At 67.8% G+C, this 111,096-nt stretch carries 113 protein-coding genes and 2 pseudogenes (2 of these 115 cut by a window edge); 72 read left to right on the plus strand and 43 right to left on the minus strand.

The features are described from left to right. From LG380_RS14210 to LG380_RS14225, 4 genes are all read right to left on the minus strand, one after another. Positions 1–155, minus strand: partial view of a PadR family transcriptional regulator gene (locus LG380_RS14210; protein ID WP_225765958.1) — the beginning only. Its footprint begins 271 nt before the window's first position; only the first 155 of its 426 coding nucleotides appear in the window; its start codon is at positions 153–155; its stop codon lies beyond the left edge, outside the window. Between the two features lie 362 nt (positions 156–517). Then, positions 518–913, minus strand: a complete 396-nt coding sequence (locus LG380_RS14215; protein WP_225765959.1) for an STAS domain-containing protein — start codon at positions 911–913, stop codon at positions 518–520. After that, a complete protein-coding gene (locus LG380_RS14220) occupies positions 910–1,359 on the minus strand; it encodes an ATP-binding protein (RefSeq protein ID WP_225765960.1) in 450 nt (149 codons plus the stop codon). The genes LG380_RS14215 and LG380_RS14220 overlap by 4 nt, the downstream gene beginning before the upstream one ends. Continuing rightward, positions 1,356–3,299 (minus strand): SpoIIE family protein phosphatase, encoded by a 1,944-nt coding sequence (locus LG380_RS14225; protein WP_225765962.1) that lies wholly within the window; start codon positions 3,297–3,299, stop codon positions 1,356–1,358. Before LG380_RS14225 ends, LG380_RS14220 begins: the two co-directional genes overlap by 4 nt. 255 nt (positions 3,300–3,554) lie before the next feature. On the opposite strand from LG380_RS14225, the gene aceE reads away from it, so the two are divergent. From aceE to LG380_RS14245, 4 genes are all read left to right on the plus strand, one after another. Then, entirely contained in the window at positions 3,555–6,242 is a 2,688-nt protein-coding gene (gene aceE, locus LG380_RS14230) for a pyruvate dehydrogenase (acetyl-transferring), homodimeric type (protein WP_225765964.1), read from the plus strand. A gap of 311 nt (positions 6,243–6,553) precedes the next feature. Beyond that, the gene (locus LG380_RS14235) at positions 6,554–8,377 is read left to right on the plus strand and encodes an AAA family ATPase (RefSeq protein ID WP_225765966.1); all 1,824 of its coding nucleotides are present in this window, start codon (positions 6,554–6,556) and stop codon (positions 8,375–8,377) included. A gap of 205 nt (positions 8,378–8,582) precedes the next feature. Then, on the plus strand, positions 8,583–9,368 hold the full coding sequence (locus tag LG380_RS14240; protein WP_225765968.1) for a hypothetical protein: 786 nt from the start codon (positions 8,583–8,585) through the stop codon (positions 9,366–9,368). Between the two features lie 389 nt (positions 9,369–9,757). Beyond that, entirely contained in the window at positions 9,758–10,744 is a 987-nt protein-coding gene (locus tag LG380_RS14245; RefSeq protein ID WP_225765970.1) for a hypothetical protein, read from the plus strand. A 533-nt stretch (positions 10,745–11,277) separates the two neighbouring features. Here the strand turns inward: LG380_RS14245 and arsB are convergent. From arsB to LG380_RS14260, 3 genes are read right to left on the minus strand one after another with little or no spacing between them, the layout of a single operon-like run. Next, complete coding sequence (gene arsB, locus LG380_RS14250; protein WP_225766645.1) at positions 11,278–12,315, minus strand: ACR3 family arsenite efflux transporter; 1,038 nt, start codon at positions 12,313–12,315, stop codon at positions 11,278–11,280. 13 nt (positions 12,316–12,328) lie between these two features. Continuing rightward, positions 12,329–12,841, minus strand: coding sequence for an arsenate reductase ArsC (locus LG380_RS14255; RefSeq protein ID WP_225766647.1), 513 nt, complete (start codon positions 12,839–12,841; stop codon positions 12,329–12,331). Positions 12,842–12,888: 47 nt separating this feature from the next. Next, complete coding sequence (locus LG380_RS14260) at positions 12,889–13,221, minus strand: metalloregulator ArsR/SmtB family transcription factor (protein WP_225766649.1); 333 nt, start codon at positions 13,219–13,221, stop codon at positions 12,889–12,891. 80 nt (positions 13,222–13,301) lie between these two features. On the opposite strand from LG380_RS14260, the gene arsH reads away from it, so the two are divergent. Continuing rightward, complete coding sequence (arsH, locus tag LG380_RS14265; protein ID WP_225765972.1) at positions 13,302–13,970, plus strand: arsenical resistance protein ArsH; 669 nt, start codon at positions 13,302–13,304, stop codon at positions 13,968–13,970. 265 nt (positions 13,971–14,235) lie between these two features. Here arsH and treF read toward each other — a convergent pair whose 3' ends face one another. Continuing rightward, positions 14,236–15,843 carry an alpha,alpha-trehalase TreF gene (treF, locus tag LG380_RS14270; RefSeq protein ID WP_225765974.1) on the minus strand — a complete coding sequence of 536 codons (1,608 nt, stop codon included), beginning with the start codon at positions 15,841–15,843 and terminating at the stop codon, positions 14,236–14,238. A 194-nt stretch (positions 15,844–16,037) separates the two neighbouring features. On the opposite strand from treF, the gene LG380_RS14275 reads away from it, so the two are divergent. The 7 genes and pseudogenes from LG380_RS14275 (at position 16,038) to LG380_RS14305 (ending at position 22,480) form a co-directional block, all read left to right on the plus strand. Continuing rightward, positions 16,038–16,913 carry an efflux RND transporter periplasmic adaptor subunit gene (locus tag LG380_RS14275; protein WP_225765976.1) on the plus strand — a complete coding sequence of 292 codons (876 nt, stop codon included), beginning with the start codon at positions 16,038–16,040 and terminating at the stop codon, positions 16,911–16,913. Continuing rightward, the gene (locus LG380_RS14280; protein WP_225765978.1) at positions 16,859–17,257 is read left to right on the plus strand and encodes a hypothetical protein; all 399 of its coding nucleotides are present in this window, start codon (positions 16,859–16,861) and stop codon (positions 17,255–17,257) included. The genes LG380_RS14275 and LG380_RS14280 overlap by 55 nt, the downstream gene beginning before the upstream one ends. Positions 17,258–17,260: 3 nt before the next feature. After that, positions 17,261–18,463, plus strand: a complete 1,203-nt coding sequence (locus LG380_RS14285; protein ID WP_225765980.1) for an ABC transporter permease — start codon at positions 17,261–17,263, stop codon at positions 18,461–18,463. Further along, positions 18,456–19,205 (plus strand): ABC transporter ATP-binding protein, encoded by a 750-nt coding sequence (locus LG380_RS14290; RefSeq protein ID WP_225765982.1) that lies wholly within the window; start codon positions 18,456–18,458, stop codon positions 19,203–19,205. The genes LG380_RS14285 and LG380_RS14290 overlap by 8 nt, the downstream gene beginning before the upstream one ends. Before the next feature lie 285 nt (positions 19,206–19,490). Beyond that, a pseudogene (locus LG380_RS14295) lies at positions 19,491–20,252 on the plus strand (EAL domain-containing protein). Positions 20,253–20,369: 117 nt separating this feature from the next. Next, positions 20,370–20,804, plus strand: a complete 435-nt coding sequence (locus LG380_RS14300; RefSeq protein WP_225765984.1) for a hypothetical protein — start codon at positions 20,370–20,372, stop codon at positions 20,802–20,804. A 26-nt stretch (positions 20,805–20,830) separates the two neighbouring features. Then, entirely contained in the window at positions 20,831–22,480 is a 1,650-nt protein-coding gene (locus LG380_RS14305) for an XVIPCD domain-containing protein (protein WP_225765986.1), read from the plus strand. Between the two features lie 463 nt (positions 22,481–22,943). On the opposite strand, the gene LG380_RS14310 is transcribed toward LG380_RS14305, so the two are convergent. Continuing rightward, entirely contained in the window at positions 22,944–23,222 is a 279-nt protein-coding gene (locus LG380_RS14310) for a hypothetical protein (RefSeq protein ID WP_225765988.1), read from the minus strand. A gap of 146 nt (positions 23,223–23,368) precedes the next feature. Further along, positions 23,369–24,514, minus strand: coding sequence for a hypothetical protein (locus tag LG380_RS14315; protein ID WP_225765990.1), 1,146 nt, complete (start codon positions 24,512–24,514; stop codon positions 23,369–23,371). Positions 24,515–24,730: 216 nt separating this feature from the next. Between LG380_RS14315 and LG380_RS14320 the strand changes: the two genes are divergently transcribed. Then, entirely contained in the window at positions 24,731–25,093 is a 363-nt protein-coding gene (locus LG380_RS14320; RefSeq protein ID WP_225765992.1) for a hypothetical protein, read from the plus strand. A gap of 310 nt (positions 25,094–25,403) precedes the next feature. Continuing rightward, positions 25,404–25,892, plus strand: a complete 489-nt coding sequence (locus LG380_RS14325) for a GFA family protein (protein ID WP_225765993.1) — start codon at positions 25,404–25,406, stop codon at positions 25,890–25,892. A gap of 22 nt (positions 25,893–25,914) precedes the next feature. Here LG380_RS14325 and LG380_RS14330 read toward each other — a convergent pair whose 3' ends face one another. Further along, positions 25,915–27,960, minus strand: a complete 2,046-nt coding sequence (locus LG380_RS14330) for a GGDEF domain-containing protein (RefSeq protein ID WP_225765995.1) — start codon at positions 27,958–27,960, stop codon at positions 25,915–25,917. A 207-nt stretch (positions 27,961–28,167) separates the two neighbouring features. On the opposite strand from LG380_RS14330, the gene LG380_RS14335 reads away from it, so the two are divergent. The 5 genes from LG380_RS14335 to LG380_RS14355 all read left to right on the plus strand — a co-directional run bounded on the left by LG380_RS14335 (position 28,168) and on the right by LG380_RS14355 (position 32,346). Next, positions 28,168–28,542 carry a PH domain-containing protein gene (locus LG380_RS14335; protein ID WP_225765996.1) on the plus strand — a complete coding sequence of 125 codons (375 nt, stop codon included), beginning with the start codon at positions 28,168–28,170 and terminating at the stop codon, positions 28,540–28,542. Between the two features lie 48 nt (positions 28,543–28,590). Further along, positions 28,591–29,529, plus strand: coding sequence for a DUF4344 domain-containing metallopeptidase (locus tag LG380_RS14340; RefSeq protein ID WP_225765998.1), 939 nt, complete (start codon positions 28,591–28,593; stop codon positions 29,527–29,529). Positions 29,530–29,617: 88 nt separating this feature from the next. Further along, the gene (locus LG380_RS14345; RefSeq protein WP_225766000.1) at positions 29,618–29,764 is read left to right on the plus strand and encodes a hypothetical protein; all 147 of its coding nucleotides are present in this window, start codon (positions 29,618–29,620) and stop codon (positions 29,762–29,764) included. 960 nt (positions 29,765–30,724) lie between these two features. Then, a complete protein-coding gene (locus tag LG380_RS14350) occupies positions 30,725–31,831 on the plus strand; it encodes an alkene reductase (protein WP_225766652.1) in 1,107 nt (368 codons plus the stop codon). Between the two features lie 188 nt (positions 31,832–32,019). Next, positions 32,020–32,346 (plus strand): glycine zipper 2TM domain-containing protein, encoded by a 327-nt coding sequence (locus tag LG380_RS14355; RefSeq protein WP_225766654.1) that lies wholly within the window; start codon positions 32,020–32,022, stop codon positions 32,344–32,346. 290 nt (positions 32,347–32,636) lie between these two features. Here the strand turns inward: LG380_RS14355 and LG380_RS14360 are convergent, their stop codons facing one another. The 5 genes from LG380_RS14360 to LG380_RS14380 form a co-directional block, all read right to left on the minus strand. Then, complete coding sequence (locus LG380_RS14360; RefSeq protein WP_225766003.1) at positions 32,637–33,410, minus strand: hypothetical protein; 774 nt, start codon at positions 33,408–33,410, stop codon at positions 32,637–32,639. A gap of 151 nt (positions 33,411–33,561) precedes the next feature. Continuing rightward, on the minus strand, positions 33,562–33,783 hold the full coding sequence (locus tag LG380_RS14365; RefSeq protein WP_225766005.1) for a hypothetical protein: 222 nt from the start codon (positions 33,781–33,783) through the stop codon (positions 33,562–33,564). A gap of 29 nt (positions 33,784–33,812) precedes the next feature. Further along, positions 33,813–34,034, minus strand: a complete 222-nt coding sequence (locus LG380_RS14370) for a hypothetical protein (protein ID WP_225766007.1) — start codon at positions 34,032–34,034, stop codon at positions 33,813–33,815. Between the two features lie 129 nt (positions 34,035–34,163). After that, positions 34,164–34,571 carry a biopolymer transporter ExbD gene (locus tag LG380_RS14375; RefSeq protein WP_225766009.1) on the minus strand — a complete coding sequence of 136 codons (408 nt, stop codon included), beginning with the start codon at positions 34,569–34,571 and terminating at the stop codon, positions 34,164–34,166. Positions 34,572–34,684: 113 nt separating this feature from the next. Further along, complete coding sequence (locus LG380_RS14380; protein WP_225766011.1) at positions 34,685–36,028, minus strand: MFS transporter; 1,344 nt, start codon at positions 36,026–36,028, stop codon at positions 34,685–34,687. A 386-nt stretch (positions 36,029–36,414) separates the two neighbouring features. On the opposite strand from LG380_RS14380, the gene LG380_RS14385 reads away from it, so the two are divergent. Next, positions 36,415–36,594, plus strand: coding sequence for a hypothetical protein (locus tag LG380_RS14385; RefSeq protein ID WP_225766684.1), 180 nt, complete (start codon positions 36,415–36,417; stop codon positions 36,592–36,594). Between the two features lie 84 nt (positions 36,595–36,678). Here the strand turns inward: LG380_RS14385 and LG380_RS14390 are convergent, their stop codons facing one another. Next, a complete protein-coding gene (locus LG380_RS14390) occupies positions 36,679–36,951 on the minus strand; it encodes a hypothetical protein (protein ID WP_225766013.1) in 273 nt (90 codons plus the stop codon). Positions 36,952–37,302: 351 nt separating this feature from the next. Between LG380_RS14390 and yghX the strand changes: the two genes are divergently transcribed. After that, a complete protein-coding gene (yghX, locus tag LG380_RS14395) occupies positions 37,303–38,190 on the plus strand; it encodes a YghX family hydrolase (RefSeq protein ID WP_225766014.1) in 888 nt (295 codons plus the stop codon). Between the two features lie 103 nt (positions 38,191–38,293). Continuing rightward, on the plus strand, positions 38,294–39,790 hold the full coding sequence (locus tag LG380_RS14400) for a SulP family inorganic anion transporter (RefSeq protein ID WP_225766016.1): 1,497 nt from the start codon (positions 38,294–38,296) through the stop codon (positions 39,788–39,790). A gap of 4 nt (positions 39,791–39,794) precedes the next feature. On the opposite strand, the gene LG380_RS14405 is transcribed toward LG380_RS14400, so the two are convergent. After that, positions 39,795–40,418, minus strand: a complete 624-nt coding sequence (locus LG380_RS14405; protein ID WP_225766018.1) for an RluA family pseudouridine synthase — start codon at positions 40,416–40,418, stop codon at positions 39,795–39,797. A 212-nt stretch (positions 40,419–40,630) separates the two neighbouring features. On the opposite strand from LG380_RS14405, the gene LG380_RS14410 reads away from it, so the two are divergent. The 4 genes from LG380_RS14410 to LG380_RS14425 all read left to right on the plus strand — a co-directional run bounded on the left by LG380_RS14410 (position 40,631) and on the right by LG380_RS14425 (position 44,828). After that, entirely contained in the window at positions 40,631–43,267 is a 2,637-nt protein-coding gene (locus LG380_RS14410) for an EAL domain-containing protein (RefSeq protein WP_225766020.1), read from the plus strand. 70 nt (positions 43,268–43,337) lie between these two features. Then, the gene (locus tag LG380_RS14415) at positions 43,338–43,886 is read left to right on the plus strand and encodes a hypothetical protein (protein ID WP_225766022.1); all 549 of its coding nucleotides are present in this window, start codon (positions 43,338–43,340) and stop codon (positions 43,884–43,886) included. A 94-nt stretch (positions 43,887–43,980) separates the two neighbouring features. After that, positions 43,981–44,367 (plus strand): DUF6152 family protein, encoded by a 387-nt coding sequence (locus LG380_RS14420; protein ID WP_225766023.1) that lies wholly within the window; start codon positions 43,981–43,983, stop codon positions 44,365–44,367. Beyond that, complete coding sequence (locus tag LG380_RS14425; protein WP_225766025.1) at positions 44,364–44,828, plus strand: DUF6644 family protein; 465 nt, start codon at positions 44,364–44,366, stop codon at positions 44,826–44,828. Before LG380_RS14420 ends, LG380_RS14425 begins: the two co-directional genes overlap by 4 nt. A 24-nt stretch (positions 44,829–44,852) precedes the next feature. Here LG380_RS14425 and LG380_RS14430 read toward each other — a convergent pair whose 3' ends face one another. After that, on the minus strand, positions 44,853–45,743 hold the full coding sequence (locus tag LG380_RS14430; protein WP_225766027.1) for an SAM-dependent methyltransferase: 891 nt from the start codon (positions 45,741–45,743) through the stop codon (positions 44,853–44,855). A 79-nt stretch (positions 45,744–45,822) separates the two neighbouring features. On the opposite strand from LG380_RS14430, the gene rssA reads away from it, so the two are divergent. Next, positions 45,823–46,734, plus strand: coding sequence for a patatin-like phospholipase RssA (gene rssA, locus LG380_RS14435; protein ID WP_225766029.1), 912 nt, complete (start codon positions 45,823–45,825; stop codon positions 46,732–46,734). 135 nt (positions 46,735–46,869) lie between these two features. After that, entirely contained in the window at positions 46,870–47,859 is a 990-nt protein-coding gene (locus tag LG380_RS14440) for a hypothetical protein (RefSeq protein ID WP_225766031.1), read from the plus strand. A 6-nt stretch (positions 47,860–47,865) separates the two neighbouring features. On the opposite strand, the gene LG380_RS14445 is transcribed toward LG380_RS14440, so the two are convergent. Then, positions 47,866–48,183, minus strand: coding sequence for a hypothetical protein (locus LG380_RS14445; RefSeq protein WP_225766032.1), 318 nt, complete (start codon positions 48,181–48,183; stop codon positions 47,866–47,868). A 117-nt stretch (positions 48,184–48,300) separates the two neighbouring features. Here LG380_RS14445 and LG380_RS14450 point away from each other — a divergent pair, with 117 nt between their 5' ends. Together LG380_RS14450 and LG380_RS14455 are read left to right on the plus strand one after the other, a co-directional pair. After that, entirely contained in the window at positions 48,301–49,068 is a 768-nt protein-coding gene (locus LG380_RS14450; RefSeq protein ID WP_225766033.1) for a lytic transglycosylase domain-containing protein, read from the plus strand. 67 nt (positions 49,069–49,135) lie between these two features. Next, positions 49,136–51,199 carry a gluconolaconase gene (locus tag LG380_RS14455; protein ID WP_225766034.1) on the plus strand — a complete coding sequence of 688 codons (2,064 nt, stop codon included), beginning with the start codon at positions 49,136–49,138 and terminating at the stop codon, positions 51,197–51,199. 9 nt (positions 51,200–51,208) lie between these two features. Here LG380_RS14455 and LG380_RS14460 read toward each other — a convergent pair whose 3' ends face one another. Next, positions 51,209–51,583, minus strand: a complete 375-nt coding sequence (locus LG380_RS14460; RefSeq protein WP_225766035.1) for a YciI family protein — start codon at positions 51,581–51,583, stop codon at positions 51,209–51,211. A 173-nt stretch (positions 51,584–51,756) separates the two neighbouring features. On the opposite strand from LG380_RS14460, the gene LG380_RS14465 reads away from it, so the two are divergent. The 8 genes and pseudogenes from LG380_RS14465 (at position 51,757) to LG380_RS14495 (ending at position 58,748) form a co-directional block, all read left to right on the plus strand. Continuing rightward, positions 51,757–52,182, plus strand: coding sequence for a YciI family protein (locus LG380_RS14465; RefSeq protein WP_225766036.1), 426 nt, complete (start codon positions 51,757–51,759; stop codon positions 52,180–52,182). A gap of 26 nt (positions 52,183–52,208) precedes the next feature. Then, positions 52,209–52,647: pseudogene (locus LG380_RS15915) on the plus strand (VOC family protein). A 14-nt stretch (positions 52,648–52,661) separates the two neighbouring features. Further along, positions 52,662–53,066 (plus strand): VOC family protein, encoded by a 405-nt coding sequence (locus LG380_RS14470; protein ID WP_225766656.1) that lies wholly within the window; start codon positions 52,662–52,664, stop codon positions 53,064–53,066. Between the two features lie 62 nt (positions 53,067–53,128). Continuing rightward, positions 53,129–54,391, plus strand: a complete 1,263-nt coding sequence (locus tag LG380_RS14475; RefSeq protein WP_225766658.1) for an RNA polymerase sigma factor — start codon at positions 53,129–53,131, stop codon at positions 54,389–54,391. A 93-nt stretch (positions 54,392–54,484) separates the two neighbouring features. Continuing rightward, positions 54,485–56,134: a M28 family metallopeptidase gene (locus LG380_RS14480; protein WP_225766037.1), complete on the plus strand. Its 1,650-nt coding sequence runs from the start codon at positions 54,485–54,487 to the stop codon at positions 56,132–56,134. A gap of 213 nt (positions 56,135–56,347) precedes the next feature. After that, positions 56,348–57,592: a histidine kinase gene (locus LG380_RS14485; protein ID WP_225766038.1), complete on the plus strand. Its 1,245-nt coding sequence runs from the start codon at positions 56,348–56,350 to the stop codon at positions 57,590–57,592. Continuing rightward, positions 57,582–58,355, plus strand: a complete 774-nt coding sequence (locus LG380_RS14490; protein ID WP_225766039.1) for a LytTR family DNA-binding domain-containing protein — start codon at positions 57,582–57,584, stop codon at positions 58,353–58,355. Before LG380_RS14485 ends, LG380_RS14490 begins: the two co-directional genes overlap by 11 nt. Before the next feature lie 33 nt (positions 58,356–58,388). Beyond that, a complete protein-coding gene (locus LG380_RS14495) occupies positions 58,389–58,748 on the plus strand; it encodes a hypothetical protein (RefSeq protein ID WP_225766040.1) in 360 nt (119 codons plus the stop codon). A 36-nt stretch (positions 58,749–58,784) separates the two neighbouring features. On the opposite strand, the gene LG380_RS14500 is transcribed toward LG380_RS14495, so the two are convergent. Beyond that, positions 58,785–59,387, minus strand: a complete 603-nt coding sequence (locus LG380_RS14500; RefSeq protein WP_225766042.1) for a hypothetical protein — start codon at positions 59,385–59,387, stop codon at positions 58,785–58,787. 314 nt (positions 59,388–59,701) lie between these two features. On the opposite strand from LG380_RS14500, the gene LG380_RS14505 reads away from it, so the two are divergent. Next, positions 59,702–60,622, plus strand: coding sequence for an oxygenase MpaB family protein (locus LG380_RS14505; RefSeq protein ID WP_225766044.1), 921 nt, complete (start codon positions 59,702–59,704; stop codon positions 60,620–60,622). Positions 60,623–60,687: 65 nt separating this feature from the next. Here LG380_RS14505 and LG380_RS14510 read toward each other — a convergent pair whose 3' ends face one another. Then, on the minus strand, positions 60,688–62,787 hold the full coding sequence (locus tag LG380_RS14510) for a M13 family metallopeptidase (protein WP_225766045.1): 2,100 nt from the start codon (positions 62,785–62,787) through the stop codon (positions 60,688–60,690). Positions 62,788–63,072: 285 nt separating this feature from the next. Between LG380_RS14510 and LG380_RS14515 the strand changes: the two genes are divergently transcribed. The 4 genes from LG380_RS14515 (at position 63,073) to LG380_RS14530 (ending at position 69,528) form a co-directional block, all read left to right on the plus strand. Then, complete coding sequence (locus LG380_RS14515) at positions 63,073–65,892, plus strand: EAL domain-containing protein (RefSeq protein ID WP_225766046.1); 2,820 nt, start codon at positions 63,073–63,075, stop codon at positions 65,890–65,892. Positions 65,893–66,076: 184 nt separating this feature from the next. After that, the gene (locus LG380_RS14520) at positions 66,077–67,720 is read left to right on the plus strand and encodes a Na+/H+ antiporter (RefSeq protein ID WP_225766047.1); all 1,644 of its coding nucleotides are present in this window, start codon (positions 66,077–66,079) and stop codon (positions 67,718–67,720) included. Between the two features lie 108 nt (positions 67,721–67,828). Further along, on the plus strand, positions 67,829–68,770 hold the full coding sequence (locus LG380_RS14525; RefSeq protein WP_225766048.1) for an ABC transporter ATP-binding protein: 942 nt from the start codon (positions 67,829–67,831) through the stop codon (positions 68,768–68,770). Next, positions 68,767–69,528, plus strand: coding sequence for an ABC transporter permease (locus LG380_RS14530; RefSeq protein WP_225766049.1), 762 nt, complete (start codon positions 68,767–68,769; stop codon positions 69,526–69,528). Before LG380_RS14525 ends, LG380_RS14530 begins: the two co-directional genes overlap by 4 nt. A 34-nt stretch (positions 69,529–69,562) precedes the next feature. Here LG380_RS14530 and LG380_RS14535 read toward each other — a convergent pair whose 3' ends face one another. Continuing rightward, positions 69,563–69,811, minus strand: a complete 249-nt coding sequence (locus LG380_RS14535) for a DUF3297 family protein (protein ID WP_225766050.1) — start codon at positions 69,809–69,811, stop codon at positions 69,563–69,565. Between the two features lie 145 nt (positions 69,812–69,956). On the opposite strand from LG380_RS14535, the gene LG380_RS14540 reads away from it, so the two are divergent. Further along, positions 69,957–70,496, plus strand: coding sequence for a hypothetical protein (locus tag LG380_RS14540; protein WP_225766051.1), 540 nt, complete (start codon positions 69,957–69,959; stop codon positions 70,494–70,496). Between the two features lie 15 nt (positions 70,497–70,511). Here the strand turns inward: LG380_RS14540 and LG380_RS14545 are convergent, their stop codons facing one another. The 5 genes from LG380_RS14545 to msrB form a co-directional block, all read right to left on the minus strand. Continuing rightward, the gene (locus LG380_RS14545) at positions 70,512–70,787 is read right to left on the minus strand and encodes a DUF4031 domain-containing protein (protein ID WP_225766052.1); all 276 of its coding nucleotides are present in this window, start codon (positions 70,785–70,787) and stop codon (positions 70,512–70,514) included. A 14-nt stretch (positions 70,788–70,801) separates the two neighbouring features. Continuing rightward, complete coding sequence (locus LG380_RS14550) at positions 70,802–71,278, minus strand: hypothetical protein (RefSeq protein ID WP_225766053.1); 477 nt, start codon at positions 71,276–71,278, stop codon at positions 70,802–70,804. 76 nt (positions 71,279–71,354) lie between these two features. Continuing rightward, a complete protein-coding gene (gene motB / locus LG380_RS14555; RefSeq protein WP_225766055.1) occupies positions 71,355–72,320 on the minus strand; it encodes a flagellar motor protein MotB in 966 nt (321 codons plus the stop codon). Positions 72,321–72,330: 10 nt separating this feature from the next. After that, positions 72,331–73,185, minus strand: a complete 855-nt coding sequence (gene motA, locus LG380_RS14560; RefSeq protein ID WP_225766057.1) for a flagellar motor stator protein MotA — start codon at positions 73,183–73,185, stop codon at positions 72,331–72,333. An 87-nt stretch (positions 73,186–73,272) separates the two neighbouring features. Then, positions 73,273–73,740 carry a peptide-methionine (R)-S-oxide reductase MsrB gene (msrB, locus tag LG380_RS14565; RefSeq protein ID WP_225766059.1) on the minus strand — a complete coding sequence of 156 codons (468 nt, stop codon included), beginning with the start codon at positions 73,738–73,740 and terminating at the stop codon, positions 73,273–73,275. 148 nt (positions 73,741–73,888) lie between these two features. On the opposite strand from msrB, the gene LG380_RS14570 reads away from it, so the two are divergent. Then, a complete protein-coding gene (locus tag LG380_RS14570; RefSeq protein ID WP_225766061.1) occupies positions 73,889–74,266 on the plus strand; it encodes a classical arabinogalactan protein 4 in 378 nt (125 codons plus the stop codon). Positions 74,267–74,290: 24 nt separating this feature from the next. On the opposite strand, the gene LG380_RS14575 is transcribed toward LG380_RS14570, so the two are convergent. Continuing rightward, positions 74,291–74,770 carry a winged helix-turn-helix transcriptional regulator gene (locus LG380_RS14575; RefSeq protein ID WP_225766063.1) on the minus strand — a complete coding sequence of 160 codons (480 nt, stop codon included), beginning with the start codon at positions 74,768–74,770 and terminating at the stop codon, positions 74,291–74,293. Positions 74,771–74,918: 148 nt separating this feature from the next. Between LG380_RS14575 and LG380_RS14580 the strand changes: the two genes are divergently transcribed. Further along, positions 74,919–76,226, plus strand: coding sequence for a D-amino acid dehydrogenase (locus LG380_RS14580; protein ID WP_225766065.1), 1,308 nt, complete (start codon positions 74,919–74,921; stop codon positions 76,224–76,226). Further along, positions 76,205–77,278, plus strand: coding sequence for an alanine racemase (gene alr / locus LG380_RS14585; protein ID WP_225766067.1), 1,074 nt, complete (start codon positions 76,205–76,207; stop codon positions 77,276–77,278). The genes LG380_RS14580 and alr overlap by 22 nt, the downstream gene beginning before the upstream one ends. Before the next feature lie 51 nt (positions 77,279–77,329). Here alr and LG380_RS14590 read toward each other — a convergent pair whose 3' ends face one another. After that, positions 77,330–77,905 (minus strand): DUF3016 domain-containing protein, encoded by a 576-nt coding sequence (locus LG380_RS14590; protein WP_225766068.1) that lies wholly within the window; start codon positions 77,903–77,905, stop codon positions 77,330–77,332. Between the two features lie 192 nt (positions 77,906–78,097). On the opposite strand from LG380_RS14590, the gene LG380_RS14595 reads away from it, so the two are divergent. After that, positions 78,098–80,116, plus strand: coding sequence for a PAS domain-containing sensor histidine kinase (locus tag LG380_RS14595; protein ID WP_225766069.1), 2,019 nt, complete (start codon positions 78,098–78,100; stop codon positions 80,114–80,116). A gap of 23 nt (positions 80,117–80,139) precedes the next feature. Here the strand turns inward: LG380_RS14595 and LG380_RS14600 are convergent, their stop codons facing one another. Next, complete coding sequence (locus LG380_RS14600; RefSeq protein ID WP_225766070.1) at positions 80,140–80,403, minus strand: hypothetical protein; 264 nt, start codon at positions 80,401–80,403, stop codon at positions 80,140–80,142. Between the two features lie 146 nt (positions 80,404–80,549). On the opposite strand from LG380_RS14600, the gene LG380_RS14605 reads away from it, so the two are divergent. Genes LG380_RS14605 through LG380_RS14615 form a run of 3 tightly spaced genes read left to right on the plus strand, consistent with a single transcriptional unit; the run spans position 80,550 to position 82,998 of the window. Continuing rightward, positions 80,550–81,620: a class I SAM-dependent methyltransferase gene (locus LG380_RS14605; protein ID WP_225766071.1), complete on the plus strand. Its 1,071-nt coding sequence runs from the start codon at positions 80,550–80,552 to the stop codon at positions 81,618–81,620. Then, positions 81,617–82,324, plus strand: coding sequence for a 16S rRNA pseudouridine(516) synthase (locus LG380_RS14610; RefSeq protein WP_225766072.1), 708 nt, complete (start codon positions 81,617–81,619; stop codon positions 82,322–82,324). The genes LG380_RS14605 and LG380_RS14610 overlap by 4 nt, the downstream gene beginning before the upstream one ends. Next, positions 82,321–82,998 carry an HAD family phosphatase gene (locus LG380_RS14615; protein ID WP_225766073.1) on the plus strand — a complete coding sequence of 226 codons (678 nt, stop codon included), beginning with the start codon at positions 82,321–82,323 and terminating at the stop codon, positions 82,996–82,998. The genes LG380_RS14610 and LG380_RS14615 overlap by 4 nt, the downstream gene beginning before the upstream one ends. 15 nt (positions 82,999–83,013) lie before the next feature. Here LG380_RS14615 and LG380_RS14620 read toward each other — a convergent pair whose 3' ends face one another. From LG380_RS14620 to LG380_RS14630, 3 genes are all read right to left on the minus strand, one after another. Further along, positions 83,014–83,820: an SDR family oxidoreductase gene (locus LG380_RS14620; protein WP_225766074.1), complete on the minus strand. Its 807-nt coding sequence runs from the start codon at positions 83,818–83,820 to the stop codon at positions 83,014–83,016. A 61-nt stretch (positions 83,821–83,881) separates the two neighbouring features. After that, positions 83,882–84,448: a DUF1415 domain-containing protein gene (locus tag LG380_RS14625; protein WP_225766075.1), complete on the minus strand. Its 567-nt coding sequence runs from the start codon at positions 84,446–84,448 to the stop codon at positions 83,882–83,884. Beyond that, the gene (locus LG380_RS14630; RefSeq protein WP_225766076.1) at positions 84,441–84,926 is read right to left on the minus strand and encodes a YajQ family cyclic di-GMP-binding protein; all 486 of its coding nucleotides are present in this window, start codon (positions 84,924–84,926) and stop codon (positions 84,441–84,443) included. Before LG380_RS14630 ends, LG380_RS14625 begins: the two co-directional genes overlap by 8 nt. Before the next feature lie 218 nt (positions 84,927–85,144). Between LG380_RS14630 and LG380_RS14635 the strand changes: the two genes are divergently transcribed. The 5 genes from LG380_RS14635 to LG380_RS14655 all read left to right on the plus strand — a co-directional run bounded on the left by LG380_RS14635 (position 85,145) and on the right by LG380_RS14655 (position 89,335). Then, positions 85,145–86,044 carry a DMT family transporter gene (locus tag LG380_RS14635; protein ID WP_225766077.1) on the plus strand — a complete coding sequence of 300 codons (900 nt, stop codon included), beginning with the start codon at positions 85,145–85,147 and terminating at the stop codon, positions 86,042–86,044. Between the two features lie 129 nt (positions 86,045–86,173). Continuing rightward, positions 86,174–87,181, plus strand: a complete 1,008-nt coding sequence (locus tag LG380_RS14640) for a methionine ABC transporter ATP-binding protein (RefSeq protein WP_225766079.1) — start codon at positions 86,174–86,176, stop codon at positions 87,179–87,181. After that, positions 87,178–87,864 carry a methionine ABC transporter permease gene (locus LG380_RS14645; RefSeq protein ID WP_225766081.1) on the plus strand — a complete coding sequence of 229 codons (687 nt, stop codon included), beginning with the start codon at positions 87,178–87,180 and terminating at the stop codon, positions 87,862–87,864. Before LG380_RS14640 ends, LG380_RS14645 begins: the two co-directional genes overlap by 4 nt. A gap of 69 nt (positions 87,865–87,933) precedes the next feature. Further along, complete coding sequence (locus tag LG380_RS14650) at positions 87,934–88,725, plus strand: MetQ/NlpA family ABC transporter substrate-binding protein (RefSeq protein WP_225766083.1); 792 nt, start codon at positions 87,934–87,936, stop codon at positions 88,723–88,725. 46 nt (positions 88,726–88,771) lie between these two features. Continuing rightward, positions 88,772–89,335 (plus strand): DUF1453 domain-containing protein, encoded by a 564-nt coding sequence (locus tag LG380_RS14655; protein ID WP_225766084.1) that lies wholly within the window; start codon positions 88,772–88,774, stop codon positions 89,333–89,335. A gap of 58 nt (positions 89,336–89,393) precedes the next feature. Here LG380_RS14655 and LG380_RS14660 read toward each other — a convergent pair whose 3' ends face one another. Continuing rightward, positions 89,394–90,023 carry an OmpW family outer membrane protein gene (locus LG380_RS14660; RefSeq protein WP_225766087.1) on the minus strand — a complete coding sequence of 210 codons (630 nt, stop codon included), beginning with the start codon at positions 90,021–90,023 and terminating at the stop codon, positions 89,394–89,396. Positions 90,024–90,209: 186 nt separating this feature from the next. On the opposite strand from LG380_RS14660, the gene LG380_RS14665 reads away from it, so the two are divergent. The 4 genes from LG380_RS14665 (at position 90,210) to lpdA (ending at position 94,795) form a co-directional block, all read left to right on the plus strand. Beyond that, a complete protein-coding gene (locus LG380_RS14665; RefSeq protein WP_225766089.1) occupies positions 90,210–90,785 on the plus strand; it encodes a DNA-deoxyinosine glycosylase in 576 nt (191 codons plus the stop codon). A 146-nt stretch (positions 90,786–90,931) separates the two neighbouring features. Beyond that, positions 90,932–92,317, plus strand: coding sequence for a dihydrolipoyllysine-residue acetyltransferase (gene aceF, locus LG380_RS14670; protein ID WP_225766092.1), 1,386 nt, complete (start codon positions 90,932–90,934; stop codon positions 92,315–92,317). After that, positions 92,317–92,961, plus strand: coding sequence for a hypothetical protein (locus LG380_RS14675; protein ID WP_225766094.1), 645 nt, complete (start codon positions 92,317–92,319; stop codon positions 92,959–92,961). Before aceF ends, LG380_RS14675 begins: the two co-directional genes overlap by 1 nt. Positions 92,962–92,977: 16 nt before the next feature. Next, positions 92,978–94,795, plus strand: a complete 1,818-nt coding sequence (lpdA, locus tag LG380_RS14680; protein ID WP_225766096.1) for a dihydrolipoyl dehydrogenase — start codon at positions 92,978–92,980, stop codon at positions 94,793–94,795. A 59-nt stretch (positions 94,796–94,854) separates the two neighbouring features. Here lpdA and LG380_RS14685 read toward each other — a convergent pair whose 3' ends face one another. Further along, positions 94,855–95,088 carry a DUF2061 domain-containing protein gene (locus LG380_RS14685; RefSeq protein WP_225766099.1) on the minus strand — a complete coding sequence of 78 codons (234 nt, stop codon included), beginning with the start codon at positions 95,086–95,088 and terminating at the stop codon, positions 94,855–94,857. Between the two features lie 118 nt (positions 95,089–95,206). Then, positions 95,207–96,025 carry a hypothetical protein gene (locus LG380_RS14690; protein WP_225766100.1) on the minus strand — a complete coding sequence of 273 codons (819 nt, stop codon included), beginning with the start codon at positions 96,023–96,025 and terminating at the stop codon, positions 95,207–95,209. Positions 96,026–96,433: 408 nt separating this feature from the next. On the opposite strand from LG380_RS14690, the gene LG380_RS14695 reads away from it, so the two are divergent. The 9 genes from LG380_RS14695 (at position 96,434) to LG380_RS14735 (ending at position 103,649) form a co-directional block, all read left to right on the plus strand. Continuing rightward, a complete protein-coding gene (locus LG380_RS14695) occupies positions 96,434–96,799 on the plus strand; it encodes an ATP synthase subunit I (RefSeq protein WP_225766661.1) in 366 nt (121 codons plus the stop codon). A 25-nt stretch (positions 96,800–96,824) separates the two neighbouring features. After that, a complete protein-coding gene (atpB, locus tag LG380_RS14700) occupies positions 96,825–97,619 on the plus strand; it encodes a F0F1 ATP synthase subunit A (protein WP_225766103.1) in 795 nt (264 codons plus the stop codon). A 79-nt stretch (positions 97,620–97,698) separates the two neighbouring features. After that, entirely contained in the window at positions 97,699–98,001 is a 303-nt protein-coding gene (gene atpE / locus LG380_RS14705; RefSeq protein WP_225766104.1) for a F0F1 ATP synthase subunit C, read from the plus strand. Positions 98,002–98,114: 113 nt separating this feature from the next. Next, positions 98,115–98,585, plus strand: coding sequence for a F0F1 ATP synthase subunit B (locus tag LG380_RS14710; protein ID WP_225766105.1), 471 nt, complete (start codon positions 98,115–98,117; stop codon positions 98,583–98,585). 3 nt (positions 98,586–98,588) lie between these two features. Next, positions 98,589–99,116: a F0F1 ATP synthase subunit delta gene (locus LG380_RS14715; protein ID WP_225766106.1), complete on the plus strand. Its 528-nt coding sequence runs from the start codon at positions 98,589–98,591 to the stop codon at positions 99,114–99,116. 44 nt (positions 99,117–99,160) lie between these two features. Further along, a complete protein-coding gene (gene atpA / locus LG380_RS14720; RefSeq protein WP_225766107.1) occupies positions 99,161–100,708 on the plus strand; it encodes a F0F1 ATP synthase subunit alpha in 1,548 nt (515 codons plus the stop codon). A gap of 77 nt (positions 100,709–100,785) precedes the next feature. Next, positions 100,786–101,649, plus strand: a complete 864-nt coding sequence (gene atpG / locus LG380_RS14725) for a F0F1 ATP synthase subunit gamma (protein WP_225766108.1) — start codon at positions 100,786–100,788, stop codon at positions 101,647–101,649. A gap of 41 nt (positions 101,650–101,690) precedes the next feature. Beyond that, positions 101,691–103,118 (plus strand): F0F1 ATP synthase subunit beta, encoded by a 1,428-nt coding sequence (gene atpD / locus LG380_RS14730; RefSeq protein WP_225766109.1) that lies wholly within the window; start codon positions 101,691–101,693, stop codon positions 103,116–103,118. A 108-nt stretch (positions 103,119–103,226) separates the two neighbouring features. Then, complete coding sequence (locus LG380_RS14735; protein WP_225766110.1) at positions 103,227–103,649, plus strand: F0F1 ATP synthase subunit epsilon; 423 nt, start codon at positions 103,227–103,229, stop codon at positions 103,647–103,649. Between the two features lie 210 nt (positions 103,650–103,859). Here the strand turns inward: LG380_RS14735 and LG380_RS14740 are convergent, their stop codons facing one another. Further along, a complete protein-coding gene (locus LG380_RS14740) occupies positions 103,860–104,243 on the minus strand; it encodes a GtrA family protein (RefSeq protein ID WP_225766111.1) in 384 nt (127 codons plus the stop codon). 85 nt (positions 104,244–104,328) lie between these two features. On the opposite strand from LG380_RS14740, the gene glmU reads away from it, so the two are divergent. From glmU to LG380_RS14755, 3 genes are read left to right on the plus strand one after another with little or no spacing between them, the layout of a single operon-like run. Next, positions 104,329–105,693 carry a bifunctional UDP-N-acetylglucosamine diphosphorylase/glucosamine-1-phosphate N-acetyltransferase GlmU gene (gene glmU / locus LG380_RS14745; RefSeq protein ID WP_225766112.1) on the plus strand — a complete coding sequence of 455 codons (1,365 nt, stop codon included), beginning with the start codon at positions 104,329–104,331 and terminating at the stop codon, positions 105,691–105,693. Beyond that, positions 105,690–106,037 carry a hypothetical protein gene (locus LG380_RS14750; RefSeq protein ID WP_225766114.1) on the plus strand — a complete coding sequence of 116 codons (348 nt, stop codon included), beginning with the start codon at positions 105,690–105,692 and terminating at the stop codon, positions 106,035–106,037. Before glmU ends, LG380_RS14750 begins: the two co-directional genes overlap by 4 nt. Then, a complete protein-coding gene (locus tag LG380_RS14755; RefSeq protein WP_225766116.1) occupies positions 106,034–106,219 on the plus strand; it encodes a hypothetical protein in 186 nt (61 codons plus the stop codon). The genes LG380_RS14750 and LG380_RS14755 overlap by 4 nt, the downstream gene beginning before the upstream one ends. Before the next feature lie 28 nt (positions 106,220–106,247). On the opposite strand, the gene LG380_RS14760 is transcribed toward LG380_RS14755, so the two are convergent. From LG380_RS14760 to LG380_RS14775, 4 genes are all read right to left on the minus strand, one after another. Then, entirely contained in the window at positions 106,248–107,588 is a 1,341-nt protein-coding gene (locus tag LG380_RS14760) for an ATP-binding protein (RefSeq protein WP_225766118.1), read from the minus strand. Then, positions 107,588–108,925 (minus strand): sigma-54 dependent transcriptional regulator, encoded by a 1,338-nt coding sequence (locus tag LG380_RS14765; protein WP_225766119.1) that lies wholly within the window; start codon positions 108,923–108,925, stop codon positions 107,588–107,590. The genes LG380_RS14760 and LG380_RS14765 overlap by 1 nt, the downstream gene beginning before the upstream one ends. Positions 108,926–109,175: 250 nt before the next feature. Continuing rightward, a complete protein-coding gene (locus LG380_RS14770) occupies positions 109,176–110,408 on the minus strand; it encodes an FtsX-like permease family protein (protein ID WP_225766121.1) in 1,233 nt (410 codons plus the stop codon). A 34-nt stretch (positions 110,409–110,442) separates the two neighbouring features. Then, a protein-coding gene (locus LG380_RS14775) for an ABC transporter permease (protein ID WP_225766122.1) crosses the window boundary here: on the minus strand, positions 110,443–111,096 show its 3' portion. It continues 648 nt past the right edge of the window; 654 of the gene's 1,302 nt are visible here — the last part of the coding sequence; the start codon falls outside the window, past its right edge — the gene reads right to left on this strand; it ends in the stop codon at positions 110,443–110,445.

The following is a 111,096-nucleotide window of genomic DNA, read 5'->3' on the forward strand; positions in this document are numbered from 1 at the left end:
GGCTCGGCGGCGATCCAGCCCAGGTCCTCGAGCAGGGCCAGGGTCGGGTAGACCACGCCGGGGCTGGGCACGTACGCGTCGTTGAACAGCTCCCCGATCAGGCGGATCAGTTCGTAGCCGTGGCGTGGCTGCTGTTCGATCTGCGCCAGCAGCAACAGCCGCAGGTCGCCGCGGCCCAGGGGCCGGCCGCCTCCGCCCTGTCGACCGCCGCCGCGTCCGCCGTGGCCGGCACCGTGTCCGTGGGGACCGCCGCGGCCACCGTGCCCGTGGCCGCCATGCCCCTCATCCGTGGCCCGGTAATGCGGGTGGCCGGCGGGGCAGGGGCGGAGGAGATGGGCGGGGTGGGCAGGGAGCCACTGCGCGCCGCACCAGGCACCCTGTGGCGGGCCGCCCCGATGCCAGTGGAAGTGATGGTGATGGTTTTGCATGTCTTTTAGATATATCGGATGTGTGAGAAAAACGATATATCTAAAACAGTCCGGACGCCAGCCCCGCCTATCGCCGGCGGGTGTTCCGTTCAGATCGCCGAGAGCGGCACCGTGTTGGCGGTGACCTTGCGCTGCATCGCATCCAGATAGGCATCGAGCTCCTGCCGCGAGGTGAAGATCTCCTCCAGCGGCACCGCCTTCACCACGTCGAAGACCTTGCGGATCTGCGGCTGCGGGTTGAGCACCAGCAGTTGCCCGCTGCGCGCGGCCAGCTGCTTGCGCGCGCGGAACAGCGAGCGCAGCCCTGCGCTGCTGATGTACTCCAGCGGCTCCAGGTCCAGCACCAGGGTGAAGGCGTCAGCGTCGAGCAGGGGCAGCAGAACCGCATCCAGCTCGGCATAGGTGTGGGTGTCCAGGCGACCACCGACCACCACGCGCTGGCGACCCTCCGACGGCGGATCGACCTGAAGGGTCAACTTGCTCATGACGGCGACTCCGGTACCGGGGGGGGAGGGGAGGCGCAGAACGGGTCTAGCAGGGTGGCGCGGATCCGGTTGCACCCATCGAGCCTGCCGTAATCGATGTGATCGGCGAGTTGATGCACCAGGTACAGACCCAGCCCGCCCACCGGCCGCTGCAGGATGTCCGCCTCCAGCACCGGCGCCGGAGCACCGCGCGGGTCGAACGGCTGGCCGCAGTCCTGCAGTTCCAGTACCAGCGCCGCGCTGCTCAGCTCAAGTCCCACCTGCAGTTGCGAGCCTTCGGCCACCTCGCCATGGGCAATGGCGTTGCACACCAGCTCCTCCACGATCAGCCGGGCATGGCCCACGCGTTCGTCGCTCACGCCTTCGGCCAGCAGCACGCGGTCCAGCTGGTCGCTGAGGTGGGCCAGTTCCTCCAGCGCCGGGGCGATGCGCAGGTCCAGCTTCATGGGCGGTCCTCCAGCTCGGCCGGGTCCAGGAACTCGATGGTAAGCACGGTCAGGTCATCCGAGGCCTCGGCCTCGCCGCAGAAGGCATGCACCGCGTCCAGCACCGCCTGGCACTGCTGGCTGGCATCCAGCCGGGGCTGCAGGGTCGCGCGCAGGCGGCTGGCGCCAAAGGCCTGCAGCGAGGCATCCATCGCTTCCGTCACCCCGTCGGTGTAGCAGACCAGCATCTGCCCGGGCTCCAGCTGCCCCTGCGCCACCGGGTAATGGTGCTCGGGCGCCAGCCCCAGCGGCGGGCCCGATTCCACCGGCAGCGTGCGCACCTGGCCATCGCGCAGGCGCAGCAGCGGCGGATCATGGCCGGCGCTGGCCAGCTGGAAGCGGCCGTTGCCCAGGTCGATCAGCCCGCACAGCACCGTGGTGAACATGCAGGTGTCATTGCGCTCGGCCAGCCGCAGCGAGGCCGCGGCCAGCACTTGGTCCGGGCCGTGCTGGCCGCGCGAGGCCACCTCCAGCACCGTCATGCTGCGCGCCATGAACAGCGCCGCCGGCACGCCCTTGTCCGACACGTCGCCGATCAGGAACCACAGCCGGCCCGGCCCGGCAGGGAGAAAGTGGTAGAAATCGCCGCCGACGATCTTGGCCGGCTCCAGGCACGCATGCGTGCGCAGCGCCAGCCGCACCCCGTCCGGCTGCGGCGCGGCCGGCAGCATCGCGCGCTGGATGTCGCGGGCGATCTCCAGCTCGGCATGCAGGCGCTGCTGCGCCGCGGCCAGCCGCTCGATCTCGGCGATCTGCTCGCGGATCGAATCGCGCGCGCTGTCGAAGGCGCGCGCCATCACCCCGACCTCGTCGCGCCGGCGCACGTGCGGCAGCGGGAAGTCGAAATCGCCGCGATGGAAATGCCGTGCGCTCTCGGTCAGGTCCTCGATCGGCAGCAGCAACCGCCGCGCCATCCGCCCCAGCAGCAGCGTCCACAGCAGCAGGCCCAGCAGCGCCAGCGTCGCCGCGCTCCAGGTGATGCGGCGCAGGCCCTGCAGCACGTAGTCCTCCGAGGCCGACAGCACCACCGTCCAGCCGGTGTCGCCCACCGGGCGGTGGCGGCTGAAGAAGTGGCGCCCGTCCGGCGTCTGGTGTTCGATCATCGCGCCCTCGCCACCGCGGGCTACCGCGTCCACCAAGGGCGCCAGGTCCGGCCGGCTCTGCGCGGCCTGCGTGGCCAGGGTGCGCCGCAGCCGCAGTGCCGGGTCCGGGTGTTCGACGATCAGGCCGTCCGGCGAGAGCAGGATCAGCTCCACGCCCCCATCGCCGGGCAGTCCGGCCAGCGCATGGCGCAGCCGCGCCAGCGGCACGCTCACGCTGACCATGCCGATCGCCGCGGTGGTGTCGTCATCGCCCGGCCGGCGCAGTGGCAGGTTCAGGGTGGTGGCGTATTCACCGCCGGTGTTGCGGTCTGCATAGGGCTCGGCCCACCACGGCCGCTCGGCCTGCAGCGTGCGCTGGAACCACGGCATGGCGCGGTAATCGAAGTCCAGCTCGCCGGCGCCCTGTTCGATCACCCCGATCCCATCGCGGCGCACGTGCCAGACAAACCCTTGGTCACCACTCTTGAGCGTGTCCGGCGCCATCGCCAGCATCGCCCCGGCAATGTCCGGATCGCTCTGCAGGGTTGCGTGCAGCAGCGAGCGCAGGTTGAACGGTTCATTCCCGATGCCGGTGGCCGCCGCGGCCAGCAGCCGACCGCTGACCTGCACCGAGCGCAGTGTCGCTTCCAGCGCCCGCGCGCTCTGCTGGGTAAGGATCTCCACCTCGGTGCGGGCCTGCGCCATCACCACCGCCCGCGCGCCCATGTAGAACACCATCACCATCAGCGCCACCAGCCCGGCCTGGGCGAGAAAGCCCCACAGCAACATGCGCGTGCGCAGGCTCCGCCGCCACGGCACGGCCGACAGCCGGGTTCGGGTACGCCGAACGTTGATGGAAAGCACCCCCTGCTTCGCTGTCGCCGATCAAACCACAAACCATGTCAAGGCGGCCGCCACCGCCGGCAAAGCTGTCTCCCCGCTGTCCGCAGGACACCAGCAAAATCAATTCCATACGTATGCGTAGCGAGGTTTGGCGCGGGGGTACTGCGCTACACTTCGGAGTTCGAAAATCTAATGAAAGCGCGCGCGTGCGTGCAGTAACTGGGAGCGCTAATGAACTGGTTGAACGAGGTGCTTAACAACGACCCGAATCCTGTGGAAACCCAGGAATGGATCGAGTCGCTGAAGGCCGTTATCGATGTGGAGGGCCCAGAGCGCGCGCATCAGTTGCTGGAAGGCATGGTCGAGCTGACCCGACGCTCCGGTGCCTACCTGCCGTTCTCGCCCACCACCGAGTACGTCAACACCATCGAGCCGCACCTGGAGGCCAAGAGCCCGGGCAACGCCGAGCTGGAATGGCGCATCCGTTCGATCATCCGCTGGAACGCGATGGCGACCGTCGTGCGCGCCAACCGCAAGCCGGGCGACCTGGGCGGCCACATCGCCTCCTTCGCCTCGGCTGCCACGCTGTATGACGTCGGCTTCAACCACTTCTGGCGCGCACCGAGCGAGAACCACCCGGGCGACCTGCTGTTCATCCAGGGCCACAGCTCGCCGGGCATCTATGCCCGCGCTTTCCTGGAAGGCCGCATCAGCGAGCAGCAGCTGGACACCTACCGCATGGAGGTCGACGGCCAGGGCCTGTCGTCCTACCCGCACCCGTGGCTGATGCCCGACTTCTGGCAGACCCCGACCGTCTCCATGGGCCTGGGCCCGCTGGCGGCCATCTACCAGGCGCAGTTCATGAAGTACCTCGAGCATCGCGGCCTGATCGAGCCGTCCGACCGCAAGGTCTGGTGCTTCATCGGCGACGGCGAGTCCGACGAGCCGGAAACCCTGGGCGCGATCGCCCTGGCCGGCCGCGAAGGGCTGGACAACCTGATCTTCGTGGTCAACTGCAACCTGCAGCGCCTGGACGGCCCGGTGCGCGGCAACGGCAAGATCATCCAGGAACTGGAAGGCGTGTTCCGTGGCGGCGGCTGGAACGTCATCAAGCTGCTGTGGGGCTCGTACTGGGATCCGCTTCTTGCGAAGGACACCAACGGCGTGCTCAAGCGCCTGATGATGGAAACCGTCGACGGCGAGTACCAGAACTGCAAGGCGTTCGGCGGCGCGTACACGCGCGAGAACTTCTTCGGCAAGTACCCGGAGACCCGCGCCATGGTCGCCAGCCTGTCCGACGACGACATCTGGCGCCTCAACCGTGGTGGCCATGACCCGCACAAGGTCTACGCCGCGTACCACGAGGCGGTGAACACCAAGGGCATGCCGACCGTGATCCTGGCCAAGACGGTCAAGGGCTACGGCATGGGCAGCGCCGGCGAGTCGCTCAACCCTACCCACCAGACCAAGAAGCTCGACGACGAGGCCGTGCGCCACTTCCGCGACCGCTTCAACATCCCGGTGTCCGACGAGCAGCTCAAGGACGGCCAGGTGCCGTTCTACCACCCGGGCGAGAACTCGCCGGAAGTGCAGTACCTCAAGGAGCGCCGCGCCGCGCTGGGCGGCTTCCTGCCGCAGCGTCGCCGCAAGAGCGAGGAGCAGTTCACCGCGCCCAAGCTCGAGACCTACGAGCGCCTGCTGAAAGAGAGCGGCGAGCGCACCTACTCCACCACCATGGCCTTCGTGCAGACGCTCAACATCACGTTGCGCGACAAGCAGATCGGTCCGCGCATCGTGCCCATCGTGGCCGACGAGGCGCGCACCTTCGGCATGGAAGGCCTGTTCCGGCAGATCGGCATCTACGCCCCGTTCGGCCAGAAGTACAAGCCGGTCGATGCCGACCAGCTGATGTACTACCGCGAGGAGGAAACCGGCCAGGTGCTGCAGCAGGGCATCAGCGAGCCGGGCGCCATCGCCTCGTGGATGGCCGCCGGCACCAGCTACTCGGTGTCCAACGTGGCCATGCTGCCGTTCTACATCTACTACTCGATGTTCGGCTTCCAGCGCGTGGGCGACCTGGCGTGGATGGCGGCGGACATGCGTACCCGCGGCTTCCTGCTCGGCGGCACCGCCGGCCGCACCACGCTCAACGGCGAGGGCCTGCAGCACGAGGATGGCTTCAGCCACATCGTCGCCGGCGGCATCCCGAACGTGCGTTCGTACGACCCGACCTTCGGCTACGAAGTCACCGTCATCGTCCAGCACGGCACCAAGGCGATGATGGAAGACCAGGTCGATGAGTACTACTACATCACCCTGATGAACGAGAACTACACCCACCCGGCCATGCCGGAGGGTGCAGCCGAGGGCATCATCAAGGGCATGTACCTGCTCACCGACGCCGGCAAGCCCAAGAAGGGCGAGCTGCGCGTGCAGCTGCTGGGCAGCGGCACCATCCTGCGCGAAGCCATTGCCGCGGCCGAACTGCTGGACAAGGATTTCGGCGTCACCGCCGACATCTGGTCGGCCACCAGCTTCAACGAACTGCGTCGCGATGGGTTTGATGTGGAACGCTACAACCGCCTGCATCCGGAAGCCGAACAGCGCAAGCCGTACGTCACCAATCTGCTGGAAGGCCGCCAGGGCCCGGTCATCGCCGCCACCGATTACGTGCGTGCGTATGCCGACCAGATCCGCGCCTTCGTCCCGGCCAGCTACACCGTGCTGGGCACCGACGGCTTCGGCCGCTCGGACACCCGCGCCAACCTGCGCCGCTTCTTCGAGGTGGACCGCTACTACATCGCCCACGCGGCGATTGCGGCCTTGGCCAAGGATGGGAAGATGACCGCGAAGGACGTGGCCCGGGCGATCAAGCAGTACAACATCGATCCGGAGAAAGCGAACCCTGTGGGGGTTTGATGTGTAGCGGTAGTTAGAACGGAAAGGCGGCCTGATGGCCGCCTTTTCTCTTTAGAGCGAAGCGAACCTGAGCCCGTCCTCTACCCCATTCTTCGCAGAGGCGCGCAAGGGGGGGCACCCGGTTATCTGTACTTGGGGTTAAAGGTGAGCCGAACGCCTTGATGGAAGTGAACCCGCATGCCAGCTAATGACGAGAGTCAGAACAATCGTTGCAACCACCCGGGACTACAGGCAAATTTCGATCGGCACACAGGGGGGTGCTTGATCGCTAGATCAAGGGGACGAATGTACGGACACATGGGGAAAGCAGAATGCGCCTGAAAACGGTCAAGCTGATCAATTTCCGCGGCTATCGTGACCTTGCCGTGCCTATCGACGAAGCCATGACGGGCATCGTCGGTCGAAACGATTTTGGCAAGTCCACGATCCTGGAAGCGCTGGATATCTTCTTCGAGTCCGGCAGCGTCAAGGTGGATAAGAGCGACATGAATTGCTTTGCGCTTGCCGCTCGCGAGGAGCGGTTCGAGATCGCGTGCGAGTTCGACGATCTGCCAGACCGCTTGGTGCTGGATGCCAATGTAGAGACCACTCTGGAGCAGGAGCACCTGCTCAACTCAGGTGGCGTGCTCGAGGTGGTCAAGACCTTCAAAGCTTCGACGGGCAAGCCTGAGCGGACCGCGATCCGCTGCGATCATCCCGCGGCTGCTCCCCTCGACTCTCTCCTGAGTCAGAAGATCGCCGATCTGAAGAAGCTAGGAAGAGAGATGGGAGTGGCAGTTGCTGACGAACGGGTTGCCTCACTATGGCGGCAGGCGATCCGGGAGGCTGCTGCGCCCATCCAGTGCCAAGAGACGTTGCTGGATGTCGACAAGGGCCTGTCCACGGAAGCCAAGTCGGTCTGGTCGAAGATCCAGGAGCAACTGCCGACTTTTGCGTTGTTCAAGGCAGACCGCGAAAGCAGCGACGGTGACGCAGAGGCAAAAAACCCTCTCCAGCAAGCGGTCAAGGATGCGCAAGCTGCCCTCCACGAACAAATCAGCGCGCTTGAGCAGCAGGTCGAAGACAGTGTCCTCGATGTGGCAAATCGCACGCTTGAGAAGCTCAAGGAGATGGCGCCTGAGCTGGCCAGCGAGCTCAGGCCGCGGTTCAAGGAGAAGCCGAAGTGGTCCTTCAGCTTTACCTTGGATGGGGAGAACGGGATCCCGATCAACAAGCGTGGCAGTGGAGTGCGGCGATTGATCCTGCTGAATTTCTTCCGCGCAGAGGCGGAGAGGAGCGCTGGATCAGCGCGCAACGTGATCTATGCGATCGAAGAGCCGGAGACCTCGCAGCACCCGAACTACCAAGTGATGCTGATGAAGGCCCTGCTTGCGTTAGCGGGCCAGTCGAACAGGCAGATCATCGTTACGACGCATGTTCCTGCATTGGCGGGCCTGATTCCCACGGAAGGCATTCGGTACGTCACAAAGGACGAGCACGGAACTCCGTCAGTCAGGATGCCTGATGAGCATGTCCTCAAGGAGGCCGCGGAAAGCTTGGGGGTCTTGCCTGAAAGCGGAATGGAGCGCGCTCGTGCCGTAGTGCTGGTGGAAGGTAAGGCTGATGTCGTGTTCCTGCATCATACCTCGGTCGCCCTCCGGGATGCTGGCTACGTCGGATCGAGCCTCGACGACGAGCGCATTGTCCCAGTGCCAATTGGCGGATGCGGAAGCGTGAAACACTGGGTAACGCTCAAGGTGGCCGACAGTCTGGGAGTTCCGTGGTGCGTGTTCCTGGACTCGGACGTGGGCGGTGATCCGGCAGCGGTGAAGAACATCCAGAAGCGCAAAGCAGAAGTCGAGGCGGTTGGTAGGTCCTTCTACACCACCAAAAAGCGCGAGATCGAGAACTACCTGTGCCCGGACTTGATCAGGCAGATGACTGCCAAGGACGTGACTTACACGGACACGTGCGACGCGAAGAAAATCATCGGCGCCACGGTGCGGGTGTCACCAGACGATGTAATTGATCATTTCTGGCCGAGCATGACAGCGGACCTGATGCGCCAGAGATCGGCCTATGCGGCCGAGGGCGAAGAGCGGTGCGAACTTGAAGAGCTGGTAGGCAACCTGCTGGCGCTCACGGCCGAGCGGTAGAGAAGCAGGGTCAAAGTGGAATTTCACCTGAGCTTTTTGGCTTATAGCGAGAAGGGGGTCTGATTCACTTCCAGTACTTCACTTCTGGCATGAAGGTGCGTATTGCGGCCGAAGGGCGGAGCGGGTTCCCACCAAGCGCTGAACCTTCGCGAAGAATAGGGAGTAGGGCTCATGCGCTTCCGACTGCATCAGGGAGGTTCTAGCAATGATAAAGACCCGGTCCATCGATTTCCCGGTGCTTCTGGTGGAAGCAGACACCACCGGCGTTACTCCCGACGACCCGATCATTCACATCATGTGCGTGTTGGTCGAAGAGGCACAGGACGGAAAATTGCGTCCTGCTGCCGCGTATACGGGTTACCAAGAGGTGCAAAGGCTCTCCTCGAAGGAGGCGTTTAAGGCGCATGGCATCCCAAACGAACGCCTAAAGGGCGAAAGGCTCGACCTAGAAAAGATCCGCGGTCTGATTGCCGAAGCGGGCTCCATCGTTTCCCGCAGTCCGAGATTCAACGCTAAGAAGCTTCACGCACTCATCCCAGAGTGCCTGGAGAAGCGCTGGTTTCCCTATCCCCACCGAATTCAGAACTGGCGGTGGGAGCATTTCCCAGCCATGGCTCGAATGGCAATCATGTGTGGGGAGGTGGCGAACGATGGATACGGAACCTTCCATCATCTGACCGAACTGCTAAAGATTGATGCCCGCTCGTACGAGGTAGTGTTCGATGAGGATGGCCCTCCAAAACTGACTGTCAAATTTGGAAGACGCAAAGTGCTGGAGTGCTTTCCAGAGGCTCTATTGAAGTGTGTCGAGGGAGATCGGTTCCGTTTCCATGGAAAGAAGGGGTACGACTTCGTCACTGCTTACTGCGACTCGGGCGCTGCAAACCGCAGCCGCGCCTTCCGCTTGCAGACGACACCATCAAACCTGGCCCTATCTGGAAATTGGGCTTACCTACGGAAGATCGAAGGAGACGAATACCTGGTTGGCTAACAAGAAGCTCGGCTAGTCTCCCGCTGAAGGTGGAAAACAAGGGTCAGAGTCAGGTTTCCACCGGCTCTGGCCCTTGTGTTTTGGGGCGGCCGCCCTTGCGCGGCACCACGCAACGGCCTAGCTGCGCTTGGTAGTACTGGGGTCAGAGTCAAGTTTCCATCGGCTCTTGCCCTTTCGCTTTGGGGCGGCCGCCCTTGCGCGGCACCTGACAACGCGCAGCCGCGGCGTTCGGTGTGCTGACACCTGCGCTATCTCCGACGCGGTGCGGGTATCGATGATCAAGAAAAGTGAATCGCCGCCGCTAACGTTGCCGGCGTGCTGCGCCGGCCGGCTTGGGGGAACCGGGGTGGCGGCGGGGTACGGTTACCGCAAACCCAATGGAGATTCAGTTGAAGATCAATCCGTTGATGGCAGCGATGCTGCTGGCGGGCGGCCTGCTGGCCGGTTGTGGCGACAAGAGCGGTGGGGATGCCGCGTCGGCCGAGGGCAGCAGCGCAAGCGCGTCGGCCAAGTCCGCTGACGGCAAGAATGCGATGGTGGTGGCATCCAAGGACGATGTGGGCCGCGACATCACCGTGATGCCCTTCCGCAGCGCCGAAGGCCGCAGCTATGCGCCGTACATGAAGCTGGGCCAGCAGTTCTACCCGGACAGCCCCGAGCACCTGGCCTATGTGGACCTGTACTGGAGCAAGGCCGACCCGATCGACGAGGAGCTGCTGGCCTACACCATCTCCAAGGAGTTCGCCAACGAGCAGGACCCGTTCAAGCGCAAGGACATGCTCGCCGCGCTGAAACCGAAGATGGATGAGTACCTGGCCCGCGTGCGCCAGATCGGGGATATCGCCATCGATATCAACGACACCGTGCAGTTCGGCCAGTACGACATGGAGAAGAAGGCCTTCCCGATCTTCCTGTACACGTCCACGAGCAATGAGCGCGTTGACCTGCACGGCCGCAACTCGGTGGAGTTCTCGGTGGTGGTGCCGGGCATGGACCTGGCCAACAGCTCGCAATTCTGGCTGCCGATGGACGAGGCCGCCGCGCGCGCGATCGAAGCCAAGCTGGCCGGCAAGCGTGATGGCAGTGGCAATGCCGAAGTGCCGCTGATCGTGAAGGGCCACGTGTTACTGGCATCGGCCATGCCCGACAACGGCGGCGAGATGGCCACCGTCAACAGTGCCCGCCTGGAAGCCGTGGTCTTCCCGGACGCCTTCGACCTGCTGGTGCCGGGCACCGCCGACGTGCTGGTGACACTGGACAAGAAGGTCCTGCCGGCCGGCTTCCCGGCTGACAAGTATTTCCTCACCCGTCCGTATGACAACGACGGTGCCGCTTCGGCCGCGCTGGTCAAGGCCAGGATGGGCATCGAAGACTGACGCAGTCCTCGTCACTGCACATGGATGCCGCCACTGCCGCATGACGCGGCCCCGGTGGCCGGATCACAGGTCAGAGTGCATTTCACTCTGGCCTGTTTTTCTTAGGGCGGGCTGGCGGTCGTTGCCACGCTGGATGGCGTGCTGGGCAACGCCGGGCAGATCGATTCGGGGCTTCCGTGCCATATGTCCTCCTCCGGGATCGGCCCATCCTGGGCGAGAGGGATATCCGCGAATGTCAGTGGTGCCGAGAGTGCGAGGTAGGAATTCGACTCTGACCGGGCTTTGCCTGGCGGGCCGACCCGCCACCTTCGCCAGACCCTGCAGGCCAACTACGGTTTGGACCTCTTCTATGAACGAGGGCCACGCCTGAAGTTGTCCGCGCCAGCCGAGTGCGCAAGCTTCATGGCGCGAGCGTATGTGCACAACATCGGTTGAGCATGGAGGACAAGCATGATGAGTAACCTCGGGCCTGAACGGCTGATGCCGGACCCTGTGCTCGAGGCTCGGGCATCTGCCAGGCAGCGAGAGAAGTCTCAGACGCCGCCGACCTGAGGCCGCTCATACCAACCTCGGCTTCGGTTGACGATGCGGACCACCGATAGCATCACAGGCACTTCGACCAGCACGCCGACGACCGTTGCGAGCGTGGCGCCAGAATGGACGCCAAACACGCTGACCGCGGTGGCCACGGCCAGCTCGAAGAAGTTGCTTGCGCCGATCAGGGCAGATGGGCCGGCCACGCTGTGGGCGACACGGAGCTGGCGATTGAGCAGGTAGGCCAGGCCGGAATTGAAGTAGACCTGGATGAGGATGGGTACCGCCAGCATGGCGATGATCAATGGCTGCGCCAGGATCTGCTCGCCTTGGAAGCCGAACAGCAGCACCAGCATCATCAACAATGCTGCCAGGGAGAGCGGCCCGAGCTTGGCCAGCCAGACATCCATTCGTGCTTGACCGCCGCTACGCATCAGCCAGGCGCGCAGCTGCGTGGCAATGATGACGGGGACCACGATGTAGAGTCCGACCGAGATCGCCAGTGTGGCCCACGGCACAGTAATGGACGAGATGCCCAGCAAGAGCGCAACCAGCGGCGCGAAGGCGACAACCATGATCGCGTCGTTCAGTGCCACCTGGCTCAACGTGAAGGTCGCATCGCCGCGGCAAAGGTTGCTCCAGACGAAGACCATCGCCGTGCACGGGGCCGCCGCCAGCAGGATCAGGCCTGCAATGTAGGAGTCGACCTGGTCCGCCGGCAGCCACGGCGCGAAGACATGGCGCAGGAAGAACCAGCCCAGCAGCGCCATCGAGAAGGGTTTTACCGCCCAGTTGATGAACAGCGTGGTCCCGATGCCGCGCCAGTGCTGGCCGACCTGGCGCAGAGCGCCGAAGTCGATCTTCATCAGCATCGGCACGATCATCACCCAGATCAGCAACGCCACTGGGAGATTGACCTGGGCCCACTCGATGCTGCCCAGTTGAGCAAATGCTGCCGGGAACTGGCGGCCCAGGGTCGTGCCCGCCACAATGCACAGCGCGACCCACAAGGTCAGGTACCGCTCGAAGAGCGCCATGCGCGGGGCGGCCTCATTCACTGTCGGCATCCTCGGCGTCGATGAAGCCGATCTTGTCCAAGGCGGCCTTGAGTTGCCCTCGATCCTCCCACGCTGCAGCTGGCAGTGCGAGGAAGGCCATCAAGCGGGCCTGGATAGTCCGATGGGCTCGCCGGAACGCCTCAGCTCGGTCGGCATCGCTGCCTCCGACCGCTGCGGGGTCAGGCAATCCCCAATGTGTCCGCAGGAAGTCTCCGAACACGACCGGGCAGGTTTCGGCTGCTGCTGAATCGCAGACGGTCACGACCAGGTCCATGCGGGGAGCATCCGCGGTCGTGAACTCGTCCCACGACTTGCTCCGAAGCCCGGCCGTGGAGATGCCCTCGGCCTGCAGCTGAGTCAAGGCGAATGGGTTCACCGTACCGGTAGGCTGGCTGCCGGCGCTGAACACCTTGAAGCGGTTGCCGGCCCACGCGCGCAGCGTGGCTTCGGCCAGGACGCTACGAGCACTGTTGCCGGTGCACAGGAAGAGGACGTTGTGGGTCATGGCGATGGCTTCGTGGGTGGAGGGCATGCAGGAGGGCAGCCGTTTGATCAGCAGCCGCAGGTCGGATCCCGGGTCGGCGCGCATTCGGCGCTGGTTGAACCGGCGCAACAGTTGTGTGTGAGGTACTCGACCAGGCCATTCATGGCCTGGAAGTTCGCGCGGTAGCAGACGTAGCGGCCTTGGCTTTCGCTCTCCACCAGGCCGGCATGCACGAGCTCCTTCAGATGGAAGGACAGCGTCGCGCCGGGGACGCCCAGTGCTTTGGCGATGTCGCCTGCCATGCGCCCGGCGGGGCCCGCCTCGACCAGCAAGCGGAAGGCGGCCAGGCGGGTTGCGTGTCCCAGTGCGGTCAGGGAAGTGATTGCATCATTTATTTCCATAATTTTAGAATAGTCGAATGAATAGCCCCGAACAACCACCATTCGACCCTCCCGCCAACCTGGACGCTGACTTGCTCCCAATGCCCCAACCCGAGGTCCTGGGTGCCGACGGTATGCACCCGCCACGGATCCTGCTCCTGTACGGCTCGCTGCGGCCGCAGTCGTTCAGCCGAAAGCTTGCGCTGGAAGCTGAGCGCATCCTGCGCTATCTCGGCGCCGAGACGCGGGTGTTCGATCCGCACGACCTGCCGATGCTCGACAGCGTCGACAGGAGCCACCCCAAGGTCCAGCAGCTTCGCGAATGGTCCCAATGGTCGGAAGGCCAAGTGTGGGTGTCGCCCGAGCGGCACGGCACCATCACCGGCGTGTTCAAGAATCAGATTGACTGGCTGCCACTGGAAGACGGCAGCGTTCGCCCGACGCAGGGCAGAACACTGGCGGTGATGCAGGTTTGCGGTGGGTCGCAGTCGTTCAACGTGGTCAACACGCTGCGCGTGCTGGGGCGCTGGATGCGGATGGTCACCATCCCGAACCAGTCGTCGGTGGCCAAGGCTTGGCAGGAATTTGATGAAAGCGGCCGCATGAGGCCCTCGTCCTACTACGACCGCGTCGTGGACGTGATGGAGGAGCTGATGAAGTTCACCCTGATGGTCCGCGGGCGCAGCGACCATCTGGTTGATCGATACAGCGAACGAAAGGGCGCCGAGGAGGCGCGTCGTGTCTCAGCGGCTGCCGGGGTCGCTGAGTAATTCCGGAACCAGAGTCATCCAGGTGTCCAATTTGCTGGCGCGTTTGCAGTTGGCTGGCTTTTCGTAGCAGTCCGCAAATGCCCTGGCAGCACGGCTACGCACCCGGAACTCCCCGTTGGGATGCTGCTCTCCATGTAGCCGTCGCCTTGAGCAAGCGGCAAAGCTGTGCCGGGGCGCCATATGAGCGGACACCGCCTATGCGAAGGGCTACCTGTAGTGTCGGCGGCAGCGCCGTGTGGAGGAGGAATTCGACTCTGACCCCGGTTTACTTCCCGGCGTCCGGATACATCGCGAGCAGCCGTCGCAGCACGCCGTTGGTCCAGCCGAAGCCATCCTGCAGCGGGTACTCGCCACCTCCGGCGCTGGCCTTGCCGGAGACATCGTATTTCTCCACCAGCTTGCCGTCGTGCTGGTAGACCGCGATGTTGTGGCCGATCCAGCGGGTCGCGATGGTTTCGGCAAGTTCGTTGTGCCCGTAGGCCTCCAGCCCCTGGATTGCGATCCACTGCAGCGGGGCCCAGCCGTTGGGTGCGTCCCATTGCTGGCCGGTCTCGATCGTGGTCGTGAGCAGGCCATGTGGTTGCAACAGGTCCGCACGCACGCGCTGCGCGATGCGCCCGGCCTGCTGTTGATCGGCAATGCCGAAGAACAGCGGATACAACGTGGCGGCGGTGACGTGGCCGGTGGTGCGGCCTTCCTTCCACAGGTAGTCGGCAAACATGCTGGCCCTGGCATCCCACAGGTGGCGGTGCATTGCCTGTTTGCGCGCCTGCGCACGTTCACGGAATTTGGCGGCCTCGCCAGACTGCTGTGACAGTGCATGGGCCCTGGCCAGGGTGAGTTCGAGGTTGTACAGCAGGCTGTTGAGGTCCGGCGGCACGATTTCCACGGTGCGGATGGTGGCCAGGGTCCGGCCGTCGGCCAGCCAGCGCGAGCTGAAGTCCCAGCCACTCTCCGCGGCCGCGCGCAGGGAGCGGTAGACCTCTGCCACCGGACGGCCGGAGGCGTTCGCGGTTTCGACATCGACGCCGTAGCTTTCGTCCCGCGGCGTGTCGCAGTCGTCCCAGTAGCGGTTGGGCACGGAGCCATCGTCCAGCCGCACCACGCGCCGGTGCGCCTGGCCGGCGGCAAGTCCATCGGCGCCCTCCATCCAGAACGCGTATTCGGCGGCAAGCTGCGGCAGGTAGGTGGTGAGCACCGCATCGCCGTCGCGCTCCGCGACGAGGTTCACCATCGCCGCGAAGAACGGGGGCTGCGAGCGGCTGAGGTAATAGGTGCGGTTGCCGTTGGGAATGTGGCCGTAGCGGTCGATCAGCCAGGCGAAGTTGCGCACCATGTCGACGACGAGGTCGTGGCGGCCGCTCTCCTCCAGGCCGAGCATGGTGAAGTAGGAATCCCAGTAGTAGATCTCGTCGAAACGGCCGCCCGGCACCACGTAGCGGTAGGGCAGGGGCAGCAGGGAGCTGCGGCTGTCGCCGGGCCGGGGCTGGCGCTCCAACACGGGCCACAGCGCGTCGATGTGCTGGACCACGTCGTGCCGCGGGTTGGTCTGGTAATCGCCGCCGGCCGGGCTGGGCATCTCGAACTGGGTGGCGATGAACTGCTCGAGGTCGAAGCCTGGCAGGCCGCGGCGATGCGCGTATTCGGCGGCAATGCTCGCCGGCGGTTGCTTCGGCGTGGCGTCGACCAGGACCTTGGCATCGGGCAACACGCGCTGTGCGTCAGCGAACAGGGCGCCGTAGTTCTGCGGAAATCCCGCAAGGCAGGCTTCCGCCGCCGCGAGCATCGGCTGCAGGAAGAGGAAGAGGGCCAGTAACCGGATCGTTGACCGCATCGGGGAATGCTCCTTTCGCCGGGGCTGCGACGATGCCATGGCGCATGTGACGCAGGCGCGCAGGCAAGCAGCGCAAGAAGGCGAATGATGCGTGCCGGTCGCGCCCGGAATGGATCGTTCTGGGTCAACATCGCCCGAGGCGGAAAAACGCCGTTGTCGCCCTCACACCCCCGAGGCGAAGATATGGCTTTGATCCTGGAACGGACCAGGGCCAAGCACGCGTCACGACGCAAATGGATCTGGCTGGGGGCGCGCTGCTTGGCGTGCTCCTGCTGGCCTTTGGCGTGGCGCGCTGGCGCGGGCCGGTGGTGCCGGCCTATGAGGTGGTGTCGCGCCCGCTGGTGCAGAACGTGGTGGCCACCGGCCGCGTCGCGGCGCTGTCGCGGGTGGCGGTGGGGGCGGAGATTTCCGGGCTGGTGCTGGAGCGCCGGGTGATGGAAGGCGACACCGTGGCACCGGGCGACGTGCTGGTGCTGCTGCGCGCAGCCGACCTGGAAGCCCGCCGCGACCAGGCCCGTGCCGCGCTGGAAGCCCTGCGCCAGGCCGATCGCCCCGACGCGCAGGCGCGCCTCCGACAGGCCGAGGCCGAGCTGGCCCAGGCCGAACGCGAGGCCACGCGGCGTCGCGGGCTGGGCCAGCAGCAACTGGTGTCGCGCGAGATGGTCGAACAGGCGCAGCAGGCGGTGGTCGCCGCCCGCGCCGCAGCGGAGCAGGCACGGGTCAACGCCGCTTCGCTGAGCGGCGGTGCACGCGAGGCGCAGCTGGTGGAACAGTTGCGCGCCGCCGAGGCGGAGCTGGAGCGTGCGGTGATCCGCGCCACGGTGGCCGGCACGGTGCTGCTGCGTCAGGTCGAACCGGGCGATGTGGTGACCCCGGGCCAGGTGCTGCTGGAGCTGGCGCGCGAGGCCCCGGGCGAACTGCTGCTGCCGCTGGACGAGAAGAACCTCTCGCGCCTGCAGGTCGGCCAGGGCGCGGTATGCGAGGCCGATGCGTGGCCGGGTCGCAGCTTCAACGCGACCGTCCACCACATTGCCCCGTCCGTGGATCCGGCGCGGTGGATGTGCGCCTGCGCATCGACCCGCCGGTGGATTTCCTGCGCGAGGACATGACCGTCACCGCGACCATCCTCACCGGCGAGAAGCCGCAGGCGCTGGTGCTGCCCAACGATGCGCTGATCGATGACGACGTCGGCCGCGACGCCGGCCAGGTGCTGCGCGTACGCGGCGGCAAGGTGGAATCGGTGCCGGTGCGGCTGGGGCTGCGCGGGCTGGCGATGACGGAAGTGGTGGACGGGCTGTCCGCCGGCGACGTGGTGCTGGCCGTGGGCAGCGCCGCGCCCGGACAGCGGCCGGAACCGGGCACGCGCGTGCGTACCCGTGCCCAGCCACTGCCGACCACAGCCGTGGAAGCGCCGCGCAAGGACGAGGCCGTGCCGGCCGCGGCGCGCAACTGAGCCATGTGGATCGAATCCACCATCGCCCTGCGCTTCCTGCGCCACGGCCGCGCGCAGTCGCTGCTGATCCTGTTCGGGATCGCGGTGGGCGTGTCGGTGATCGTTTTCGTGATCGCGCTGATTTCCGGGCTGCAGTCCAACCTGGTCGAACGCACGCTCGGCACGCAGTCGCACGTCAGGGTCGAGGCCCCGCGCGAGGTCAACCGCATCGCACCGGCGCCGGTCGGCGTGCTGCAGCTGCTGCTGGAGGATCCGCGCCCGCAGTCGCTGCGGCCGATCGACAACTGGCAGCAGGTGCGCGACGTGATCGAGCGCCTGCCGGGAGTGACCGCGGTGTCGCCGGTGCTGTCCGGCCCGGCGTTCGGCCGCCGCGGTGATGCGGTGGAATCGGTGGCGCTGGCCGGCATCGACCTGGCGCGCTACCTGCGGGTGATCCCGCTGCAGGACAACCTGGTGGCCGGGCGGCTGGACGTGGGCTCGGGCAATGGCCTGGTCGGTCGCCAGCTGGCCGAGGACCTGGGTCTGCGCACCGGCGGCAAGCTGCGGCTGGATGCCGGCGATGGCCGCGAGGCGGTGATCAACGTGGCCGGCATCTTCGAACCGGGCGTGCCCGAGCTGGACGAACGCTATGTCTACGTGGACCTCAAGCAGGCGCAGTCGCTGCTGGCCCTGCCCGGCGGGGTGACGGTGATCGACGTGACCGTGGAGGACGTCTTCAATGCCGACACCCAGACCGCGCGCATCCGCGGCCTGACCGGCCTGCAGGCACAGAGCTGGACGGAATCCAACGCGCAGCTGATGAACGCACTGAGCTCGCAGAGCATGTCCACCAACATGATCAGCTTCTTCGTTGCGGTATCGGTGGCGCTGGGCATTGCCAGCGTGCTGGCGGTGAGCGTGGCCCAGCGCACCCGCGAGATCGGCATCCTGCGCGCGATGGGCACGCGCCGCCGGCAGATGCTGCAGGTGTTCCTGATCCAGGACGCGGTGCTGGGCCTGCTGGGCTCGGCGGTGGGCGCGTTCGCCGGCTGGGCACTGGTCGCTGCGTTCAATACCTTCGGGCCCAAGCTGTTCGTGATCGACCTGTCGCCGGTGCTGATCGTGGCGGCGATGATCCTGGCCACCGTGGCCGGCATGGGCGCCGCACTGGTACCGGCCTGGCGCGCATCGCGCATGGACCCGGTGGAGGCCATCCGCCATGCCTGAGTCGAGGGAAGTCCTGCGGCTGGAAGGCCTGCGCAAGTCCTACAACATCGGCCAGCCCAACGACGTCGAGGTGCTCCATGGCATCGACCTGCGCCTGGACAGCGCCGACTTCGCCGCGCTGGTCGGGCCATCGGGATCGGGCAAGTCGACCCTGCTCAACCTGATCGGCCTGCTGGACTCGCCGACCTCCGGCGAGCTGTACCTGGACGGACAGCCGACCCGCACCATGGACGACGAGGCACGCACCGCGCTGCGCGGGCGCCACATCGGCTTCGTGTTCCAGTTCCACCACCTGATCGGGGCCTTCACCGCGCTGGAAAACGTGCTGATGCCCTCGATGATGGCCCACGGCAAGCCGAGCGCGGAGATGCTGGATCGCGCCCGCGAGCTGCTGGCCGCGGTCGGCCTGGAGAAGCTCGCCGACCGTCGCCCCGACCAGCTTTCCGGTGGCCAGCAGCAACGCGTGGCCATTGCCCGTGCGCTGGTGACCCGGCCCTCGCTGCTGCTGGCCGACGAGCCGACCGGCAACCTCGATACGAAGACCGCCGCCGATGTGTTCGAGCTGCTGCGCGACTTCAACGCCCGCTTCGGCTGTGCGGTGCTGGTGGTCACCCACGATCCGCGCCTGGCCGAGACCTGCGACCGCACCCTCACCCTGGTCGATGGCGAGGTGGTGTCCGACGAGCGCACGGCGCACGAGGATCCGGCAGCGGAAAGCGAGGGCGCGCAAGCCGGCAGCTGAGCCTGCTTTCTGCGCCGGGTGGTGCTCGCCATGTGCTGCGTCCGCAATCCTCGACGGGAGCCCTGGCCGCCCCGGTAACGGATGTTTGCGGACTGACAGTGCAGGCGGAAGCAGGAGCGCGGTGGCCAGTTCTGCGGACACGGCCCGGGTTCTCAAGCCATTCGATCCTTGTGCCTGTGAAGCAAACACCTCAACGACACGGGCGGTGACGTAGACAGGGCGGCTAAAGCAGGGCCGCTTCCTGCCGATACAATCCTCTGCCTCCACAAACGCGGTAACACCGGCATGTCCTCCTCCGTTACCCGTACTGGATGCGCGCTCTGCCGTGACGCGCAACCGCTGCCCTTCGAGTTCAGCTACGCGTTCCAGCCCATCGTCGATGTGCGGGCGCGCAGCGTGTTCGCGCACGAGGCTCTGGTGCGCGGCCCGGCCGGCGAGCCGGCCGGCACCGTGCTGTCGCGCATCACCGACGATATCCGCTATTCGTTCGACCAGGCCTGTCGCGAGAAGGCGATACGGATTGCCAGCTCGGTGGAGCTCGATACGTTTTTGTCGATCAACTTCCTGCCCAACGCGATCTACCGACCCGAGGTCTGCATCCGCTCCACGCTGTAGGCGGCCAGGCGCTACGGCTTCCCGATCAACCGGATCATCTTCGAGTCGGTGGAAGGCGAGCAGGTCAACGACGGCAAGTGGCTTGCCGAGATCTTCGGCGAGTACAAGCGCATCGGTTTCCAGACCGCCATCGACGACTTCGGCGCCGGGTTCGCCGGACTGAACCTGCTGGCCGACTTCCAGCCCGACCTGGTCAAGCTGGACATGGCCCTGGTCCGTGGCATCGACCAGGGCAAGGCCCGCCAGGCGATCGTCGCTGGCGTGGTGTCGATGTGCGCGCAGCTGGACATCGACGTCATCGCCGAGGGCATCGAGACCCACGACGAAGCGCAATGCCTGTCCGACCTCGGTATCCACCTGATGCAGGGCTACTGGTTCGGCCGCCCGCAGTTCGAGCGGGCGACCGACGGTGCGGCGATTGCCTGGATCTGATCCAGTCGTGCCCGCAGGTCTTGCCGACGCCGCGGTATTGCACGCCAAACTTGATTGGGTTCCCGGTTCGAGGGCCCCTCCTGCGTTATAAGAACGCTTCAACTCAGGAGGGTTCTGATGAAAGGGAAGTCATTGGTTGCTGCGTTGTTGTCCCTTGCCTGTGCGTCATGTGCCACCACTGGGCCGGACTTCGCGGGGCTCTGGTCCTACCGGCAGGAGTGCCGGTTTGGTCACGTCGCCAATCTGGAGTTGCTTCAGGAAGATGCCCGGATAAGCGGAAGTTGGGATGACGGCACCCGTGTGCGGGGTGAGAGTGGCTTGCTCAAGGGCACCGTGGAAGGAACTCGCGCACGGGTGTGGTTCTGCTCGGAAACAGCAGACGACCCCAAGCACGCCTGCCCGAATATGGGCCAGGAAGAAGCTTACCTGGAGCGCGTCGGGGACGCCCTCGTATGGTACCGGGGTGCACAGGAGTACCTGACCCTGCATCGCAACGGAGAAGGCGTGGTGATCCCCGTCGATGACCGTGACTGTGCTGAGGACGACGAATAAGCGAGCAAGGGAAAAGGAATGTCCCGATGAATGTGCCTGCAAACCAGATGAACCCTGCGGTGCCAGCTGCCGCGGATCTCACCGACTCCGAACTGCGTGCCTTGGCTTACTTCGCCGTGGGCGTGTCTTCCGAAGGAAGCAATGCAGGGCGGGATGTATCAAACCGCCTGTCCTTCGCAGGAAGAATCCAGAACGGGATCATGACCCCAGTCGGGAACAGCGGTTTTTCGATTGGAACCCTTCAAATCGATCTGGGACAACGCCCGGCAGTGGCAACGGCGTTGGTTGATGCATACCAAGCTTGGGCAGCTCGCACGCAGCTTGACTGGGTATTGGGGGAGGCTGGATATGCGCAGACAGTCCGGGATCTCTCACGAAATGGACGGGCCATTACCGCTGACCATGGTCGGGCCCTGGATGCCGTGGTGAAACAGCGGCTGGATCAATTCCTGCGGTCCGACGACGGAATCCGTTTCGTTCATGAGCGCGATGTCGCCCAGGTTGAGCAGCTCATGGGGGGTGTCGTACGCACCGTGAGGCAGACACCACTCTATCAACGATCCAGCATGGAGGAGCGCGCGCAGCTCATGGTCATGATGATGAAGCTGCAGAACCAGAGTGAAAATCTCTGGGCGCCGCGACTTGTGCGCAACATGGCGAATGACTCATATCTGGAAGTAAGTGATGTCAGTCGCGCCATCGACGGGTTGCGGGCACCGAGTGGCGATCAGGACTATATCGAGTCGGGTCGCAATCACGCGGTCAGCGGTGCTCATGTGTTCAATGGGCTGCGAAGGATGGACGCTGACAATCCACTGCATGAGGCATGGCAGAACGTGCTTGCCAACCCCTTGGTCGACCCGACGGCGGTGAACGAAGATCAGGCGCGGCCCGCCCTTGCTTCAGAATACGCGGCTGTAAAGACGCTGTTCCTCAACCATGCCCAGGCCCCGGATTTCCTTGAGGCGCTGGATCGTGGAACGGGTCACGCTTATGGGCGGCCGCGCGCAGAAGGAAGGGCAGGAGCCACCGGAGGTCTCTATGCCTCCGGCGATGACTTCCCGGTCTGGGCGAGGGGAGGGACTGCTTACTCACGCATAGGAGGCCGTTGGTCTGCTCTGGAGCCCAGCGACCTGACGCGGGTGCGGAACCGGGACGGCAGTGTGGATCTGAATGTTGAAAGCAATGGGATCCGGACACCCGTGATTCACGCCGACCCTCATGCAGCGCCGTTGCGACCTGTGCAAGGAAATCGCCAAGGTGGCCAGCAAGTCGACCTGCTCCAAGCAACTGGGTTGGAGCCAAATGGGCTGTTGGCCGAGGCGCGTGCGGGGGTAAATCGTCTCGACGAAAGTTTCGGTCGAAGGCCGGACGACGTCAGTGATCGCCTGTGCGCCAGTCTGGCGTGCTTGGCCATGCAAAACGGAATGAGTCGGATCGATCACGTGCTACTGAGCTGCGAAAGCCAGGTCGGCAGGGCCGGGGCGAACATCCTCATCGTGCAGGGTCGTATTGATGATCCGGCGCATCTGCGAGCGCACATGCCTACCGACCTTGCAGCACAGACCCCGGTAAGGGAATCGGTCGCAAGATTGCAGGACATTGGGAGGCAGATGGCAGAAGCCCAGGTCTCCGAGAGGGAGCCGCATCTGGCAGGCCAGCGTTACGGCGCGTAAGACGGTGCTTGCAGGGGCACGTCGGTGATTGGGCCCGGCAGGCTTCTGTCCCCGAGGCAGGGCCAAGCGGCAGCTACAAGCGGCAGCTACAAGTACATGTAGCACCCCTCTTTGGTGAGACCGGGAACTCCGAGTTCTCATTGCTTTTACCACGCGCAGTAGCCAAGTTTGTGAGAGGCCGGGCCCCGTCGGTTTCCGCCTCTCACTGCTCCTTGTACCCATTGCCGTGCCCCAAGGAGACCGTCGTGAGTCCGAGCCCAGGGACCAAAGGTCCCGCCGCGTACTTTCCCTCCATCGAGCGTACTTACGGCAAGCCCGTCGCGCACTAGATGGCTGTGTTCGATCAGGCAGGAGTATCGGCATCGGGCGCGGGTTGTACTGCTGAGGGACCAGCCGCCACCCTTAGTTGACCGATGGCTGCCCGTGGCCCGCGATAACCGCGGGTCAGCGGACCCCCGCTGCGTCAGCGGCGATAGGGATCCACACGCGGGTCGACGCGGGAATCCACGCGCGGGTCAGCCGGGGCGACCACGACCGGTGCCGGTGCCGGCGTGGCGGCGATGCGCGCGGCCAGCTCGTTTGCGCGGCGTTGTTCGGTGATCAGTTCGCGCAGCAGCGGCTTGATCCCGAACAGCGCGAACGGTACCAGGATCCACAGAATGGTCAGGATCAGCGCAAAGATCGCGCCGACGATCATCAGCACGTTCATTCCGGTGTAAGCGGCAGAGGCGGTGGCGAGCATGGGGCTTTCTCCTCGATTGGGGAACGCCAGCCTGCGGGGAGGCATGTCGCCGTCGCGTGGAAGTGCCCGCGGGGCGCCACTCCTTCCAGAAAGCCCGCTCAGCCTGGTGCCAACGCGAGCCGCGAGCGGCCCACGCCGAGGCTACTTCAGCGGTTCGCCGCCGGCCCGTGGACACCGCCATAACCACTGGCGCAGTTGGTCGTACATGACGTGGTGAGCATGTTGCGGATGATCACCCCCGTGTTTGCCAACGAGCGGAAGTGGCCCACTCCGCCGCTGGTGTCGCCGCCACCTGCGTTGAAGGGCATGCCATCGGCCCAGTTCCAGTCGTAGCTGTAGCTGCTGTTGCCGAAGCCGACATCCACCTGCGCCATTACATTGGTCCGACTGTTGAACAACGCACCGTTGGGACAGGTGACCGCGCCATTGGTGGTGAAGCAGTGCACCTGGCCGTAGAGGCCGGCGGTAACGGTGTAGAAGCTCACCGAGGTCCAGCTGGCGGGCAAGGTCCGCAGCGAGCCCGTGCCGCTGCCGGTCCAGCGGTTGTAGCCGTAGTAGGTCACCCCGGTGCTGGGGTACAGGCCAAAGGTGTAGTAGTTGTACGGATATACCCACGCCTCGGCGTTGCAGGTTGGCGCCAGCGCATTCTGGTACCCGGTGTAGAGACAGGTCTGCAGGCCGCGGATGCCGCCGCCGATATTGATGAAGCGGCGCACGCTGCCCTGGTAACCGTGGTACTTCATCATCGCCAGCGCCATGGTGCTGCCCAGCGAATGCGCCACGATGTCGACCTGGGACTTGCCGGTGTAGGTCTTGACCCTGTCGATGAAGGTCTTGAGTACGTTGTAGCTGTAAGGCTCGTGGTAATTGATCTGGGGCGTCTTGCGTTCGTCCACCGACAGATAGGTCACGCCGAACAGCTCGCAGTCATTGTAGCCGGCGGCCTTGAGCTCCTCATACACGGAGCGTGTCGGTTTGCTGTAGCCGTTCACCGCGCCCGGTGGCATGTCGAAGCTCAGCGCGTTGTCGCCATTGCCATGGATGAAGACCACCGGCGTGCGGCTGGCGGTGCAGCTGCCACCCCCGAAACCGCCATAGCCCACGCCTGGATTGAAGCCACCGGCGTACTGCGTCTGGGTGCCCTGGCAGGTGAAGCCATTGTTGGAGCCGCAGTCCAGGGCGGAAGCATTCCCTGCCCACAGGCCCGCCAGCGCCATGCAGCCGGCGACCAGCCAGCACAGCGGACGAGCGATTATCGTGCGAGGCTGCGTGGTCCGCGTTGCTTGCGTCATGGCGAGCCCTCCCAGGCGCCTTGGTGACCGGCCCATGCTTCCCATGTGCAATGCACCAAGGCATTGGACGAAAGGACAGGGGGGGAATGCTGAAGCAGGGGGCGAGAGCTCCAGCCTCGCGCTGGCGCAGGGCTTCATCGCGAATCAACCCGGCCATTGATCTCATGCGTTCTGTAGTAGCCCTTTCCACCAACAGCCCTGTCCCAAGGAGCAACCATGCGATCCCTCCCAGTCCTTTCGTCCAGGATGTCCGCGTGCCTGGTGCTGGCAACCGTGTCCTGCGCCACCACCCGCGGGTCGGCTTCAGAAGGCGGCAGCACCGTCACCATTGAAGGAGTCGTGGCGTCCATCGACACCCAGCCGTGGACCTACGATGGGCACGCGGTAGTGCAGGTCGACGTTGTCGGCCGCGGGCGCGTGGCAGTGCAGCTGCCGGCACGCTGGAACCTCTGTCAGGCCGCGCCGGTAGACGTACAGGCGCTGGCCGTGGGAACGCGTGTCCAGGCTGTCGGATCGGCTGAAGGGGATGGCGCGATTACCGTCTGCAGCGACGCCGCGCACCGGCTCGTTCCGCTCTGACGCGCGCATCGGACTACGCGTGCAGTTCAGAGCTCAAATCCGATTGCAGCGGGGCTGATCGCCCTTACGGTGAAGTGGGGTTTCAAGGACGTCCGGTTCAGCTCTGACGGACAGGTCGTGACCCTCACTACCTGCGAGTGGTGGTGCCTTGTGAAGTCGGAGACGAGGCTGCAATCCACTTCGCGCGACTGGCTGCAGTTGGAAGGTGAGATCACGCTCTGAGCCGGAGCCCCAAGGCAGGGCATCGTTCGCGACGTTCGGTTTGCACCCTCGGCGGTATGTTCGGGAAACACTCGACGAGGTGTTTGCCATGCAAATCGAAGGTTCCTGCCACTGCGGCAACGTGCGCTTCCGCTGCCAGGCCTACGCGCCGGTGCCGTTCCTGCAGTGCTACTGCTCGATCTGCCGCAAGACCGCCGGTGGCAGTGGCAGTGCGATCAACCTGGGAGCGCGCGCCGATACGCTGGAGGTGGAAGGGCGCGAGCACCTTGGCGTGTACCGGGCAAAGCTCGGCGAGGATGATGGCAACTGCCGCATCAGTTCCGGGCAGCGGCATTTCTGTACCGGCTGCGGCAGCGCGTTGTGGCTGTTTGATCCGGAGTGGCCCGATCTGGTCCACCCGCATGCCTCGGCGATCGACACTCCGCTACCGGTGCCGCCGGAGCGGCTGCACATCTTCCTCGACTCCAAGGCCAACTGGGTGCAGGTTCCCGAAGGGCCGGGCGAGGTGCATGTGCAGCAGCTTCCCGATGTCTCGCTGGAAGAGTGGCACCGCCGCCACGGGCTGCTGGACCCGTAGGCGGTGTAGCGCCCCGCGGCCTTTACCGTGGCCCGGTATCGGCTGCGTCAGCGCAGTGGCCTGCGCTGTCCGCATGGTCGTAGCCAGTGGGTTGCCCGGGGCCGCGCGCCAGCCGGAGGCGACCCTCGGCCTCGAACCGGACGAGCGCGCCGTCAACATCCTGGGCCAGCACGTCCGGGTCGGTGACATCCTCGATGCAGATCCAGCAGTCACGCTGTTCCTTGCCAAGGTAGAGCGCGGCGTCGGCCAGTTGCAGCAGCCGGTCGCGCGCCACCGGGGCTGCGCTGCCCGTGGTCGCCGGCAGGACTATGGCGCCAATGGTGCAGGTCACATCCAGCGCGGTGCCGTCAGGCAGCTGCATGGGCTGGTCGGCAAAGGCCCGGCGGACGCGCTCGATCACGCAGCCCACCTGCGCGCGATCCTTGACCCGGGTTGCCAGCAGGAATTCCTCGCCGCCCCAGCGCACCACCATGTCCGAGTCGCGCAGCGTGGCCCGCAGCCTGCGCGCGGCTTCCACCAGCACGGTGTCGCCGGCGGCATGCCCATGGGTGTCGTTGATGCGTTTGAAATGGTCGATGTCGACCAGGCACAGGGCCAGCACATGGCCCCTTTCGGCCGGGCCTGCACGATGCAGGCGCTCCAGTTCCGTTTCGATGTGCTGCTCGAAATAGCGTCGGTTGTGCAGGCCGGTGAGTCCGTCCTGCAGGCTCATCGTGTGGAAGTGCCGGGCCAGCTTCCGGTCCTGGCGCAGCCGCAACAGGATCACCAGCAGTACCAGCAGCAGGATGGCTACCAGCGCGCCGGCCAGCAGCCGCAGGCTCATCAGCCGTTGCTGCTCCATCTGCTTGAGCGCACGCTCCTTCTCGACCAGTTCGTCCTGCAGCTTGGCTTCCACCTGCAGGCGGTTGAGTTCGGCGCGCGAGGCGGCGTGTATCGAGCCCTGCTTGAGCTGGGCCTCGAGCGTGCGAATGAACAGCCGGTGCATGGCCTCCAGTCCGGCCATCCGCCACTCGGGCTGCTCCAGCACGGTCATGCGCTTGGCCAGGTCCAGCTTGACCTGCAGCGGATCGCGTTCGTCCAGGTCGCGGCACGGAGCGAGCTCGGCGTGGCCATCCAGCCCAAGCTTGACCAGTTCCTGGTAACAGCGAAGGTAACGGGAAGGCGTAGCGCGCGAGCGGGGCGCAGCGTGTGACTGCGCCAGGTAGCGGCGCGAATCCTCCAGGCGACCCAGCTGCAGCGCCGACAGGGCGGAGAACACCAGGGCCGAACGGATGAACTCGCCATTGCCGCGGTCGACCCTGTCGAACCACTCCAGCGCGAGCGCGTAGTCGTCCAGGTGCAGCGCGTGCGCCACGCCGATGTTGTGCTGGGCCAGGCTGATGTCGAAATCAAGGCTGGTGTTGGCCGGATCGGCCTTCTTCATTTCCTGCAAGCGGGTGATGGCCAGCTGTTGCAGCTCGACGCCCTTGGCCACGTACTCCGGGTCGCCATACATGACGTACAGGCCGCCGGTATTGAGGGTGATGTCGTTGAGTACGGCGGGCGAGAGCCGGTCGCCCATCGCCAGCGCCCGCTCGTAGGTGCCGAACGCACCACGGATGTCACCGGCTTCGGACTGGCGCCATGCCGCGACCGACAGCGCCTGTGCCGCCAGGTCGGCCTTGCCCTGGCCCAGCGCATCGACGTGTATGTGGAACAGCGCGGGGATTGTGATGTCCGGACGGTTCTCGTCGGCGATCAGGCAGATCAGCCGGTAGGGAAGGTCCTCCGCTACCGGCGGCGCTTCACGGCAACTCTCCAGAACCTGCTCGAATTCGCTGTCCCGGTAGAGGGTTTCCGCCGCCGCGCGTGCCTGCTGGTAACGCGGATCGTCGGCGGTGACGGCCGCCGATGCGGGGCAGGCGGGCAACACGGCCAGCAGCAATGCCCAGCCCCAGCCCATGGCCGGTGCGCGGATAGCCGGAAGAGCGCTGGCGAAGCGCCCTGCAAAGGCCACTGGTCGAACTGCGCGTGGACCGCTCCCGTGCCGCAGGAACCGGACCAGGCGGATGAATCCCCTGTTGCTCATGGCTGCATCCCGAGGAATGAAAGGCCTGAAGGCCCGCTACAGGTAGCGGCCGCGCAAGGGAATAGTTGAATGGCGCGTACCCGACGTGTGCCGGGGGGGCGCGCGGTGCCGTTGCGGTGGCCTCCTGTCGTCGGTTGGCTGGCTGCGGCCGGCACAGCGATGGCACACTGCTGGCATTGGGGAGTCACCACGCATCGGGGAAGGCGAATGGGATTGCTGGACGGCCTGCTGGGCAATGCATCGAAGATCGATCCTGCGCTGGTCGAGCAGGAATTCCAGAAACTGCTGGCCGCGGGGGAGCGGGTCGAACACGCCTACAAGCTGGTGCGCGACTATTTCTTGTTCACCGACAAGCGCCTGGTGCTGGTCGACAAGCAGGGACTGACCGGCAGCAAGGTCCAGTACCACTCCATCCCTTACAGCAGCATCAGCCACTTCACGGTGGAAACCGCGGGTCCCTTCGACCTGGACGCGGAGCTGCGCATCTGGGTCCGTGGCACGGCCGCGCCGGTCCAGAAGCAGTTCAACCGGCAGGTGGACATCTACGAGGTACAGGCAGTGCTCGCCAGCTACGTCTGCTGAGTGATCCGTTCCACCGCACGCCGTCCTCCTCCAGTCGCCGCCTTGCCGATGTCCTTGCGTACCAGCACCACCGCCCTCCTGCTCGCCCTGGCGTCGATCCCGGGCTGTGCATCCACGTCCGGGCCGGCGCAGGTGCCGGCCAGTGCCGAGGCCGCCCCGGCATTGCCGCGCTCGGTGGTGCAGACCGTTGAAGAGGACAGCAGCGCGTCCGCGCACCGCTTCGTCTATGAATACACCAGGCCCGTGTCCGCGGCGCTGGAAGAGATCTACACCCGCGTGCGCGAGGCCGACCTGTTCCGGCAGTTGCCGGAGATCCAGGCCATCGACGGCATGTTCGCGCTGCCGCGGCAGCTGCGTTACGTCGCGGTCGAATGCGGCGACTGGGGCGCGTTCTACGACCCGGACCAGGACGAGGTGGTGCTGTGCTACGAAACCCTGCGTGCACTCTACGAGCAGGGCCAGCGCCACCAGCAGGCGCTGGACCTTGGCGATGAGCATCCGCTGCGCTATGTGCGCGCGAACGTGCGCTTCATCCTGCTGCACGAGACCGGCCATGCCTTGGTGGAGATGCTGGACCTGCCGGTGACCGGCCGCCAGGAAGATGCGGTCGACCAGCTCGCCGGGGTGCTGATGCTGCGTTTTGCCGGTCTGGACGAGACCCCGGAGCAGGTGGCCGAAAACCTGCGGCTGGCCGCCAACTGGATGCTGACCCACAGCACCGGTGCCTACAACCTGGACGCCTACGCCGACGAGCATGCGCTGGGCGAGCAGCGTTTCTTCAACCTGCAGTGCCTGGTATACGGCACCGATCCGGAGGGTTTTGCCGGAATGATCGCTGCCGGCGAGCTGACCGAGGGCCGGGCCGAACGCTGTCCGTCCGAGACCCGGCGCATCAGCCGGGCCTGGGTGCGCTTGCTGGTGCCGTATCTGGCTCCGGGATACGAGGCCTACGAGGAAGAAGCCGAGCGTTTCCTGCAGAAGCGCTGAGCTTCCCGGTCGTCGCAACCCGCTGCGATACGGTGGCTTCAGTCGGCAGCGCGTACACTGGCCCTCCACTCCCCACCCAGGAAAGTCCTTGGCCAAGCCCAATTACTCCTTCGAAAAGCGTCAGCGCGAAATTGCCGCCAAGAAAAAGAAAGACGAGAAGGAGGCCAAAAAGCGGGAAGCACGCGAGGCAGCCAAGGCAGCCAACGCACCTGCCGACAGCGTCAGCGCGGACTGAGTTTCCGCTCCATCGGCCATGATGCCCGGGCGGGAAGCCGCCGCCTGTTGAGCGTTTCATCCGGGCGACGATCCGTCACGGCGTCGCCAACAGTCGTGGCCCGTACCTTCACCACGGCTGCCCCACACTCGGCGCATGCGCCAACTCGCCGAGAACTTCTGGAACCTACGCGGCCCGCAGCGTGTAGCGGGCGTGATCAACGTGGGCCCCCACATGTCCGTGGTCCGTCGGGCCAACGGACGCTTCGTCGTGGTCGATGCCGCACCGCTGGATGGCGCGCAGCGTGACGCGCTGCTCTCGCTGACCGATGGCGGCACGCTGGTCGACGCGGTGGTGCATGTGCATCCGTTCCATACGCTGCACGTCGAAGCGCTGCACCGGCTGCTTCCCTCGGTGCCGATCCATGGCACCGCACGTCATCGCCGCAAGGTCCCGACCGTGCCATGGGCGGGGGAGCCGATCGAAGCCTGGGGTGCCGACAACCCGCTGGCCGAGGTCTTCGAGCTGTCCATTCCCGATGGCGTGGACTTCGTCTGTCCCGACGAGCGCGTGCACGTGGCCTCGGTGCTGGTACGGCATCGCCAGAGCGGCATCGTGCACGTCGATGACACGCTCAATGTCATGGCCGCGCCGGGCGTGCTGGGTCGCGTGCTGCCGCAGTCTTCCCTGCGCATGCATCCGATGCTGGGCAAGGCGCTGACCCCGCGGCGTGGTGCCGCTGATGCGTATGTGCCTGGGCTCGCGATCTCGCCCGGCGCTGGGCCGATACGCCCTTCGTGTGTGCCGCGCATGCCGCCGTGCGCGAGCTGCCGGCCGGTGGCTTTACCCATGAGGTGCTTGCGGCACTGGATCGCGTTTCGCCGACGCTCGAGCGCCACCGCCAGCAGCACGGCTGACCGCCTTGCCGGGTGCGCTGCGCATCAGCGTGGCGCCTGTTTCCTTCCCCCCTACGGAGTTTCCATGACCTCACGTCTGCTTTCCCCGCTCGACCTTGGCCCGCTGAAACTCCCGAACCGGGTGTTCATGGCGCCCCTGACGCGTGCACGCGCCGGCCAGCCCGGCGACGTGCCCAGCGAACTCAACGCCGAGTACTACGCCCAGCGCGCTGGCGCCGGCCTGATCGTGTCCGAGGCCACCCAGGTATCGCCGCAGGGCCAGGGCTATGCATGGACGCCCGGCATCCATAGCGACGCGCAGGAAGCCGGCTGGAAGCAGGTCACCGACGCGGTGCACGCCAACGGTGGCCGGATTGCCGCCCAGCTGTGGCATGTCGGGCGCATCTCGCACACCTTGCTGCAGGCAGATGGCGCGGCTCCGGTCGCGCCGTCGGCGCTGGTGGCCGAAGGAGCGAATGCCTTCGTGGTCCGGCCTGACGGCAGCGCCGGCAACGAGCCAACGTCGATGCCGCGTGCGCTGGAAACCGGCGAGATCCCGGGCATCGTCGAGCAGTTCGCACAGGCTGCGCGTCGCGCCGACCGGGCTGGTTTCGACCTGGTCGAAGTCCATGCCGCCAACGGCTACCTGCTGCAGCAGTTCCTTTCCACCAACAGCAACGAGCGGCAGGACCGATACGGCGGCTCGCTGGAGAACCGTGCGCGCTTCACGCTGGAAGTGGTAGATGCGGTGATCGATGCGATCGGCGCGCAACGTGTCGGCGTGCGCATTTCGCCGCATTTCACCGGCCACGACATCGCCGACGGGCAGGCAGAGGAAAGCGCCCTGTATCTGGCGCGAGAGTTCACCCGCCGCGGCATTGCCTACCTGCACGTCGCCGAACCGGACTGGGCCGGCGGCCCCGAGCTCAGTGATGAATTCCGCCAGGCACTGCGCGAGGCCTTCGCTGGGGTGCTGGTGTTCTGCGGTGGTTACACCGCCGAAAGTGCCGAAGCCCGGATTGCCTCGGGCGTGGCCGACGCGGTGGCATTCGGTAGGCCCTTCATCGCCAACCCCGACCTGGTCACGCGGTTTGCCGAGGGTGCCGCGCTCAACAAGCCGGATCCGTCCACGTTCTATGGGGGTGGTGCACACGGCTACACCGACTACCCCACGCTCGGGCAGGCGGAATGATCGAGCGATGCAGTCACGTGGCGCCCACCTGCGCGTGACTTGGCATGCAACTGCGTGAATCCTTGCCGTGGCCATCAAATGGATTTCACCCGTGTTTCCGCTCGGGGAGGCGAGGCTGGAGCCACGCAGAAAATCTGGAGCTCCGCATGAAAACCCCGCACAAGTTCGCCGCCCTTCTCGCCGTTCCGATGTCGCTGGCCATGGTGTCCGCCAGTGCGCAGTCCTATGGACCGCAGGACGAAGGCCGTCGCTTCAGTGATGGCAGCCGCGTGGTCTGCGAGAAGGTGGAGGTCCGCAGGTCGTCAGGTGACCCGAACCGCATCGCAGGCACCGCCGCCGGCGCCATCATTGGTGGTCTGGTCGGCAACCAGATCGGTGGTGGCAACGGCAAGAAGGTCGCCACCGTGGGTGGCGCGGTGGCCGGTGGTGCCATCGGCCGCCAGGTCCAGGGCAACAGCCAGGAGTCCAAGGGCGAGCGCGTGGTCGAGACGCGCTGCCAGCGCGTTTACCGCTGATCCTTCTGCTGTCGGTATCCGAAAAAGGCCGCTGCGAATGCAGCGGCCTTTTTCGTGCGGGCGGACAGGTATCAGTCGGTGTTCGGGTGCGCACGGGGTAGCGCTTCTGGGTCCACGGACCGCGGAAGTGATGCCGCTGCAACGCGGTGGCTCGGCTGCTTACGCAGACAACGCCGAACAGGACAGCAACCACCACGACAGACCCCGGCTTCATCGCAAAACCGGCTGTTTTGAGTCATGCACAAAAAAGGCCCCCTCGCGGGGGCCTCCATACCTTCACAGAGCCGGGATCAGCGGCCGTCGCCGTCGGCGTCTCCGGGCAGCTTGCGCTCGACGCGGTGCCAGGCATCGCGTACGGCGCTCCTGGCGTCGGCCCAGGTCATGCGCGAGGTGCCGCGCGAGGTTTCCCAGTTGCGCTCCAGGTCGCTCTCGAGGCGGTCGTCCCACTCGCGGTCGGCATAGTTGGCGCGGGCGTAGGTACCGTAGCGATAGGCCGGCCGATAGTCGTTCTCGTAGTCGTAGTCGGCCTTGTAGTAGTCGGCCGAGCGGTACTGGTCGGCGTAGTAGCGGTCGGTGTCGGCGTAGGTGCGGTAGGTGCGGTCGGAGCGGTCAAACGCATCGCGCACGGCATCCTTGGCCTGCTCCCACTTCAGGCGCGATCCGCCCTTGGCGGTCTCCCAGCCGGAGCGCACGTCCGACTCCAGCGAGTCGTCCCAGCGACGGTCGCCGTACTGGCTGCGCACGGAATTGCCGTAGGTGTAGGCGGGAGCGTAATCGGTGTCGTAGTCGTACTGGCGGTCCACGTAGGGGCGGTTGGTGTGTTCGCCGCGCCAGTACTCCACCTCGCCGGTCGGGTCGACGCGCTCAGCCACGCCCTTGCCCGCTGCGGCGCCGGCTACGGTGCCGATGGCGCCACCGATCAGGGTGCCGATCGGCCCGAACAGGGAGCCGACGGCGGCGCCGGCCACGGCACCGCCGGTGCCGCCAACGCCAACGCCGACAGGATGGGAACCGGGCGCGCCGGTCAGCGGATCACGATTCATGTCACGGGCGTCGTTGTTCATGCTGGCTCTCGTTGTTGGGATGGGGGTCCAGCTTTTCAGCGGTGCTGTTTGGCGTACGTGTGTTCCGCTTCAACGCTGGATGAAACCCGGAAGCGATTCAGGCAATAGAAAGCCCGCACGCGGCGGGCTTTTCGTGGTCAGTCCCCGTGAATCAGCCGCCCATCAGGCCGCCACCGACCTTGCCTGGCAGGCTGTCGTCGTCCGCATCGTCATCCCGGGCCGGATCGATCTCGCCGATCTCCGGATTGATGCCGCCATCGGGGGCCGGGCCGTCCGGATCGATGCCACCGTGGTTGTCCGGACGCGGGTCGGGCAGTGTGTCCGGATCGTTGCGGGCCGGATCGGGGTTGTTGCGTGGCTCATGCTGATTCATTGGCATTTCCGTGGGGGGAGGGAGTGCATTCAGGTGGTGCCGAAGCTGCGGCTGGCCTGTGCACCGGCGGCGAATGCCGGCTCTTCGCGGGCGTCCTCGATCAGCGGATCACCGTGCGGTGCGGTGGTGGTGCGCTGGTCACGCAGGGAGGTGGTCTGGCTGGATTCGCTGGCCTGCGTATTGCGGCGCTGCCATGCGCGGTAGGCGGCATAACCAAGGGCGCCGACAACAAGGGTCCTGAGGATTCCCATACTTGTTCTCCAGGGTGTGGTTGGGTTGACCTGCAGGTTGGCGCGGGCGCGGTTAGCGGCCCGTGACCCGGGGATCAAGGCAGCGCCAAGGTGTGACGAAACGGCCCGCCAGAGGGCGGGCCGTGGGGCTCAGTGTCGCAGGCTGACGTGCTGCAGGCCGCTGGCCTCGACCGCGGCCAGCACCCTGGCGAGGCTTTCGTACTCGGCGCCATCGGCAGTGGCGATGCGCAGCACCGGCGGATTGCCCGCATGTCCGCTGGCCTGCTCGCGCAGGCGTGGTGCCAGCTCGGCCATCGCTACCGGCGTGCCGTTCCAGCTGAGCTGGTTGGCCTCGTCCAGGCGCAGTTCGATCGGCGGCGGAGGTTGGGGTCGCTCGACCATGCTGTCACTGCGTTGTGGCAGCGCGACGGTGATTGGCCGCGCCACGATCGGCGCGGTGACGATGAAGATGATCAACAGCACCAGCATCACGTCGACCAGCGGGGTCACGTTGATGTCGGCCAGTGGTCCGGAACTTCCTGCGGTACCGAACGCCATGGTTTGCTCCCTGCAGAGGGGCCGGTTGCCCCGATAGCAGCTTCACCCGGCCGGATACGAAACGGGCCGCCATGCAGGCGGCCCGTTCAGCACCCATTTCCAGTCCGCGACGCTCAGCCCTTGTGGCGGCCGTCGTGGCCGTGGTCCAGCCAGTTGTGGCCACGGTTGTCGAGGAAGAACACGTAGACCACCAGGGACACGGCGATGATTGCCGTGGCGTAGGCCACGAAGCCGGTCATGTGCTCGCCGCGCAGGGCGGCCTGGTAGAGCAGGGGCGAGGTGCCACCGAAGGCGGAGTTGGCCAGCGCATAGCCCAGGCCGACGCCCAGCGCCCGCACGTGGGTCGGGAACAGCTCGGCCTTCACCACTGCATTGATCGAGGTATAGCCGGTCAGGATCACGAAGCCGATGGTGAGGATGGAAAAGGCCGCCAGCCAGTCGGACTGCTGCGGCAGGTACAGCACCAGGTACCAGGTATAGAGCACGCCACCGACGCCGAAGAACACCAGCAGCGACTTGCGGCCGACGATGTCCGACAGCCAGCCACCGACGGGCTGCATCAGCATCAGCACGGTCAGTGCGATCAGGTTGATGACCACGCCGGTCATCACGTCGCCGCCGGAGAACAGGCCCTGGATCATCTTCGGCCCGATCACCGAGTAGGTGTAGAACGCCAGCGTACCGCCGGCGGTGATCAGGAAACACAGCAGCAGCGGCCGCCACTGGTTGACGAACAGTTCGCGCAGCGAGCCCGAGGCCTTGTCCTCGCCGCTGCGTGCGGCCTCGATCGCCTCGCTGCCCAGTGACTCGTCCATGGTGCGGCGCATGCGGAACACCACGATCGCGGCCAGGCCACCCAGGCCGAATGCCACGCGCCAGCCCCAGTCGGAGATCTGGCTGGTGTCGAGCAACTGCAGCATGATCAGCAACGTCAGCTGCGCCAGCACGTGGCCGCCGACCAGGGTGACGTAGTGGAACGAGGACAGGAAGCCACGCCGGCCCGGGATCGCCGCCTCGGACATGTAGGTGGCACTGGCGCCGTACTCGCCGCCGGTGGCAAAGCCCTGGACCAGGCGCGCCATCAGCAGGATCACTGCCGCGGCCATGCCGATGCTGTTGACCGTCGGGGTCAGCGCGATCACGAACGAGCAGCCGGCCATCAGCGACACCGACACGGTCAGCGCCAGGCGGCGGCCATAGCGGTCGGCGAAGCGCCCGAAGTACCAGGCGCCGATCGGTCGCATCAGGAACGTCATGGCGAAGATCGCCCACACGTACAGCGTGGCGTTCTTGTCCTCGGGGCGGAAGAACTGCGACTCGAAGTAGGCCGCGAAGACCGAGTAGACGTAGACGTCGTACCACTCCACCAGGTTGCCGGCCGAGCCCTTGAGGGTGTTGGAGATCGAGCGGCGCAGGCTCGGGGCGGGTGGGGCGGTGGACGTGATCGCGTCTGTCATCAGTAGGTTGTCGTCGAGGGGGGGGCGGGAAGTATAGGGAAGGCACGCCATGCACGGCGTCGGCCAATCGTCGTAGACGGCATGAATGGGCAGGCGGTGGCCTGCGCTGCACACGGCGCAGACACCGGCATAACCGCGATGGACGCAGCGTATGCACGCGGCAGCAAGCCGCGTCACGGAGAGCGGAATGATCGCCACCCGTAACCCCCATCCGGGCGAAGACCGGGCAATGCCGGCCAAGTCCCGCCATCCGGCCATCGCGGTATCCCGGCGGCATCCGCCGATGCCGGCAAAGCCCGTCCAGACCCCTCCGGGGCCAGCGCAGGCGCGTCGCCAGGGCAGCGTCCGCGGCCACTGATCCCCTTTACCGCCAACGGAGCGTACCCATGCCACGCGGAGAAAAATCAGCTTACACCGACAAGCAGAAGCGCCAGGCCGCGCATATCGAACAGAGCGAAGAGAAGAAGGGACGCTCGGATAAGGACGCCGAGCGCATTGCCTGGGCCACGGTCAACAAGCAGGACGGTGGCGGCAAGCAGTCCGGATCCGGGCGCAAGTCGCACTGACGGAAATAGAAGGACGGACACGAAAACGGGCGGCCACTGGCCGCCCGTCTTCATTAAACAGCAGTGGCGCCGGAGCCGCCGGGCTCACTGCTCCTCTTCGTCTTCCTCGTCCTCGTCGTCTTCTTCCTCTTCTTCCTCGTCCTCGAAGGCGCTGAGCTCCTCGATGCGCAGGAAGCCGGGCAGGGTGTCGGCAAAGCCGACCTGCGCCCCACTGGCCACCATCGGCCGCACCTGACGGGTCATGGCCGACTCCACCAGCGCAAAGCAGACCAGGGACTGGGCGATTTCCTCGCCCTCTTCTTCGAACACGGCAACCCAGCCGGCGGCGGGCATGATCTGGATGATGTTGTCTTGCACGTTGGAAAGGTCGGTCGGTGGAAGGAATGCCGAGATTGCGGCAAGCGCGTGGCCGGTGCAATCCGCGCGGTCTCGTGCGGCAGGTGGCCCCCGAACAGGACGTGCTGCGAGCCGCAGTTGTGGCCGCTGCTGGCGCGCTAAGGACAGACTCACTGCGTGCTCCGGCCTGCGCCCGCTGCGCGGGAGGCGATTACGGCTGGCCCCAGCCGGCTGCATCTGCTCGACCGCCAAGCGCAAGTCGCACTGGCGCGGCTGGATCTGCGAGAGCCGGCCCTGATCTGCTTGACTCACGCGGGCCGCTTTCTTCTCCGGTATGTTGCGCGGCACTGATCGCCACTTCCGGAGACCTGCATGAGCCGCCTGACCGCGAAGGACTTCTCCCCCGAACTGCTCGAGCTCTACGACGGCTACGTGCATGGCCGCATCAGCCGCCGCCAGTTCCTGGACCGGGCCGCCACGCTGGCCGTCGGTGGCATGACCGCCATCGGCATCCTCGCCGCGCTCAGCCCGGACTACGCGCTGGCCCAGCAGGTGCAGTTCACCGATCCGGACATCGTCGCCGAGTACATCCAGTACCCCTCGCCCAATGGCCACGGCCAGGTGCGCGGCTACCTGGTGCGGCCGGCGAAGGCGCAAGGGCCGCTGCCGGGCGTGGTGGTGGTGCACGAGAACCGCGGGCTCAATCCCTACATCGAGGACGTGGCCCGGCGCGTGGCCAAGGCTGGCTTCGTGGCGCTGGCGCCCGATGGCCTGAGCTCGGTCGGCGGCTATCCCGGCAATGACGAAAAGGGCCGCGAGCCGCAGGCCAGGGTCGATCCGACCAGGCTGATGAACGACTTTTTCGCCGCCATCGAGTACCTGCTGGGCGAGGGCCGCACCACCGGCAAGGTCGGCATCACCGGCTTCTGCTACGGCGGTGGCGTGTGCCATGCCGCGGCGGTGGCGTATCCGGAACTGGCCGCGGCGGTGCCGTTCTACGGCCGCCAGGCGAAGCCCGATGACGTGCCCAAGATCAAGGCGCCGCTGCTGATCCACTTCGCCGAGACCGACCCCAACGTCAACGCCACCTGGCCGGACTACGAGAAGGCGCTCAAGGCCGCCGGCACGGTGTACGAGGCGCACTTCTATCCCGGCACCAACCACGGCTTCCACAACGACTCGACCCCGCGCTACGACAAGGCCGCCGCCGAACTGGCGTGGGAACGCACCCTGGCCTGGTTCCGCAAATACCTGGCCTGATCCCGGGTGGGGATGACCGCGGTGGGTAGGGGATAATGGCCGCCCCCTCCCTCCGCCGGTCGCGTGGCTGCCTGCCGCGCCGGCACGCAGCTGCCCCCATCCCATGTCCCTGCTTCGAACCGAACTGGCGCAGTGGCGCGCCCATCCGCTGCGCGAACTGCTGGCCGGCGCCGTTGCCACCTTCGCGCTGATCCCCGAGGTCATCGCCTTCTCCTTCGTCGCCGGGGTGGACCCGCAGGTCGGGCTGTTCGCCTCGTTCGTGCTGAGCATCGTGATCGCGGTGTTCGGCGGACGCCCGGCGATGATCACCGCCGCGGCCGGCTCGGTCGCGCTGGTCGCCGCGCCCCTGGTGTCCCAGCACGGCCTGCCCTACCTGTTCGCCGCCGGCCTGCTGGCCGGTGCGGTGCAGGTGCTGTTCGGCGTGCTGCGGCTGGGCGTGCTGATGCGCTTCGTCAGTTCCTCGGTGCGCACCGGCTTCGTCAACGCGCTGGCGATCCTGATCTTTGCCGCGCAGCTGCCGCACCTGGACAACGCCAACGGCGCGACCTGGGCAATGCTCGCCCTCGGCCTGGCGGTGATCTACGGCCTGCCGCGGCTGCCGCTGCCGGGCGTCAAGGTGATTCCCTCGCCGCTGATCTGCATTGCCGTGCTCAGCGTGCTGGCCGCGGTGTTGGACCTGCCGCTGAAGACCGTGGCCGACCTGGGTCAGCTGCCCGGCGCGCTGCCGCAGTGGCTGGGCCTGCCGCAGGTGCCGTGGGAGCTGGAGACCCTGCGCATCATCGCGATGCCGGCGCTGGCCATTGCCATGGTTGGCCTGCTGGAGTCGCTGATGACCGCGCGCGTGGTCGATGAACTGACCGACACGCCCAGCCCCAAGAACCGTGAATCGGCCGGCCTGGGCCTGGCCAACATCAGTGCCAGCCTGTTCGGCGGCATCGCCGGCTGCGGCATGATCGGCCAGACCGTGAGCAACGTCAGATACGGCGGCCGCGGCCGGCTGTCGACGCTGTTTGCCGGCGTATTCCTGCTGGTGCTGATGGTGGCGCTCAAGCCGTGGGTGTCGCAGGTCCCGGTGGTGGCGCTGGTGGCGATCATGGTGATGGTCAGCGTGGCGACCTTCGACTGGCGCAGCCTGCGCGCGCTGGCCCGGCACCCGCGCCTGTCCGGCGTGGTCATGCTGGCCACCGTCGCGGTGACCCTGTTGACCCACAATCTTGCCGCGGGCGTCGGCGTGGGCGTGCTGCTGAGCGGGGTGTTCTTCGCGCTGAAGGTGGCTCGGCTGCTGCAGGTCGGGCACGCCGACGACGCCGATGGCGTGCGCCGCTACCGGGTCAGCGGCCAGGTGTTCTTCGCCTCGGCCGATGCCTTCATCGATGCCTTCGATCCGCGCGGCCTGCCCGGCAGCACGGTGGAGATCACCCTGGCTGACGCGCGGCTGTGGGACATCACCGCGGTGGCGGCACTGGACACCGTGGTCTCGCGCTTCCGCCACCACGGCATCAGGGTGCGCGTGCACGGCATGGACCGGCACAGCCGCAGCCTGCTGCGGCGGGTGCGCCGTGACGCGGACCTGGAGGACTACGGGCTGGAAGCGGGCTGATCGCTCAGAACGGCACCGGCGAGTGCAGGACCAGCGCCTGCCCGGTGACCGGGTGGGTGAAGGCCAGTTCGCAGGCATGCAGGCAGACCCGCGGCGCCGGCCGGGCACCGTAGAACACGTCACCGACGATGGGGTGGCCGAGGCTGGCCAGGTGCACGCGCAACTGGTGGCTGCGCCCGGTCACCGGCTCCAGCCGCAGCCGCGTCTGCCCCAGCACCGGGTCGAAGCCCAGCCGCTGCCAGCGGGTCAGCGCCGGCTTGCCGCGTTCGTGGTCCACCATCTGCCGCGGCCGGTTCGGCCAGTCGCAGATCAGCGGCAGGGCGATCTCGCCGGCCTCGGCGGCCACCTCGCCTTCGACCAGCGCCTCGTAGCGCTTGGACACCTGGCGCCGTTCGAACAGCCCCGACAGCGCGGCCTGCATGTCCTTGCCCAGCGCGTAGAGCATCAGCCCGGAGGTGACCTGGTCCAGCCGGTGCACGGTCAGCGCATCGGGATGGGCACGCTGCAGCCGGGTGACCAGGCAGTCCTGGTTTTCCGGGGTGCGGCCGGGCACCGACAGCAGGCCGGCCGGCTTCTCGGCCACCAGCAGGTAGGGGTCGGCATGGTGCAGCTGGGGGTCGGGGAACACGCCAGGGTGGCCGCGGTGGGGGGCGCGATAGCGTACCCGCTGGTGGCACCGCCGCGTTCCAAACGCCTGTTGGCGTCAAGAATTCTTCGTGGAGTACGATACAGTTAGCCATGGCGCGTGTTCAGCCGTGACCGGGCTGACCGGCGTGTTCATCGTTGCAGGAGCCTGAAATGCCAACGCGGGAGTCAATACGGGAGCCCATCGGGGACGGCATGGACCATGCCGCCGAGGGCCCGTACACGCTCAACGCGGCGGTCTGGGCCGTGCTGGCGCTGCTGGTCGGCCTGCTGGTGACGGCCGAGATCGCGCGGCGCGAGTGGGTCAGCCAGCACTGGCACGCGGCCGAGCTGCAACACTCGCTGGCCGATGCCGCCCAGACCCGGCTGCGCGCGCCCTTCGATGGCGCCGCCGTTGCGCTGCGCTCGATGCAGACCGTGTTCCTGGCCGATGACGTGGTCACCCAGGCCGATTTCGACCAGTACCAGCGCAACCTGCTGATGGCGCAGATGGTCGAGGGTTACGTGCTGACGGCCTTTGCCCGTCGCTACGAGGACCCGGCCATGCCGGGCCACCCGGTCTACCGCTGCGACTTCGTCTCGCCGCTGGCCGGCAACGAGGTGCTGGTCGGCTTCGACATCGCCCGCCAGCCGGAGAACCTCAAGGCGCTGCTGCGTTCGCGCGACAGCGGCATGGCCACCGCCTCGATGCCGTTCACCCTGCTGCAGTTCCAGGGCTCGCCCGGGGCGGAAGGCCGGGGCATCACCGTGCGCATGCCGGTGTACACGCAGGGGCCGCTGCCGGCCACCGCCGAGGAGCGCCGTGAACGCGAACTGGGCGCGCTGGCGGTGAGCATGCGCACCGAGCCGCTGGTACGCGAGGCGCTCAAGGGCCCCATCCTCGAATACATGGACGTGGTGATCCGCGATCTCGACGCGCTGCCTGGCCAGGAAGAGATCTATGCCAGCGGCGAGCTGCCGGCCGACGCCGGCAAGGTCCAGGTCCGCCACCTGGATTTCGGCGGTCGGCGCTGGGAAGTGCGATTGTGGCCGAAGATCGAGATCGCCCAGTGGGGGCAGTTCCGGCTGATCCTCCTCGCCGGCACCACCACCAGCATGCTGCTGGCGCTGTTCCTGTGGTCGCAGATCACCTCCCGCCGCCGCGCGGTGGCGCTGGGCCGCGACATGCGCCAGCGCTTCGGCGAGAGCGAGAACCGCTTCCGCGTGCTCAACGACGTGCTGCCGGCGCTGGTGCTGCTGGCCGAGGGCCGTGGCGGGCGCATCACCTACATCAACCAGGCCGCGCGCCGGCAACTGGGCGAGGTGGTCGGTGCGCCGCTGGCCTCGCTGTTCAACGACCCCGGGGTCGGTGCCAGCGCCATTGCCGAGGCCTCGGAGAACGGCAGCTGGGAAGGCGCCGATGCGCTGATGCTCGACGGCCAGGATGGCCCCGGCTTCTGGGCCACCGCCTCGCTGGCCCACGTCGAGGTCGATGCCGAGCCGCACCTGCTGATGGTCGCCACCGACGTCAGCGCGCAGCGGGCGATGACCGAGCAGTTGCGTTACCAGGCCGCCCACGACGAACTGACCGGGCTGTACAACCGCCGCGAGTTCGAGCGGCGCCTGCGCGAGCAGCTGGCGCTGCGCAGCGAGGACCCGGACGCACCACCGTTCGCGCTGCTGTACATCGACCTGGACCAGTTCAAGCTGATCAACGACCTGTCCGGGCACATGGCCGGCGACCAGTTGCTGGTGCAGCTGGTCCACGCCATGCGCCGCGAGCTGCGCGACGGCGACGTGCTGGCGCGGCTGGGCGGCGACGAGTTCGGCCTGCTGGCGCTGGACGTGGACCCGCAACAGGCCGACGCGCTGGCCGAACGCCTGCGCCGCTGCATCGAAGGGGTGATCTTCCAGTGGCACGGACGCACGTACACCACCAGTGCCAGCATTGGCCTGGTGGTGGTCGACGGTGCCGGCTGCACGCTCAGGGACCTGCTCGCCTGGGCCGACAGCGCCTGCTACCAGGCCAAGGAGAACGGGCGCAACCGCGTGTGCTGGTACCGCGACGACGCCGATGCCACCCGCCGCATCGGCGAGATGGAATGGACCAACCGCATGCGCTGGGCGCTGGAACGCGACGCCCTGCTGCTGGATTACCAGGAAGTCACTGGCCTTGATCCGGACGAGGCACGCAGCACCCACATCGAACTGCTGCTGCGCATGCGCGACGAGCAGGGCGAGGTGGTCGCGCCCGGCGCGTTCCTGCAGGCGGCCGAGCGCTACGGCCTGATGCCGGCGATCGACCGCTGGGTGATCCGCACCGCACTGGCCAACTTCAAGCGCCTGCACCCGGTGGGCGCGACGATCGACACGGTGGCCATCAACCTGTCCGGCGCCAGCATCGAGGACGAGGGCCTGGCCGATTTCATCCTGGATGCAATTACGCAATACGGGGTCGAGCCGCACCGGCTGGTCATGGAAATCACCGAAACCGTGGCCGTGCGCGACCTGGCGCGCGTGGTGCGGGTGATCGAACGCCTGCGCGCGGTCGGCTGTCGCATCGCGCTGGACGACTTCGGTGCCGGCATGTCCTCCTTCGGCTACCTGAAGAACCTGCCGGTGGACGTGATCAAGATCGACGGAAGCTTCGTGCGCGACCTTGGCAACGACCCGATGAGCTACACCATCATCGACGCGGTCACCCGCATCGGCCACCAGCGCGGGCTGAAGGTGGTCGCCGAGTGGGTCGACAGCCAGCAGACCGTGGAAGTGCTGCGCGGCCTCGGCGTTGACTACGCCCAGGGCTTTGCCCTGCACCGTCCGGAGCGGGTGCTGTTCCAGCGCGACCGCTGAGTCCGTTTCCGGCGCCGTGGCGCGGGTGGGCGAGGCTGATAATCGCGCTGTCACCTTGCGGGAGATGGGGATGTCGCGATTGCTCATGAAGGTGCCGGTCATCGCGCTGGCGGGACTGGTGCTGGGCTGCAGTGGCGGGAGCGACCCGGTCGCACCGGCAGGCACGGCCGAAGTGGTGCAGGACACCCCGGCAGCGGAGATCCCGCCGCCGCCTATGGAACACGTGCCCCGCGCCGCACCGCGCGGCGTGGGCGGACAGTGGCAGACCGACATCGGTCCGGGCGTGGACATCGCCTACGTGGCCTCCGGCTCCACCGACCGCATCGACGTCAGCTGCAGGCACGCGCGTGACGGCAGCAGCGCACTGGACTTCCGGCTGGAGGGGCAGCGTCCGGAAGGGCGCGTGACCCTGGTCTTCGGCCCCGTCAACCGGGTGCAGGTGGAGGTGCAGCAGGGACGGATGGAAGCCCGCGGCGGTGTCGACGGGCTCCGCTTCGACGAAGTCGTCGCCGGCCTGCGCAGCCACGGATCGGTGACCGTGCGCGATGACGCTGGCCGCGAAGTCGAGTTCACCCTGCACAACGCCGCCCGCGCGATCCCGGCCGACTGCCGCGGTTGACGCCGCGGCAGTGGGTGGCCTGCTTCACGCAAGCCCAATGCATCCGGGCCGACCATCGCCCTGCGCCGCGCCGGCGCGCAACCGGAGCACGGGCATGAAGCACGGCATTGGCAGGAGCACGCGGCTGCTCGGCCTGGCACTGGCCGGCTTTGCCCCGGTGGCCCTGGCCCACCATGGCTGGGACTGGGCCGAGCAGGAGCAGAGCACGCTGGACGCCACGGTGGTATCGGTGTCGATGACGCCGCCGCATCCCGGCCTGCAGGTCAGGGCCGATGACGGCAGTACCTGGAAGATCGACCTGGGCAATCCCAACCAGACCGAACGCTCGGGCTTCCGCGCCGACAGCGCCAGGGCTGGCGACCGCATCAGCGTGCTCGGCAACCGCAACAGGGACGCCGCGAAGAAGCACATGAAGGCGGTACGCATCGTCGTCGAGGGCACGCCCTACGTGCTGTACCCCGAGCGCCTGCAGGCGCCGTGACCGCGTGGCTGGACGCGCTGCAGGCCTGGCCGGGCGCGCGCTGGCTGCAGGAGTCGGGCACGGCGTGGATGCTGGTCAACGCCAGCCACCTGCTCGGCATCGCCCTGTTGCTGGGCAGCATCCTGCCGCTGGACCTGCGGCTGCTGGCCGGACGCGAACGGCTGCCACTGTCCGCCCCTACGCGCGCGGCGATCCGCACCGCCGCGCTGGGGCTGGTGCTGGCCATCGCCACCGGGCTGTGGATGTTCAGCGCGCAGCCGCGCGAGTACCTGGGCAATGCGGCTTTCGCGTGGAAGCTGGCGCTGGTCGCAGTGGCGCTGGCCAATGTGGCCGCCCAGCACCGGCTGCTCCGGCGCACCCGTACGGGGCAGCCGCACATCGGCGTACGCGCGCTGGCTGCGCTGTCCTCGCTGCTGTGGCTGGCCACGCTGCTGGCCGGGCGCTGGATCGGCTTCCTGTGAGGCCGCGGCGCAGTACCGCGGGAGTCAGCGCCGGCTGGCGAGCACGCCGTCCAGCGCGAGCTGCGTCTTGAACCCGGCCTTCTCAAGTCGCTTGGCGACCTCGCGCGGCACGTCGCGGCCGCTGGTCAGCCTGTTGGGGCTGCCGGTGTAGTGGAACAGCTTGCCGCCCCGGCGCAACACGCGCGCGAGCTGGTCATAGAACGCCTGCGAGTACAGCTCGCCGGCGATGCCAAAGCGCGGCGGGTCGTGCAGGATCGCGTCCACCGAGGCATCGCCGATGCCGGTGATTGCCTGCGAGACGTCGGCATGGGTCAGCTGCAGCCGGCCACCGGCCGCAGGCGAGGACGGATCCGGCGACCACGGATTGAGCGTGCGCAGCCACAGCACGTCTGCGTTCTTCTCGAACGAGAACATCCGCGCCACCCCGGCTTCCAGGCAGCAGGCGGCGAAGTAACCCAGCCCGCCGCACGTATCGAGCACCGTGCGCCCGGCCGGTTCGACCAGCGCCACCTTGCGCCGCGCATCCTCGAACGGGGAGACCTGCGCGCTGGGCAGCATCTTGATGCCGTCGATCTCGAATGTCGGCGCGCCCCACTCGGTCGGCACCAGCTTGATCAGGCTGCCGGAGAAGCGCGATACCGGCTCGAAGTCCTCGCCATCCCAGTAGTACAGGGTGCGGTCCTTGAGCTTGCCCGGGTACGGATAGTCCTGGTCCTGCCACTGCCAGCGGTCGGCCGCCAGCGTCGCCTGGCCGGTGCTGCGCCCCAGGTCCAGCGAACCCTCCCACTGCGCCTCGCCGCGGTCGCGCGTGGCCAGCAGGGAGTCGGCGAGGGGACGGGTGAGCAGCGGGCCGGTGTAGTGGTTCAAGACGGAGGCAGGCGCGCGGATGCGGCCGGGCAGGGAACGGGGCTGCATCCTAACCCACCACCGCGCATGCAGGCCCGCAACCGGCAACTGCGGCATCATGGCCGGTGCCATGCAAAGGGGAGTGCACATGGATACAGCCCGCAGGCCACGCATCGGCGTGGCTCTCGGTGGCGGCTCGGCCCGCGGCTGGGCGCATATCGGCGTGTTGATGGCGCTGGAAGAAGCCGGCATCCGTCCGGACGTGATCGCCGGCACCTCGATCGGCGCGCTGGTCGGCGCGGTCCACGCCGGCGGCCAGCTGGCTGCGTTCGAGGAATGGGTGCGCACGCTGACCCGGCGCGACGTGATGTCGCTGATGGATTTCCAGTTCGGCAGCGGCATGCTCAAGGGCGTGCGGCTGATGGACTTCCTGCGCAACCGCTTCAGCAATGCGGATATCGAGGAGCTGGCGATCCCGTTCGGCGCTACCGCCACCGCACTGGAGACCGGTGCCGAGGTGTGGCTGCGCAGCGGCTCGACCATCGATGCGGTGCGCGCGTCGATCGCGCTGCCGGCGCTGTTCACCCCGGTCCACCACGAGGGACGGCTGCTGGTCGACGGCGGCCTGGTCAACCCGGTGCCGGTCTCGCTGGCGCGGGCGATGGAAGCGGAGATCGTGATCGCCGTTGACCTGGCCTCCGGCCTGGTCGGGCGCAACCTGCGTCCCAGCGAGGTGCAGCCGGTGGAGCAGGGCGGCCATGAGTGGCTGCGCAGGCTGCAGGCCAGCGTCGGCAGCCTGCTGCCGTCCTCGGCACCGGCCGCGCCGGCGCTGCCGTCGTTGCTGGCAGTGATGAGCGCCAGCATCGACATCATGCAGGTGCGCATCACCCGCAGCCGCATGGCCGGCGATCCGCCCGAGGTGCTGCTGCGGCCGCAGGTGGCCGACATCGGGCTGCTGGATTTCCACCGCGCCACCGAGGCGATCGAAGCCGGACGCCGCGCGGTCGAGGTGGACCTGCCCTCGTTGCAGCTGCACTGCGCCGCGGCGATGAAGCGTTGAGGCCAGCCCCGCGCAGGTGAACGGGGGCGTGCCCGGCGCGGCGCTGGCGGGAACTTCGCCGCGTTGCGGGCGGTCAGTTGGCGCTCGATATCGCGGCAAGGGATGCAGATGGATGTGGCGGCAGGCAGCCGTGGCGTGACCCACCCACGTGACGCAGTGGAGTGGTTGCCGCAGGCCACCGCGGTGCTGGTCACTGCAACTGTGCTGGCGCTGGCCGCCGCCGCGCTGCTCGATCGCCCGCCCCCGGCAGCCGACCGCGGGCAAGCGCGGATGGTGCTGCGTTTCCTGGAGCGTGCCCCGGCGCCGGTGCCATCGACGCCCGGTGTGATGCGCGTGGCTGCGCCGGCATTGGTGCCGTCCCGGGCACGTGTTCCGTCAAGCCCGGGTGCCGCGGCCCCGGAACAACCGCCAGCGCCACGCGAGGGGTCCACCTCGACCAGCGCCAGGCTGTACGACGCCAACGGCCAGGTACGCTTGCCGGCCAACGTCGCGGTGGACCCGCTGGATCCTGGTGCCACCGCGCCTCCGGGCATGACCAACGAACGCGCGCTGCGCCGCGCCCGGCAGGTGCTCGAGCGACCACAGGCGTTGCCGTACGAGCCCACGCGCTTTGCGAAGGACTGGGCCAGCGATGGCACCCTCGGCGACGCCGCCATGCAGGCGGTCGGCCGGCAGATGAAGAAGCTGACCCGGGTGATCTTCGGCGATGACATCCAGGCGGCGGTGGCCAGGCCGCCACCGGACGTTCGCTTCAATCCCGCACTGCACGAGCAGCCCTCGGACCTGGGCAGCGCGGCCACCGGTGATGCCTACAAGGCGGCGCCGATTCCCGCGGAGAAGGCACCGGACCTCAACGGCACCGCCAGCGCGGTGATCCGCGCGGCCATCGGCGAGGTCGAGGCCCGCCATCGCGGCTGCAGCGCTGCGCAACTTCGGGATGCGCTGGGCATCGTGCTGCCGCACCTGCAGGAACTGCAGCGGGTGGAGCGGATGGCCGCCAATGGCACTGACCCGGTGATGGCAGAGCACAGCCTGCCTGCGGCGGCCGACAGCGCCTACGACCTGGCGCGGCGCGCGCTGTGGTATTCGCACCGCCAGCTGCAGCAGATGCGCTGCGGCGGCTGAGCGCGGTTACGGCTCCAGGCTGAAATGCACCAGGGTCACGTCCTCGTCCGCGCTGAACCCCGGATACAGCGACTGCAGGACCGCCAGCAAACCGGCCACGCAGCGGCAGTCCGGATCGTGCTCATCGCGCAGGTCGGCGTCGGTGAGGCTGGCAAACGGGCGGCAGTCGGTCTGCAACGTACACGGCGCTGACAGGCTGCCATCGCCCATCCGGATCCGGGCCATCGCCACGCCCAGCCAGCGCCTGCCGCGGCGCACGCTGGTGTTGCGGCCGGCCAGGAAGCACGGGCGCTGGAACTCGAGGATGGGCAGTGCGTCAGGCATTCGGCATACCGGCTGTGGCGCCGCATTGTCGGCCGCAATGCGGTGGCCGGCCAGTCATCACCTCCGATTCGCGCCACCGGCGCGACCATCGCCGCCCGCCTGCTGCCCTGTCCGTGAATGCGTCCGTTGCTGGCCACCCTGTTGCTGCTGTTCCTGTCCGCGTGGGACGTGGGAGCGCGCACGATCTACCGCTGCGTGCAGGGCGGCACGGTCAGCCTGGCCACCGCGCCGGAACCGGGGTCACGCTGCAAGGCGGTCGAGGTGGACGACAACGCAGTGCAGACGCCCAACCTGTGGGGCAACTTCGGCGTGTTCAGCGGCGTGCTCTACGAACGCGAGCAGGACGGAAAGCTGGTCTATTCCACGCGCCGGCTGCCCGGCTCGCGCGAGTTCCTGAAGTTCACCGTGGCCACCCCCGAGGGCGAGCCGGCGCATCCGGGCATGGGCAAGGTCGGCAAGCCGCAGCTGGACCGCCATGCGAAACAGTTCCGCGCCGCGGCCAGGGCCACCGGCGTGGAGGATGCATGGCTGCGCGCCATTGCCCATGCCGAGAGCGCCTTCGACGAGCACGCGGTGTCCAGCAAGGGCGCGCAGGGCGTGATGCAGCTGATGCCCGAGGTCGCCGCGCAGTACGGCGTGCGCGATCCGTTCTCGGCCGAGGAATCGATCCGCGCCGGCGCGCGCCACATGAAGTCGCTGCTGCAGCGCTACCGCGGCGACCTGACGCTGGCCGCGGCCGCCTACAACGCCGGCATGGCCGCGGTGGAGCGGTATGGCGGCGTGCCGCCGTATGCGGAGACGCGTGGCTACATCGAACGCGTGCTCGCCCTGCACGCACGCTACCGCGAAGCGATGGGCCCGCCACCGGAACGCCCGGCGCGCTGAGCCAGGCAGTTCCGCCGGTCGTCGCAAGCGTCTATCGTGCGCGCTTCCCCGGAGTTTCGAATCGCGCATGAAGCCAGCCAGATGGATCGCGGCAGTCCTGCTGCTCGTTGTGGTTGCCCTGCTGGCTACGCTGTGGCTGCCACGCAAGCCCGGGCCGGTCGAGCCCGCAGCCACGCCGCTGGGCTGGCGCGCGCAGCTGGAACTGCTGGCCGGCGACGGCATTGGTGGCGCGGATGACGTTGCGGCAATGCAGGCGCGTTTCAGCGATCCCTGGGGTGTGGCCATCGATGCGGCCGGCACGGTCTACATCGCCGATGCCGGCGACAACAACCGCATCCGCCGCCTGTGGCTCGATGGCCGGGTCGAAACCCTGGCCGGTGGCCGCGAGGGTTTCGCCGACGGGCAGGGCTCGGCAGCGGCCTTCCACACCCCGTCCGGCATCGCGCTGGACCGTGCCGGCAACCTCTATGTCGCCGACACCGGCAACCACGCCATCCGCAAGGTCAGCGCGCAGGGCGCGGTCAGCACGCTGGCCGGCAACGGCGAGCCGGGCAATGCCGATGGCACCGGCGCGCAGGCGCGCTTCAACGGGCCGATGGGCGTGGCAGTGGATGCCGGCGGACGTGTGTACGTGGCCGATACCTGGAACGACGCGATCCGCGTGATCGAACCCGATGGCCGCGTACATACCCTGGCCGGGGCCGGCATCCCGGGCCACCAGGATGCGCCCGGCGCGCAGGCGCGCTTCGATACCCCGACCGACCTGGCCGTTGACGCGCAGGGCCGGGTGTGGGTGGCCGACATGGGCAACCGCGCGCTGCGCCGGGTCGGGACCGATGGCAGCGTGACCACGCTGCCGGGTGAGCTGTGGGAACCGATGTCGATCGCGCTCAGCCACGATGGCGTGGCCTACGTCGGTGAGCGCCAGTCCGGGCGCGTGGTGCAGGTCAGCCCGGCCGGGCACGTCGTCGCGCTCAATGACGAGGACCGTGGCACCCGGCTGGCCCGTCCCGCGGGCCTGGCGCTGGCGCCGGATGGCAGCGTGCTGGCCAGCGACGCCGCCAGTTACCGCCTGCACCGGCTGACGCCGCTGGCCGAAGGCCAGACGCCACTGCCGGCCGTGGTTGGACCGTCACCGGACGATCCGCTGCCGCGCAGCCAAGGGCGCTGGCCGCTGCGTCCGCAGGACGGCTGGCACGAGGTGGTCGGCACGCTTGGCGAGGTGCGCGGCAATTTCAGCGGCGAGAACCGCCACCACCTGCACGGCGGGCTGGATATCCGCGGCGACGTCGGGCAGACCGTGCTGGCCATCGCCGACGGCAAGGTCAGCAGCCCGTCGGCGACCTGGACCCCGGGGCGGCAGGCCGAGGGCATGTCGCTGGACCGGCTGGACTACATCCACATGAAGGTCGGCCGCGATCCGCGCAACCGCGCGCTGGACCCGCGCTTTACGCTGCTCACCGACGAGGACGGCCGCCTGGAGCGGGTGCGCGTGCGTCGCGGCACCCGCTTCCGCGCCGGCGACGCCCTGGGCAGCATCAACAACCAGGCACACGTGCACCTGGTGGTCGGTCCCGGCGGCTACGAGCGCAACGCGGCGCTGCTTGGTTTCACCAATTTCGTCGATACGGTGGCGCCAAGGATCGATGCGGTGTTCCTGCTCGACGCCCACGACCAGCCACTGCGCGAGCGCCGCAACGGTCGCGTGCGGGTGCCCCGCGAAGGGGCGGGCGTGCAGGTCGTGGCCGAAGCCTGGGACCAGGTCGATGGCAACCTGCCACGACGCCGGCTGGGCCTGTACGCGCTGGGCTACCAGATCCTCGATGCCGCCGGCCGGCCGCTGCCGGGGTACGAGTCGCCGCGCATGAACATCGAGTTCAACCGCATGCCGCCGCAGGACGAGGCGGTCAAGGCGATCTACGCGCCCGACAGCGGCATCACCGTGCACGGCAGCGCGGTCACCCGCTTCCAGTACGTGGTCACCAACAGCATCCGCGATGGCCTGCTCGCCACCGGGCTGTGGCAGCCGGGCGAGCTGCCGGCCGGGGACTACACGGTGCGCATCACCGCGCGCGATTTCAGCGGCAACGCCGCCCAGGCCGGTCGCGACCTGCCGATCACCCTGGAGTAGCCCGCCGCCTCAGGCGCCGACGCGGGCGCGCTCGGCGTCCATGTCGTGCACCGGGCGCACCTCGATGCTGCCAAAGCGCGACCACGGGAAGCCGTGGGCGATGCGCACCGCCTCGTCGATGTCGCGTGCCTGGATCAGGTTGAAACCGGCCAGGATCTCGCGGCTCTCGGCGAACGGCCCGTCGGTGATCCGCGTCTGCCGGTCGCGGGTGCGCAGGGTGCGTGCGGTGGCCGGCGGCTCCAGCTGCTGCGAGGCCAGCAGCACGCCCTGCGCCTTGAGCTCGTCGGCATGGCGCAGGCAGCCGCGCATCAGCTCGTCGTATTCAGCGGCGGGCGCGGCCTGCACCAGCTCGGGGTCGATGTTGATCGTCATCAGGAACTGCATCGCGGCTCTCCGTCAGGGCAGGGACCGATGATGCCGCATCCCCCGTGGAGGCGGGGTTCGTTGCGGCGCACCAACCCCGCAAGAAGAAATCTGCCACGCATGTCGATTGCTGCCGGCCTCATCCGTCGTACCCGTTGAGAGCCCAGGTGAGGGCGTCACGATACGGGTGCGCGATGAAGGTGATGGTGATCGTCAAGGCCACGGCGGACAGCGAGGCCGGGCAACTGCCGACCCACGACGAACTGGCCGCCATGGGCCGCTTCAACGAGGAACTGGTCGAGGCAGGGGTAATGCTGGCCGGCGAGGGGCTGCATCCCAGCGAGCGCGGCGTGCGGGTGCGCTTCGACGGCGTAACGCGCAGCGTGATCGAGGGTCCCTTCGCCGGAACCGGAGAGCTGGTTGCCGGCTTCTGGCTGTGGCAGGTGCGCTCGCTGGAGGAGGCCGTGGAATGGCTCAAGCGCGCACCCTTTGGCTCCCGCTGCGTGAAGACCGTGGAAATCCGCCCGGTCTTCACCATGGATGACTTCGGCCAGGCCTTCACCCCTGGACTGCGCGAGCAGGAGCAGCGCCTGCGCGAACGCATCGGCACCGCTGACTGAATCCCCCACCCACAAGGAGCATTGCCATGAAACTGATTCCGTTCTTCGCCTTCCAGGGCCAGGCCCATGAAGCCATGGCGTTCTACGCGCAAGCGCTGGGCGGCAAGGTCGTATCCGAAACCCGTTACCGCGACATGCCGCCGGGCGGGGACATGGGCGAGGGCTGCGGTCAGCCCAGCCAGGACACCCTGGACCCTATCGCCCACAGCCAGCTGGAAGCGGGCGGGGCGGTGCTGATGGCGGCCGACGGACCGTCCCATGGCGACGGCGGTGGCACCACCACGGTCAACGTCGAGGTCGACTCGATCGAGGAAGCCGAACGCGTGTTCGCCGCGCTGGGCCGAGGGCGGCAAGGTCCAAATGCCGATGACCGAGACCTTCTGGGCCCATCGCTGGGGCTTCCTGCACGACCGCTACGGCAAGCCGTGGATGGTCAACTGCATGAAGCCGATGCCGGCGCCCTGAGCAGGAGAATCCAAATGACTGCACCGCAGATGATCTTCATCAACCTGCCGGTCCGCGACCTGGATCGCGCCAAGGCGTTCTTCAACGCGCTCGGCTATGCCTGCAATCCACAGTTCACCGACCACCAGGCCGCCTGCGTGGTGGTCAGCGATGCGATCTTCGTGATGCTGCTGGTGGAGCCGTTCTTCCGCGAATTCACTGCCAAGCCACTGGTGGACGCGCATGCACAGACCGAGGTGATCACCTGCCTGTCGGCGCCCAGCCGTGACGGCGTGGACGCAATGCTGGAAAAGGCGTTGGCCGCCGGCGCCAGCGAGCCCCGGCCGCCACGGGATTACGGCTTCATGTACCAGCGCAGCTTCCAGGACCTGGACGGACACCTGTGGGAGATCGCGCACATGGATGGCGAGCCGGGTTGAGTGCGGGGCTTGACGTGGCGCGTGCTTGCGTCGCCCCGGCGGCGGTGCTGTCATCGCCGCCGATGAACGCGCATGAGCTGCAGCGGGCCCTGGACGCGGTGTGGCGGATGGAATCGCCACGCCTGATCGCACGGCTGGCGCGGATGCTCGGCGATGTCGCCGTGGCCGAGGAACTGGCCCAGGACACCCTGGTCACCGCGCTGGAGCGCTGGCCAGTGGATGGCATCCCCGACAACCCGGCGGCGTGGCTGATGACCACCGGCCAGCGCCGTGCGATCGATCGCCTGCGCCAGCGCCAGTTGCATGCCAGCAAGCACGCCGAGCTTGCCCACGAGCCCGGCTACGAGGGGGTCGTCATGCCCGATCACGAGAGCTGGGTGGAAGACGACATCGGCGATGACCTGCTGCGCCTGGTGCTCGTGTCCTGCCACCCGGTGCTGCCGGCCGACGCGCGGGTCGCGCTGACCCTGCGCCTGCTGGGCGGATTGAGCACCGCCGAGATCGCGCGCGCCTTCCTGCAGCCCGAGCCGACGATCGCCCAGCGCATCGTCCGCGCCAAGCGCACCCTGGCCGGTGCGCAGGTGCCGTTCGAGGTGCCACGCCGCGCCGACTGGGGCCCGCGCCTGGCCTCGGTGCTGGAGGTGCTGTACCTGGTGTTCAACGAGGGCTATGCGGCCAGCGCCGGCGATGACTGGATGCGCCCGGCGCTGTGCGAGGAGGCGCTGCGGCTGGGCCGGGTGCTGGCCGGGCTGCTGCCCCACGAGCCGGAGGTATCCGGCCTGCTGGCGCTGATGGAGCTGCAGACCTCGCGCATCCATGCGCGCACCGATGCCGAGGGCAACCCGGTGCTGCTGCCCGGGCAGGACCGCGCGCGCTGGGACTGGCTGCAGATCGCCCGCGGCGAGGCTGCCCTGCGCCTGGCCGAAACGCTCGGCGGACAGGACGGGCCCTACGCGCTGCAGGCCGCCATCGCCGCCTGCCATGCGCGTGCACGTCGCGCCGAAGACACCGACTGGGCCACGATCGCCGCGCTGTACGCGCGCCTGGCCCGGGTCCAGCCCTCGCCGGTGGTCGAGCTCAACCGCGCGGTCGCGGTGTCGCGCGCGCACGGCGCGGCGGCAGGGTGGGAAGTGCTGGCCGCCCTGGACGACGAACCGCGCCTGCGCGACTACGCTCCGCTGGCCGCCGCCCGCGGCGACCTGCTGCAGCAGCTGGGCCGGCTGGACGAGGCGCGCGCCGAGTTCGAACGCGCCGCCGCGCTGGCCGGCAATGCCCGCGAGCAGGCGCACCTGCAGTCCCGTGCCCGGGCCTGCGCCAGCGGCTGAGCCGGCCCACGGACCAGTACCAATGGGCTGGGTCGCCGCCGGCGCCACTGGCCTACACTCGCAGGCCATCCATCCCGCTTGCGAGGTGCAAAGGTGAAACGTCTGGCTCTTGGAGTCCTGGCGCTGTCGGTCTCGGCAGCAGTAATGGCGGCAACGCCGAAGTTCGACGGCGCGCGCATGTCCGCCCACGTCAAGGAACTGTCCTCCGACGCCTACGAGGGCCGCGCCCCGGCCACCGCGGGCGAGGAGAAGACCGTGGCCTACCTCAGCCAGCAGTTCGCCGCGGCCGGGCTGCAGCCCGGTGGCGACCTGCGCGACGGCAAGCGCCTGTGGACCCAGGCCGTGCCGCTGCGCAAGGGCGACATCGTCGGTACGCCGAAGCTGTCGCTGTCCAGCAAGGGCAAGGCGCAGGCCCTGACCCAGGGCCAGGAGATCGCCGTGCGTGCGGCCATGAACGGCGACGACGCGGTGGCGATCAAGGACGCGCCGCTGGTGTTCGTCGGCTACGGCGTCAAGGCGCCGGAGCGCAACTGGGACGACTTCAAGGGCGTGGACCTGGCCGGCAAGATCGCCGTGGTCCTGATCAACGACCCGGACTTCGAGACCGGCGAAGGCGATTTCGACGGCAAGGGCATGACCTATTACGGCCGGTGGACCTACAAGTACGAGGAAGGCGCGCGCCAGGGCGCGGCCGGCGTGCTGATCGTCCACGAGACCGCCCCGGCCTCCTACGGCTGGGCCACGGTGGCCGGCTCCAACACCAACACCATGTTCGACGTGGTCCGCGAGGATCCGTCCAGGGCGCATCCGGCGCTGGAAGGCTGGATCCAGCGCGACCTGGCGGTGGAGATGTTCAAGCGCGCCGGGCTGGATTTCGAGGCGCTGAAGAAGCAGGCGCAGTCGCGTGACTTCAAGCCGGTGGTGCTCGAGGGAGAGACCTTCTCGGCCGACTACCAGGTCAAGAGCGAGATCATCACCTCGCAGAACGTGGTCGCGCGCCTGGAAGGCAGCAAGTATCCGGACGAGACCGTGATCTACAGTGGCCACTGGGACCATATCGGCAAGGCCGAGCCCGATGCCAACGGCGACAGCATCTTCAACGGCGCGCTGGACAACGCCAGCGGCACCGCCGCGCTGCTGGAGCTGGCCCGCGGGTTTGCCAGCCAGCCGCGGCCGCAGCGCTCGGTGGTGTTCCTGGCGGTGACCGCCGAGGAGAAGGGCCTGCTTGGCTCGGAGTACTACGCCAGCCAGCCGCTGTATCCGCTGGAAAAGACCGTGGCGGTGATCAACATCGACGGTGCCGCGCCGTTTGGCCCCTCGCGTGACTTCGGCATCTACGGCTCGGTGCAGATGGACCTGCTCGACCAGCTCAAGGACGTCGCAAAACAGTGGGACGTGCGCTACACGCCCGATCCGCTGCCCGAAGCCGGGCTGTTCTTCCGCTCCGACCACTTCCCGTTCGCCAAGCGCGGCGTGCCGGCGCTGTCGTACTCGGCCGGCCAGGACTGGATCGACGGTGGCGTGGCGGCCGGCAAGAAGGCCTCGGACGACTACACCGCCAAGCGCTATCACCAGCGCGGTGACGAGTGGCAGGCCGACTGGACGTTCGCCGGTGCCGCACGTGACCTGGAGATCGTCTACACCCTGGGCTCGCAGCTGGCCAACTCGCGCAAGTGGCCGGGCTGGGGCGCCGGCTCGGAGTTCGGCGCGCTGCGCAGCGAAAGCGACGACCAGCGCAAGTAAGCCCTGATCGACGGGCGCCACGGGTTCTCCGTGGCGCCCGTTTCCATTGCAGCGTCGCGGACCTGCGCAGTACCACGGCCGGCCACCGCCCTGCGGCCGGGTTCATCCACGCCGCACCCCCGTTCGTCCGCGCCTGCCACGGTTCGTCGCAGGTGCCTTGCAGCCGCCCGGGCGCGCCCTATGCTCGGCGCCAACTCCACCGGGTCGCCGTCCATGTCCGCCAGCCTGTCCCTGCTGTTCCGCATCCTGCTCGCCTGGGCGGTGGCGCTGATCGTGGCCGCGATCATCTGGCCGGAGATCTTCGGCAGCACCGGCTCGATCTTCGCGCTGGTCGCGATCTTCCTGCTGGTCGTCGCGGTGACCAGTACGCTCAGCCACCTGCGCCGGGTCAAGCTGCTGGCCGGGCGACTGGACCGCGACTGCCTGGCCAGCCGCCAGCGCCGGCAGATCGAGATCCCGCTCGACGCCGCCCAGGCCTTTGAGGTGGTCGAGGCCGCGATCGGCGAACTGCCGCGGGTCGAGGAGATCGACAGCTCGCCCGGCAGTTTGCAGATCCGCGCCAAGGTGCCGCGCATCGATCCGTACAACGTGCGTCCGCCCTCGCGCTGGAACCCGGTCGCGCGGCTGGCGATCAAGCGCAACCAGGTCTCGGCCGTGGTCACCCCGGGCGAGGGCACCAGCAGCGTCACCCTGCTGTTCGAACCCGAGGCCGGTGCCTGGGTGGACCTGCTGGTGGTCGATGAAGGCAGCAACTTCGAGAACGCCGAGGCGGTGACCCGGTCCATCACCCGCCGCGTGGGCGAACAGCGCCGCAGCGAGCAGGCCACCGCGCAGCAGAACGCCACCGAGAAGGAACTGAGCGTGGCGCGGCTGAACCTGCTGCATGCGCAGATCGAGCCGCACTTCCTCTACAACACCCTGGCCAACGCCCAGGTGCTGACCCGCACCGATCCGGCGCGTGCCGAGCAGATGCTGGGCCACCTGATCCAGTACCTGCGCAGCTCGCTGCCGAGCGTGGACGAGTCGATGTCCACCCTGGGGGTGGAACTGGAGCGCACCCGTGCCTACCTGGAGATCCTGAAGATCCGCATGGGCGCGCGACTGAACCTGCAGGTCGATGTGCCGCCGGCCCTGGAGCAACTGCCGCTGCCGTCGATGGCGCTGCAGACCCTGGTCGAGAACGCGATCAAGCACGGGCTGGAACCCAAGCCCGGTGGCGGCACCATCTGGGTGCTGGGTCGCGAGTTCGACGACCACGTCACCCTCACCGTCGCCGACGACGGGCTGGGCTTCGGCGGCAGCACCGGCGGCACCGGCATCGGCCTGAAGAACCTGCGCGAGCGCCTGCGCCTGGCCTGTGGCCCGGACGCTGGCCTGGCCATCGTCTCCAACTTCCCCAGCGGCGTGGCCGCCACCCTCACCCTGCCGCGCAGCGCGGAGGTTTCCCATGAAGCTTGATGCCCTGATCGCCGAGGACGAGGAGCTGCTGCGGCAGTCGCTGGTCAGCCAGCTGGGCCAGCTGTGGCCGGAGCTGGACATCGTGGCCGAATGCGAGGACGGCGCCGAGGCGCTGGAAGCGCTGGCCGAACACCAGCCGGACATCGCCTTCCTCGACATCCGCATGCCCGGCATCACCGGGCTGGAGGTGGCCCGCGCGCTGGAGCAGGTCAGCCCGCGCACCCAGGTGGTGTTCGTCACTGCCTACGACCAGTACGCCATCGATGCCTTCGAGCAGGGCGCGATCGACTACCTGCTCAAACCGGTGGCCGACGACCGCCTGCTTGCCACCCGCCAGCGGGTGATGGCGCGGATGCAGGCCGGGCGCCCGGACAACGCGGTGCTCGACCAGCTGCTGCGGCAGCTGGCGCAGCGTGCGCCGGAGGCCTCCGCCGCGCCGCCGCTGGCCTGGATCACCGCCAGCAACGGCCGCGATACGCGCCTGATCATGCTCGAGGACGTGGTCTATTTCCGCGCCGACAGCAAGTACACCGTGGTGGTCACCGCCGAGGGCGAATCCCTGCTGCGCACGCCACTGCGCGAACTGCTGCAGGCGCTCGATGCGCAGCGCTTCCGCCAGGTGCACCGCTCGACCATCGTCAACATGGCCGCGGTGGCCTCGGTCACCCGCGATGACAGCGGCCGCGGCGTGCTGCGCCTCAGGTCGCGCAGCGAGACGCTTCCGGTCAGCCAGCCCTTCATGAGCCTGTTCCGCGGGATGTAACGCGGCAGCTCCCGGCCACGAAAGGAAACCGCCATGCATTACCTCAGCCTGATCCTGTCCAGCCTGTTGTCCCTGCTGGGAATCCAGGAACCTGCCGGCACCACCTCGGTGACCCGCGTCGCTGGTACCGAGGCGCTGCTCAGCCGCACCCTGCAAAGCGCGGGTGCGGCCACCTTCCACTGCATTGAAAGCGCCAGCGGCCGCTGCCATTACCGCGTGTTCGACGAGCGCTGTCACCCCACTCCGGCGGCGGCCGGCACGCTGCAGTGCGAGCGCCGCCAGTTGCACGCCTTCGCGGTGCCGGTCGGCACCAGGCAGGTGCTGCGCGACCTGCCGGCCGGCTTCGAGCACTGCGTCGATACCCGCGCCGAAAAACAATGCCGCCGCGACTGAGCGCGGCGGCATCGGGATGAACCAGGTTCGAAAGAATCAGTAGGCCGGCTGCAATCGCAATCCGTCATCGCCCACGTGCATCAGCTTGCCCACCAGCTCGGTGTGCTGCCGCATGCGGCCCAGCTCGCGCATGATGCGGATGTCCTCGTGGCGCAGTTCGCGGCGGGCGCTGACGGCCTGCTTGTAGTCCAGCACTTCGGGATAGTGCCTGGCCATTTCCAGCGCCTCGGCGACTTCGTCCACCGAGTCGGCATCGTTGCTGATGCGCGCACGGCTGTTGAAGGCCTTCATCCAGCGCTCGAAACCGGCGGTGTGGTCGAACATGTTGGCCATGAACCAGATCACGAACAGGATCGAGATCCAGGAGCCGAACACGATCACCACACGGGTGAAGGTGATATGGAAATCATCGCGCCACAGGTAGTTGGTGATCAGGCCCAGGATCAGCAGCGAGCTGGCCTGCCACAGCACGATGGAGGCGATCAGCCACTGGCACTTGGCCTTGGCCAGCAGGGCCACCTCGCCGCGGATCTGCTCCTCGCTCAGGCCCTTCCAATGCTGGACCTGCTTCTCGAACGGGCTGCTGTACAGCTCGTTGTCCCTCAACAGCAAACCCAAACCCTGGAACAAAGCGATCATGGCGAGCTCCTTGCAAACGGCGGGAACAAGTGGCGATGCGTGATGCGCTGCTACGCGGCCAGTTCTAGCACTTTCATCCGGGCGTGCAACGGGAGTGGCGTCAACGCCGGGCGTTGGCGAGCGTGGCGTCGACGTAGTCGCGGCCGTTTATTGCATTGCGTCATCGGGGAAGTTCACGAACTTCGTGGAAAAAGCCGTTCCATACTGCTGCGTCTGCACATCGGCATTGCCGTACAACGCGTAGTGCGGCGACCAACGGCCGCCCGTGCCGGCGCTGACGCGAAGTGCGCAGGCCTGCCAGCTACCATGGGCCCATGCCTGATCTGCTGAATGCGCTAGGCGCACCGCTCACCCATCGCATCCGCCACTGGGTGCTGTCCGCCTTCCCGCGCGGGGAAAGCGGCATCGACTACGACCATCCACCCGGTGATCCGGGCTGGTTCGGCCCGGACAGCGTGGCCTGGCGGGTACATGCCGAATTCCCGGGCATGCTTGCCGGCGGGCTGTGCGCGCTGATGCTGCAGACCCTGCATCCGCTGGCACTGGCCGGCGTGCATGACCACTCCAATTTCCGCGAGGACCTGGTCGGCCGCCTGCGCCGCACCACCGCCTTCGTCGCCGGCACCAGCTATGCCGGGGATGCCGAGGTGCGGCGGCTGGTCGGGCGCGTGCGTGCGATCCACTCGCGCGTTCACGGCCAGCTGCCCGATGGCCGCCGCTATGCGGCCGACGATCCGGCGCTGCTGACCTGGGTGCATGTCACCGAGGCCTATGGCTTCCTGCAGGGCTGTCGCCGTTATTGCCGCGACGTGCCGGTGGCCATCGCCGATCGCTACTACGACGAGACCCGGCGCATCGCCGAGGCACTGGGCGCAACGAAGGTGCCGTGCTCGGAAGCCGAAGTCGCCGCCTACTTCGCGCAGCAACGTCCGCTGCTGCGCGTGGACGAACGCTCGCGCGAGGTGCTGGCGGTGCTGCAGGGGATCCGCCTGCCGGTGCCGGCGGCCGGACTGTCGCGGGAGCTGTTCCTCGGTGCCGGCGCGGCCCTGCTGCCGGACTGGGCGCAGGACCTGCTGCAACCCGGACGCCGTGCACGCCTGCAGGCCCGCGCCGCGGCCGCGACCCTGCGACCGCTGGCGCCGTTGTTCCGCCGCGCGCTGGGCGACGGCGTGGCCGCCCGTGCCTGCCAGCGTGTCGGCGTGGATGCGTCGGTGCTGCGCCACTGGCCGCAGTAGCGCCGCAGTAGCCAAACGGGAACGGGCGCCGAAGCGCCCGTTCCGTCACTGCACCGGCAGCGGGGTTACCAGACCTTGACCCGCTGTTCCGGCGCCAGATACAGCGCCTGCCCGGGCTGCACGTCGAACGCCGGGTACCAGGCGTCGAGGTTGCGCACGGTCTGCGCGCGGTACATGCCCGGCGCGTGCACGCCGGTCAGCAGCGAGTTGCGCAGCGCCTGCTCGCGCGCCTTGCTGCGCCAGGCCTGGGCAAAGCCGAGGAAGAAGCGCTGGTCCGGGGTGAAGCCTTCCAGCACCTGCTCCGGCTTGCCCTGCTGCGACAGCCGGTACGCATCATGCGCGGTGGCCAGGCCGGCGACATCGGCGATGTTCTCGCCCAGGGTCAGGCGGCCGTTGACCTTGCTGCCGGGGAAAGGCGAGTACTGCTCGTACTGCGCGACCAGCGCGTCGCCGGCGGCGTTGAACCTGCGCAGGTCCTCTTCGGTCCACCAGTTGCGCAGCTTGCCGCTGGCATCGAACAGGGCGCCGGAGCTGTCGAAGCTGTGGCTGATCTCGTGGCCGATCACCGCGCCGATCGCGCCGTAGTTCACTGCATCATCGGCGGCGCCATCGAAGAACGGCGGCTGCAGGATCGCGGCCGGGAACACCAGGCGGTTCTCCAGCGGCACGTTCATCGCGTTGATCGTCTGCGGCAGCATTGCCCATTCGCTGCGGTCCACCGGTTTGCCGAGCTTGGCGATGTTGCGCTGATACTCGAACAGCTCCGCGCGCTGGGCGTTGCCCAGGGCGTCATCGCGGCGGATCTCCAGCGCCGAGTAGTCGCGCCACTTGCTGGGGTAGCCCATGTCCACGCTCATGCCTTCGACCTTGGCCTTGGCCTCGGCCTTGGTCTGCGGCGACATCCAGTCCAGCGCGTCGATGCGCTTGCCGAAGGCGGCAATGATGTTGCGCGCCATTTCATCGGCCCGCGCCTTGGTGTTGGCATCGAAGTGGCGCTCGACATAGATCCTGCCGATCGCCTCGCCCAGCGCCTGGTTGGCATCGGCCACCGCGCGCTTCCAGCGGTCGGACTGCTGCGGCGTGCCGTTCATCGTGGTGCCGTGGAAGGCGAAGCGTGCATCGGCCAGGGCCTTGGGCAGGTAGGGTGCGGCCCGGTCGATGGCGTGGAAGGCGAGGTAGTCCTTCCAGGTGTCCAGCGGCTCGCTGGCCACCAGCTTGGACAGCCCCGCCACGGCGTCGGGCTGCCAGACGATGAAGTCCTGCTGCCCGGCCAGCCCCGCCGCGTCGAGGAAGGCCGCCCAGTCCATGCCCGGTGCCTTGCTGGCGAAATCGGCCTGCTTCCAGGCATTGGCGCCGGCTTCGATGTCGTTGGTCTGTTCCTGGGTGGCGTGGGTGCGGGCGATCTTCGTCTCCAGCGCGACGATACGCTGCGCCCTGGCGGCGGCATCGTCGATCCCGGCCAGTTCCAGCATCTGCGCCACGTAGCCGGTGTAGGCCTTGCGCAGCTCGGCCATGCGCCCGCCTTCGAGGTAGAAGTCGCGGTCGGGCATGCCCAGGCCGCCCTGTACCAGGTAGGGCGCGACGCGGTCGGGCTGCAGCAGGTCCACCGAGACCCACAGGCCGAACATGCGGTCGGTGTAGAAGTCGGTGGCGTTGAGCAGGTCGACGTCGGCCCGCAGGTCGCCGCCTAGCGCACGGGCCAGCGCGGCCTTGTCGCCGATCCCGGCGATGGCCCGCAGCGACGGCTGCAGCGGCGCCAGGCCGCGGGCCTCGATGCCGGCCTCGTCCATGAACGCAGCGTAGTAATCGCCGATGCGGCGGGCGCCGGCGTCGGTGGCGCTGCCGGCCTCCTCGAGGATGGCGCGGGTGCCGGCCAGGGTCTTTTCGGCGATGACGTGGAAGCTGCCGTGGCTGGAGCGGTCGGCCGGGATCTCGGTGTTCTTCACCCAGGTGCCGTTGGCGTAGCCGAAGAAGTCATCGCCCGGGGCGATGCTGCGGTCCATGCCGGCCGCATCGAAGCCGAAGCTGCCCAGTTGCGGGGTGGCGGCAGGCTGGCTGGCAGCGGCCGGCGCGTCCTGGGCCGTGGCGGCGGGTTCGCGGTTGCAGCCGGTGGTGGCCAGGGCGGCGCCGATCATCAGGGGCAGGAGCAGGTGTCTGGGTGTCATGGTGGTTTCCACGCAGGGCCGGGGAGCCGTGCCGGCGGCACGGGAGTTGCACGTATGGTCGACCCCGGCGCGGCGCGTGGCACTAGTGCAAAGGTCATGCTTCACGCGCCCGGTCCGCTTGGGGCATGCTGGGGCCCAGGGGGAACGGCAACGGCGCAGGTGGGGAACCGGCGCGCGTGCGCTATGCGACCCCGGCAGTCTGTCCATTCGCGGGGAACCACCATTGCTTCGTAAACGCCCGTGCCGATGACGCCTGGCACTCCAGCGCTGCCGATGATGCAGGCGATGGCAAGGTCGCTCCGGGCGGTGGCCGGGTTCGGGCTGCTGCTGGCGATCCTGCTGGCCGGCTTTTTGGCCGTGATCCTGTGGCATGACCGCAGCAACCGCCTAGATGCGGCGCAGCGCCAGAGCCAGGCGCTGGTGACCGGCGTTGACCGCTTGCTGCAATCGGAACTGGCCACCGTCGAGCGTGCCCTGGAAGGCATAGCCAGCGACGGCCGGCGCCTGTTCGACCGGGTGCCCGAAGACGCCCCGTCGCTGCTGCAGGCGTCCATCGAGGACGTACTCTCGCGCAACCTGGTGCTGCACAGCGTGGAGCTGGTCAACGACAGCGGGCAGCCCCTGGAATTTGGTATTGGCGACCTGTCGATGCCGGTATGGACCAGGGTGTCGATGCCGGCAGGTGGCACCCGGCTGCAGGTGGGCCCGCTGCAGGTCGCCGATGGCGGTGAACCGCTGCTGCGGCTGGCCATGCCGATGGAGCCGGGCCGCTGGCTGCTGGCGCGCTTGCGGCTGGGCGAAGCGCAGGAGGCCGTGGTCGGGCTGGATGCCGGTCGCCGCGGCGTGGTGGCCATTGCCACCGCCCAGGGCGAGCTGGTCGCGCACAGCCAGGATCCGGCACGCTGGGTGGGCCACCGCGTGGCCACGCCGCTGGATTCCACCATGCTGCTGCCGCCGGATGACGGCGAGTACCGCATCGCCGCCGTGTCGGCACCTGCGCGTTTCCCGCTGCAGGCCTATGTCGGCCTGGCCCGCAGCGACGTGCTCGCGCCGTGGTGGCCGCTGATGTATTCGGCCATCGTCCTGTACCTGATGTACTGGTTCGGCTTTGGCTACCTGCTGTGGAGCATGCGCGGCAACCTCGCCGAGCAGCGGCGGCTGGGCGAGGAGCTGCGCACCGGTGCCGCCGAACTGGCGCTGGCCCACCGCGTCGGCCGCGTCGGCACGTGGTGGATGGATGCCGCGGGCGAACTGCACTGGTCGCGTTCCTCACAGCGGATCTTCGGGTTGCCGCAACGCAATGCCCGCCGCGATGACGTGCTGGCCCGGGTGCATGTCGACGATCGCGCGATGCTGGCGTCCATGCTCGACGACACCTGGGCCGGCAAGGGCCCGATGAGCGTGATGTTCCGGCTGTTCGGCGCGGGCGGCAGCATGCGCTGGCTGTCGGCGCGTGGCGAGCTGGTGCAGGCGCCGCGCACCGCGCCGCGCCTGACCGGCGCGCTGGTGGACGTCAGTGAGCGCATCGAGGGCGAGGCGCGCATCGAGGCGGCCGAGCGCCAGTTCCGCCTGGTGTTCGACCGCAGCCCGATCCCAATGTGGCTGTTCGACCTGCAGACCCTGCATTTCCTCGAGGTCAACCACGCCGCGCTGGAGCAGTACGGTTACAGCCGCGATGAATTCCTGTCGATGTCGATCCTGGACATCCGCCCGGCCGATGCCCGGTCCGAGGTCCACGAGTCGCTGGGCCTGGCCCGGGAAGGCCACGTCCGCGACGCGGTGGTGCGCACCCACCGCCGCAAGGACGGCAGCCTGCTGGAGGTGCGCGGCCACGTGGCGGGGATCGAGTTCGGCGGCGTGCAGGCCTGCATGGTGCTGGCCGAGGATGTCAGCAAGTCGATGGCCTACGAGCGCGAGCTGGCCTACCGCGCCAGCCACAACGCCGAGACCGGCCTGCTGACCGTGCGTGCGCTGGCCGAAACCCTGGATTTCCGCGGTGGTCCCTGCACCGTCGCCTACCTGCAGCTGCGCGGCCTGCGCATGATCGGGGACACCCTCGGCCGCGAGGCCGGCGACCGCGTGCTGCATGCGCTGGTGGCACGGCTGGGCGGCCTGGGCGCGCGCTGGGGCCTGCTGGCTTACGAGCCGGGCGAGGACTTCGTGCTGGCCATCAGTGGCGACCAGGACCCGCAGCGGGCGCTGGAGGCGCTGCAGGAAGTGGTGGCCGAGCCGGTGCGTACGCCCGATTCCTGGCACCAGCTGGAGGCACGCATCGGTGTGGCCACCGGCGCGGCGGGCGAGCAGGCCGAACAGGTGATCGGCCGCGCCGCCCAGGCCGCCCACGCCGCGCACGAGGACCGAGTGCCGGTGTGCTGGTTCGAGCCGGGCATTGCCGATCGCCTGTCCGAGCGCCTGCGCCTGGCCGGCCGCATCCACCAGGCCATCGAGCGTGAGGAATTCGTGCTCCATTTCCAGCCCATCCAGCATGCCGACGACGGCAGCGTGGCCGCGCTCGAAGCCCTGCTGCGCTGGCCGCAGCCCGATGGCAGCTGGATCGGCCCGGACCAGTTCATCCAGCTGTGCGAGGACACCGGCCTGATCATCGCGCTGGGGCGCTGGGTGATCCGTGCCGCGGCCGCCGCCCAGCGCCAGCTGGTCATGGCCGGCTTCGGCCACGTGCCGGTGGCGGTGAACGTGTCGGCGGTGCAGTTCTTCGGCAGCGACCTGGCCGGCGACTTTGTCCGCGCCATCGAGGAATTCGGCCTGGAGCGCGGCGCGCTGCAGGTGGAGCTGACCGAAAGCAGCCTGATGCACAAACCGGCGCAGGCACTGCAGGCCATGCGCCTGCTGCACGACAAGGGCATCAGCGTGTCGCTGGACGACTTCGGCACCGGTTTCTCCAGCATGTCCTACCTGCAGCACCTGCCGCTGGACACGCTCAAGATCGACCGCGGCTTCGTCAACGACGTCGAATTCAACCCGCGCAACGCCGCGATCTGCCGCGCGCTGCTGTCGCTGGGGCACTCGATGGGACTGAAGGTGATCGCCGAAGGCGTGGAAACCCCGGGCCAGCAGGCCTGGCTGGCCGCCCATGGTTGCGACTAGCTGCAGGGCTACCTGCTGGGCCGCCCGGCGCCGCTGGGCGACGTGCTCAGGGCGCTGTGCGAAACCGCCGTCGAACCGGTGGATCACACGTAACGCCAATGCGGCCAGCGCCCGCACGCTGTGCTAGTTTTCCCCGGACCTTTTGAACCCGTCGCGCGGTCGCTGCCACTGCCCGGATCGCTGCATGCACACCATTGAAATCGTCCTGGCCATGCTGGTGGCCGTCGTGGCCAGCGGCTACCTGGTCCGGATCCTGCCGTTCTCGCTGCCGCTGCCGCTGGTGCAGATCGGCCTGGGCGCGGTCATCTCCGGCGTGTTCAACCGCGGCCACACGCTGGACCCGGAGATGTTCTTCCTGCTGCTGCTGCCGCCGCTGCTGTTCCTGGACGGCTGGCGCATCCCCAAGCAGGGCCTGCTCCGCGACAAGACCACGATCCTGGAGCTGGCCTTCGGCCTGGTGCTGTTCACCGTGATCGGCGCCGGCTTCATGATCCACTGGATGATCCCGGCCATGCCGCTGGCGGTGGCCTTCGCGCTGGCGGCGATCATCTCGCCGACCGATCCGGTAGCCGTCGGCGCGATCGCCGCGCGCGCGCCGATTCCCAAGCGGCTGATGCACATCCTCGAGGGCGAGTCGCTGCTCAACGACGCCTCGGGCCTGGTCTGCTTCCGTTTCGCGGTCGCCGCGGTGATGACCGGCACGTTCTCGCTGGCCTCGGCCTCGCTGACCTTCCTGTGGGTGGCCTTCGCCGGGCTGGCCATCGGCGTGGCAGTGACCCTGGGCGTGTCGGCGGCGCAGCGCTGGCTCTGGGGCCGGTTTGGCGAGGAGGCCGGCGCCGCGCTGCTGGTCAACCTGCTGATCCCGTTCGCCGCCTACCTGGTGGCCGAGGAATTCCACGCCTCGGGCATCCTCGCCGCGGTCGCTGCCGGCATCTGCATGAGCTACGTCGAGCTGACCGGCCGCATCAGCGGCAGCATGCGCGTGCAGCGCGCGGCGGTGTGGAGCACGGTGCAGTTCGCCTTCAACGGCATCATGTTCGTGCTGCTGGGCGAGCAGCTGCCCGGCATCGTCGAGCGGGCCATCCACAGCATGGACGAGACCGGCCACCAGAGCCCGTGGTGGCTGGCGGTCTACGTGGTGGCGATCAACCTGGGCCTGGTGCTGCTGCGGCTGCTGTGGGTATGGCTGTCGATGCGCTGGAACCTGTTCAAGGCGCGGATGCGCGGCCAGCAGCGCGCCGGTACGCCATGGCGGGTGATCCTGGCCACCTCGGTGGCCGGCGTGCGCGGTGCCATCACCCTGGCCGGCGTGCTGACCCTGCCGCTGATGCTGCCGGGCGGCGAGCCGTTCCCCGCCCGCGACCTGGTGATCTTCCTGGCCGCGGCGGTGATCCTGTGCTCGCTGGTTTCGGCCAGCCTGCTGCTGCCACGCCTGCTGCACGGCCTGGAGCTGCCGCATGACGAGGGCGAGGCGCGCGAGCAGGACCTGGCGCGCAAGCTATCCTCGCGCGCCGCGCTGGCCGCGGTTGAAAAGGCACGGCAGAAGATGGCCGAGAACCAGCCGGCGACCACGGTGCAGCTGCTCAACGATGCCGCCGCGCGGGTCAGCCAGCTGTACCAGCGCAACCTGGAACTGGGCGATGACCCGGATGCCGACCCCGAGCAGGTGCGGCGCATGCAGCGCAGCTACCGCAAGTTGCGCATGGCCGGGCTCACCGCCGAGCGCGAGGAGCTGTTCCGACTGACCCGGCGCGGCAGCATCTCCGACGAGCTGTCGCGGCGGCTGATCCGCAACCTGGACCTGCTGGAATCGCGCCAGCGCGAGTGAGGCGTCGCGGCCATCCCGGGGGCGGGATGGACCATCCCCGGCGGGCGGCTTTGCAGCGCCGGCATCGCGCACTAGCCTGTGCAGCCTGCGCCATACCACGGGACCGCCATGCCATCGATCATCTCCATCCAAGGCCTGGGCAAGACCTACGCCGGCGGCTTCCAGGCGCTGCGCAGCGTCGACCTGGAGATCGAGCGCGGCGAGATCTTCGCCCTGCTCGGTCCCAATGGCGCCGGCAAGACCACCCTGATCAGCATCGTCTGCGGCCTGGTCAACCCCAGCCAGGGCACGGTGCTGGCCGACGGCCACGACATCGTGCGCGACTACCGCGCTGCCCGGCAGCTGATCGGGCTGGTGCCGCAGGAGCTGGCCACCGATGCCTTCGAGACGGTGTGGGCCACGGTGCGCTTCAGCCGCGGCCTGTTCGGCAAGCCGCGCGACGACGCCCACCTGGAACGGGTGCTGCGCGCGCTGTCGCTGTGGGACAAGCGCAACAGCAAGATCGCCACGCTGTCCGGCGGCATGAAACGGCGCGTGCTGATCGCCAAGGCGCTGGCGCACGAGCCACGCATCCTGTTCCTGGACGAACCCACCGCCGGCGTGGACGTGGAGCTGCGCCACGACATGTGGCAGATGGTGCGGCGCCTGCGCGAGCAGGGCGTGACCATCATCCTGACCACCCATTACATCGAGGAGGCCGAGGAGATGGCCGACCGGGTCGGGGTGATCAACCGCGGCGAGCTGGTGCTGGTGGAGGAAAAGCACGCGCTGATGCGCAAGCTCGGCAAGAAGCAGCTGGCGCTGAGCCTGCAGCAGCCGCTTGCTGAAGTGCCGCAGGCGCTGGCCGGGCTGCCGCTGGAACTGTCCGCCGACGGCGCCACCCTGGTCTACACCTTCGACGCGCAGGGCGAGGGCACCGGCATTGCCGGGCTGCTGCGCCAGCTCGGCGAGCACGGCATCGACTACAAGGACCTGCACACCAGCGAGAGCTCGCTGGAGGACATCTTCGTCAGCCTGGTGCACGACGCCCGCAGGGAGGGCCGCGCATGAACCTGCATGCCATCGGCGCCATCTACCGTTTCGAGATGGCGCGCGCGTTCCGCACGCTGACCCAGTCCATCGCCTCGCCGGTGCTGTCGACCTCGCTGTACTTCGTGGTGTTCGGCGCGGCGATCGGCTCGCGCATGGGCGACATCGACGGGGTCAGCTACGGCGCCTTCATCATCCCCGGCCTGATCATGCTGTCGCTGCTCAACGAGAGCATCTCCAACGCCTCGTTCGGGATCTACATGCCGCGCTGGGCCGGCACGATCTACGAGGTGCTGTCCGCGCCGGTGTCGTGGTGGGAGATCGTGGTCGGCTATGTCGGCGCGGCAGCGACCAAGTCGGTGATGCTGGGCCTGCTGATCCTGGCCACGGCCCGGATCTTCGTGCCCTACGAGATCGCCCATCCGGTCTGGATGTTCGGCTTCCTGGTGCTCACCGCCGTCACCTTCAGCCTGTTCGGCTTCATCATCGGCATCTGGGCCGATGGCTTCGAGAAGCTGCAGGTGATCCCGCTGATGGTGGTCACCCCGCTGACCTTCCTCGGTGGCAGCTTCTACTCGATCAGCATGCTGCCGCCGCTGTGGCAGAAGATCACCCTGTTCAACCCGGTGGTGTACCTGGTCAGCGGCTTCCGCTGGAGCTTCTATGGCCAGGCCGACGTGCACATCGCGATGGCCACCGGCATGACCCTGGCCTTCATGGCCGCCTGCCTGGTGGTGATCTGGTGGATGTTCCGCCGCGGCTACCGCCTGCGGTCGTGAGCGGCCGGCACCCGCGCGGGTGCCGGCGCCGGGATTACTGTTCCTGCGCCTGCAGGAAGTAGGCCTCGACCTGGCCCTTGACCTTGATCGTCATCGGGTTGCCGCGGCGGTCGCGGGAGCGGCCGGCCTGGACCCGGATCCAGCCTTCGCTGACCGAGTATTCCTCGACGTCGTCGCGTTCGATGCCGTTGAAACGCACGCCCACGCCACGCTCCAGCGCGGCTGCATCGTGGAACGGGCTCTGCGGGTTGATCGCCAGGCGATCGGGAGGGGTATCGCTCATCTTCTACCAGTGCTGGCGGGCCAACGCGGCCGCCTTCCGCGCGCAAGGATAAACCGTGCACGCGGCGCTGCCGATTCACGCGTGGCGCATCGCCGCGCGCGGCCTCAGAATGCGCGCTGCACCACGCGCCCCACAGAGGATCGACATGCCCGACAACAGCGCCGATTACGAGGATTTCGAGGACCTGCCGCCGGAATTCGACGTTGACGACCATCCGGCCCGGGTCTGGAACCTGCTGCTGCTGATCAATCCCGGCGACGAGGAGAGCGCGCTGCGCCAGTTCGATGCGCTGCGCGAGCAGCTGGGCGGCGAGGTCAGCGCCGACGACGAGCGCTGGCTGTGGGCGTTGAAGGACGCGATCGACTGGCAGTCCGGCTTCTTCGTCGATGCCGACGACATCGACGCCTTCGTCAGCGCGATCGACGAGCTGGCCGCGCGCTGGAACCTGCGCATCGACTGGGGTGGCGACCTGGATGACGAGGATTTCGTGCAGGAGCTGGACGTACCGGCGCTGATGGCCGTCGCCCATGACCGGCTGCGCGAGCACGGCTACACGTTGTGGACCTGGAACACCGGCAACGGCTGCCATGCCGGCTGGGCGGCGCTGCGCCGCGACGACGAGGCGATGCTGGCGCTGTGCTCGCTGCTGGACGTGGAAGTGCGCCCGGCCAGCGATCCGTTCTGAGGAAGACCGGCCCGCTCAGGGCTGATACTGCGCGCGGGCATTTGCGATCACCGCCTTGAGCCGCTCGCGGTCGGTATGCCGCGACAGCGGCACCGTGCCCAGGGCAATGGCCCGCTCGCGCAATGGCGCCGGCACGTCGTAGTGGGCGCCACTGGAGCGGTTCTGGAAGGCCCGGCGCGGGATGCCGAGCTGCGCGGCCATCGCGTGCAGCTCGGCCAGGGTGTCGGCCATCAGGTGCGCCCAGCGCTCGCCGCGCCAGGGATGCACCGCATCGTCGATGTAGACGGCCATCCCACGCCCCCGGATCAGGCCTGGGGCTTGTCTTCGCCGGCTTCCGGGGCTTCGGCTTCGGCAGCCTCGCCAAGGCCCTCCCCGGCGCCCTCGGCATCTTCCTCGTCCTGCTGGTTCTCGAACTCGGACACCAGCGCGGCCAGGTATTCCTCGGCAGTCTTGCCTTCGTCGGCGGCCAGGTCGTCGATCATCTGCTGCAGCGCGGCCGAGTATTCCAGTTCGACCTTGCGGCCTTCCTTCTCCTGGACGTTGGCCAGGTGCTTGAGCATGGCCAGCATCGGCACCGGGTTGTCGGCATTGCCCATGGTCTGGCCGCCGATGGCCAGCAGCCACTCGCTGCCCTGCAGGCCGATGGCGGCCACGACCACGCCTTCCTCGTTCTTCAGCACGGCGTGGTTCTGGACCGGCTGGGCGCCACCGAGGCGGGCGAACGGACGACGCGGCTGCTGCTTCTTGCGCTTGTCGCGCTTGGCCTTGGACTGCTTGGACATGGGGCGTATGCCTGTAATGCGGAAAGGCCGCCCATTGTAGGCGGCCTTGGTCGTGGCGTCGCTTCCGCCGCCCCGGTCAGGGGCTGGCGGGCGTGGCGGCTGGCTCTTCCACGGGCGGGTCGGGCATGGCCAGGTCGGCATCGCGCTGCAGCGGGGACAGCGCCAGCGACTGGTCGCTGTCGGCCAGGGCGTCGGCCTCGGCCTGCCGGGACATCACCACGATGCTGATGCGGCGGTTGATCGGGTTCTGCGGATTGGCCTTGTCGAACAGCACCGAGGACGACAGCCCGACCACGCGGGTCACCTTGTCCTCGGCCATGCCGCCGCTGACCAGGGTGCGGCGCGCGGCGTTGGCACGGTCGGCACTGAGCTCCCAGTTGCTGTAGCCGGTGCGCATGCGGTACGCGGTGGTGTCGGTGTGGCCGGTGATCGAGATCCGGTTCGGCACGTGGTTGATGTACTCCGACAGCTCCAGCAGGATCTCGCGGGTGTACGGCATCAGCGCGGCGCTGCCGAGGTCGAACATCGGCCGGTTCTGCTTGTCCACGATCTGGATGCGCAGGCCCTCGGGGGTGATGTCCAGCAGCAGCTGGTCCTTGAACGGTTCCAGCGCCTGGCTCCGGCTGATCGCCTCGCGCAGTTCCTGCATCAGCTCCTCGAGCCGGCGCTTGTCGCGCAGGTGGTCTTCCTGCTCGCGCGGCACGTTTCGCTGCTGGTTCTGGAACGGGTCATCGCCCTGCCCGCGCGAGATGTCGGTGGCGCCGCCGAGGCGGATCATCGACGTGCTGGCGCCACCGGGGCCGTTCTGGGCCGGCGCCGGGACCGAACTCTTGCCCTTGAGCGTGCTCGGGTTGCGGAAGTACTCGGAGATCGCCGCGCGCTCCGGCGCGGTGGTCACCGCCATCAGCCACAGCACCAGGAAGAAGGCCATCATCGCGGTCACGAAGTCGGCGTAGGCCACCTTCCACGAGCCGCCATGGTGCGCAGCGTGGCCGGCCTTCTTGACCCGGCGCACGATGACGGTGGGTTTGTTCTCGCTCATCGGCCTGGCCTTACTTGATCGTCTTCAGGTGCTGCTCGAAGTCGAGGAAGCTCGGGCGCAGGGTGGAGGGCACGGTCTTGCGGGCGAATTCCAGCGCGATCTTCGGGTTGTAGCCACGCAGGCAGGCCAACAGGGCGGTCTTGACCGACTCGTAGATCCGCGCGTCCTGCTCGGCGCGGGCCTCGATCGCCGCGGCCAGCGGGCCGACGAAGCCATAGCCCAGCAGGATGCCGAGGAAGGTGCCGACCAGCGCACCGGCCACGTGCGCGCCAACCTCGGCGATGTCACCGCCGATCGAGGCCATGGTGATGACGATGCCCAGCACCGCGGCGACGATGCCGAAGCCGGGCAGGCCGTCGGCGACCTTGTTCAGCACGCCGGCGGTGGCGGTGGCTTCCATGTGGTGCTTTTCCAGCTCCAGCTCGAGCAGCGGCTCGAGCTCGTGCGGCTCGATGTTGCTGCCGATCATCAGGCGCAGGCAGTCGGTGATGAAGTCGACCAGGTGGTGGTCGGCCTGGACCTTGGGATAGTTGGCGAAGATCGCGCTCTCGGCCGGGTTCTCGACGTGGTCTTCCAGCGCCATGAAGCCCTCGCGGCGGGCCTTGTTCAGCAGCTCGTAGAGCAGGCTGAGCACATCCAGGTAATCCTGCTTCTTGTAACGCGGGCCCTTGAACACACCGACGGTGTCGGCCCAGGTCTGCTTGACCAGCCGCACCGGGGTGCCGACCAGGAAGGCACCGAGGGCCGCGCCGCCGATGATCACCAGCTCATACGGCTGCCACAGTGCGGACAGCTTGCCGTGGGCGCCGACATAACCACCGAGCACGCTGAGGATGACGACTAGGAAACCAATGAAGATGAGCATGGCGGCGACGCGGGAAGGGGTTATCCCGATTTCGGCGCCGCCGGGGTTTTCTTGAGCCGCGGGCCGCGGAGGCCCGGCGGGCTGGGTTCAGGTGGCAGGTTCCGCTTCGGCGCCGCCGCGCCCCAGTGGGTCGGGGAAGGTCTGGCCCAGCCCGGTGAACGACAGCGAGACCGAATTCAGGCAGTGGCGCTCGCCGGTCGGCGGCGGGCCGTCAGGGAACACGTGGCCCAGGTGGCTGCCGCAGCGGGCGCAGACCTCCTCGGTGCGGATCATGCCGTGGCTGAGGTCGCGCACGTAGCCGATGTGGTCGGGGTGGTAGGGCGCGAAGAAGCTCGGCCAGCCGGTGCCCGAGTCGAACTTGGCGCTGGAGCGGAACAGCGGCAGCCCGCACAGCCGGCAGCAGTAGACGCCGTCGCGCTTGTTGTCCAGGAACACCCCGCAGAACGGGGCCTCGGTGCCGTGCTGCAGCAGCACCCGGCGTTCATCGGCGTTGAGGCCGGCCACCAGGGCATCGCGTTGTTCGCTCGAGGGCGGGGTGAGGTCGAAGGCGGTCATCAGGCGTCCTGGTGGGCGCGCGGCATGCGCGATTCCCTGCAGATGAGGGCTGGCGGCGTCCGCATCAACCCGTCTTCCGCCGGGCATTCATCGCGATGACAGTGGCCGGCGCGCAAGCTGGTGACCTGTCCGCAGTGGAGCAAACGCCATGACATCGAGCTTCCGCAGGAGCATTGCCCTGGCCGGGGGCCTGCTGCTGGCCACGCCGGCGCTGGCGCAGGCCCCGTTCAAACCAGCGTCGCCGACCGCGACCCGGCCGGCTCCGGCCACGCCGGCACCGGCGACCCCGGCCAGTCCCCAGCAGCAACAGATCCGGCAGAAGCTGGCGACCCATCCGATCAAGAGCACCGGCCCTTCGCAGCCGGCCGTGCCGGAGGTGCCGAAGGCGCCGCCGCGGGTCTATGGCCGCAATGGCCAACTGCTGCACGGGATGAAAGAGGCCGGCCCCAACCGGGTGCTGGATACGCGGACCGGCCGCTACTACGACGCGGTGCCCAGTGGCGACGGCGTGCGCATCAAGCCCTGACCGGAACGGCGAGCGGCGATCCGCTCAATCGGCGATCGGCAGGAACAGGGTCTCCTTGACCTCTTCCATGACGATGTAGCTCTTGGATTCGCGCACGTGCGGCAGAGTCAGCAGGGTGCTGCCGAGCAGCTTGCGGTAGGAGGCCATCTCGCTGATCCGCGCCTTGATCAGGTAGTCGAAGTCGCCGGACACCAGATGGCACTCCAGCACGTTGGGCAGCTTGAGCGCGGCGCGGCGGAACTCCTCGAAGATGTCGCCGGACTTGTAGGCCAGCGAGATCTCCACGAACACCAGCAGGTTGGCCTTGAGGTGCTGCGGGTCCAGCCGTGCGTAGTAGCCGGTGATCACGCCGTCGCGCTCCAGCCGGCGCACGCGCTCGGTGCACGGGGTGGTGGACAGGCCCACGCGCTCGCCCAGTTCGGTGAAGGAAATACGCCCTTCGGACTGCAGGATGCGCAGGATCTTGCGGTCGATCTTGTCCAGGTCGCGGGGGCGGGTGCTCATCGGGCTCTGTCGTCCGGGATGTTTTCGGGAAATTCTCTGGCCATCTTCCGAAAAAAGGGGGAAAACCACCAGAACAGGCTTTTTATACTGCGCCCTTTATTGTCCCTGCGCGCTTTCAGGCAGGGAATGATCCGGTCTGGAGAAGAAGATGCGAGTTCTGGTGCTTGGAGGCGGGGTCATCGGCACGACCAGTGCCTGGTACCTGCGGCAGGCGGGTTTCGAGGTGACGGTGATTGACCGCCAGCAGGCCCCGGGCCTGGAAACGAGCTATGCCAATGCGGGCCAGCTGTCGTTTGGCTACACCTCGCCGTGGGCGGCGCCCGGCGTACCGCTGAAGGCGATGAAGTGGCTGTTCGAGGAACACGCGCCGCTGGCGATCCGCCCGACCGCCGACTGGGCCCAGTACCGCTGGCTGTGGCAGATGCTGCGCAACTGCACCGCCGAGCGCTACGCGATCAACAAGGCGCGCATGGTGCGCATGTCCGACTACAGCCGTGACTGCATCAACGCGCTGCGCGCCGAGACCGGCATCGACTACGAAGGTCGCCAGCTGGGCACCACCCAGCTGTTCCGCACCCAGCAGCAGCTCGATGCCGCCGCCCAGGACATCGAGGTCCTGCGCCAGTACGGCGTGCCCTACGAGGTGCTGGACCGCGCCGGCATCATCGCCGCCGAGCCGGCGCTGGCCGGCGTGGCCGACAGGCTGGTCGGCGCGCTGCGCCTGCCCGAGGACCAGACCGGCGACTGCCAGTTGTTCACCCGCAAGCTGGCGGCACTGGCTGCCGCGGCCGGGGTGGAGTTCCGCCAGGGCCAGAACATCCAGGCCCTGCGCGGCGAGGGCGACCGCATCACCGGGGTGATGGTCAACGGCGAGCTGGAAACCGCCGACCACTACGTGGCCGCGCTCGGCAGCTATACCCCGATGCTGGTCGCGCCGCTGGGCATGCGCCTGCCGGTGTACCCGCTCAAGGGCTATTCGCTGACCCTGCCGATCACCAACGCGGACATGGCGCCGAACTCGACCATCCTCGACGAGAGCTACAAGGTGGCGGTGACCCGCTTCGACAACCGCATCCGCGTCGGCGGCATGGCCGAGGTGGCAGGCTTCGACCTGTCGCTGTCGCCGAAACGCCGCGCCACGCTGGAGAAGGTGGTGACCGACCTGTACCCGCAGGGCGGTGACCTGTCGCGCGCCGAGTTCTGGACCGGCCTGCGCCCGGCCACCCCGGACGGCACCCCGGTGATTGGCGCCACGCCGTACCGCAACCTGTTCCTCAACACCGGCCACGGCACCCTGGGCTGGACCATGGCCTGCGGCTCGGGCCGTTACCTGGCCGACCTGATGAGCGCCCGCCGCCCGCAGATCAGCACCGAGGGCCTGGACATCTTCCGTTATTCGCGTGGCGTGGCCGCGGCAAGCCAGGAGCAGCAGGCGTGCGCCCAGCCCGTGCATTGATCGACCTGGACGCGCTGCGCCACAACTACCGACTGGCCCGTGAGCTGGGCGGCGGCAAGGCGCTGGCCGTGGTCAAGGCCGACGCCTATGGCCACGGCGCGGTGGCCTGCGCGCGCGCGCTGGAGCCCGAGGCCGACGGCTTTGCCGTGGCCTGCATCGAGGAGGCGCTGGAACTGCGCCAGGCCGGCATCCAGGCACCGATCCTGCTGCTGGAAGGCTTCTTCGACGCGGCCGAGCTGCCGCTGATCGTCGAGCACCGGCTGTGGTGCGCGATCGCCTCGCCATGGCAGGTCGAGGCGGTGGCGGATTTGGCCACCGACGCGGTGCTGCAGCTGTGGCTGAAGCTGGACAGCGGCATGCACCGACTGGGCCTGTCGCCGGAGGATTTCCGCGCCGCCCATGCGCGCCTGTCGGCGCTCCCGCACGTCGGCCCGCTGGTGATGATGAGCCATCTGGCCCGGGCCGATGAGCTGGAACATCCGCGCACCAACGAACAGGCGGCGCTGTTCGCCCGCACTGTCGAGGGGTTGGCCGGCGAGACCAGCCTGTGCAACTCGCCGGCGCTGCTGGGCTGGCCGCAGGTGCGCAGCGACTGGGTGCGCCCGGGCCTGATGCTGTATGGCGCCAACCCGTTCCCCGACCACCACGAGCTGGCCCAGCGCCTGCGCCCGGTGATGACATTGGAATCGAAGGTGATCGCGGTGCGCGAGATCGAGCCCGGCGAACCGCTGGGCTATGGCGCGCGTTTCGTCGCCCAGCGCCGCACCCGCGTGGGCGTGGTGGCGATGGGCTATGCCGACGGCTATCCGCAGTTCGCGCCCAATGGCACCCCGGTGATGATCGACGGCGTGCGCGGCAGCCTGATCGGCCGCGTGTCGATGGACATGCTCACCGTGGACCTGACCGACCACCCGCAGGCCGGTCTCGGCAGCGTGGTGCAGCTGTGGGGCAACGAGCCAACCATCGCCGAGCTGGCTCCGCGCTGCGGCACCAGCGCCTACCGCCTGCCCTGCGGGCTCAAGCGTGTGCCGCGCAGCTACCTCAACCCCTGAAACGACACGGGGACCGCTGGCGGTCCCCGTTTCCGTTGGAGCTGCCGCGGCTCAGAGCCCGGCGGTCGCGCGCTCGGCGCGCAGTTCGCGCCGCAGCCACTCATCGATCAGGCGCTTTTCGTAACGCAGCGGATCCTGGTCGGTATACAGGCCCCGGCCGTGCAGGTAGGCGCTGTCCACCAGCTTGCGCTCGCCCTGTTCGAGCACCTGACCCTGCGCATCGGTCAGGGTGAACTGCAGGGAGATGCGCGGCGGGTACAGGTCGCGCATGAAACGCACGTCGCGGAACTGTGGACTCTGCCAGGGCTCGAAATCACCGGCGCGCTTGATGTCGGTGATGGTGACGTCCAGCCGCTGGCCCCGGGCCAGCTCACGGTCGGCGCGCTCGCGCAGGTGGGTGGCCAGCTGCTCGACCCAGTTGCCGCGGCGGGCCTCCCAGCGGTTGTTGCTGTGGCGCAGCTCGGTGAACTGCGCCGGGTCGGTCCACTGCACCTGCACCGCGCCCTCGGCCGGCAGCGCACGCGGCGCATCCGGGTCGGTCACGTTGCGGGGTTTGGCGGTGACGGCGCCGCTGGCCAGCAGGCCAGCCAGCGCGATTGCGATCGTGGTGCGGGTCCAGGTCTTCATCTCTGCCTCCGGCTGCCGGGTGACCCCTGCAGTGTGGTCCTGCCGCCGTTCCGGCTCAACCTCCCGGGCGCCCTGTCCACCGCCGGTTCGGGCAGTGTTCACGGCCGATGTGAAGAAAAATGCGCTTGACGTGGCCTCGCTGGCGTTTTCAAGATGTTGGAGGCCGTTCAGGCCTGACGTCTGGTTTCCATCATGTCCAATGCCGCACTCGACGCCGGCCCCGCGCAGCCGTTCCCCCTGTTCGGGCCGTCGGTCGACTTGCTGCGTTACCGCGAGGTGTTCGAGCGCCTGGGCACCGGCTTCTGCGTAATCCAGATGATGTTCGAGGGGGATCAGGCGGTGGACTACCGTTTCATCGAGGTCAATGACGCCTTCGAACACGCCACCGGCCTGCAGGATGTCTGCGGCCACACCATCCGCTCGCTCGGCGTCGAGCTGGAGCAGGAATGGCTGGTCAACTACGGCAAGGTGGCGCGCGACGGCACCACGATGCGCTTCGAACGCGAGGCGCGCGGCGTTGGTCGCTGGTATTCGGTGGAGGCCGTGCGTATCGGCGACCCGGCGCAACACCTGGTTGGCGTGCTGTTCTTCGACATCACCGGCCGCAAGCAGATGGAGCTGCAGCTGGCCGAAAGCGAAATGCGCTTCAGCGCGCTGGCCGATGGCCTGCCGATGCCGGTCTGGGTGCTGGATCCGACCGGCCACGTCCGCTTCGTCAACAGTGCCTTCAGCGATTTCTTCGGGATCGACGAGAAGGTCAGCGGCGACCAGTGGTGGGAAGGCCTGCTGCATCCGGAAGACCTGTCGGCCTTCGTCTTCGAGCTGGAGACCGCACTGCAGGAAGAGCGCAACCTGCACGTGCTGGTGCGCGCGCGCCGCCATGACGGGCAGTGGCGCTGGCTGGAGATGAACGCGGTGCCGCGGCATGGCGCCGATGGCCATTTCATCGGCCTGGCCGGCAACAGCCCGGACGTGACCGAGCGCCGCGAGATCGAGCTGGCCCGCGAGGAACTGCTGCAGTCAGAGCGCGTGGCCCGCAACGTGGCCGAGAGCACCGCGCGCTTGAAGGACGAGTTCCTGGCCACGCTGTCGCACGAGTTGCGCACGCCGCTGACCACCATCCTCGGCTGGGCCGAGCTGCTGATGCAGCGCGTGGAGCCTGGCAATCCGCTGCGCAAGGGCCTGGAGGTCATTGCCAGCAGCGCCATGGCGCAGAAGCGCCTGATCTCGGACATGCTCGACCTGAGCAGCATGCTGCTGGGCAAGGTGCAGCTGGAGGTCGAGGCGCTGGACCTGCGCGACCTGGTTGCCGAAGCCGTACGTGCGCAGGAGCCAAGCGCCGGCGAGAAGCAGCAGGTCATGGCCCTGCAATGCCCCGGCACGCCGTGCCTGGTGCTGGGTGATTTCACCCGCCTGCAACAAGTGTTCTGGAACCTGCTGTCCAACGCGGTGAAATTCACTCCGGAACAGGGCCGGATCGAGGTCGAGCTGGTGCAGGAGCGCGACCATTACGTGGTCTACATCCGCGATACCGGCGATGGCATCCCGCAGGATTTCCTCGAACACCTTTTCACCCGCTTCCGTCAGGCCGATGGCACCACCACCCGCCGCCACGGCGGCTTGGGCCTGGGCCTGGCGATCGTGCGCCAGCTGGTCGAACTGCACGGCGGTGTGGTCAGTGCCCGGAGCAAGGGCAGGGGCCAGGGCTCCACGTTCACCGTGTACCTGCCGGTACACCAGCCGACGACGACCGGGGGGCGCCCGCGCCGCCAGGTGATTCGCGGGCCGATCGTGCTCGAGCAGGTAGTGGCGCCCGACGCGCTGCAGGGCGTGCGCGTGCTGGCGGTCGAGGACCAGCCAGACGTGCTCGAGTACCTGTGCCGGATCCTGGAGCAGCAGGGAGCCGAGGTGACCGGCGTGAGCTCGGCCGGCGAGGCGCTGGAGCTGCTGGACGACGAGGGGCGGCTGCGCTTCGACGTGCTGCTGACCGACATCGGCATGCCAGGCATGGATGGTTACGGCCTGGTGCGCACGCTGCGCGAGAACCTGGGCGTGGACGCGGCGGTGTTGCCCGCGGTTGCGGTCACCGCGCTCGCCCGCTCGGACGACCGGCGCATGGCTTTGAGCGTCGGCTTCCAGGAACACGTGCCCAAGCCCTACAGCGTGGCGCAGCTGGTCTCCGCCATCCGTGGCGTGACTCCGGCCCGCTGAGCCGGCTGGGCGTCACCCGGCGGTCATTCGTCCACCGTCACCGGGCGCGCGTCGAAGCGACGTGCGTAGTCGCGTTCGGCGGCAATCCGCTCGATCTCGGCGCTGTCCATGTCCGGAGCCGCATAGACCGCATAGACCACGCTGCCATCCTCGCGCTCGCCGCGCTGGTGCAGGCGGTAGCGCGATTGCCCGCCGCCGGTGTCCTCGGGGTAGTGCGCCGGCGGGCGCGGGTTTTCCAGGTCCAGCTCGCTGTTGTCGACGACGCCGCCAATGAACAGTGCTCGCATCAGCCTTCTCCTGCACGGTGGAGCCCCGAGGGTGGCCCCGTGGGTGTTGCCGATGGATCAAGGCGGCGTTGCCGCGGCGGCAAATCCGCTGGGTGCGCGCAGCGCGGCAGCTAGAATGTGCGCCCTGTCCTGAAAGCGAACCGGCGATGGCTGCCCTGCACGATGCTCCCCTGGAAACCCTGTTCCTGCCGCTGGCCGGCGGGAAGCTGCGCTGGCCCGACGGCCCGGTGCTGTTCCTGAGGGCGCGTGACGGCTGGCCGCTGCGCGAGACCGCCGGCGGCCGCGCCCTGGTCTGTGAACAGAGTTTCCGCCCGTTCGCCGAGGCGCTGCAGCGCAGTGGCTGGACCGTGCGCAGCGAGGAGGAGGTCGGGAACGACGCGACCCGCTATGCCCTGGTGCTGGTGCTGCCGCCGCGCCAGCGCGAGGAGGCGCGCGCGCTGTTTGCCCGTGCCGTGGCGCTGGCCGCGCCCGGTGGCGTGGTGCTGGCCTGCCAGTCCAACAACGAGGGCGCCCGCTCCGGCGAGAGCGACCTGCAGCAGCTGGCCGGGCTCGGCGGCAAGATGACCAAGAACCACTGCCGCGCCTACTGGACCGCGCCGCTGGACGGCGGCCACGACGAAGGGCTGAGCAAGCGCTGGGCCGCGCTCGATGCGCCGCGCCCGATCCTGGACGGCCGCTTCCACAGTCGCCCAGGCGTGTTCGCCTGGGACCGCATCGACCCGGCCTCCGCGCTGCTGGTCGAGCAGCTGCCGGCCGACCTGGCCGGACACGGTGCCGACCTGGGTGCCGGCTACGGCTACCTGTCGGCCGAGGTGCTGGCGCGTTGCCCGAAGGTGACCGCGCTGGACCTGTACGAGGCCGAGGACCGCGCGCTGGCGCTGGCCCGGCGCAACCTGCAGGCCACCGGCAGCGCCGCCACGCTGCGTTACCACTGGCATGACGTCACTGCCGGCATCGAGGGCCGTTACGACTTCGTGGTCAGCAACCCGCCGTTCCACACGCCCTCGCGCGCCGACCGCCCGGACATCGGCCAGCGCTTCATCGCCGTGGCCGCGCAGGCGCTGCGCCCGGGCGGCCGCCTGTTCATGGTCGCCAACCGCCACCTGCCGTACGAGCAGATCCTCAACGACAGTTTCGGCGAGGTGCGCGTGGCCGCCGAGCGGGATGGCTTCAAGGTCATCGTCGGCACCCGTGGCCGTGGCGGAGTGCGCGCATGAAGCTGGTCAAGCACATCGCCAACCTCGGCTACGGCAGCCGCAAGCAGGTGCAGATGATGTTCCGCGAGGGCCGCATCACCGATGCCGACGGCGAGGTGCTGTACGCCGATGACAAGGTCGAGCCCCAGGTCATCCGCATCGACGGCGAGCCGCTGGACCCGCCGCCGGGCCTGACCCTGATGCTGCACAAGCCGGCCGGCTTCACCTGTTCGACCAAGGACGTGGGCCGGCTGATCTACGACCTGTTGCCGCCGCGTTTCCGCGACCGCTCGCCGGTGCTGTCCTCCGTGGGCCGGCTGGACCGCGATACCAGCGGCCTGCTGCTGCTCACCGACGACGGCGCGCTGCTGCACCGGATCGTTTCGCCGAAGTCGGCGCTGGACAAGGTCTACGAGGCCGAGCTGGCGCAGGACCTGCGCGGCGACGAGGCGGCGACCTTCGCGTCCGGCACGCTGATGCTGGAGTCGGAGGACAAGCCGTTGCTGCCGGCCGAACTCGAAGTGCTGGGACCGCGTCGCGCGCGGCTGGTGCTGCACGAGGGCCGCTACCACCAGGTGCGGCGCATGTTCGCTGCCGTCGGCAACCACGTGCAGGCGCTGCACCGCAGCCGCATCGGCGGGCTGGAACTGGGCGCTCTGGAGCCGGGTCAGTGGCGGATGCTCGATGCCGGCGACCTGGAGCGCCTGTTCGGCCAGCGCGGATGACGCCGGCCCTGCCGTTCCGCCCGCGCGCGGTGGTGTTCGACATGGACGGGCTGATGCTCGACAGCGAGCGCACCATCCTCGGATGCCTGGACCGCGCCGCCCGCGAGCACGGCTGCCAGATCGAATTCGATTTCTGGGTGGCGATGGTCGGGCAGGGCGATGCGGCCTGCCGGCGGCTGCTGGCCGGGCGCGTCGGTGACACCGCGGCCGACACCATCCTGCAGCGCTGCCACATGCTCTACGACGAGGAAGTGGCCCGCGGCATTGCCCATCGCCCCGGCATCGTCGAGCTGCTGCGGTGGCTGGGCGAAGCCGGGCTGCCGCGGGCGGTGGCAACCTCGACCCGGCGCCCGCTGGCGCTGCGCAAGCTCGAGGCCTCCGGCCTGCTGCAGCATTTCGACGTGGTCTGCACCAGCAGCGATGTCGCCGCGCCCAAGCCGGCGCCGGATGTCTACCTGCTGGCCGCACGCAAGCTGGGCGTGGCCCCGGAGGACTGCGTGGTGCTGGAGGATTCGCCTACCGGCGTGCGCGCCGCGCTGGCCGCCGGCATGACCCCGATCCAGGTGCCGGACATGCTGTTGCCCGATGAGCAGGTGCGCGCGCTGGGCCACCGCATCATCGGCTCGCTGGCCGAGGTGCGGCCGCTGCTGGAGCCCTCGCTGCGCGGGCCATGACGGCCCGCCAGCGGATCAGGCGTACTGCATCCTGCGGCTCATGCCGCCGTCGACGATGAAGTCCTGCCCGGTGACGAAGCCCGACAGCGCCGGTGCCAGCAGGTAGACCGCCAGTTGCGCGATGTCGGCCGGCACGCCGACGCGCCCGGCCGGGTGCTGTTCGTGGTCGCGGCGCGAAAGTTTCGGCCGCCGCCGCCGCGATGGCGCCTGCCAGTCCTCGGTGGTGATCCAGCCCGGGCTGATGCTGTTGACCCGTACCTGCGGGCCCTCGCTCAGCGCCAGTGCGTGGGTGAAGGCGACCAGGCCGCCCTTGGCCGCCGCATAGGCCTCGCTGTGCGGCTCGGACTGCCAGGCGCGGGTGGAGGCGATGTTGATGATGGCGCCGCCGCCCTCGGCCCTGGCCAGCGCCGGCAGCGCATGCTTGCTGCACAGGAAGGCGCCATGCAGGCTCGACAGCCGCGCCTGCCAGGTTGCCCAGTCCAGTTCGGCCAGCGGCGGCACGTGCGGATCGGCCAGCCCGGCGTTGTTGACCAGCCCGTCGATGCGGCCGAAACGGCGCAGCGCCTCGGCCGCGAAGGCCCTGGCGCTGCGCTCGCTGGCCACGTCCAGGCGGCGGAACGCCGCGCGTCCGGGCAACTGCCACTCGTCCAGGCAGGCGCGGCCGGCCTCGGCGTCCAGATCGCCGATCAGCACCTTGCCGCCGGCGCCGAGCACGGCCTGGGCGATGCCGCGGCCGATGCCCTGCGCACCGCCGGTGACCAGCACCACGCGGTCGCGCAGCGGTTCGGTGGGCCAGGAGGCCAGGGGCGGGGCAAGGCTCATGCGGAGTACTCGGATCGGGTGCAGTGATCATCGCGCGCCGCCGTGCAGCGCGCGTGCAGGCTCACTCGCCGCTCAGCAGCTTCCCGTAGCCGTCGCGGCCGATCCGCTCCAGCGTCTGGATGTTGCGCTCCACGATCACGTCCGGGTCCGGGAACGCGGCCACCGCGCGCTCCACGCTGTCCTCGCGCAGCAGGTGCAGGGTCGGATACGGCGCACGGTTGGTGCAGTTGGCCGCATCATCCGGCGCGGTGCCGGCGAACTGGTAGTCCGGATGGAAGCTGGCCACCTGCAGGATGCCCTGCAGGTCCAGCGCCTCGACCGCGGCGTCGGCGTTTTCCAGGAAGTCGTTGTAGTCCAGGAAGTCCTGCAGCACGTCCGGATGCACGATCAGCGTGGTGTCGACCTGCTCGGCCGGGGTGTCGCGCAGCAGCACCAGTTCCTCGGCCAGCTGCTCGAGCAGCGCCTCGGGTGTGCTGGCGTCGCTGAGCACGAAGCGCACCTGGTCCTTGACGTAGACCGCCTTGGCGAACGGGCACAGGTTCAGGCCGATCACCGCGCGCTCGACCCAGCGCCGGGTCTCGGCGATAGGGTCGGCACTGGTTTCGGTAGGGGCGAGGGCGTCAGTCACGGAAGTTTTCAAACTGCAGCGGCTGTTCGAACTCGGTCTTCTTCAGCAGCGCGATCACTTCCTGCAGGTCGTCGCGCTTCTTGCCGTTGACGCGCAGCTTGTCGCCGTTGATCTGGGTGTCGACCTTGATCTTGGATTCCTTGATCCTGGCTGCGATCTGCTTGGCCAGCTTCTGCTCGATGCCCTGCTTGACCGTCACCTGCTGGCGCGCACCGCCCAGGTTGGTCTCGATCTCGCCGAACTCCATGCAGCGGAAGTCGATCTGCCGCGCGCCCAGGCGCTGCTTGAGGATGTCGCCCATCTGCTTGATCTGGAAATCGGACGGGGCGGCGAGCTTGATCAGCTTGTCGCCGTCCTGCTCGAACTTCGCATCCACGCCCTTGAAGTCGAAGCGGGTGGACAGTTCGCGGTTGGCCTGGTCGATGGCGTTGGTCAGCTCGTGCTTGTCGACTTCGGAAACAACGTCGAAGGAGGGCATGGGCAGGCTCGTGTGGGGAATTGGCCGCCCATTCTAGGCCAGCGCCGGCGGCGACGCCGAAGCGGCGAGGGCGGATTCGGGCGCAGGCACGCGCGCAGGCGAGGAGGTCATTTACCGGGCAGGGCCACCGGGAGGCAGGAGCACCATCGGCCCGGGCGCGCGGCCATCCGGTACCTCCAGCACGTGCCGCGGGCAGCGAGTGCGCGGACAATGGGCCCATGCAACCGGCCCGCTCCAACGTGGCCGCCGCGGCGTGGATGCTGGCGGCGGTGGCGATCTTCTCCTGCATGGACACGGCGATGAAGCTGCTGTCCGCCCATTACCCGACGCTGCAGGTCACCACCCTGCGTGGCGCCGCCTCGCTGCCGTTCGTGCTGGGCTGGGTGCTGGCCAGTGCCGGGCCGCGCTCGATCCTGCCGCGGCGCTGGGGCCTGCATCTGCTGCGCGGCGTGCTCGGCGTGGTGATGATCGGCTGCTTCGTGTTCGCGCTGCGCACGCTGCCGCTGTCCACCGCCTACACCATCTACTTCGTCTCGCCGCTGCTGGTGGCCGCGCTGTCGGTGCCGCTGCTGGGCGAGTACGTCGGCCCGCGGCGCTGGGCGGCAATTGCGGTCGGCCTGCTCGGGGTGATCGTGGTGCTGCGCCCGGGCGGCGACGGGCTGGTTTCGCTGCCCGGGCTGATGGTGCTGGTGGCGGCCACCGCCTACGCCGTCGCCGCGGTCACGGTCAGCCTGCTGACCCGCACCGACAGCCCGCAGTCGATGGTGGTCTGGTTCCTGCTGATCATGGCCCTCGGGGCCGGTGCAATGGCCGCGCCGCAGTGGCAGGCCATCGACTGGAAGGCGCATGGCTGGCTGATCGGCGGGCTCGGCCTGAGTGGTGCGTTGGGCCAGGTGGCGCTGACCGCCGCGTTCCAGCGCGGCCAGGCCTCGGTGATCGCGCCGCTGGAATACACCGGCCTGCTGTGGGTGATTGGCTGGGACTGGGCGCTGTGGCAGGTGCTGCCGGACCGCTGGACCTGGGCCGGCGCGGCAATCATCGTCGCCAGCGGGCTCTACCTGCTGCACCGCGAACGGGTAGGGCGCCGCCGGCGCCCCGGCACGGTCGACCATCCCTGATTGACGCTCCGCCGGATCCGTGTTCTTAGAACCAAAGGGAATATGATTCGGGCCATTGGCATGGGCGCGCCATGGCCGCCGCTGCTAGGCTTCACGACCCCCCTCCCGCATGCCCCGGTTCCCCGCGCAGTGATTGAGTTCCAGCGTCTGCACAAGTCCTACGCCGTCGGCGGTCGCGCGGTCACCGCGCTGCACCCGCTCGACCTGAAGATCGAGGCCGGCGAGGTGTTCGGCATCATCGGCCACTCCGGTGCCGGCAAGTCGACCCTGATCCGGCTGATCAACCGCCTGGAAGAACCCACGGGCGGCCGCCTGCTGATCGAAGGCGAGGACGTGACCGCGCTGGACGCTGACGGCCTGCGCACGCTGCGCCGGCGCATCGGCATGATCTTCCAGCACTTCAACCTCCTGTCGGCGCGCACCGTGGCCGGCAATGTCGCCTTCCCGCTGGAACTGGCCGGCACCCCGCGTGCGCAGATCGATGCCCGCGTGGCCGAGCTGCTGGAGACCGTTGGCCTGTCCGGGCATGCCGACAAGTACCCGGCGCAGCTGTCCGGCGGGCAGAAGCAGCGCGTCGGCATTGCCCGCGCGCTGGCGACCAAGCCGAAGATCCTGCTGTGCGACGAGGCCACCAGCGCCCTCGACCCGCAGACCACCGCCTCGGTGCTGGCCCTGCTGGGCCGGATCAACCGCGAGCTGGGCCTGACCATCGTGCTGATCACCCACGAGATGGACGTGATCCGCCGCGTCTGCGACCGCGTTGCAGTGCTCGACGCCGGCCAGCTGGTGGAAAGCGGCGAGGTGACGCGGGTGTTCCTGCATCCGCAGCACCCGACCACGCGCCGTTTCGTGACCGAGTCCGAGCATGTCGACGAGGGCGTGCTGCACCGTGACTACGATGCGGTGGCCGGGCGCATCGTGCGCCTGACCTTCCTCGGCGCCGATACCTACGAACCCCTGCTGGGCCGCATCGCCCGCGACACCGGGGTGGACTACAACATCCTGTCCGGGCGCATCGACCGGATCAAGGAGACGCCCTATGGCCAGCTGACCGTGTCGCTGGTCGGCGGCGACCTGGAGGCGGCGCAGGCGGCCTTCGTCGCGGCCGGGGTGCACGTGGAGGAGCTGCGTCGATGATCGCCACCGCCAACGGTTTCTTTCGCCACCTCGATGCCGGCAAGTGGGCCGACATCGGCCAGGCCACGATCGACACCCTGCTGATGCTGGCCGGCTCGCTGCCACTGACCATGGCCATCGGCCTGCCGCTGGGCGTGCTGCTGTTCCTGACCGGCTCGCCGCAGCTGTACCGCCGGCCGGCGATCTACGGCGCGCTGGCGCTGGTGGTGAACCTGCTGCGTTCGGTGCCCTTCATCATCCTGATGATCGTGCTGATCCCGGTCACGCTGGCAATGATGGGGACCTCGCTGGGCGTGCGCGGCGCGATCCTGCCGCTGGTCGTCGGCGCCGCGCCGTTCTACGCGCGCCTGGTCGAGACTGCGCTGCGCGAGGTCGACCGCGGCGTGATCGAGGCCAGCCAGGCGATGGGCGCCACCACCGCGCAGCTGGTGTTCAAGGTGCTGCTGCCCGAGGCTCGCCCGGGCCTGATCGCCGGTGCCACCGTCACCACCATCGCCCTGATCGGCTTCACCGCGATGGGTGGCGCGATCGGCTCCGGTGGCCTGGGCGACCTGGCCTTCCGCGACGGCTACCAGCGCTCGCACACCGACGTGGCCCTGGTCACCGTGGTGCTGCTGCTGGTGCTGGTGCAACTGCTGCAGATGCTCGGCGACCGCCTGGTTGCGCACTACACGCGCAAATAAGCCCCGTCTCACCCCGCCGCTGCTACGGTAGCGGCGGTCCCGGATCCCGCCCCCACAGGATTTTTGCGCATGAACAAGCTCCTCGCCGTCCCCTTGCTCGCCGTACTGGCGCTGGCCGCCTGCGGCAAGCCGGCCGCTGATGATTCCAGGCTGGTGGTCGCCGCCACCGCGGTCCCGCACGCCGAGATCCTGCAGGTGGTCAAGCCGCTGCTGGAGAAGGAGGGCGTGAGCCTGGACGTGCGCGTGTTCAACGACTACGTGCAGCCCAACGACCAGCTCGTGCAGAAGCAGGTCGACGTCAACTACTTCCAGACCGAGCCCTACCTGGACGCCTACAACCGCGACCGAAAGACCGACCTGGTCACCGTCACCGGCGTGCACATCGAGCCGTTCGGCGCCTACTCGCGCCGGGTGAAGTCGCTGGACGAGCTGCCGCAGGGCGCCGACGTGGTCATTCCCAACGACCCGAGCAACAACAGTCGCGCGCTGATCCTGCTGCACACCGCCGGGGTGATCGAGCTGAAGGATCCGACCAACGCGCTGTCCACCCAGCGCGACATCACCGCCAACCCCAAGGGCCTGAAGTTCCGCGAGCTGGATTCGGCGATGCTGCCGCGCGTGCTTGACCAGGTCGACCTGGCGCTGATCAACACCAACTACGCGCTCGATGCCGGTCTCAAGCCGACCGAGGATGCGCTGGCGATCGAGAGCAGTGATTCGCCGTACGTGAACTTCCTGGTCAGCCGCACCGACAACAGGGACGACCCGCGCGTGCAGAAGCTGGCCCGTGCGCTGACCAGCCCGGAAGTGAAGGGCTTCATCGAGAAGCAGTACCAGGGCGCGGTGCTGCCGGCGTTCTGAGCTGGGTGGTGACTCCTCGCAACCGGGCCTGACGGAGAGCCTGCCGATGCCGCTGCTGCTGGCCGTGCCACTGGCCATCCTCGTTTTCGTGGTGCTGATGCTCGCGCTGCTGCCGCTGTCACTGTGGCAGCGCTTCCGTGGCGGCAGCGTGCGCCGCCAGGCCTGGCCGTGGTGGGTGGCGCTGAATGCGTGGAGCACGCTGGCCTCGTCGGTGCTGTTCGCAGTGTTCGTGGCCATCGCCAGCCTGTGGTGGCCGGGCGTGTGGTGGCACGCCTGCGTCGGCCTCGCGATCGGCCTGGCGCTGTCGGGGCTGGGAATGGCGCTCACCCGCTTCGAGGCCACCCCGGGCCCGCTGTACTACACGCCCAGCCCGTGGCTGGCACTGGGGCTGACCGCTCTGGTGCTGGCGCGGATCATCGCCGGCATGGTGCAGGGCTGGCGCAGCACTGTCGGTGGCCAGCCCTGGCCGGTGGACGGCTGGCTCGGCCATGGCAGCCTGCTCGGCGCGGCGGCCCTGCTGCTGGGTTACGCACTGGGCTATGCGTGGTTGCTGCGGCGCCGGCTGCGCCACCACCAGCGGTACCGCGGCTACGACCGCTCGCCGCGCTGAAGACAGCAAAAAAAAACGGGCCCGCGAGGGCCCGTTTTGTATTCCGTTACAGCGGCGCTTAGAAGCGCGCGCCGATACCAAACCCGACCACCCACGGATCCAGCTTCAGTTCCTGGCCGGTGCCGGCGCCGGCAACGCGCACTTCCGGACGCGAATGCAGGTAGCGGGCGTCGGCGCGGGCGAACCAGGTCGAGTTGATGTTCATGTCCACGCCGACGGTACCGATCGCACCCTTGGCGGTCTCCAGGCCCACATGGTCACCGCCACCCAGGGCGCTGATGCTCTCGTTGCTGAAGTTGGACTCGTAGTAACCCAGGCCCAGGAACGGGCGGAAGGTGTTGTCGGCCTGGCCGAAGTGGTACTGGCCGCTCAGGGCGATGGGCTGCTGGTCGACGGTGCCGACCTTGCCCACGCCATCGGCGCGCACACGGTGGTTGAACTTGTCGGCAGCGCCCCACAGTTCGACCGCGAAGTTGTCATTGATGTAATAGCTGGCGCTCAACGTCGGTGCCGGGTCACCATCGACCTCCAGGCCATCGGCCGGGTTGCCCTTGGGATCCAGCAGCGCGGCGCCGCCGACGACGGCAAAGCGCTTGCCCGACGCGGTATCGGAATCCTGCGCGAACGCAGCCGGCGAAAGGGCCAGCGCGGCAAAAGTGGCAAGGGTCAGAGTCTTGATCGACCGCATGGTGTTCTCCTCTTGTAGTTTTCTTGTGTGCCTCGGGAGGGGCGCGATCAACTCTATCGATGTGGACATGAACAAAATCCGACGGAAAGCTGCGGGAAAACAGGCTTGTTCAGCATCAATCCCGCGCAGCCCGCGCCATTGCTGGGAGTGCGCCCGGAAGTGGTTCACGATGTTGCAAGCGCGGTGATGACGAACACCCTGCTGCAGTGCCTGCCCGCGCAGGTCAACGACCGTTGCCGCGTGCTTGTACTGGGCTCGATGCCCGGCGGCGCTTCGTTGCATGAGCAGCGCTACTACGCGCATCCGCGCAACCGCTTCTGGCCGTTGATGGGGCGGCTGTGCGGATTCGATCCGGCGCTGGACTATCCCCGGCGGCTGCTTGCGGTCCAGAGCTGCGGTATCGGCGTGTGGGATGTGATCGGGCGTTGCCAGCGCTGCGGCAGCCTTGATGCCAGCATCGTGCGCGGCAGCGAGCAGCCCAATGACCTGCCCAGGCTCATCGCGGCGCTGCCGCAGCTTCGGGTGATCGCCTGCAATGGCGCCGCGGCTGCAAAGGCGTTCGAGCGCTGGATCCGTCCAGTCCTGCCGCAGGATACCTGCACGGTGCTCGCACTGCCTTCGACCAGCCCGGCCAATGCCGCCTTCGACCTGGAACGCCTGTGGCAGTCATGGCAGCAGTTGCAGCCGTGGCTGCAGGCGCGCGGAGAGCCATCGACCCTGGAGCCGCAGGACAACGGCGGACAGTGCGGAGACATTGCGTGAACCGGTCTTCATCCGCATGGGGACAAAGACAGGTACCCCGGCAAGGATGTCCTGGGACATACGTATTCGAATGGAACCGCGGCGGTTGGCGGCAACGTCCCGGACCGCCACAATAGGGGTTTCCTCACCGTTGCTGGAGTTACCCCATGGCCGAAATCAAGGAAGCACTTGTCCCCGATATCGGTGACTACAGCGATATCCCGGTGATCGAAGTGCTTGTCGCCGTGGGCGATACGGTCAAGAAGGACCAGGGTCTGGTGACGCTGGAGTCGGACAAGGCGACGATGGAGGTACCGTCTGCCCATGCCGGCGTGGTCAAGGAACTGAAGGTCAAGGTCGGCGACAACCTGTCCGAGGGCAAGGTGGTGGCGCTGATCGAGGTGGCCGAGGGCGAAGCCGAGCCGGCCGCGCCGGCGGCCAAGGCCGCCGCTCCGGCGCCTGCGTCGAAGGTCGAGACCGCCGAAACCGCCGCCGTGGTCGAGCCGGTCGCCGTGGCCGCCGAGCCGGACAAGCTCGCCCAGCGTGAAATCGCGCAGTCGGCGACCCCCACTTCCACGAGCACGCCCAGTACCCCGCCGGTGCAGTTCAACGCCGACGCGGTGCTGCCGGCCAAGGTGCCGTACGCCACTCCGGCGGTGCGCGTGTTCGCACGCGAACTGGGCGTGGACCTGTCGCAGGTCACCGGCTCGGAGAAGGGCGGCCGCATCACCAAGTCCGACGTGCAGAAATTCGTGAAGGGTGCGCTGGCCGGTGGTATCCCGGCTGCCGGTGGCACCGTTGCCGGCGGCGGCGGGCTCAATCTGCTGGCGTGGCCCAAGGTGGACTTCAGCAAGTTCGGCGAGGTCGAGACCCAGCCGCTGTCGCGCATCAAGAAGATTTCCGGTGCCAACCTCGCCCGCAACTGGGCGATGATCCCGCACGTCACCCAGTTCGACCAGGCTGACATCACCGAGCTTGAAGCGCTGCGCGTGGCGCTGAACAAGGAGAACGAGAAGGCCGGCATCAAGCTGACCATGCTCGCCTTCCTGATCAAGGCCAGCGCCGCGGCACTGAAGAAATTCCCCGAGTTCAATTCCTCGCTCGATGCCAGCGGCGAGAACCTCACGCTCAAGAAGTACTTCCACATCGGTTTTGCCGCCGACACGCCCAACGGACTGGTGGTCCCGGTGATCCGCGACGTCGACAGGAAGGGCGTGGTGCAGATCGCCCAGGAAACCGGCGAGCTGGCGAAGAAGGCGCGCGACGGCAAGCTCGGCCCGGCCGACATGAGCGGCGGCTGCTTCTCGATCAGCTCGCTGGGCGGCATTGGCGGCACCGCGTTCACCCCGATCGTCAATGCGCCTGAAGTGGCGATCCTCGGCGTGTCCAAGTCGTCGATGCAGCCGGTGTGGAACGGCAAGGATTTCGCCCCGCGCCTGATGCTGCCGCTGTCGCTGAGCTACGACCACCGCGTCATCGACGGTGCGCTGGCTGCGCGCTTCACCACCTACCTGTCGCAGGTGCTGGCCGACATGCGCCGGGTGCTGCTGTGATGCGGAGTGTCATCGCTGCATTGCTGCTGCTGGTGCCGGCCTCGCAGGCGTTCGCCGCGCGCAGCTGCACCACCGACCTTGGCCAGGGCTGGCCGCCGGCGGTAGGCAACTATGGCGAAGCGGTCGAGCGCCTGTTCGATGGCGACCACGCGCCGATGCTGTCGCTGGTGGTCCTGCCGGCACGTGGCGTGGAAAGCGGCATCTCGCTGGCCCCGGCCGCCAATGGCCAGGACTGGCTGCTGCGCTCGAGCGTGGCCGACAAGCGCGTTCATTCGACCACCAGCGGCGCGAGCAAGTTCGGCGTGCAGCTGCGCGTGGACCAGGAGCCGGAGCAGCTGGAAGTCGGCATGCCGGCAGCGCTGGCGCAGCGCCTGATCCGCACCTGGCAGGCGGCGCTGGATAACGAGGTTCCTGCCGATAGCCGAGCCCCGGTGCTGGACGGTGAAGTGGTGTCCTTCCAGGTCGACGGCAAGCGCTACAGCGGCAGCCGCCCGACCTGTGGCGCCGGCAAGCTGATGCTCGAGCAGATGGCGCTGCTGGCCACCGCGAGCGACACCAAGGAAAAGAAGCGCGACCGTCGTTGGAGCGACCTCGAAGCGTCGCTGGACGAACTGCAGGAACTGCTGACCGGCACTGCCGGCTGAGCCCAGGAGAACACGCATGGCGGTCATTGAAATCAAGGTTCCGGACATCGGCGATTACAGCGATGTGCCGGTCATCGAAGTGCTGGTCGCCGTCGGCGACACGGTGAAGAAGGACCAGGGCCTGGTGACCCTGGAGTCGGACAAGGCCACGCTGGAGGTGCCGTCCTCGGCCGCGGGCGTGGTCAAGGAACTCAAGGTCAAGCTCGGCGACACGCTGTCCCAGGGCAGCGTGGTGCTGCTGCTGGAGACCGAGGGCGCGGGTGATGCGCCGGCGCCCGTCCCGGCGACCGAGACCCCTGCCGACGCCAAGGTTGCCCCGGGCAGCAAGCCACCGGTGACCCCGTCGCACCGCGCGCCGGATCCGGTGGTCGCGGCCAAGGCGATTGCGTCCAGCGGCAGGCCGGCCGACATCGAATGCCAGATGGTGGTGCTCGGCTCCGGCCCCGGCGGCTACACCGCCGCGTTCCGCGCCGCCGACGTCGGCCTGGATACGGTGCTGGTCGAACGCTACGAAAGCCTGGGTGGCGTCTGCCTCAACGTGGGCTGCATCCCGTCCAAGGCGCTGCTGCATGCGGCGGCGATCATCGACGAGGCCGCCCATGCCAGCGACTGCGGCATTGAGTTCGACAAGCCGAAGATCACCCTGGACAAGCTGCGCCAGTACAAGGAAAAGGTTGTCGGCCAGCTGACCAAGGGCCTGGCCGGCATGGCCAGGCAGCGCAAGGTGCGCACCGTGCAGGGCGTCGGCAAATTCGTCTCGGCCAATGAGCTGGAAATCACGTCGGCCGATGGCAGGACCCAGCTGCTGCGCTTCGAGCAGTGCATCATCGCCGCCGGTTCGCAGGCGGTGAAGCTGCCCAACTTCCCCTGGGACGACCCGCGGGTGATGGATTCGACCGACGCGCTGGAGCTGGCCGAAGTGCCGGGTTCGCTGCTGGTCGTGGGCGGCGGCATCATTGGCCTGGAAATGGCCACCGTGTACGGCGCGCTGGGTAGCAAGGTCACCGTGGTCGAGTTCATGGATCAGCTGATGCCGGGCGCCGACAAGGACCTGGTCAAGCCGCTGGCCGACCGACTGAAGAAACAGGGCATCGAGGTCCACCTCAAGACCAAGGCGGCCGGCGTACAGGCTGACAAGAAGGGCATCACCGTGACCTTCGAATCGGCGACCGAGGGCGAGAAGCCGGCGCTGGCGTCGGGTACCTGGGACCGCGTGCTGGTCGCCGTGGGCCGCGCGCCCAACGGCAGGAAGATCGATGCCGAGAAGGCCGGCGTGGCGGTGACCGAGCGTGGCTTCATCCCGGTGGACCGGCAGATGCGCACCAACGTGCCGCATATCTTCGCCATCGGCGACATCGTCGGCAACCCCATGCTGGCCCACAAGGCCACGCACGAGGGCAAGCTGGCTGCCGAAGTGGCCGCCGGCCACAAGAAGGAATGGGTGGCACGGGTGATCCCCTCGGTGGCCTACACCAACCCGGAGATCGCCTGGGTCGGTGTGACCGAGACCGAAGCCAAGGCCAAGGGCCTGAAGGTCGGGGTGGCGAAGTTCCCGTGGGCGGCCAGTGGCCGTGCCATCGGCATCGGTCGCACCGAGGGCTTCACGAAGCTGATCTTCGACGAGGAAACCCATCGCATCATCGGTGGCGCCATCGTCGGCGTGCATGCCGGCGACCTGCTGGCCGAGATCGGCCTGGCGATCGAGATGGGCGCCGAGGCCGAAGATATCGGCCACACCATCCACGCCCATCCCACGTTGTCCGAATCGGTGGCGATGGCTTCGGAGGTCTACGACGGCACCATCACCGACCTGTACATCCCGAAGAAGAAGTAAACAGGAAAGCCCGGCAATGCCGGGCTTTTCTTCATCGGAGGCATGCCTGGGTGCGTGGCTCAGGCATGCAGGTGCCGGCATCCGCCGCAGGGATCCGGTGCAGGTGACTGCTGCAGGACCAGTTGCCCACTGCCGGTCTGCCAGAACTTCTCGTGCAGGTGGAACACCACCGTGTTGCACAGCGGTTCCACCAGCGCCAACGCACCGCCCACGCGCCAGCTGCCGGTCATCAGCCAGCCAAGGCTGAAGGCGACACTGAAGTGCAGGCAGGCAAAGCTGAGGGTCTTGCGCATGGCGGGGAAGCATCGGGTGGAAGGCTTCACTCTGCGCGCCCGCCTTCCAGCGGTCCAATGAAAAATAGCCGGCGCCCCGATAGGCGCCGGCTATTGTCATCCTCAGCGTGGGCAGGACTCAGAACGCCAGGGTGACGCCGGCCACCGGGCCCTTGAACTCCTGCTTCAGCCCGATCATCCCGTCGTCGTTGCGGCGGTCCACGTCCAGGCGGAACCAGTCGTAGCCGGCGAACACGCCGAAGTTGCGGGTGAAGCGGTACTCGACGATGGCGTTGGCGCGGCTCAGGTCGCCGTCGTAATCACCGAAGTCGCCCCATGAGGTATTCAGGTACTGGCCCTGCAGGTTGACCAGCCAGCGGTCGCCCGGCTTGAAGGTCAGGCGCGCACCGACCACCGGCGCGGCGCCGTCGGCCTTGTCGTCCAGGAACTGGCCTTCATACAGGTCGCCGATATCGGCGTAGGCCTTGGCGCCGACCTTGGCGTACTCGGCACCGATCTGCAGGCCGAGCTGGAAGTTGTCGTTGTCCACCACCGCGTAGTCGTACACCAGGCTGGCTACCTGGTATTTCAGTTCGGCCTTGACGAAGCTGTCGGCCGGCACGGTCACGCCGCCATAGCTGACGTCCTCCCCCAGGGTCTCGCGCCGGTCCTTGTCGTACTTGAAGTAGTCGAAGATCAGCCGCTGGCGCTGGCTCATGCGGAACACGCCACCCACCCGCGGCTCCCACTCCTTGCCGCCGAGCTTGAAGTCCTCGTTGAAGGACAGTTGCTGGCCACCGGCGGTGGTCTCGCCGCGCAGGTTGTTGTCCGAGTCGATGTTCATCGCGCCCAGGCGCAGGGTGAAGCGGTCATCGTTCTCCGCGGCCGAAGCGGAAGGCGACAGCAGGCACGCGGCCAGCGCGCACGGCAGGGCAAGGGCGGTCAGGGTGTTGCGCATCGGGCATACCTCGTGGGGTGTTGAATGGGCCCCACTATCGATATCCGCGCGTCCACCATCCGTGATCGTACGGTGCAGGCCGCGTGCAATGGCCATCACGCAAAGTGAACAGGGTGGCCCCGGGCGGGACCACCCTGCCGCGGCCTGGGAGCATCGTTGACGAGGAGAAACGCACAGGCCGGGACTTCAGACCGCCCGATACCGTGCAAGTTCCCTGTTGCGTTGCAGCAAACAATCCTCCGCTGGGGCGGTTCCCAGCCCGAAAAAATCCGATCCGGCAAGCACTTGCGTCACGTGCGTGGGGTGGGGACAGCGGTTGTCTCGCAAAATGTCCCACTGCTATAATCTCCGGGCTCTACAGGGCGCCAGACCGGCGGCCTGCCTTCCCTCAACCATGGCAGGATGATTGTGCTGAACTCCGTTGATGCGGGTCGGCGACTGATGCTGCGCGCCGCGGTGTATCCGCTGGTCGCGGTGCTGGTCCTGTCGCTGGTGCTCCTGCTGCTGGGCCCCAACTGGTCCCTCGGCGCTGCACTGACCGGCGTGGCCGTGGTGGCGGGTGGCTGGGTCGCGGCAAGGATGGCGCTCGGTGGTGGCGTGCAGGCCGCAGGGTCGGCGATGACGCGCCTCATTGTGGCCATCGTGCTGAAGTGGGTGCTGGTGTTCGCCGCGTTGGCGCTGGGCTTTGCCTGGCTGCGGCTTCCTCCCTTGGCCCTGCTGGCAGGTATTGCCACGGGGCTGATGTTCCAGGTTCTGGCCTTGGCCAGGCGTTGATCGAATTCATAAAGGTTACGGACACATGGCGGGCGAGGCACAAACCCCTACCTCCTACATCCAGCATCACCTGCAGAACCTCACCTTCAAGGTGCAGGATGGTGGTTTCTGGACGATCCACGTCGACAGCATCGTGACCTCGGTCCTGCTCGGCCTGCTGATGGTGTTCGCCTTCTGGATGGCGACCCGCAAGGCCACGGCCGGCGTGCCGGGCAAGTGGCAGGCCTTCGTGGAGATCTGCCTGGAGTTCGTCGACCGCCAGGCCAAGGACACCTACCACGGCAAGAGCAAGCTGGTGACGCCGATCGCGATCACAATCTTCTTCTGGATCCTGCTGATGAACCTGCTGAAGATGATCCCGGCGGACTTCATCTCCAAGCCGCTGGAATGGGCGGGCGTCCACTACTGGAAGCCGGTGCCCACCGCTGACGTCAACGTGACGCTGGGCATGTCGATCAGCGTGTTCTTCCTGATGCTTTTCTTCGCGCTGCGGTCCAAGGGCCTGGGTGGTTTCACCAAGGAATTCCTGACCGCGCCGTTCGGCAAGTGGATGATGCCGTTCAACCTGATCCTGAACATCGTGGAGTGGCTGAGCAAGCCGATTTCGCTCTCCATGCGACTGTTCGGCAACATGTTCGGCGGCGAAATCGTGTTCCTGCTGATCTGGGTACTGGGCGGCGCCGGCATTGCCGGTGCGATCGCCGGTGGTGCGTTCGGCCTTGGCTGGATGCTGTTCCACCTGCTGGTGATCCCGCTGCAGGCCTTTATCTTCATGATGCTGTCGATCGTGTATCTGAGCCTGTCCGAAGACAGTCACTGATCCGCAAGTTTTCGCTTCACCCTTCATCCGCTTCGTTTCGTTTCCCAACCCTTAGCTACTCAAGTTCCTGGAGATAACCATGTACTTCGCCGCCCTGACCAACCTCGCCCAAGTCCAGAGCTCCACCGTCCTCGCTGTCGGCATCATGATCGGCCTGGCCGCGCTGGGTGCCGGTCTCGGTCTGGCCATCATGGCCGGTAAGTTCCTGGAATCGGCTGCCCGCCAGCCGGAACTGATTCCGGTCCTGCAGGTCCGCATGTTCATCACCGCCGGCCTGATCGACGCCGCGTTCATCATCTCGGTCGCCGTCGGCCTGCTGTTCGCCTTCGCCAACCCGCTGGCTGGCGAGTTCATCTCGCGCCTGTCGCAGGTTGCGGGCTGATCCAGCGATAGCGACACGGCCGGGCGCGTACGCCGCGCCTGGCCGCGGATGAAGGTTCGGGTGCGCCGCCACGGCGGCGCAGCCAACCCGTCAACATCGATCGAGCGAACCCCATGAATCTCGGACTTACCATCTTTGCCCAGGCGCTGGCGTTTGCCGGTCTGATCTGGATCGTCGCGACCAAGATCTGGCCGCCGCTGATGAACGCGATCGAAGAGCGCCAGCAGAAGATCGCCGAAGGCCTTGCCGCTGCCGACCGCAGCCAGAAGGACCTGGCCCAGGCGCAGGAAAAGGTCAACGAAACCCTGAAGGACGCCCGCACCAAGGCCAACGAGATCATCGATCAGGCCCACGCGCGCGCCAACCAGATCGTCGAGGCCGCCAAGAACGAGGCCATCGCCGAGGCGAACCGCCAGAAGGATCTGGCCCAGGCCGAAATCGAAGCCGCCGCCACCCGTGCCCGTGAGGACCTGCGCAAGCAGGTGTCGGTGCTGGCCGTCAGCGGTGCGGAAAAGCTGCTCAAGCGCGAAATCGACGCCAACGCCCACAAGGCGCTGCTCGACGAGCTGGCCGCGGAGATCTGATCGATGAGCCAGGCCCTCACGCTTGCCCGTCCGTATGCCCGCGCCGCGTTCGCGATCGCGCGCGACGAAGGCAGGTTCGCGCCGTGGTCGGACGCGCTGGCGTTCTCGGCCCAGGTGGCCGCTGATCCGCGCGTGTCGGCCCTGCTGTCGAACCCGGAGCTGGGTCGTGACGAAGCCATCGCGCTGCTGGCGCCGGAATCGTCGGGCGAAAGCTTCGGCCGCTTCCTGAGCCTGCTGGCCGAAGCCCGTCGCCTGCAGTTGCTGCCGGAAATCGCCGGGCTGTTCGAACAGCTGCGCGCCGATGCCGAGCACGTGGTCAAGGCCACCGTGACCTCGGCCGCCGAGCTTTCGCCGGTCGAGCTGGACAATATCAAGGCCGCGCTGCGCAAGCGCTTCGGCCGCGAGATCGAAGTCCAGACTGCGGTGGACGCCTCGCTGATCGGCGGCGCGGTGATCGATGCCGGCGACGTGGTGATCGACGGCTCGCTCAAGGGCAAGCTGTCGCGCCTGCAGAGCGCGCTCGCACACTGAATTCATTTAACGTCCGGCCTGACCGCCGGCACTAGGACTTGACCATGGCAACCACGCTCAACCCCTCCGAAATCAGCGAACTGATCAAGAACCGCATCGAGAAGGTCAAGCTGGCCGCGGAATCGCGCAACGAAGGCACCGTGACCAGCGTGTCCGACGGCATCGTGCGCATCTTCGGTCTGGCCGACGTGATGCAGGGCGAAATGATCGAACTGCCGAACAACACCTTCGCCCTGGCCCTGAACCTGGAGCGCGACTCGGTCGGCGCCGTGGTCCTGGGTGACTACGAGCACCTGCGCGAAGGCGACGTGGCCAAGACCACCGGTCGCATCCTGGAAGTGCCGGTGGGTCCGGAGCTGCTGGGTCGCGTGGTCAACGCCCTGGGCGAGCCGATCGACGGCAAGGGCCCGATCGGCGCGCAGCTGACCGCTCCGGTCGAGCGCGTTGCCCCGGGCGTGATCTGGCGCAAGTCGGTCGACCAGCCGGTGCAGACCGGTTACAAGTCGGTCGACTCGATGATCCCGATCGGCCGTGGCCAGCGCGAGCTGATCATCGGCGACCGCCAGACCGGCAAGACCGCCATGGCGATCGACGCGGTGATCAACCAGAAGGACACCGGCATCAAGTGCGTGTACGTGGCGATCGGCCAGAAGGCCTCGACCATTGCCAACATCGTGCGCAAGCTGGAAGAAAACGGCGCGCTGGCCCACACCATCGTCGTGGCCGCCACCGCTTCGGAATCGGCCGCGATGCAGTACATCAGCGCCTACTCCGGCTGCACCATGGGCGAGTACTTCATGGATCGCGGCCAGGATGCCCTGATCGTGTACGACGACCTGTCCAAGCAGGCCGTTGCCTACCGCCAGATCTCGCTGCTGCTGAAGCGCCCGCCGGGTCGCGAAGCCTACCCGGGTGACGTGTTCTACCTGCACTCCCGCCTGCTCGAGCGCGCCGCCCGCGTGTCGTCCGAGTACGTGGAGAAGTTCACCAATGGCGAAGTGAAGGGCAAGACCGGTTCGCTGACCGCGCTGCCGATCATCGAGACCCAGGCCGGCGACGTGTCCGCGTTCGTTCCGACCAACGTGATTTCGATCACCGACGGCCAGATCTTCCTGGAAACCGACCTGTTCAACGCTGGTATCCGCCCGGCCGTCAACGCCGGTATCTCGGTGTCGCGCGTCGGTGGTTCGGCCCAGACCAAGATCATCAAGAAGCTGTCCGGCGGCATCCGTATCTCGCTGGCCCAGTACCGCGAGCTGGCTGCGTTCGCGCAGTTCGCCTCGGACCTGGACGAAGCCACCCGCAAGCAGCTGGAACGCGGCCAGCGCGTCACCGAGCTGATGAAGCAGAAGCAGTACGCGCCGATGTCCATCGCCAACCAGGCGCTGTCGATCTACGCCGTCAACGAGGGTTACCTCGACGACGTGCCGGTCAACAAGCTGTTGGCGTTCGAAGCGGGCCTGCACGCCCACTTCGCCAACACCCAGGGCGAGCTGGTCAACAAGATCAACGCCACCGGCGGTTGGGACAACGACATCGAAGAAGCCTTCAAGAAGGGCATCTCCGAGTTCAAGACCACCGGCACCTGGTAAGCCGGCGATCCCGGAACTGAAGGGCAGGGGACGGCCGTGAACGCCTCCCCCCACCAAGCGAGCAAAGCGAGCGAGTAATGGCAGGCGGACGCGAAATCAAAACCAAGATCAAGAGCGTGCAGAACACCCGCAAGGTGACGCGCGCGCTCGAGATGGTCTCGGCCTCCAAGATCCGCAAGGCCCAGGACCGGATGAAGACCTCGCGCCCGTACGCGCAGGCGATGAAGCAGGTGATCGGTCACCTGGCCCAGGCCAGCACCGACTACCAGCACCCGTTCCTGGTCCAGCGTGACCAGGTCAAGCGGGTCGGCTACATCGTCGTGTCTTCCGACCGTGGCCTGGCCGGCGGCCTCAACAACAACCTGTTCCGCAAGTTGCTGGTGGAAATGCGCCAGTACCAGGATCAGGGTGCCGAAGTGGACATGGTGACCATCGGCCAGAAGGCTTCGACCTTCTTCCGCCGCGTCAAGGTCAACATGGTCGGCAGCGTGACCCACATCGGTGACATGCCGCAGCTGGAACAGCTGATCGGCGTGATCAAGGTCATGCTCGACGCCTTCACCGAAGGCAGGGTCGACCGCGTGTACCTGGTCTACAACCGCTTCGTGAACACGATGACGCAGAAGGCCAGCTTCGACCAGCTGTTGCCGCTGCCGCCGGCTGACGCGCAGGTCTCGCACCACGACTGGGACTACCTGTACGAACCCGATGCCGCGACCGTGCTCGAGCACGTGATGACGCGCTACATCGAGTCGCTGGTGTACCAGGCCGTGCTGGAGAACGTGGCGTCCGAGCACGCCGCGCGAATGGTGGCGATGAAGGCCGCCAGCGACAACGCCAGCAAGCTGATCGGTACCCTGCAGCTCGTCTACAACAAGGCGCGCCAGGCAGCGATCACCCAGGAAATTTCCGAAATCGTCGGCGGCGCGGCAGCAGTCTGATCCGCGCGCAGTCAAACCGCATTTAATTAGAGGATGCAGCAATGAGTCAGGGCAAGATCGTTCAGATCATCGGCGCGGTCGTCGACGTCGAATTCCCGCGCGAGTCGGTGCCGAAGGTGTACGACGCACTGAAGGTCGAGAACACCGAGATCACCCTCGAAGTCCAGCAGCAGCTGGGCGACGGCGTCGTGCGTGCGATCGCCCTCGGCTCGACCGATGGCCTGAAGCGCAACCTGGTAGCCACCAACACTGGCCGCGGCATCGCCGTGCCGGTCGGCACCGGCACCCTGGGCCGCATCATGGACGTGCTGGGCCGCCCGATCGACGAAGCCGGCAATGTCGAAGCCGACACCACCTGGGAAATCCACCGTGATGCCCCGAGCTTCGACGAGCAGGCCTCGACCACCGAGCTGCTGGAAACCGGCATCAAGGTCATCGACCTGATGTGCCCGTTCGCCAAGGGCGGCAAGGTCGGCCTGTTCGGCGGCGCCGGCGTCGGCAAGACCGTGAACATGATGGAGCTCATCAACAACATCGCCAAGGCGCACTCGGGTCTGTCCGTGTTCGCCGGCGTCGGTGAGCGTACCCGCGAGGGCAACGACTTCTATCACGAGATGATCGAGTCGGGCGTCGTCAACAAGGACAACCCCAAGGAGTCCAAGGTGGCGATGGTCTACGGCCAGATGAACGAGCCGCCGGGCAACCGCCTGCGCGTCGCCCTGACCGGCCTGACCATGGCCGAGTACTTCCGCGACGAGAAGGACGCTTCGGGCAAGGGCCGTGACGTGCTGTTCTTCGTCGACAACATCTACCGCTACACCCTGGCCGGTACCGAAGTGTCGGCGCTGCTGGGCCGCATGCCGTCGGCGGTGGGCTACCAGCCGACCCTGGCCGAGGAAATGGGCGTCCTGCAGGAGCGCATCACCTCGACCAAGACCGGTTCGATCACCTCGATCCAGGCCGTGTACGTGCCCGCGGACGACCTGACCGACCCGTCGCCGGCCACCACCTTCGCCCACCTGGACTCGACCGTGACCCTGTCGCGTTCGATCGCCTCGCTGGGTATCTACCCGGCCGTGGACCCGCTGGACTCGACCAGCCGCCAGATGGATCCGCTGGTGATCGGCGAAGAGCACTACAACACCGCCCAGCGCGTCCAGCAGACCCTGCAGAAGTACAAGGAACTGAAGGACATCATCGCGATCCTGGGCATGGACGAGCTGTCCGAAGAAGACAAGCTGGCCGTGTCGCGCGCCCGCAAGATCGAGCGATTCTTCAGCCAGCCGTTCCACGTGGCCGAAGTGTTCACCGGCTCGCCGGGCAAGTACGTGTCGCTGAAGGAAACCATCCGCGGCTTCAAGGGCATCGTCGACGGCGAGTTCGACCACCTGCCGGAGCAGGCCTTCTACATGGTCGGCACCATCGAGGAAGCCGTCGAGAAGGCCAAGAAGATGGCCGAGAAGGCCTGATCAGGACCGGGCGGCCAGTTCCGCCCGATCCCGTGCCGGTGACGGGCTGATGCCCGTCCCGGCGGTTCCCCGCGGTGGCCCGCCATCGCGAACAGCCAAGAGATTTTCATGAGCACCATCCGTTGCGACATCGTCAGCGCCGAGCAGGAAATCTTCAGTGGCGAAGCGACCCTGGTCGTGGCCACCGGTGAGCTGGGAGAGCTGGGCATCGCGCCCAAGCATGCTCCGCTGATCACCCGCCTGAAGCCGGGCAAGGTCGTGGTGACCACGCCGGCCGGCGAGCACCTGGACTTCGCCATTTCCGGCGGCATCCTCGAGGTGCAGCCGCAGGTGGTGACCGTGCTGGCCGACACCGCGATCCGTGCCCAGGACATCGACGAAGCCTCGGTCCGCAAGGCCAAGGAAGAAGCCGAGCGCATCCTGGCCAACCGTGGCGAGGCGATGGAACTGGCCGAGGCGCAGCAGCGCCTGGCCGAGGTCACCGCGCAGCTGCAGGCGCTGGAGCGCCTGCGCAAGAACCTCAAGCACTGAGCCGGGATTTCCCGCTCACCACGAGAAGCGCCGGCATGTCCGGCGCTTTTTCGTTTGTGGGTATGTCGCCCGGGCGTAGCGGTCGTGCCGGGCCAGCTCCGGTCCGGGGGCACGCACCTGCCATGATGTCGCGCGATATCTGCCGGCGGCAGGCTGCGTCGCCCGGTGGCGGCGCGCGAACTGGATCGGGCTGCGGATGAAACCGGCGTCTCAGCGGTAGACGACGTGGCGCAGCAGGAAGAACGACAACACGGCCAGCGCGCCCTCCACCAGTGGCTTGGCCAGCCACGCCAGTTGCAGTCCCAGTGCCGCGGCGACCATGGTCACCAGCCAGGTGCTCAGGACGGTGGCCGGCACCCAGATTGCGAGGAAGCGCCGGAAGCGCTTCCAGCCCAGCCGCTGGTGACCAGCGCTGGCAAAGGTGTAGCGGCCGTTGAGCCAGAAACCGAGCAGCGCGCCGGAACTGCGTGCGAGCACGTTGCCGGGCACCGGCGGCATGCCCAGCGCGGTGGCGACGACGAACACCGCCCAGTCCAGTGCCAGCTGCAGCAATCCGATGATGAGGAACTGGCTTCCCTGTCGGAACAGGCCCATGGGTGGTCCGTGGCGGATGGAGCCGACATGCTAACGGCCGCGGCCTTAGAATTTGTCGACGTTATCTCCCCGAGGCCAAAGCAAAATGACCCAACCCCTGCACGTCGTCATCCTCGCCGCGGGCGAAGGCAAGCGCATGAAGTCGGCGCTGCCCAAGGTGCTGCAGCCGATTGCCGGGCGACCGATGCTGGCGCACGTGATCGACGCAGCGCGGCAGCTGCAGCCCGAGGCGATCCACGTGGTCTACGGTCACGGTGGTGACGCGGTGCGGTCAGCGTTTGCCGACCAGCCCGACCTGCAGTGGGCCGAGCAGCGCCAGCGCCTGGGTACCGGCCACGCCGTGCAGCAGGCGATGCCGGGCGTGCCGGACACCGCCACGGTGCTGGTGCTGTACGGCGATGTTCCACTGATCCGCCCGGAGACGTTGCAGCGGCTGCTGGGCGATGGTGAGCGCCTGGGGGTGCTGGTTGCCGAGCTGGATGACCCGACTGGTTACGGGCGCATCGTGCGCGATGCCGAGGGCAAGGTCGCGGCGATCGTCGAACAGAAGGATGCCAGCGACGAGCAGAAGCAGATCCGTATCGTCAACACCGGCATCATCAGTGCCGAATCCACCGCGCTGCGCCGCTGGCTTTCCAGCCTGTCCAACCAGAACGCGCAGGGCGAGTATTACCTGACCGACGTCTTCGCCGCGGCGGCGTCCGAATTCACCCCGGCCGGCATGACCGTGGTCGCCGATTCGCTCGAAGTCGAAGGTGCCAACGATCCGTGGCAGCTGGCCCAGCTCGAGCGCGCCTGGCAACTGCGCGCGGTGCGTGCGCTGTGCCAGCAGGGCGCGCGCGTGCTGGATCCAGGGCGGCTGGATATCCGTGGCCGCGTGGTCGTGGGCAGCGACGTGCAGATCGATGTCAACGTGGTGCTGGAGGGCGAGGTCGAACTGGCCGATGGCGTGCAGATCGGTCCGTTCGTGCGGCTGAAGGACGTGAGGCTTGGCCCCGGCACCCAGGTGCGCGCGCATTGCGACCTCGAGGGCGTGGTCACCGAGGGCGCGGCGCAGATCGGTCCGTTCGCGCGCCTGCGCCCGGGCACGGTGCTGGCCGACGGTGTGCACATCGGCAATTTCGTCGAGGCCAAGAAGACGGTGATGGGCGTGGGCAGCAAGGCCAACCACCTGGCCTACCTGGGCGATGCCACGATCGGCGCCGCGGTGAACATCGGCGCCGGCACCATCACCTGCAACTACGACGGGGTGAACAAGTCCACCACCACCATCGGTGACAAGGCCTTCGTGGGGTCCAACTCCTCGCTGGTGGCACCGGTCGAGGTCGGCGCGGGCGCGACGATTGCCGCCGGCTCCGTGGTCACCCGCAATGCGCCGGCCGACAAGCTCACCGTCGCGCGTGCGCGCCAGTCGACCATCGACGGCTGGAAGCGTCCGACGAAGAAATGAGCGGAACTGGCTGGCGACTGCGTCCCGGGCGGGCGTCCGACGCCGCCACGCTGATCGGCATCGAACAACGTGCATGCGGATTGCTGCGGGGGCACCCGGCATGGTCGCTGTTCTCGCGCACCCATCTGGCGGCGGCCGATCACATCGACGCGGCCGGCAAGGGGCGCCCGTGGGTAGCCGAAGCGGAGGGGCAGGTGCCCGGCTACGCGCTGTACGGGGAGCTGGATGGCGCCGTGCACCTGGAGCAGATGGACGTGGAGCCGGCCGATGGCCGCCGCGGCCTCGGCGCGCCCTGCTCGAGCGCGTCGCGGCACGCGCCACGGCGGAGGGATCCGGGCGGATGACCTGGGTCACCCTGCGCGGTGTGCCCTGGAATGCGCCCTTCTACGCGCGCGCCGGCTTCGCCGTGCTCGATCCGGCCGGATGCACCCCCGGCCTGCACGCCGTGCTGGCGCGGGACCGAAGCCTGGAGTTTCCGATGCACCTGCGCGTGGTGATGCAGCGCTGGCTTGGCACGCGCGGCTGAGGCATCACGCCGGCGTTGCCGCCACGGCTCAAGGTTCGGGCAGCATCACCGCCACGCACAGCCCTCCTTCGCTGCGGTTCTGCAGCGACAGCCGACCGCCATGCGCCTCGACGATTTCGCGGCAAAGCGCCAGGCCCAGGCCGGTGCCGTTGCGCTTGGTCGAGTAGAACGGCAGCAGCGCGTTTCCCAGCACCGCATCGTTCATGCCGGGGCCGCGGTCCAGAACCTCCAGCCGGGTCCAGCCGGGCAGGCGCAGCAGCCGCACGCGTACATCGTCGTTGGCGTCGCCCTCGCCGGAGGCCTCATGCGCATTCTTGAGCAGGTTGAGCAGGGCCTGCTCCATCTGCGCCGGATCCACGCGCGCACGCAGCTCCGCGTTGGTGCCTTCCAGTTCGAAGCTGATCTGCCGCTGCAGGCGGGCGAGGAACTCGCCCCACGCCACGGTCTGCAACTGCGGCTGCGGCAGCTTGGCAAACCGGGCATAGCCGCGGATGAAACCTTCAAGATGGCGTGCGCGCTCCTCGATGGTCGAGAACACCTCGCCCAGCCGCTCGTGGCGGCCGCGGCGCACCAGCTCGGCACCGGAGTGGGCCAGCGAGGCGATCGGCGCCAGTGAGTTGTTGAGCTCGTGGCTGATCACGCGGATCACCTTCTTCCAGGTCTGCACCTCCTGGCGCCGCAACTCGGGCGTGAGCAGGCGCACCAGCAGCAGTTCGTGGCGCCGGCCATTGAGGCTGAAGTTGCGCCGCGACAGGTGGTAGACCTGTTCTTCGTCCTCGTCGTTCCCGTCGGCCACCGCGAACAGGCTGTCGCCGCCGCGGGCGATGGCCTCGCGCAGTTCGGCCGGCAGTGCGTCCATCAGCTCGTCCACGCGCAGGCCCTCGAGCCTGCGGCCATCGTTGAGCAGCTTGCGTGCGGCCAGGTTGGAATACACCACGCGACGCACCCCATCGCCACCGTCGGCCGACAGCAGCATCGCCACCGGCGTGTTCTGCACCATGGTGTCCAGCAGCAGTTCGCGCTGCGCCAGGTCCTGGCGTTGCTGGCGCAGTACCTCGCCTAGCAGCGCATGGGCCTGCACCAGCTCGCCCACTTCATCGTGGCTGCGCCAGTGCACGCCGAAGTTGAACTCGCCATCGCGATAGGTGTTGATGCTGCCAGCCAGGGCGCGGAACAGCGAGTTGAGCGGTGCCAGGGCGCGGCGCAGGCTCCACCAGGCCAGCGTGAGCAGGATCACGGTGGAACTGACCGCGACGACCCAGCCGCGGTCGATCCAGTAGGCGAACGTCCACGGCAGCGCCGCGGCCAGCGCCAGCACCGGCAGCAGGCGCAGGAACAGGCGCAGGAAGAGGGTGCGACGGATCCGCATCACGGAGCCTTCAGACCGTGGCGTTCCATGCGCCGGTACAGCGCCTGGCGGCTCATGCCCAGCTCGGCGGCGGCCTGCGAGATCACTCCGCCGGCGCGCTGCAGGGCGGCTTCGATCTGCTCGCGTTCCGGTTCACGTGCGGGTGCGTTGCGTACGACCGGCGCGCGTGGCAGTGCCAGGTCCTCGGCCTCGATGCGCGGGCCGGTGGCCAGCAGCTGGGCGCGCTGGATCACGTTGCGCAGCTCGCGCACGTTGCCCGGCCAGGGGTGGCGTTGCAGCGCGCTGGCGGCGCCGGGTGACAGTGGCTTGCCGCCATCGAGGAAATGCTCGGCCAGCGGCAGGATGTCGCCCGGACGTTCGGCCAGCGGCGGCATGGCCAGCTCGATGGTGTTGAGGCGGTAGTACAGGTCCTCGCGGAAGCTGCCTTCGCGGATCATCGCCGGCAGGTCGGCATTGGTCGCGCTGACCACGCGCACCCTGACCTGGCGCTCGCGGTTGGAGCCCAAGCGCGCAAAGCGGCCGGTCTCGAGCACGCGCAGCAGCTTCATCTGCCCGGCCGGCGGCAGGTTGCCGATCTCGTCCAGGAACAGGGTGCCACCATCGGCCGCCTCGAACTTGCCCTCGCGCGCCTTGTTGGCGCCGGTGTAGGCGCCGGCCTCGGCGCCGAACAGTTCGGCCTCGATCAGCTCGGCCGGCAGCGCGCCGCAGTTGACCGCCACGAATGGACCATCACGCATCGGCGAATTGGCCTGGATGATCTCGGCGATCTTCTCCTTGCCGCTGCCATTGGGGCCGGTGACCAGCACCGGCAACTCCGAGCGCGCGACCTGGCAGGCCAGGGCGACCACGCGCTCGCTGGCCGGGTCGGCGAACACCGCGCCACGCAGGTCATAACGACGGGCGAGGTCATCGCGGCGACGGCGTTCGCCATCGCGGCGCTGGTCCAGCTCGCGGCGTGCGTCGGCCAGCTCCAGCAGGTTGTTGACCGTGGCCAGCAGCTTGGCGTCCTGCCAGGGCTTGGCCACGTAGTCGGCGGCGCCGGCCTTGATCAGCTCCACCGCGCTTTCCAGGTGCGTCCACGCGGTGAGCAGCACCACCGGCAGGTCCGGATGGCGCTCGCGTATCGCGGCGAACAACGCCCGGCCCTCGTCACCGGAGGTGGTGTCGGCGCTGAAGTTCATGTCCTGGATCACCAGGTCCACCGGCTCGCTGTCCAGCAGCGCCAGCCCTTGCTCCGGCGAGGCCGCGTGCAGGGTAGTGAGGTCGTGCAGCGAGAACAGCACCTCCAGCGCGGTGGCCACGGCGATGTTGTCGTCGATGACGAGGATGTTGGACATGGAGGCTCGGACGTCGTTGGATGGGGAAATCGTAATGCCATGGTGCGGCGGTGGTTCGGTGCCGTAACCTGGTAACCGGTCACCTGCCACTGGCCACCGCACAGGCGCCAGACCATGGTGAAGTGGCCAGGCCTTCGCAGGGAAGCGATGCTGGCCCTGTGCGGTCGCGCCAGGACTGGATGCCCCGGCTGGCACGCAGGTTCATGGCTATCCGCATGGAAAGGCGGTGCGCGTGGCACCGCCACGTGCTTCACACGCTGCGGGTGGCCGTCGCCGGCGGGATCGACGCCGCACGCCTGGCCGGCGCATAGACCGCCAGCTGGCCCAGTGCCCACAGCAGCACCGCGCCGATCGGCAGGTAGTGCAGCGGCAGCCGCGCGATCTCGTACTTGCCCATCAGCAGCTGGTTGATGGCAAATGCCAGCAGCATGCCGAGCACGATGCCGATGCTGGCCAGCAGGAAGTTCTCGGTCTGGAAGTAGCGCAGCACTTGGCCGCGGGTGGCGCCCAGCGCCCGGCGCACGCCGATCTGCTTGGTGCGCTGCTGCACCCAGAAGCTGGCCAGGCCAATGATGCCCAGCGCGGTGACCAGCAGCAGGGCGACGCAGACGATGCCCAGCAGCCACGCCATTGCACGCGGTCCCTGGAAGTATTCCGAGCGCAGCTGCTCGAAGGTCTTGGAGTCGTCTTCCAGGATGATGCGGTCGGCACCGTTGGCCTGCAGCACCTTCTTCGCCGCTTCCAGTACTTCCTGGCGACGATCCGGATCGGTGCGGATCACGTAGTTGCCACCGATGTTGTAGTGGGGACGCAGCGGCAGGATCATCGCGTACTCGCGGGCGCTGGGGCCGCCCTGGCGGCTGGGCCGGATCAGGTGCTCGACCACGCCCACCACGCGGGTCGGCTGCTCGTCACCGCTGTAGTAGCCCTTGCCGATCGGGTCCTCGCCGGGCCACAGCCGGTCGGCCATCTTGCGGGTGATGATCGACGAGGGCAGGCTGCCTTCGGTCAGCCCCGCCATCAGGGTCGAGGCGTCCTTGTACTCGTCCGGGGTGAAGGCGCGACCGGCCACCAGTTTCAGGCCAAACGTGTCGAGGAACTGCTCGTCGGCCATGTACATGGTCGCGCTCATCGTGGCCTGCTGCTGGTCCGGGCTCAGCCGCACCGAGTTGTTCCATGACGAGCTAACGAACGGTACCTGATTGGTCACGGTGGCGTTCCTGACCCCGGGCAGGCCGCGCAGCGCGGCGAGGTCGCTGCGGGTGCGGGCATCCTGTTCGGCATCGCTGCCGATGCTGGTGATCTGGATGCGGACCAGCTCGTTCTCGGCCAGGCCGCTGACCTCGCGGACTTCGGTCAGGCGCTCGCTGATCATGAACAGCGCGTTGCAGATGATGGCGCAGGTCAGCGCGATCTCGATGACGATCAGCGAGGCCGCGGTCTTGTGGCGCATCAGGGTGGAAAGGATGGGACGGATGTCCATGGTGCGTCTCCGGTAAGCGTGCGGGCCGTGCCCGTTACTGGCTCTTTAGCTGGATGGCGGGTGTGACCTGCATCGCGCGCCAGGCCGGCAGCATCCCGGCCAGCACGCTGGCGGTGACGGCCAGTACGAAGGTGAGCAGCAGCATGCCCAGGTCCAGGTGGGCGTGTTCGGCATAGCTGGCCGGCTGCTGGCGCACGGCCCAAAGCCCAAGCAGGGACAGGCCCAGGCCGAGGATGCCGCCGGCCAGGCCGACCGTGCCGGCTTCCACCAGGCACTGGGTGAAGATCGCCTTGCGCGAGGCGCCCAGCGCACGGCGCACGCCGATCTCGCTGCCGCGGCGCAGGAACTTGGCCAGCAACAGGCCCACGGTGTTGACCAGGCACACCAGCAGGAAGCCAAAGCCCAGCCACAGCTGCATCACCACGTCGTTGGGCACGACGCGGTTGAACTCCAGCAGTTCCATGACGTTGCGCAGGCGCACGTTGGTGGGCCGCTTGTAGCGGCCGGCAGCGCGCTGCTGGTCGGAGTAATTGACCAGGTAGTCGCGGAACCCGCTGGCCTGCGTCGCCGATTCCAGTTCGACCCAGTACTGGATCCACACGCACGGCGCGTTGGCCGAGGTCGGGTCGCTGCCGCTGTCGCCCCAGCAGTCCATGCTGCCGTTGCGGCTCATCTCCAGGTCGCGCGA

Source organism: Stenotrophomonas sp. Marseille-Q4652, from assembly GCF_916618915.1.
Classification (GTDB): Bacteria; Pseudomonadota; Gammaproteobacteria; order Xanthomonadales; family Xanthomonadaceae; genus Stenotrophomonas.

Coding starts and splice junctions, on each gene's coding strand:
- LG380_RS14215 (WP_225765959.1), bottom strand. CDS start 913: ATGAGCAAGTTGACCCTTCAGGTCGATCCGCCGTCGGAGGGTCGCCAG.
- LG380_RS14220 (WP_225765960.1), bottom strand. CDS start 1,359: ATGAAGCTGGACCTGCGCATCGCCCCGGCGCTGGAGGAACTGGCCCAC.
- aceE (WP_225765964.1), top strand. CDS start 3,555: ATGAACTGGTTGAACGAGGTGCTTAACAACGACCCGAATCCTGTGGAA.
- LG380_RS14235 (WP_225765966.1), top strand. CDS start 6,554: ATGCGCCTGAAAACGGTCAAGCTGATCAATTTCCGCGGCTATCGTGAC.
- LG380_RS14240 (WP_225765968.1), top strand. CDS start 8,583: ATGATAAAGACCCGGTCCATCGATTTCCCGGTGCTTCTGGTGGAAGCA.
- arsB (WP_225766645.1), bottom strand. CDS start 12,315: ATGGCGCTCTTCGAGCGGTACCTGACCTTGTGGGTCGCGCTGTGCATT.
- LG380_RS14255 (WP_225766647.1), bottom strand. CDS start 12,841: ATGACCCACAACGTCCTCTTCCTGTGCACCGGCAACAGTGCTCGTAGC.
- LG380_RS14260 (WP_225766649.1), bottom strand. CDS start 13,221: ATGGAAATAAATGATGCAATCACTTCCCTGACCGCACTGGGACACGCA.
- arsH (WP_225765972.1), top strand. CDS start 13,302: ATGCCCCAACCCGAGGTCCTGGGTGCCGACGGTATGCACCCGCCACGG.
- treF (WP_225765974.1), bottom strand. CDS start 15,843: ATGGCATCGTCGCAGCCCCGGCGAAAGGAGCATTCCCCGATGCGGTCA.
- LG380_RS14275 (WP_225765976.1), top strand. CDS start 16,038: ATGGATCTGGCTGGGGGCGCGCTGCTTGGCGTGCTCCTGCTGGCCTTT.
- LG380_RS14285 (WP_225765980.1), top strand. CDS start 17,261: ATGTGGATCGAATCCACCATCGCCCTGCGCTTCCTGCGCCACGGCCGC.
- LG380_RS14290 (WP_225765982.1), top strand. CDS start 18,456: ATGCCTGAGTCGAGGGAAGTCCTGCGGCTGGAAGGCCTGCGCAAGTCC.
- LG380_RS14300 (WP_225765984.1), top strand. CDS start 20,370: ATGAAAGGGAAGTCATTGGTTGCTGCGTTGTTGTCCCTTGCCTGTGCG.
- LG380_RS14305 (WP_225765986.1), top strand. CDS start 20,831: ATGAATGTGCCTGCAAACCAGATGAACCCTGCGGTGCCAGCTGCCGCG.
- LG380_RS14310 (WP_225765988.1), bottom strand. CDS start 23,222: ATGCTCGCCACCGCCTCTGCCGCTTACACCGGAATGAACGTGCTGATG.
- LG380_RS14315 (WP_225765990.1), bottom strand. CDS start 24,514: ATGACGCAAGCAACGCGGACCACGCAGCCTCGCACGATAATCGCTCGT.
- LG380_RS14320 (WP_225765992.1), top strand. CDS start 24,731: ATGCGATCCCTCCCAGTCCTTTCGTCCAGGATGTCCGCGTGCCTGGTG.
- LG380_RS14325 (WP_225765993.1), top strand. CDS start 25,404: ATGCAAATCGAAGGTTCCTGCCACTGCGGCAACGTGCGCTTCCGCTGC.
- LG380_RS14330 (WP_225765995.1), bottom strand. CDS start 27,960: ATGAGCAACAGGGGATTCATCCGCCTGGTCCGGTTCCTGCGGCACGGG.
- LG380_RS14335 (WP_225765996.1), top strand. CDS start 28,168: ATGGGATTGCTGGACGGCCTGCTGGGCAATGCATCGAAGATCGATCCT.
- LG380_RS14340 (WP_225765998.1), top strand. CDS start 28,591: ATGTCCTTGCGTACCAGCACCACCGCCCTCCTGCTCGCCCTGGCGTCG.
- LG380_RS14350 (WP_225766652.1), top strand. CDS start 30,725: ATGACCTCACGTCTGCTTTCCCCGCTCGACCTTGGCCCGCTGAAACTC.
- LG380_RS14355 (WP_225766654.1), top strand. CDS start 32,020: ATGTCGCTGGCCATGGTGTCCGCCAGTGCGCAGTCCTATGGACCGCAG.
- LG380_RS14360 (WP_225766003.1), bottom strand. CDS start 33,410: ATGAACAACGACGCCCGTGACATGAATCGTGATCCGCTGACCGGCGCG.
- LG380_RS14365 (WP_225766005.1), bottom strand. CDS start 33,783: ATGAATCAGCATGAGCCACGCAACAACCCCGATCCGGCCCGCAACGAT.
- LG380_RS14370 (WP_225766007.1), bottom strand. CDS start 34,034: ATGGGAATCCTCAGGACCCTTGTTGTCGGCGCCCTTGGTTATGCCGCC.
- LG380_RS14375 (WP_225766009.1), bottom strand. CDS start 34,571: ATGGCGTTCGGTACCGCAGGAAGTTCCGGACCACTGGCCGACATCAAC.
- LG380_RS14380 (WP_225766011.1), bottom strand. CDS start 36,028: ATGACAGACGCGATCACGTCCACCGCCCCACCCGCCCCGAGCCTGCGC.
- LG380_RS14385 (WP_225766684.1), top strand. CDS start 36,415: ATGCCACGCGGAGAAAAATCAGCTTACACCGACAAGCAGAAGCGCCAG.
- yghX (WP_225766014.1), top strand. CDS start 37,303: ATGAGCCGCCTGACCGCGAAGGACTTCTCCCCCGAACTGCTCGAGCTC.
- LG380_RS14400 (WP_225766016.1), top strand. CDS start 38,294: ATGTCCCTGCTTCGAACCGAACTGGCGCAGTGGCGCGCCCATCCGCTG.
- LG380_RS14410 (WP_225766020.1), top strand. CDS start 40,631: ATGGACCATGCCGCCGAGGGCCCGTACACGCTCAACGCGGCGGTCTGG.
- LG380_RS14415 (WP_225766022.1), top strand. CDS start 43,338: ATGTCGCGATTGCTCATGAAGGTGCCGGTCATCGCGCTGGCGGGACTG.
- LG380_RS14420 (WP_225766023.1), top strand. CDS start 43,981: ATGAAGCACGGCATTGGCAGGAGCACGCGGCTGCTCGGCCTGGCACTG.
- LG380_RS14430 (WP_225766027.1), bottom strand. CDS start 45,743: ATGCAGCCCCGTTCCCTGCCCGGCCGCATCCGCGCGCCTGCCTCCGTC.
- rssA (WP_225766029.1), top strand. CDS start 45,823: ATGGATACAGCCCGCAGGCCACGCATCGGCGTGGCTCTCGGTGGCGGC.
- LG380_RS14445 (WP_225766032.1), bottom strand. CDS start 48,183: ATGCCTGACGCACTGCCCATCCTCGAGTTCCAGCGCCCGTGCTTCCTG.
- LG380_RS14450 (WP_225766033.1), top strand. CDS start 48,301: ATGCGTCCGTTGCTGGCCACCCTGTTGCTGCTGTTCCTGTCCGCGTGG.
- LG380_RS14455 (WP_225766034.1), top strand. CDS start 49,136: ATGAAGCCAGCCAGATGGATCGCGGCAGTCCTGCTGCTCGTTGTGGTT.
- LG380_RS14460 (WP_225766035.1), bottom strand. CDS start 51,583: ATGCAGTTCCTGATGACGATCAACATCGACCCCGAGCTGGTGCAGGCC.
- LG380_RS14465 (WP_225766036.1), top strand. CDS start 51,757: ATGAAGGTGATGGTGATCGTCAAGGCCACGGCGGACAGCGAGGCCGGG.
- LG380_RS14470 (WP_225766656.1), top strand. CDS start 52,662: ATGACTGCACCGCAGATGATCTTCATCAACCTGCCGGTCCGCGACCTG.
- LG380_RS14475 (WP_225766658.1), top strand. CDS start 53,129: ATGAACGCGCATGAGCTGCAGCGGGCCCTGGACGCGGTGTGGCGGATG.
- LG380_RS14485 (WP_225766038.1), top strand. CDS start 56,348: ATGTCCGCCAGCCTGTCCCTGCTGTTCCGCATCCTGCTCGCCTGGGCG.
- LG380_RS14490 (WP_225766039.1), top strand. CDS start 57,582: ATGAAGCTTGATGCCCTGATCGCCGAGGACGAGGAGCTGCTGCGGCAG.
- LG380_RS14495 (WP_225766040.1), top strand. CDS start 58,389: ATGCATTACCTCAGCCTGATCCTGTCCAGCCTGTTGTCCCTGCTGGGA.
- LG380_RS14500 (WP_225766042.1), bottom strand. CDS start 59,387: ATGATCGCTTTGTTCCAGGGTTTGGGTTTGCTGTTGAGGGACAACGAG.
- LG380_RS14505 (WP_225766044.1), top strand. CDS start 59,702: ATGCCTGATCTGCTGAATGCGCTAGGCGCACCGCTCACCCATCGCATC.
- LG380_RS14510 (WP_225766045.1), bottom strand. CDS start 62,787: ATGACACCCAGACACCTGCTCCTGCCCCTGATGATCGGCGCCGCCCTG.
- LG380_RS14515 (WP_225766046.1), top strand. CDS start 63,073: ATGGCAAGGTCGCTCCGGGCGGTGGCCGGGTTCGGGCTGCTGCTGGCG.
- LG380_RS14520 (WP_225766047.1), top strand. CDS start 66,077: ATGCACACCATTGAAATCGTCCTGGCCATGCTGGTGGCCGTCGTGGCC.
- LG380_RS14525 (WP_225766048.1), top strand. CDS start 67,829: ATGCCATCGATCATCTCCATCCAAGGCCTGGGCAAGACCTACGCCGGC.
- LG380_RS14530 (WP_225766049.1), top strand. CDS start 68,767: ATGAACCTGCATGCCATCGGCGCCATCTACCGTTTCGAGATGGCGCGC.
- LG380_RS14535 (WP_225766050.1), bottom strand. CDS start 69,811: ATGAGCGATACCCCTCCCGATCGCCTGGCGATCAACCCGCAGAGCCCG.
- LG380_RS14540 (WP_225766051.1), top strand. CDS start 69,957: ATGCCCGACAACAGCGCCGATTACGAGGATTTCGAGGACCTGCCGCCG.
- LG380_RS14545 (WP_225766052.1), bottom strand. CDS start 70,787: ATGGCCGTCTACATCGACGATGCGGTGCATCCCTGGCGCGGCGAGCGC.
- LG380_RS14550 (WP_225766053.1), bottom strand. CDS start 71,278: ATGTCCAAGCAGTCCAAGGCCAAGCGCGACAAGCGCAAGAAGCAGCAG.
- motB (WP_225766055.1), bottom strand. CDS start 72,320: ATGAGCGAGAACAAACCCACCGTCATCGTGCGCCGGGTCAAGAAGGCC.
- motA (WP_225766057.1), bottom strand. CDS start 73,185: ATGCTCATCTTCATTGGTTTCCTAGTCGTCATCCTCAGCGTGCTCGGT.
- msrB (WP_225766059.1), bottom strand. CDS start 73,740: ATGACCGCCTTCGACCTCACCCCGCCCTCGAGCGAACAACGCGATGCC.
- LG380_RS14570 (WP_225766061.1), top strand. CDS start 73,889: ATGACATCGAGCTTCCGCAGGAGCATTGCCCTGGCCGGGGGCCTGCTG.
- LG380_RS14575 (WP_225766063.1), bottom strand. CDS start 74,770: ATGAGCACCCGCCCCCGCGACCTGGACAAGATCGACCGCAAGATCCTG.
- LG380_RS14580 (WP_225766065.1), top strand. CDS start 74,919: ATGCGAGTTCTGGTGCTTGGAGGCGGGGTCATCGGCACGACCAGTGCC.
- LG380_RS14590 (WP_225766068.1), bottom strand. CDS start 77,905: ATGAAGACCTGGACCCGCACCACGATCGCAATCGCGCTGGCTGGCCTG.
- LG380_RS14595 (WP_225766069.1), top strand. CDS start 78,098: ATGTCCAATGCCGCACTCGACGCCGGCCCCGCGCAGCCGTTCCCCCTG.
- LG380_RS14600 (WP_225766070.1), bottom strand. CDS start 80,403: ATGCGAGCACTGTTCATTGGCGGCGTCGTCGACAACAGCGAGCTGGAC.
- LG380_RS14605 (WP_225766071.1), top strand. CDS start 80,550: ATGGCTGCCCTGCACGATGCTCCCCTGGAAACCCTGTTCCTGCCGCTG.
- LG380_RS14610 (WP_225766072.1), top strand. CDS start 81,617: ATGAAGCTGGTCAAGCACATCGCCAACCTCGGCTACGGCAGCCGCAAG.
- LG380_RS14615 (WP_225766073.1), top strand. CDS start 82,321: ATGACGCCGGCCCTGCCGTTCCGCCCGCGCGCGGTGGTGTTCGACATG.
- LG380_RS14620 (WP_225766074.1), bottom strand. CDS start 83,820: ATGAGCCTTGCCCCGCCCCTGGCCTCCTGGCCCACCGAACCGCTGCGC.
- LG380_RS14630 (WP_225766076.1), bottom strand. CDS start 84,926: ATGCCCTCCTTCGACGTTGTTTCCGAAGTCGACAAGCACGAGCTGACC.
- LG380_RS14635 (WP_225766077.1), top strand. CDS start 85,145: ATGCAACCGGCCCGCTCCAACGTGGCCGCCGCGGCGTGGATGCTGGCG.
- LG380_RS14645 (WP_225766081.1), top strand. CDS start 87,178: ATGATCGCCACCGCCAACGGTTTCTTTCGCCACCTCGATGCCGGCAAG.
- LG380_RS14650 (WP_225766083.1), top strand. CDS start 87,934: ATGAACAAGCTCCTCGCCGTCCCCTTGCTCGCCGTACTGGCGCTGGCC.
- LG380_RS14655 (WP_225766084.1), top strand. CDS start 88,772: ATGCCGCTGCTGCTGGCCGTGCCACTGGCCATCCTCGTTTTCGTGGTG.
- LG380_RS14660 (WP_225766087.1), bottom strand. CDS start 90,023: ATGCGGTCGATCAAGACTCTGACCCTTGCCACTTTTGCCGCGCTGGCC.
- LG380_RS14665 (WP_225766089.1), top strand. CDS start 90,210: ATGACGAACACCCTGCTGCAGTGCCTGCCCGCGCAGGTCAACGACCGT.
- aceF (WP_225766092.1), top strand. CDS start 90,932: ATGGCCGAAATCAAGGAAGCACTTGTCCCCGATATCGGTGACTACAGC.
- LG380_RS14675 (WP_225766094.1), top strand. CDS start 92,317: ATGCGGAGTGTCATCGCTGCATTGCTGCTGCTGGTGCCGGCCTCGCAG.
- lpdA (WP_225766096.1), top strand. CDS start 92,978: ATGGCGGTCATTGAAATCAAGGTTCCGGACATCGGCGATTACAGCGAT.
- LG380_RS14685 (WP_225766099.1), bottom strand. CDS start 95,088: ATGCGCAAGACCCTCAGCTTTGCCTGCCTGCACTTCAGTGTCGCCTTC.
- LG380_RS14690 (WP_225766100.1), bottom strand. CDS start 96,025: ATGCGCAACACCCTGACCGCCCTTGCCCTGCCGTGCGCGCTGGCCGCG.
- atpB (WP_225766103.1), top strand. CDS start 96,825: ATGGCGGGCGAGGCACAAACCCCTACCTCCTACATCCAGCATCACCTG.
- atpE (WP_225766104.1), top strand. CDS start 97,699: ATGTACTTCGCCGCCCTGACCAACCTCGCCCAAGTCCAGAGCTCCACC.
- LG380_RS14710 (WP_225766105.1), top strand. CDS start 98,115: ATGAATCTCGGACTTACCATCTTTGCCCAGGCGCTGGCGTTTGCCGGT.
- LG380_RS14715 (WP_225766106.1), top strand. CDS start 98,589: ATGAGCCAGGCCCTCACGCTTGCCCGTCCGTATGCCCGCGCCGCGTTC.
- atpA (WP_225766107.1), top strand. CDS start 99,161: ATGGCAACCACGCTCAACCCCTCCGAAATCAGCGAACTGATCAAGAAC.
- atpG (WP_225766108.1), top strand. CDS start 100,786: ATGGCAGGCGGACGCGAAATCAAAACCAAGATCAAGAGCGTGCAGAAC.
- atpD (WP_225766109.1), top strand. CDS start 101,691: ATGAGTCAGGGCAAGATCGTTCAGATCATCGGCGCGGTCGTCGACGTC.
- LG380_RS14735 (WP_225766110.1), top strand. CDS start 103,227: ATGAGCACCATCCGTTGCGACATCGTCAGCGCCGAGCAGGAAATCTTC.
- LG380_RS14740 (WP_225766111.1), bottom strand. CDS start 104,243: ATGGGCCTGTTCCGACAGGGAAGCCAGTTCCTCATCATCGGATTGCTG.
- glmU (WP_225766112.1), top strand. CDS start 104,329: ATGACCCAACCCCTGCACGTCGTCATCCTCGCCGCGGGCGAAGGCAAG.
- LG380_RS14750 (WP_225766114.1), top strand. CDS start 105,690: ATGAGCGGAACTGGCTGGCGACTGCGTCCCGGGCGGGCGTCCGACGCC.
- LG380_RS14755 (WP_225766116.1), top strand. CDS start 106,034: ATGACCTGGGTCACCCTGCGCGGTGTGCCCTGGAATGCGCCCTTCTAC.
- LG380_RS14760 (WP_225766118.1), bottom strand. CDS start 107,588: ATGCGGATCCGTCGCACCCTCTTCCTGCGCCTGTTCCTGCGCCTGCTG.
- LG380_RS14765 (WP_225766119.1), bottom strand. CDS start 108,925: ATGTCCAACATCCTCGTCATCGACGACAACATCGCCGTGGCCACCGCG.
- LG380_RS14770 (WP_225766121.1), bottom strand. CDS start 110,408: ATGGACATCCGTCCCATCCTTTCCACCCTGATGCGCCACAAGACCGCG.